Annotated in this window: 87 protein-coding genes, 1 tRNA gene and 3 pseudogenes; 39 read left to right on the forward strand and 52 right to left on the reverse strand. The window is 72.3% G+C overall.

The window, feature by feature from the left end:
• Positions 1–207: 207 nt before the first annotated feature.
• Positions 208–918 carry a hypothetical protein gene (locus ACFVGS_RS18900; protein WP_385693080.1) on the forward strand — a complete coding sequence of 237 codons (711 nt, stop codon included), beginning with the start codon at positions 208–210 and terminating at the stop codon, positions 916–918.
• A gap of 220 nt (positions 919–1,138) precedes the next feature.
• Here ACFVGS_RS18900 and ACFVGS_RS18905 read toward each other — a convergent pair whose 3' ends face one another.
• Positions 1,139–2,173: a saccharopine dehydrogenase NADP-binding domain-containing protein gene (locus ACFVGS_RS18905; protein WP_385693081.1), complete on the reverse strand. Its 1,035-nt coding sequence runs from the start codon at positions 2,171–2,173 to the stop codon at positions 1,139–1,141.
• A 71-nt stretch (positions 2,174–2,244) separates the two neighbouring features.
• On the opposite strand from ACFVGS_RS18905, the gene ACFVGS_RS18910 reads away from it, so the two are divergent.
• Together ACFVGS_RS18910 and ACFVGS_RS18915 are read left to right on the forward strand one after the other, a co-directional pair.
• Positions 2,245–3,195 (forward strand): helix-turn-helix domain-containing protein, encoded by a 951-nt coding sequence (locus ACFVGS_RS18910; protein WP_385693082.1) that lies wholly within the window; start codon positions 2,245–2,247, stop codon positions 3,193–3,195.
• A 177-nt stretch (positions 3,196–3,372) separates the two neighbouring features.
• Positions 3,373–4,170 (forward strand): IclR family transcriptional regulator, encoded by a 798-nt coding sequence (locus ACFVGS_RS18915; protein WP_385693083.1) that lies wholly within the window; start codon positions 3,373–3,375, stop codon positions 4,168–4,170.
• Between the two features lie 95 nt (positions 4,171–4,265).
• Here ACFVGS_RS18915 and ACFVGS_RS18920 read toward each other — a convergent pair whose 3' ends face one another.
• The 12 genes and pseudogenes from ACFVGS_RS18920 to betA all read right to left on the reverse strand — a co-directional run bounded on the left by ACFVGS_RS18920 (position 4,266) and on the right by betA (position 21,836).
• Positions 4,266–4,868 (reverse strand): sarcosine oxidase subunit gamma, encoded by a 603-nt coding sequence (locus ACFVGS_RS18920; protein WP_385693084.1) that lies wholly within the window; start codon positions 4,866–4,868, stop codon positions 4,266–4,268.
• Entirely contained in the window at positions 4,861–8,157 is a 3,297-nt protein-coding gene (locus tag ACFVGS_RS18925; protein ID WP_385693085.1) for a sarcosine oxidase subunit alpha family protein, read from the reverse strand. The genes ACFVGS_RS18920 and ACFVGS_RS18925 overlap by 8 nt, the downstream gene beginning before the upstream one ends.
• An 11-nt stretch (positions 8,158–8,168) precedes the next feature.
• Positions 8,169–9,401 carry a sarcosine oxidase subunit beta family protein gene (locus ACFVGS_RS18930; protein WP_384411150.1) on the reverse strand — a complete coding sequence of 411 codons (1,233 nt, stop codon included), beginning with the start codon at positions 9,399–9,401 and terminating at the stop codon, positions 8,169–8,171.
• Positions 9,398–10,681 carry a serine hydroxymethyltransferase gene (gene glyA / locus ACFVGS_RS18935; RefSeq protein ID WP_384411148.1) on the reverse strand — a complete coding sequence of 428 codons (1,284 nt, stop codon included), beginning with the start codon at positions 10,679–10,681 and terminating at the stop codon, positions 9,398–9,400. The genes ACFVGS_RS18930 and glyA overlap by 4 nt, the downstream gene beginning before the upstream one ends.
• Positions 10,678–10,791: pseudogene (locus ACFVGS_RS18940) on the reverse strand (bifunctional methylenetetrahydrofolate dehydrogenase/methenyltetrahydrofolate cyclohydrolase); the annotation flags it as partial. The pseudogene ACFVGS_RS18940 and the gene glyA, both read right to left, overlap by 4 nt.
• 19 nt (positions 10,792–10,810) lie before the next feature.
• Entirely contained in the window at positions 10,811–13,249 is a 2,439-nt protein-coding gene (locus ACFVGS_RS18945; protein ID WP_385693086.1) for an FAD-dependent oxidoreductase, read from the reverse strand.
• A gap of 205 nt (positions 13,250–13,454) precedes the next feature.
• Entirely contained in the window at positions 13,455–14,435 is a 981-nt protein-coding gene (locus ACFVGS_RS18950) for an ABC transporter substrate-binding protein (protein ID WP_385693087.1), read from the reverse strand.
• A gap of 10 nt (positions 14,436–14,445) precedes the next feature.
• Positions 14,446–16,419, reverse strand: a complete 1,974-nt coding sequence (locus ACFVGS_RS18955) for an ABC transporter permease (RefSeq protein ID WP_385693088.1) — start codon at positions 16,417–16,419, stop codon at positions 14,446–14,448.
• Positions 16,419–17,507 carry a glycine betaine/L-proline ABC transporter ATP-binding protein gene (locus ACFVGS_RS18960; protein WP_384411141.1) on the reverse strand — a complete coding sequence of 363 codons (1,089 nt, stop codon included), beginning with the start codon at positions 17,505–17,507 and terminating at the stop codon, positions 16,419–16,421. Before ACFVGS_RS18960 ends, ACFVGS_RS18955 begins: the two co-directional genes overlap by 1 nt.
• Before the next feature lie 20 nt (positions 17,508–17,527).
• A complete protein-coding gene (locus ACFVGS_RS18965) occupies positions 17,528–18,997 on the reverse strand; it encodes an aldehyde dehydrogenase family protein (protein ID WP_385693089.1) in 1,470 nt (489 codons plus the stop codon).
• Positions 18,998–19,325: 328 nt separating this feature from the next.
• A complete protein-coding gene (locus ACFVGS_RS18970; protein WP_385693090.1) occupies positions 19,326–20,162 on the reverse strand; it encodes a 5,10-methylenetetrahydrofolate reductase in 837 nt (278 codons plus the stop codon).
• A 3-nt stretch (positions 20,163–20,165) separates the two neighbouring features.
• Positions 20,166–21,836, reverse strand: a complete 1,671-nt coding sequence (gene betA / locus ACFVGS_RS18975) for a choline dehydrogenase (RefSeq protein WP_385693091.1) — start codon at positions 21,834–21,836, stop codon at positions 20,166–20,168.
• A 151-nt stretch (positions 21,837–21,987) separates the two neighbouring features.
• Between betA and ACFVGS_RS18980 the strand changes: the two genes are divergently transcribed.
• The gene (locus ACFVGS_RS18980) at positions 21,988–22,785 is read left to right on the forward strand and encodes an IclR family transcriptional regulator (protein WP_052499527.1); all 798 of its coding nucleotides are present in this window, start codon (positions 21,988–21,990) and stop codon (positions 22,783–22,785) included.
• 1 nt (position 22,786) lies between these two features.
• Here the strand turns inward: ACFVGS_RS18980 and ACFVGS_RS18985 are convergent, their stop codons facing one another.
• From ACFVGS_RS18985 to ACFVGS_RS18995, 3 genes are read right to left on the reverse strand one after another with little or no spacing between them, the layout of a single operon-like run.
• Complete coding sequence (locus ACFVGS_RS18985; protein ID WP_384411128.1) at positions 22,787–23,917, reverse strand: aromatic ring-hydroxylating dioxygenase subunit alpha; 1,131 nt, start codon at positions 23,915–23,917, stop codon at positions 22,787–22,789.
• 35 nt (positions 23,918–23,952) lie between these two features.
• The gene (locus tag ACFVGS_RS18990) at positions 23,953–25,107 is read right to left on the reverse strand and encodes an NAD(P)/FAD-dependent oxidoreductase (RefSeq protein ID WP_384411125.1); all 1,155 of its coding nucleotides are present in this window, start codon (positions 25,105–25,107) and stop codon (positions 23,953–23,955) included.
• Positions 25,104–25,469 carry a bifunctional 3-phenylpropionate/cinnamic acid dioxygenase ferredoxin subunit gene (locus ACFVGS_RS18995; protein WP_384411122.1) on the reverse strand — a complete coding sequence of 122 codons (366 nt, stop codon included), beginning with the start codon at positions 25,467–25,469 and terminating at the stop codon, positions 25,104–25,106. The genes ACFVGS_RS18990 and ACFVGS_RS18995 overlap by 4 nt, the downstream gene beginning before the upstream one ends.
• 265 nt (positions 25,470–25,734) lie before the next feature.
• Between ACFVGS_RS18995 and ACFVGS_RS19000 the strand changes: the two genes are divergently transcribed.
• Positions 25,735–26,832 (forward strand): haloacid dehalogenase-like hydrolase, encoded by a 1,098-nt coding sequence (locus ACFVGS_RS19000; RefSeq protein ID WP_384411119.1) that lies wholly within the window; start codon positions 25,735–25,737, stop codon positions 26,830–26,832.
• Between the two features lie 98 nt (positions 26,833–26,930).
• On the opposite strand, the gene ACFVGS_RS19005 is transcribed toward ACFVGS_RS19000, so the two are convergent.
• Both ACFVGS_RS19005 and ACFVGS_RS19010 read right to left on the reverse strand, forming a co-directional pair.
• Positions 26,931–27,560, reverse strand: a complete 630-nt coding sequence (locus ACFVGS_RS19005) for an MBL fold metallo-hydrolase (protein WP_385693092.1) — start codon at positions 27,558–27,560, stop codon at positions 26,931–26,933.
• Positions 27,560–28,648 (reverse strand): S-(hydroxymethyl)mycothiol dehydrogenase, encoded by a 1,089-nt coding sequence (locus ACFVGS_RS19010; protein WP_385693093.1) that lies wholly within the window; start codon positions 28,646–28,648, stop codon positions 27,560–27,562. Before ACFVGS_RS19010 ends, ACFVGS_RS19005 begins: the two co-directional genes overlap by 1 nt.
• A gap of 361 nt (positions 28,649–29,009) precedes the next feature.
• Here ACFVGS_RS19010 and ACFVGS_RS19015 point away from each other — a divergent pair.
• Positions 29,010–29,117, forward strand: a pseudogene (locus tag ACFVGS_RS19015) (IS5/IS1182 family transposase); the annotation flags it as partial.
• Positions 29,118–30,457: 1,340 nt separating this feature from the next.
• On the opposite strand, the gene ACFVGS_RS19020 reads toward ACFVGS_RS19015, so the two are convergent.
• Positions 30,458–30,820, reverse strand: a complete 363-nt coding sequence (locus ACFVGS_RS19020; protein ID WP_385693094.1) for a DUF5335 family protein — start codon at positions 30,818–30,820, stop codon at positions 30,458–30,460.
• A gap of 729 nt (positions 30,821–31,549) precedes the next feature.
• Here ACFVGS_RS19020 and ACFVGS_RS19025 point away from each other — a divergent pair.
• Positions 31,550–31,921: a J domain-containing protein gene (locus tag ACFVGS_RS19025; RefSeq protein ID WP_385693095.1), complete on the forward strand. Its 372-nt coding sequence runs from the start codon at positions 31,550–31,552 to the stop codon at positions 31,919–31,921.
• Between the two features lie 53 nt (positions 31,922–31,974).
• Here ACFVGS_RS19025 and ACFVGS_RS19030 read toward each other — a convergent pair whose 3' ends face one another.
• Positions 31,975–32,379: a ChaB family protein gene (locus tag ACFVGS_RS19030; RefSeq protein WP_385693096.1), complete on the reverse strand. Its 405-nt coding sequence runs from the start codon at positions 32,377–32,379 to the stop codon at positions 31,975–31,977.
• A gap of 346 nt (positions 32,380–32,725) precedes the next feature.
• Positions 32,726–32,799, reverse strand: a tRNA-Pro gene (locus tag ACFVGS_RS19035).
• 117 nt (positions 32,800–32,916) lie between these two features.
• Between ACFVGS_RS19035 and ACFVGS_RS19040 the strand changes: the two genes are divergently transcribed.
• Positions 32,917–33,444 (forward strand): DUF309 domain-containing protein, encoded by a 528-nt coding sequence (locus ACFVGS_RS19040; protein WP_385693097.1) that lies wholly within the window; start codon positions 32,917–32,919, stop codon positions 33,442–33,444.
• On the opposite strand, the gene ACFVGS_RS19045 is transcribed toward ACFVGS_RS19040, so the two are convergent.
• The 3 genes from ACFVGS_RS19045 to ACFVGS_RS19055 all read right to left on the reverse strand — a co-directional run bounded on the left by ACFVGS_RS19045 (position 33,434) and on the right by ACFVGS_RS19055 (position 36,376).
• Positions 33,434–34,963, reverse strand: a complete 1,530-nt coding sequence (locus ACFVGS_RS19045) for a cytochrome P450 (protein ID WP_384411097.1) — start codon at positions 34,961–34,963, stop codon at positions 33,434–33,436. The two genes, ACFVGS_RS19040 and ACFVGS_RS19045, sit on opposite strands and share 11 nt — an antisense overlap.
• A gap of 394 nt (positions 34,964–35,357) precedes the next feature.
• Positions 35,358–35,729 (reverse strand): DUF488 domain-containing protein, encoded by a 372-nt coding sequence (locus ACFVGS_RS19050; protein WP_385693098.1) that lies wholly within the window; start codon positions 35,727–35,729, stop codon positions 35,358–35,360.
• A 29-nt stretch (positions 35,730–35,758) separates the two neighbouring features.
• A complete protein-coding gene (locus ACFVGS_RS19055) occupies positions 35,759–36,376 on the reverse strand; it encodes a TetR/AcrR family transcriptional regulator C-terminal ligand-binding domain-containing protein (RefSeq protein WP_385693099.1) in 618 nt (205 codons plus the stop codon).
• 180 nt (positions 36,377–36,556) lie between these two features.
• Between ACFVGS_RS19055 and ACFVGS_RS19060 the strand changes: the two genes are divergently transcribed.
• Both ACFVGS_RS19060 and ACFVGS_RS19065 read left to right on the forward strand, forming a co-directional pair.
• Complete coding sequence (locus ACFVGS_RS19060) at positions 36,557–37,516, forward strand: phosphatase PAP2 family protein (protein WP_385693100.1); 960 nt, start codon at positions 36,557–36,559, stop codon at positions 37,514–37,516.
• Positions 37,513–38,724 (forward strand): DMT family transporter, encoded by a 1,212-nt coding sequence (locus ACFVGS_RS19065; RefSeq protein ID WP_385693101.1) that lies wholly within the window; start codon positions 37,513–37,515, stop codon positions 38,722–38,724. Before ACFVGS_RS19060 ends, ACFVGS_RS19065 begins: the two co-directional genes overlap by 4 nt.
• A 60-nt stretch (positions 38,725–38,784) precedes the next feature.
• Here ACFVGS_RS19065 and ACFVGS_RS19070 read toward each other — a convergent pair whose 3' ends face one another.
• Both ACFVGS_RS19070 and ACFVGS_RS19075 read right to left on the reverse strand, forming a co-directional pair.
• Positions 38,785–39,876 carry a hypothetical protein gene (locus ACFVGS_RS19070; protein WP_384411082.1) on the reverse strand — a complete coding sequence of 364 codons (1,092 nt, stop codon included), beginning with the start codon at positions 39,874–39,876 and terminating at the stop codon, positions 38,785–38,787.
• Positions 39,877–39,964: 88 nt separating this feature from the next.
• Positions 39,965–40,669 (reverse strand): DUF4188 domain-containing protein, encoded by a 705-nt coding sequence (locus tag ACFVGS_RS19075; RefSeq protein ID WP_385693102.1) that lies wholly within the window; start codon positions 40,667–40,669, stop codon positions 39,965–39,967.
• Between the two features lie 157 nt (positions 40,670–40,826).
• Between ACFVGS_RS19075 and ACFVGS_RS19080 the strand changes: the two genes are divergently transcribed.
• Positions 40,827–41,510: a MerR family transcriptional regulator gene (locus ACFVGS_RS19080; RefSeq protein ID WP_384411076.1), complete on the forward strand. Its 684-nt coding sequence runs from the start codon at positions 40,827–40,829 to the stop codon at positions 41,508–41,510.
• Positions 41,511–41,604: 94 nt separating this feature from the next.
• Here the strand turns inward: ACFVGS_RS19080 and ACFVGS_RS19085 are convergent.
• Positions 41,605–41,805, reverse strand: a pseudogene (locus tag ACFVGS_RS19085) (IS5/IS1182 family transposase); the annotation flags it as partial.
• A 113-nt stretch (positions 41,806–41,918) separates the two neighbouring features.
• A complete protein-coding gene (locus ACFVGS_RS19090) occupies positions 41,919–42,653 on the reverse strand; it encodes a class I SAM-dependent methyltransferase (protein ID WP_385693103.1) in 735 nt (244 codons plus the stop codon).
• Positions 42,654–42,891: 238 nt separating this feature from the next.
• Here ACFVGS_RS19090 and ACFVGS_RS19095 point away from each other — a divergent pair, with 238 nt between their 5' ends.
• The 6 genes from ACFVGS_RS19095 to ACFVGS_RS19120 all read left to right on the forward strand — a co-directional run bounded on the left by ACFVGS_RS19095 (position 42,892) and on the right by ACFVGS_RS19120 (position 52,366).
• Entirely contained in the window at positions 42,892–43,275 is a 384-nt protein-coding gene (locus ACFVGS_RS19095; RefSeq protein WP_384411072.1) for a VOC family protein, read from the forward strand.
• Between the two features lie 167 nt (positions 43,276–43,442).
• Positions 43,443–44,447, forward strand: coding sequence for an SPFH domain-containing protein (locus tag ACFVGS_RS19100; protein WP_384411069.1), 1,005 nt, complete (start codon positions 43,443–43,445; stop codon positions 44,445–44,447).
• A complete protein-coding gene (locus ACFVGS_RS19105) occupies positions 44,444–45,337 on the forward strand; it encodes a hypothetical protein (RefSeq protein ID WP_385693104.1) in 894 nt (297 codons plus the stop codon). Before ACFVGS_RS19100 ends, ACFVGS_RS19105 begins: the two co-directional genes overlap by 4 nt.
• Before the next feature lie 312 nt (positions 45,338–45,649).
• Positions 45,650–46,498: a GNAT family N-acetyltransferase gene (locus ACFVGS_RS19110; RefSeq protein ID WP_384411063.1), complete on the forward strand. Its 849-nt coding sequence runs from the start codon at positions 45,650–45,652 to the stop codon at positions 46,496–46,498.
• A 594-nt stretch (positions 46,499–47,092) separates the two neighbouring features.
• Complete coding sequence (locus ACFVGS_RS19115; RefSeq protein WP_384411168.1) at positions 47,093–48,793, forward strand: S8 family serine peptidase; 1,701 nt, start codon at positions 47,093–47,095, stop codon at positions 48,791–48,793.
• Between the two features lie 249 nt (positions 48,794–49,042).
• Complete coding sequence (locus ACFVGS_RS19120; protein ID WP_385693105.1) at positions 49,043–52,366, forward strand: AAA family ATPase; 3,324 nt, start codon at positions 49,043–49,045, stop codon at positions 52,364–52,366.
• Positions 52,367–52,422: 56 nt separating this feature from the next.
• Here the strand turns inward: ACFVGS_RS19120 and ACFVGS_RS19125 are convergent, their stop codons facing one another.
• On the reverse strand, positions 52,423–53,232 hold the full coding sequence (locus tag ACFVGS_RS19125) for a caspase family protein (RefSeq protein WP_384411058.1): 810 nt from the start codon (positions 53,230–53,232) through the stop codon (positions 52,423–52,425).
• A 106-nt stretch (positions 53,233–53,338) separates the two neighbouring features.
• Here ACFVGS_RS19125 and ACFVGS_RS19130 point away from each other — a divergent pair, with 106 nt between their 5' ends.
• From ACFVGS_RS19130 to ACFVGS_RS19140, 3 genes are all read left to right on the forward strand, one after another.
• Positions 53,339–54,202: a DNA/RNA non-specific endonuclease gene (locus ACFVGS_RS19130; RefSeq protein WP_384411055.1), complete on the forward strand. Its 864-nt coding sequence runs from the start codon at positions 53,339–53,341 to the stop codon at positions 54,200–54,202.
• A 117-nt stretch (positions 54,203–54,319) separates the two neighbouring features.
• On the forward strand, positions 54,320–59,806 hold the full coding sequence (locus ACFVGS_RS19135; RefSeq protein ID WP_385693106.1) for a trypsin-like peptidase domain-containing protein: 5,487 nt from the start codon (positions 54,320–54,322) through the stop codon (positions 59,804–59,806).
• 74 nt (positions 59,807–59,880) lie between these two features.
• A complete protein-coding gene (locus ACFVGS_RS19140; RefSeq protein WP_385693107.1) occupies positions 59,881–60,984 on the forward strand; it encodes a trypsin-like serine peptidase in 1,104 nt (367 codons plus the stop codon).
• 105 nt (positions 60,985–61,089) lie between these two features.
• Here the strand turns inward: ACFVGS_RS19140 and ACFVGS_RS19145 are convergent, their stop codons facing one another.
• Positions 61,090–61,776: an HAD family hydrolase gene (locus ACFVGS_RS19145; RefSeq protein WP_385693156.1), complete on the reverse strand. Its 687-nt coding sequence runs from the start codon at positions 61,774–61,776 to the stop codon at positions 61,090–61,092.
• 137 nt (positions 61,777–61,913) lie between these two features.
• Between ACFVGS_RS19145 and ACFVGS_RS19150 the strand changes: the two genes are divergently transcribed.
• From ACFVGS_RS19150 to ACFVGS_RS19175, 6 genes are all read left to right on the forward strand, one after another.
• The gene (locus ACFVGS_RS19150) at positions 61,914–62,447 is read left to right on the forward strand and encodes a carboxymuconolactone decarboxylase family protein (protein WP_385693108.1); all 534 of its coding nucleotides are present in this window, start codon (positions 61,914–61,916) and stop codon (positions 62,445–62,447) included.
• 137 nt (positions 62,448–62,584) lie between these two features.
• Positions 62,585–63,046, forward strand: a complete 462-nt coding sequence (locus tag ACFVGS_RS19155; protein ID WP_384411042.1) for a GreA/GreB family elongation factor — start codon at positions 62,585–62,587, stop codon at positions 63,044–63,046.
• 370 nt (positions 63,047–63,416) lie between these two features.
• The gene (locus ACFVGS_RS19160) at positions 63,417–65,933 is read left to right on the forward strand and encodes an ATP-dependent Clp protease ATP-binding subunit (protein ID WP_385693109.1); all 2,517 of its coding nucleotides are present in this window, start codon (positions 63,417–63,419) and stop codon (positions 65,931–65,933) included.
• A gap of 118 nt (positions 65,934–66,051) precedes the next feature.
• A complete protein-coding gene (locus ACFVGS_RS19165; RefSeq protein WP_385693110.1) occupies positions 66,052–66,684 on the forward strand; it encodes a DNA polymerase ligase N-terminal domain-containing protein in 633 nt (210 codons plus the stop codon).
• A complete protein-coding gene (ligD, locus tag ACFVGS_RS19170; RefSeq protein ID WP_385693111.1) occupies positions 66,681–67,604 on the forward strand; it encodes a non-homologous end-joining DNA ligase in 924 nt (307 codons plus the stop codon). Before ACFVGS_RS19165 ends, ligD begins: the two co-directional genes overlap by 4 nt.
• Before the next feature lie 16 nt (positions 67,605–67,620).
• Positions 67,621–68,064 (forward strand): hypothetical protein, encoded by a 444-nt coding sequence (locus tag ACFVGS_RS19175; protein WP_385693112.1) that lies wholly within the window; start codon positions 67,621–67,623, stop codon positions 68,062–68,064.
• A 74-nt stretch (positions 68,065–68,138) separates the two neighbouring features.
• On the opposite strand, the gene ACFVGS_RS19180 is transcribed toward ACFVGS_RS19175, so the two are convergent.
• From ACFVGS_RS19180 to ACFVGS_RS19210, 7 genes are all read right to left on the reverse strand, one after another.
• Positions 68,139–69,068, reverse strand: coding sequence for a Ku protein (locus ACFVGS_RS19180; RefSeq protein WP_384411029.1), 930 nt, complete (start codon positions 69,066–69,068; stop codon positions 68,139–68,141).
• Positions 69,069–69,164: 96 nt separating this feature from the next.
• On the reverse strand, positions 69,165–69,803 hold the full coding sequence (locus ACFVGS_RS19185) for a contact-dependent growth inhibition system immunity protein (RefSeq protein WP_384411026.1): 639 nt from the start codon (positions 69,801–69,803) through the stop codon (positions 69,165–69,167).
• Between the two features lie 8 nt (positions 69,804–69,811).
• Positions 69,812–70,162 carry an RNase A-like domain-containing protein gene (locus ACFVGS_RS19190; protein WP_384411023.1) on the reverse strand — a complete coding sequence of 117 codons (351 nt, stop codon included), beginning with the start codon at positions 70,160–70,162 and terminating at the stop codon, positions 69,812–69,814.
• Between the two features lie 13 nt (positions 70,163–70,175).
• Positions 70,176–70,478 carry a WXG100 family type VII secretion target gene (locus tag ACFVGS_RS19195; RefSeq protein ID WP_384411020.1) on the reverse strand — a complete coding sequence of 101 codons (303 nt, stop codon included), beginning with the start codon at positions 70,476–70,478 and terminating at the stop codon, positions 70,176–70,178.
• A 76-nt stretch (positions 70,479–70,554) separates the two neighbouring features.
• Complete coding sequence (locus tag ACFVGS_RS19200; RefSeq protein ID WP_385693113.1) at positions 70,555–70,962, reverse strand: WXG100 family type VII secretion target; 408 nt, start codon at positions 70,960–70,962, stop codon at positions 70,555–70,557.
• A 36-nt stretch (positions 70,963–70,998) separates the two neighbouring features.
• A complete protein-coding gene (locus ACFVGS_RS19205) occupies positions 70,999–71,658 on the reverse strand; it encodes a hypothetical protein (RefSeq protein WP_384411014.1) in 660 nt (219 codons plus the stop codon).
• Positions 71,659–71,668: 10 nt separating this feature from the next.
• Positions 71,669–73,384, reverse strand: coding sequence for an RNase A-like domain-containing protein (locus tag ACFVGS_RS19210; RefSeq protein WP_384411011.1), 1,716 nt, complete (start codon positions 73,382–73,384; stop codon positions 71,669–71,671).
• Here ACFVGS_RS19210 and ACFVGS_RS19215 point away from each other — a divergent pair.
• Positions 73,377–73,751, forward strand: coding sequence for a hypothetical protein (locus ACFVGS_RS19215; protein ID WP_385693114.1), 375 nt, complete (start codon positions 73,377–73,379; stop codon positions 73,749–73,751). The genes ACFVGS_RS19210 and ACFVGS_RS19215 overlap by 8 nt on opposite strands.
• 167 nt (positions 73,752–73,918) lie before the next feature.
• Here the strand turns inward: ACFVGS_RS19215 and ACFVGS_RS19220 are convergent, their stop codons facing one another.
• The 3 genes from ACFVGS_RS19220 to ACFVGS_RS19230 all read right to left on the reverse strand — a co-directional run bounded on the left by ACFVGS_RS19220 (position 73,919) and on the right by ACFVGS_RS19230 (position 77,642).
• Positions 73,919–74,803: a geranyl diphosphate 2-C-methyltransferase gene (locus ACFVGS_RS19220; protein ID WP_384411005.1), complete on the reverse strand. Its 885-nt coding sequence runs from the start codon at positions 74,801–74,803 to the stop codon at positions 73,919–73,921.
• A gap of 17 nt (positions 74,804–74,820) precedes the next feature.
• A complete protein-coding gene (locus ACFVGS_RS19225) occupies positions 74,821–76,137 on the reverse strand; it encodes a family 2 encapsulin nanocompartment cargo protein terpene cyclase (RefSeq protein WP_385693115.1) in 1,317 nt (438 codons plus the stop codon).
• Between the two features lie 89 nt (positions 76,138–76,226).
• Positions 76,227–77,642 carry a family 2B encapsulin nanocompartment shell protein gene (locus ACFVGS_RS19230; protein ID WP_384410999.1) on the reverse strand — a complete coding sequence of 472 codons (1,416 nt, stop codon included), beginning with the start codon at positions 77,640–77,642 and terminating at the stop codon, positions 76,227–76,229.
• A gap of 551 nt (positions 77,643–78,193) precedes the next feature.
• On the opposite strand from ACFVGS_RS19230, the gene ACFVGS_RS19235 reads away from it, so the two are divergent.
• Positions 78,194–81,322 carry an ABC transporter substrate-binding protein gene (locus tag ACFVGS_RS19235; protein ID WP_385693116.1) on the forward strand — a complete coding sequence of 1,043 codons (3,129 nt, stop codon included), beginning with the start codon at positions 78,194–78,196 and terminating at the stop codon, positions 81,320–81,322.
• 132 nt (positions 81,323–81,454) lie between these two features.
• Entirely contained in the window at positions 81,455–82,531 is a 1,077-nt protein-coding gene (locus ACFVGS_RS19240; RefSeq protein WP_384410993.1) for a BTAD domain-containing putative transcriptional regulator, read from the forward strand.
• A 9-nt stretch (positions 82,532–82,540) separates the two neighbouring features.
• Here ACFVGS_RS19240 and ACFVGS_RS19245 read toward each other — a convergent pair whose 3' ends face one another.
• Positions 82,541–83,620: an alpha/beta hydrolase gene (locus ACFVGS_RS19245; RefSeq protein ID WP_384410990.1), complete on the reverse strand. Its 1,080-nt coding sequence runs from the start codon at positions 83,618–83,620 to the stop codon at positions 82,541–82,543.
• A 23-nt stretch (positions 83,621–83,643) separates the two neighbouring features.
• Complete coding sequence (locus ACFVGS_RS19250) at positions 83,644–86,151, reverse strand: penicillin acylase family protein (protein WP_384410987.1); 2,508 nt, start codon at positions 86,149–86,151, stop codon at positions 83,644–83,646.
• A gap of 190 nt (positions 86,152–86,341) precedes the next feature.
• Here ACFVGS_RS19250 and ACFVGS_RS19255 point away from each other — a divergent pair, with 190 nt between their 5' ends.
• The 6 genes from ACFVGS_RS19255 to ACFVGS_RS19280 all read left to right on the forward strand — a co-directional run bounded on the left by ACFVGS_RS19255 (position 86,342) and on the right by ACFVGS_RS19280 (position 94,500).
• A complete protein-coding gene (locus ACFVGS_RS19255; protein ID WP_385693117.1) occupies positions 86,342–89,716 on the forward strand; it encodes a pyruvate carboxylase in 3,375 nt (1,124 codons plus the stop codon).
• 464 nt (positions 89,717–90,180) lie between these two features.
• A complete protein-coding gene (locus tag ACFVGS_RS19260; protein ID WP_385693118.1) occupies positions 90,181–91,680 on the forward strand; it encodes a sensor histidine kinase in 1,500 nt (499 codons plus the stop codon).
• A 1-nt stretch (position 91,681) separates the two neighbouring features.
• Positions 91,682–92,089 carry a roadblock/LC7 domain-containing protein gene (locus ACFVGS_RS19265; protein ID WP_384410978.1) on the forward strand — a complete coding sequence of 136 codons (408 nt, stop codon included), beginning with the start codon at positions 91,682–91,684 and terminating at the stop codon, positions 92,087–92,089.
• The gene (locus ACFVGS_RS19270; protein ID WP_384410975.1) at positions 92,086–92,442 is read left to right on the forward strand and encodes a DUF742 domain-containing protein; all 357 of its coding nucleotides are present in this window, start codon (positions 92,086–92,088) and stop codon (positions 92,440–92,442) included. Before ACFVGS_RS19265 ends, ACFVGS_RS19270 begins: the two co-directional genes overlap by 4 nt.
• On the forward strand, positions 92,423–93,046 hold the full coding sequence (locus tag ACFVGS_RS19275) for an ATP/GTP-binding protein (RefSeq protein WP_384410972.1): 624 nt from the start codon (positions 92,423–92,425) through the stop codon (positions 93,044–93,046). The genes ACFVGS_RS19270 and ACFVGS_RS19275 overlap by 20 nt, the downstream gene beginning before the upstream one ends.
• Positions 93,043–94,500, forward strand: a complete 1,458-nt coding sequence (locus ACFVGS_RS19280; RefSeq protein WP_384410969.1) for a cytochrome P450 — start codon at positions 93,043–93,045, stop codon at positions 94,498–94,500. Before ACFVGS_RS19275 ends, ACFVGS_RS19280 begins: the two co-directional genes overlap by 4 nt.
• A 49-nt stretch (positions 94,501–94,549) precedes the next feature.
• Here the strand turns inward: ACFVGS_RS19280 and ACFVGS_RS19285 are convergent, their stop codons facing one another.
• The 8 genes from ACFVGS_RS19285 to ACFVGS_RS19320 all read right to left on the reverse strand — a co-directional run bounded on the left by ACFVGS_RS19285 (position 94,550) and on the right by ACFVGS_RS19320 (position 108,726).
• Positions 94,550–95,620 carry a hypothetical protein gene (locus ACFVGS_RS19285; RefSeq protein ID WP_385693119.1) on the reverse strand — a complete coding sequence of 357 codons (1,071 nt, stop codon included), beginning with the start codon at positions 95,618–95,620 and terminating at the stop codon, positions 94,550–94,552.
• 160 nt (positions 95,621–95,780) lie between these two features.
• On the reverse strand, positions 95,781–98,330 hold the full coding sequence (locus ACFVGS_RS19290) for a discoidin domain-containing protein (RefSeq protein WP_385693120.1): 2,550 nt from the start codon (positions 98,328–98,330) through the stop codon (positions 95,781–95,783).
• Positions 98,331–98,486: 156 nt separating this feature from the next.
• Complete coding sequence (locus tag ACFVGS_RS19295; protein ID WP_384410960.1) at positions 98,487–99,287, reverse strand: hypothetical protein; 801 nt, start codon at positions 99,285–99,287, stop codon at positions 98,487–98,489.
• Positions 99,288–99,510: 223 nt separating this feature from the next.
• The gene (locus ACFVGS_RS19300) at positions 99,511–101,619 is read right to left on the reverse strand and encodes a bifunctional polysaccharide deacetylase/glycosyltransferase family 2 protein (RefSeq protein WP_384410958.1); all 2,109 of its coding nucleotides are present in this window, start codon (positions 101,617–101,619) and stop codon (positions 99,511–99,513) included.
• A 317-nt stretch (positions 101,620–101,936) separates the two neighbouring features.
• Entirely contained in the window at positions 101,937–103,364 is a 1,428-nt protein-coding gene (locus ACFVGS_RS19305; protein ID WP_385693121.1) for an acyltransferase family protein, read from the reverse strand.
• Between the two features lie 93 nt (positions 103,365–103,457).
• Positions 103,458–105,362, reverse strand: a complete 1,905-nt coding sequence (locus ACFVGS_RS19310; RefSeq protein WP_385693122.1) for a glycoside hydrolase family 9 protein — start codon at positions 105,360–105,362, stop codon at positions 103,458–103,460.
• A gap of 197 nt (positions 105,363–105,559) precedes the next feature.
• Positions 105,560–108,013: a heavy metal translocating P-type ATPase gene (locus tag ACFVGS_RS19315; RefSeq protein ID WP_385693123.1), complete on the reverse strand. Its 2,454-nt coding sequence runs from the start codon at positions 108,011–108,013 to the stop codon at positions 105,560–105,562.
• 107 nt (positions 108,014–108,120) lie between these two features.
• Positions 108,121–108,726, reverse strand: a complete 606-nt coding sequence (locus tag ACFVGS_RS19320; protein ID WP_385693124.1) for a TetR/AcrR family transcriptional regulator — start codon at positions 108,724–108,726, stop codon at positions 108,121–108,123.
• A 119-nt stretch (positions 108,727–108,845) separates the two neighbouring features.
• On the opposite strand from ACFVGS_RS19320, the gene ACFVGS_RS19325 reads away from it, so the two are divergent.
• From ACFVGS_RS19325 to ACFVGS_RS19340, 4 genes are all read left to right on the forward strand, one after another.
• Positions 108,846–108,989 (forward strand): hypothetical protein, encoded by a 144-nt coding sequence (locus ACFVGS_RS19325; protein WP_385693125.1) that lies wholly within the window; start codon positions 108,846–108,848, stop codon positions 108,987–108,989.
• Positions 108,989–109,540, forward strand: coding sequence for a hypothetical protein (locus ACFVGS_RS19330; RefSeq protein WP_385693126.1), 552 nt, complete (start codon positions 108,989–108,991; stop codon positions 109,538–109,540). The genes ACFVGS_RS19325 and ACFVGS_RS19330 overlap by 1 nt, the downstream gene beginning before the upstream one ends.
• A 479-nt stretch (positions 109,541–110,019) precedes the next feature.
• Positions 110,020–111,942, forward strand: a complete 1,923-nt coding sequence (locus tag ACFVGS_RS19335) for a sulfatase-like hydrolase/transferase (RefSeq protein WP_385693127.1) — start codon at positions 110,020–110,022, stop codon at positions 111,940–111,942.
• Entirely contained in the window at positions 111,861–112,073 is a 213-nt protein-coding gene (locus tag ACFVGS_RS19340) for an NPCBM/NEW2 domain-containing protein (RefSeq protein WP_385693157.1), read from the forward strand. The genes ACFVGS_RS19335 and ACFVGS_RS19340 overlap by 82 nt, the downstream gene beginning before the upstream one ends.
• Positions 112,074–112,192: 119 nt before the next feature.
• Here ACFVGS_RS19340 and ACFVGS_RS19345 read toward each other — a convergent pair whose 3' ends face one another.
• Together ACFVGS_RS19345 and ACFVGS_RS19350 are read right to left on the reverse strand one after the other, a co-directional pair.
• On the reverse strand, positions 112,193–113,092 hold the full coding sequence (locus ACFVGS_RS19345; RefSeq protein ID WP_385693128.1) for a formylglycine-generating enzyme family protein: 900 nt from the start codon (positions 113,090–113,092) through the stop codon (positions 112,193–112,195).
• 81 nt (positions 113,093–113,173) lie between these two features.
• On the reverse strand, positions 113,174–114,595 hold the full coding sequence (locus ACFVGS_RS19350; protein ID WP_385693129.1) for a sulfatase: 1,422 nt from the start codon (positions 114,593–114,595) through the stop codon (positions 113,174–113,176).
• Between the last annotated feature and the right edge of the window lie 748 nt (positions 114,596–115,343).

Genomic DNA, 115,343 nt, shown 5'->3' on the forward strand with positions numbered 1-115,343 from the left:
GACGACGGCGGGGAGGGGTCCGGGGCCGGAGCGGGGGTGGGGGTGTCCGGACGTTTAGGCCTCCTCCGCGAGCGAAGCGAAGCGGAGGTGGCAGTCCGGACACCCCCGCCCCCGCGGAGGCCCCGGACCCCGGCCCCACCCCCGACCCGGCCTCGCACCGTCCGGAATGCGTGCGGGGCGGGCCCCGGCAGTCGGCAGACTGGACCCGTGACGCACTACCGACTCGCCGGGCTCCCCCCGGGGCCGGCCCGCTACGGCCGCCTCCGGGTGCAGACCGCCGACCTCTCCCCCGCCGCATGGCTGACCGAACGCCAGGCGGACTTCCCCACCGTCGCGGGCGCGACCGCGCCCGGTTTCCCGGCGTACGCCCGCATCCTCCACCCCGCGTACCTCGACGAGCAGCCGGTGCGCTGGGAGACCGTCGGCGCCGCGTACGGGCGCAGCCCGGCCGGCGCCCTGCCCTGGCACGCCTTGATCGGGGTCACCCGGGACGCGTCGTACGGCGACCTGTCCCTGCCGGGCGTCTGGGACGAGGATCCCGGCGAGGGCAACACGCCGCCGGAGGTGGCGCGAGCCCTCCTCCCCGTCCTGGCGCGGCACACCGACACGCCGGACGACTGCTGGTACGCGCTGTGGTCGGGGTACGGGCAGTGGGACTGGGACGCGGTGCCCCGGTTCGAGACCCCGCACCGCGACCGCGTCCTGATGGCGGGCGCGCTCGCCGACGCCGACTCCCCGGCCGCCGACGACTCCGTGCTCCCGGACCTGTGGTGGCCCGCGGACCACGCCTGGGTCGTGGGCGGCGACACCGACCTGCGGAGCACGTACGTGGCCGGCTCGGCGGCCCTGGTCGCGGACCTGCTCGCCGATCCGGCGCTGGAGGCGCACCGGGTGGCGGCCGCCGACCGGCTGGACTGACGCCGCCCCGCAGCTGGGCGGGTCCCCGACGCGCCGTCACGCCCTCGGTGCGGGGCCCGGTACCGAGCCGGTCGAGGCATTCATGGGCGGGGGCGGGCCGTGGAGAGGTCCTGTCCGGCGCGCTCGGCTACGTCGCCCGCCTGGACCAGCAGCCCGCACGGCGACCCGACGGCACCGACGTCACCACCGAGGGCATGCGCGGCCGGGAGGCGTGCGTCGGTCAGCGCCGGGTCCACGTGATGGCGGCGACCGACGAGAGGAAGTCCTCGGCGTCGAAGACCTCACCCGGGGCGCGCATGCCGGAGGCCGTGCCGCTCGGCAGCGTCCGGCCCGCGAGGATCCGGACGGCCGCCTCGGCGACCAACGGTGCGGTCACCGCGTAGATGTCCTGGCCGACCGCGGACGCGGCGCGGCGCTCGGCTCCGCGCGTGACCACGACGTCGATCAGCCATGACTGCGCCGAACGGCCGTCCTCGGACACGGCGGTGGGTGCCGGCGTGCCCGGGTCCCGCAGGTCGGCCAGCGGGGCCTCGTTCATGAACGCCCGGACGTCCGGGGCTTTCAGGTGCCGCGAGATGGTGATCTGGTCGGCCGTCCCCAGCGCGCGCACCGGCTGCGTACCGGCCGGCGCGGGGAAGTCCCAGTCCGCCAGGACGTCCTGGTCGTCTTCGAACGGCACCAACCGGCCGCCGCTCACCGTCACCCGCTTGCCCGCGCTGCGCGCCCCCGCCTTGCGGGTGCCGGCCGTCGGGTGCCAGCTGTCGAGCGCGAACGCCACGGTGATGTCGTCCGCGGCGGCCCAGTCGCCCATCGCCGCGGTGGCCAGCAGGTCCGGCAGCCCACCGAAGAAGCCCAGTGCGGGCAGGAACAGCAGACCGCTGCCGGCCAGCCGGTCCCGGTAGGTCTCGAAGCTGCGGCGGGTGACCGGCTGCTCGCCGGTGATGTCGATGTAGTGGACGCCGGCGCGCAGGGCCGCCTCGATCAGCGGCGGGGTGGTGTCGCCGAACGGGCCCGCCGCGTTGACGACCAGCGCAGCGCCCGCCAACAGCGCGTCCAGGGACGCCGGGTCGTCGACGGTCGCGACGTGACTGCGGGCGTAGGGGTGGGCCTCGGCGAGGGCGCTCATGCGTTCCGGATCGCGGCCTCCGAGCGCGAGACGGAATCCGCGCTTGTGGAACTCGTCGATGAGGAAACGGGCCGTGTGGCCGTAGGCGCCGAAGATGGCGACGGTCCGCTGCGGTGTGTTCGTCTTCATGGCATCGATCTTCGGATCCGCAGGCTGCCCGCACGAGTGTCGGAAGCGACGCCACCCGTACACTTTCGGACATGACTCTGGTGGCGATGCCCGTGTACGACGGGGCGATGCTCTTCGAGGCGGCCATCGCCCTGGAGATCTTCGGCATGGACCGCCCGCACCTGGCCGAGCCCTGGTACGAGTTCGCCGTCTGCGGACCGCAGGACGCCCGGCTGGGCGGCTGGTTGCGAGTCGACACCCGGCACGGGCTCGACGTCCTGGCCCAGGCCGACACCGTGATCGTGCCGTCGTGTGACGACATCGAGGCCGATCCGCCCGAAGACCTGCTGGACGCGTTGCGTGACGCCCACCGGCGCGGAGCCCGCATCGCCTCGCTGTGCACCGGCGCGTTCGTCCTCGCCGCCGCCGGACTGCTGGACGGGCGCGAGGCGGCCACACACTGGTGGCACGCGGCCCGGCTCGCGGAACGCTATCCCCGCGTACGCGTCAACGCCGACGTCCTCTACACCCACGACGGGCAGATCCTCACCGCTGCGGGCAAGGCCGCCGCCCTGGACCTCAGCCTCCATCTGGTGCGCCTCGACCACGGCACCGCGGTCGCCAACGCCCTGGCCCGCATCCTGGTGGTGCCGCCGCACCGCGCCGGCGGCCAGGCCCAGTACATCGCCGCGCCCGTCCCGGCCCGGAGCGGTGACGGATTCGCCGACCTCCAGGACTGGGCCCTCGACCGGCTGCACGAGCCCCTGTCCGTCCAGGATCTGGCCGCCCGCGCCGGCATGAGCACGCGGCACCTGACGCGGACCTTCCAGCAGAGCACCGGCCTGACCCCGCTGCGCTGGCTGCACACGCAGCGCATCAGGCGCGCCCAGGAACTCCTCGAGACCACCGACACGGCCGTCGAACGGATCGCCGCCCACACCGGCATGGGCACGGCGACCACCCTGCGCCGGCACTTCAGCCGCGCGGTGGGAGTGCCCCCGGACACGTACCGGCGCACCTTCCGCGGCCAGAACAGCTCATAGGCCGTGCGGGCCGGTCCCCAACCTCTGAGAGGGCGGGATGTGAGGGCCCGACGTGCAGGAACGTAGCGATCCCGTCCGCCTCAAAAGCCAGGCCCCCCAGCCAGCCGCGGCCGCCGTCCGAGGGCCACGGGGACTCCCCGTAGGGCTGGACGATCCGGCCTTGCCTATAGTTGCGCTATGAGCAACCACTCGGCATCTGGCGAAACGCAGGCTCCCGCAGTGAACGGGGTGCAGTCCGTCGACCGTGCCGTCAGCGTCCTGGAGATCCTCGCCCAGCGCGGCGAGGCGGGGGTCAGCGAGGTCGCCGCCGAGATCGACGTCCACAAGTCGACCGCGTTCCGCCTGCTCGGGGCGCTGGAGGCGCGCGGTCTGGTCGAGCAGGCGGCGGATCGGGGCAAGTACCGGCTGGGCTTCGGGATCGTACGTCTGGCGGGGGCGGTCACGGGCCGTCTCGACATCACCCAGCAGGCCCGGCCGGTGTGCGAGCGGCTCAGCGAGGAGATCGGCGAGACCGTCAACATCGCCGTCCTGCAGGAGCATTACGCGGTCAACCTCTACGAGATACGCGGCCCGGGCGCGGTCGGCACGCACAACTGGGTCGGCCGGCTCACCCCGGTGCACGCGACGTCCAGCGGCAAGATCCTGCTCGCCCATCTGCCGACGAAGGAGCGCGCGGATGTGCTCGCGGCATCCAGGCTGCAGAAGCTGACGCCGCACACCCTGACCGCCAGGACCAAGCTGGAGAAGAACCTCGCCAAGGCACGGGAGCGCGGGTACGCGGTGACGCTGGAGGAATTCGAGATCGGACTGCACGCCGTCGCGGCCCCGATCCGTTCCCACCACGGCGGGACCCTCGCCGCCCTCAGCGCCTCCGGCCCCGCGTACCGCTTCACCGAGGAGCGCATCCACGAGCTCGCGCCCCTGCTGGTCCGGGGCGCCGAGGAGATCAGCCACCGGATGGGCTACGTGGGCTGAGCCCGCCCCGGTCCACGGGAGGGGCGGCGCTCGCCTTGGGAGGCGTGCCCGGTCCCCCGGGTGCGGCGGCGCAGAGGGCCGCCGCACCGGACCGTTCACCCGTATTCCGCGGCCGCGTCGAGGAGCCAGTCCGTCAGGTAGCCGGCGAACGAGGAGCGTACTAGCACCCAGAACCCTGCCCTGGGCTCGTCCCGGGCCACCAGGACGACCTGGGTGCGGGCCAGCATCGTCTGGGCCGAACGGCCGGGGCCGAAGGCGCGGGGGTGCAGATCCAGCCGGCAGCCGTGGGACAGCAGATCGCGGGCGCGCGGTCCGCCGACCAGGATGGTGGTGCGTTGGGCGGAGACGTCGGTGACGGATACGTGCTCGTCCCCGGCCGCCGAGCGGATCCGGCTCTCCAAGGCACGCTGGGTGCCGGGCAGGCCCACCACCAGCCATTCGTCGGGGCCGAGCCACACCGCGCCCAGTTCCCCGACGCGTACGACGGTGTCGGGTTCCAGGGGCAGGGGGAGTCCCAGGGCGAGTCCGACGGCGTCCGCCGCCGGGCTCTTGGCGTCGAGGCGGACGTTCAGCTGCGCCAGGAAGGCAACTTCGGCCAGGCGGACCGCGCCACCGGAGGAGCGCGTCACGGCGGCCAGGCGGTCGGCGACGTGCGCCAGCGGGCTGCGCTGCCGTGCGGTCGGAGCGGTGTCAGCCATCGCGGCGGGCTCCCTCGGGGTCGTAGAGGACGGGGCTTGCGACGGTCACCGGCAGCAGCCGGTCGCCGACGGGTGCGTAGAGGCGTTCGCCGATGCGGTCCCGGCCGCCCTTGATCAGGGCGAGCGCGAAGGTCCGGCCGAGCGCCGCGCTCCGGTAGCTGGAGGTGACGTGCCCGAGCATCGGGACGGGCGGGGCGGGCAGTTCGCTGTCGGCGACCAGGTGGGTGCCCTCGGGGAGGAGGGCGGCCGGGTCTTCGGGGAGGAGGCCGACGAGGTGCTTGCGGTCGGGGCGGACGGCATCGGCGCGGGCGTAGGAACGCTTGCCGATGAAGTCCGGCTTCTTCTTGGACACCGCCCAGCTCATCCCGAGGTCCTGCGGGGTGACCGTGCCGTCGGTGTCCTGGCCGATGATCGGGTACCCCTTCTCCGCGCGCAGGACGTGCATGGCCTCCGTCCCGTACGGAGTGATGCCGTGCGGGGCGCCTGCCTCGTACAGCGCCTCCCACAGGGCGAGGGCCTCCCACGGTGACACGTTGATCTCATAGGCGAGTTCGCCGGAGAAGCTGATCCGGCACACCCTCGCCTCGATGCCCGCGACCGTCGTCTCCCGCCACGCCATGAACGGGAAGTCGTCGTTGGCGAGCGCCAGTCGGGGTGCGAGCGAGCCGAGCACCTCGCGACAACGCGGGCCGACCAGGGCGACGGTGGCCCACTGCTCGGTGACGGAAGTGCAGTGGACGCGGAGTTCCGGCCACTCGGTCTGCAGCCACTCCTCCATCCAGTCCAGTACGGCGGCCGCGTTGCCCGTCGTGGTGGTGACCAGGAAGCGGTCCTGGGCGACGCGGATGACCGTGCCGTCGTCGAAGATCATGCCGTCCAGGCGGCTCATGACGCCGTAGCGGATCATGCCGACCTTCAGGGTGCTCATCATGTTGGTGTAGAGCCGGTCGAGGAAGACCGCGGCATCCGGGCCCTGCACGTCGATCTTGCCGAGGGTGGAGGCGTCCATGAAGGCCACACCCTCGCGGGCGGCGCGGCACTCGCGCAGCACGGCCGCGTCCATGTCCTCGCCGTCCTGCGGGTAGTACCAGGGCCGCTTCCACTGGCCGACGTTCTCGAACAGGGCGCCGTGTGCGGCATGCCACGTGTGGAGGGCGGTCGTGCGGATCGGGTCGGACAGCGCGCCGCGGTCGCGGCCGGCGAGGGTGGCGAAGGAGACGGGGGTGTACGGCGGCCGGAACGTGGGCAGGCCGAGCGCGGAGATGTCCACGCCGAGGAGTTCGGCGACGATCCCGCTCGTCAGCACCCCGCCCGTCTTGCCCTGGTCGTTGGCGGTGCCGGCCGTGGTGTAGCGCTTGGTGTGCTCCACCGAGCGCAGGCCTGCCCCGGTCGCCCGCGCCAGGTCGTCGACCGTGACATCGCGTTGGAGGTCGACGAACCGGGGGGCTCCGGTACCGGTGGGGACGGCGAACACCTGCATGGGCGGGGTGTGCGGCTGGGCGGCGACGGCCGGGAGGGCCGGCGCCTCGGCGGTGTAGCCCTCCGCCTCGACCGCGCGGGCGCCGGCCGCCGCGCCCTGCGCGAGGGTCGTGGCGAGATCGTAGGCCCCGTTCGCGCTGCCCGCGACGGCCACCGCCTGACGGCAGCTGTCGGGCACGAACGTGCCGAGTACGTCGTCGTGGCGGAGCTTGCCGCCGGCCTGGCTGAACAGATGCGCGACCGGGTTCCAGCCGCCGGAGACCAGGAGCAGGTCGACGGCGAACTCCCGTCGTCCCACGGACTCCCCGTACGGGGCGACCGTCACGGCGGTGAGGCGGGCCCCGCCCTCCGTGTCCGTGACCGCGTGTCCGGCCAGCACCTCGATCCCGGCGGACCGCGCACGCTCGGCCCACTCCCCCGGCTCGGGCCGGGTGTCGACGATCGCCGCGATGTCCACTCCCGCCGCCGCCAGATCGAGTGCGGCGGCGTAGGCGCTGTCGTTGGTGGTGAACACGACCGCGTGCCGGCCGGGCAGAACGGCGTACCGGTGGAGGTACGTCCGGGCCGATGCGGCCAGCATCACACCGGGGCGGTCGTTGTCTCCGAACGCCAGTGACCGCTCGTGGGCGCCGGTCGCGAGGACCACGCGCCGGGCGCGGATCCGCCAGACGCGCTCGCGGGAGACGTGCTGCGGGGCCTGGGCGCCGAGGTGGTTGGTGCGGTGCTCGACGGCGAGGAGGTGGTTGTCGTCGTAGTGGCCGAAGACGGTGGTGCGCCGCAGGACGCGTACCTCCGGGGCGGCTTCGAGCTGTGCGCGGGTCGCCTCCACCCAGTCGAGGTGTTCGCCGGTGCCGAGCAGGCTGCCGCCGGGTTCTGGCTGGTCGTCGGCGAGGACGACGCGTGCGCCGCTCCGCGCGGCTGCCGCGGCGGCCGCGAGGCCGGCGGGGCCCGCGCCGACGACCAGCAGGTCGCAGTGGGCGTGTACGGCGTCGTAGCGGGCGGGGTCCGGTTCGGTGGCGAGGCGTCCCTGGCCCGGGAGGCTGCTCGCGACCATGCCGTCGTAGAGTTCGACCGTCGTGGCGGGGAGCATGGGCTCGGGGAAGGGGGCCTCGATCTGGACGACCGCGTTGGGTTCCTCCACGCCGGCCGAGAAGATGCCGCGGGGGCGGCCGAGCCTGATGCTGGTCGCTGCCGCGATCACACCGTTGGCGAGGAGGGCTGAGGCGAGGGTGTCGCCGCGGTAGCCCTGGTATGCGGTGCCGTCGAAGGTGAAGGTGAGGGGGGTGCCGCGGTCGATGCGGCCGCCGGTGGGGGTGCGGAAGGGATGGTCGCCCCCGCCGCCCCTACCCTCCCCCAAGCTCTCGGCTTCGCTCGAGCAGGGGGGACCCCCATCGTCCTTGAGGGGCTCCGCCCCTTCGACCCCGCTGGGGGCTGCGCCCCCAGACCCCCGCTTCGGCCCTGAAGGGGCCTCGTCCTCAAGCGCCGGACGGGCTGATTGTGCCGCACCCGGCTCATAAGTGACCGGGCGCGGCTCCACTGTCTCCGGGCGCGCCTCCCCCGGCCTGTACACCGTCAGGATCTCGTTCGTCGCCGTGTCGCGCACCGCGTTGAACCACCTGCGGCAGCCCGCCGCATGGCTCCATCGCTCGGCGAACGGGCCCTTGGGGTTGTCGCGGAAGAACAGGTACCGCGCCCACTCCTCGTCGGTGAGGGCGGCGGGATCCTCGGGGTAGGGCACGTGCGCCTGGCCGCCGTAGTGGAACTCGGTCTCGTCGCGGGGCCCGCACCACGGGCAGGGGATGAGCAGCATGGTTCGGCTCCCTAGTGGGCCACCGCGGCCGCGCCGTGCTCGTCGACGAGCGCGCCGGTGGTGAAACGGTCGAGCGAGAAGGGGGCGTTCAGGGGGTGGGGGGTGTCGTGGGCGATGGTGTGGGCGTAGACCCAGCCGAGGCCCGGGGTGGCCTTGAAACCGCCCGTGCCCCAACCGCAGTTGAGATAGAGGTTGCCGACCGGGCTGAGGCCGACGATCGGCGAGGCGTCCGGGCTGACGTCGACGATGCCGCCCCAGGTGCGCAGCACGTGGGCGCGGGCGAAGACCGGGAAGAGTTCCAGGGCGGCGGACATCTGCTCTTCGATGATGTGGAAGGCGCCGCGCTGGGTGTAGGAGTTGTACGCGTCGATGCCGGCGCCCATCACCAGCTCGCCCTTGTGCGCCTGGCTGACGTACACGTGGACGGCGTTGGACATGACCACCGTGGGGTGGACCGGCTCCAGGAGTTCGGAGACCAGGGCCTGCAGCGGGTGACTCTGGAGCGGAAGGTCGATGCCCGCCATGGCGGCGAGGACCGAGGTGTGGCCGGCGGAGCACAGGGCCACCTTGCCCGCGCCGATGGGACCGCGGGTGGTCTGGACGCCGACCACCCGGCCGCCGGTCACGTCCAGGCCGGTGACCTCGCAGTTCTGGATGATGTCGATGCCGGCGGCGTCCGCGGAGCGGGCGAAGCCCCAGGCCACGTGGTCGTGCTTGGCGATGCCGGCGCGCGGCTGGTAGGTGCCGCCGAGGACCGGGTAGCGCGCGTCCGGGGAGATGTTGACGATCGGGCAGACTTCCTTGACCTGCTCCGCGTCCAGCCACTCGGCGTCCACGCCGTTGAGCCGGTTGGCCTCCACCCGGCGCACGCTGTCGCGGACGTCCTGCAGGCTGTGGGCGAGGTTCAGCACGCCGCGCTGGGAGAAGAGGATCGGGTAGTCCAGCTCCTCCTCCAGGCCTTCCCACAGTCTGAGCGCGTGCTCGTAGATGCCGGCGCTCTCGTCCCACAGGTAGTTGGAGCGGATGATCGTGGTGTTGCGGGCCATGTTGCCGCCGCCCAGCCAGCCCTTCTCCAGGACCGCGACGTCGGTGATGCCGTGGTTCTTCGCCAGGTAGTGGGCGGTGGCCAGGCCGTGTCCGCCGCCGCCCACGATCACCACGTCGTACGAGCGCTTGGGCTCGGGATCGCGCCAGAGCCAGTCGGGGTGGTCGGGGAGGTCGGCGCCTGGGGTGCTGGGGCTCATCGGACGTCTCCGTCTTCCGAAAGGTGCGGGTAGAGCGGGTACGTGGCCGCGAGCGCCTCGGTGCGGGCGCGCAGGGCGGCCACGTCCGGCTCGGGCTGGAGGGCCAGTGCGATCACGTCGGCGACTTCGGCGAAGTCCTCCTCCGTGAAGCCTCGGGTGGCCAGGGCCGGCGTTCCGATGCGCAGACCGGAGGTGACCATGGGCGGGCGCGGATCGAAGGGGACGGCGTTGCGGTTGACGGTGATGCCGATCGCGTGCAGCAGGTCCTCGGCCCTCTTACCGTCGAGTGCGGAGTCCCGCAGGTCGACGAGGACGAGGTGGACGTCCGTGCCGCCCGTCAGGACCTTCACTCCGGCCGCGGCCGCGTCGGGCCGGGTGAGGCGCTCGGCGAGGAGGCGGGCACCGGCCAGCGTACGGGCCTGGCGTTCGGCGAACTCCGGGGACGCCGCCACCTTGAAGGAGACCGCCTTCGCGGCGATGACGTGTTCCAGCGGGCCGCCCTGCATCCCGGGGAAGACCGCTGAGTTGATCTTCTTGGCGAGGTCGGCGTCGTCGGTGAGGATGACTCCGCCGCGGGGACCGCCGAGTGTCTTGTGCGTCGTGGTGGTGACCACATGCGCGTGCGGGACGGGGCTGGGGTGCAGTCCGGCGGCGACCAGGCCCGCGAAGTGCGCCATGTCGACCATGAGGAGGGCGCCGACCTCGTCGGCGATCCGCCGGAAGGCCGCGAAGTCCAGCTTCCTGGGGTACGCCGACCAGCCCGCGATGATCATCTTGGGCCGGTGTTCCTTGGCGAGCCGCTCGACCTCCTCCATGTCGACGAGGTGGTCGGTCTCGGAGACGTGGTACGGCACGACATCGAGCATCTTGCCGCTGTAGTTGATGCGCATGCCGTGGGTGAGGTGGCCGCCGTGAGCGAGGTCGAGGCCGAGAACGGTGTCGCCGGGCTGGAGGAGGGCGAAGAAGACGGCGGTGTTCGCCTGTGCGCCCGAGTGCGGCTGGACGTTGGCGAAGCCCGCCCCGAAGAGGGACTTGACGCGCTCGATGGCCAGGCGCTCGGTGACGTCCACGTGTTCGCAGCCGCCGTAGTAGCGGCGGCCGGGGTAGCCCTCGGCGTACTTGTTGGTCGCGACCGAGCCCTGGGCCTCCATCACGGCGGACGGCGCGAAGTTCTCGGAGGCGATCATCTCGAGGGTGGTCTGCTGACGGTGCAGCTCTGCGCGGAGAGCCTCGTGGACCTCGGGGTCCAACGCGGCCAGGGAGGTGTTCAGCACGTTCATACGGTGTTCGCGTTCCTCTCGGCGGCCTCGACGACGTCGGCGAGCAGCATGGCCCTCGTCATGGGTCCCACTCCTCCGGGCATGGGGGCGATCCCTCCGGCGACGCGTGTTCCGGCGACTTCCTCGTGGTCAGCCACGGAGGCGGGACATGGTCGGGTCGAACAGCGGCTCCTCGGCGACGACCGCCTCGACCCGGCGGTCGAAGTAGCCGATGTGCAGGGTGGTGCCGGGGATGGTGAGTTCCGTCGGGAGCCAGGCGTACGCGATGCCCTTGCCGATCGTGTAGCCGTAGGCGGCGCTGGTGACGTAGCCGACCGCGCGGTCGCCGTCGTAGACCGGCTCCTTGCCCAGGACGACCGACTGCGGGTCGTCGATGGTGAGGCAGGTCAGCTTGCGCCGTACGTCTTCCTTGCGGCGCTCCAGGGCTGCCTTGCCGATGAAGTCGCCCTTGTCGAGCCTGACGGCGAAGCCGACACCGGCCTCGTAGGGATCGTGCTCGTAGGTCATGTCGGTGCCGAAGGAGCGGTATCCCTTCTCCAGGCGGAGGCTGTTGAAGGCGCCGCGGCCGGCGATGACGCCGCCGAGCGGCCGGGCCGCCTGCCACAGGGTGTCCCACAGCTTCAGGCCCTGGTCGGCGGTGGTGTAGAGCTCCCAGCCGAGCTCGCCGACGTACGACAGCCGCATCGCGGTGACGGGCACCGAGCCGATGTACGCGCGCTTGGCGCGGAAGTACTTCAGGCCGTCGCCCGAGAAGTCCTCGTCCGTCAGCGGCTGCAGGACCTTGCGGGCCATGGGGCCCCACAGGCCGATGCAGCAGGTGCCGGCGGTGATGTCGCGCACCTGGACCGTGCCGTCGACGGGGAGGTGGCGGGTGAGCCAGTCGAGGTCCAGGTTGCCGTTGGCGCCGACCTGGAAGAGGTCGCGGCCGAGCCGGGCGACGGTGACGTCGCTGCGGATGCCGCCGTCGTGGTCCAGGAGCAGGGTGTACGTCACCGAGCCGACCGACTTGGCGACCTTGCCGGTGGTCAGTCCCTCCAGGAAGTCCGCGGCACCCCGGCCGGTGACCTCGAGTCGCTTGAGGGCCGTCATGTCGTACATCGCGACGGTCTCACGGGTGGCCTGTGCCTCGGCGCCGACGACGGGCGACCAGAACCGCGCGGCCCAGTCGTTCGGGGTGGGAATGGTGCGGCCTTCGACCAGCCCCGCGTTGGCCTCGTACCACTGGGGGCGTTCCCAGCCGCTCGCCTCCAGGAAGAACGCGCCGTGCTCCTGCTGGCGGGTGTGGAAGGGGCTCGTGCGGATGGGGCGCGGGTCCCCCGACGGCTGGAGGGGGTGGATGATGTCGTAGACCTCGACGAAGTTCCGGCAGTCGCGGGCCAGGACGTACTCCGGGGACAGCTGGTGCGGCTCGAAGCGGTTGACGTCGCACTCGTGCAGGTCGAAGGACGAGCAGTGGCCGTCGACGAGCCATTCGGCCATGGCGCGGCCCACGCCCGCGCTGTGGGTGACCCACACCGCCTCCGCCACCCAGAAGCCCTTGACGTCCCGGGACTCGCCGAGGAGCGGGAAGTTGTCGGTGGTGAAGGAGAACAGGCCGTTGATGCCCTCCTCGACCTTGGCCTCCGCCGTCGCGGGGAGCAGCGACCGGGTCTCGGTCCAGGCGTCCTCGAAGTCCTCCTCGGTGAACTCGAGGACCGAGGGCATGTGGTCGGCCTCGTCGACGGAGAGGATGTCGTCTGCCGAGACCGGCATCGGGCGGTGGCCGTAGTAGCCGATGCCGATGCCGTCGAAGCGGTCGCGGTAGTAGAGGTCGGCGTCCTGGTGGCGCAGGATCGGTCGTACCGCCTCCTCCGTCTGGCCCGCGAGCGCGGGGACCGGGCCGGTCCAGGCGAGCTGATGGGCGAGCGGGGTCAGCGGGAGGTTCATGCCGACCATGCGGGCGATCTTCGGGCCCCAGATGCCGGCGCAGCACACCACGATGTCGGCGGCGATCTCGCTCCGGTCGGTGAGGACACCGGTCACCCGTCCCTCGCTCTGCCGGATGTCGAGGACCTCGTGGCGGGCCAGGAAGGTGACGCCGCGTTCGGCGGCCCGGCGGATCTGCGCCTCGACGGCGAGGACGGCCTTGGCGATCCCGTCCGTCGGGATCAGGAGGCCGCCGAGGATCCTGTCCCGGTTCACCAGCGGATGCCGCTCGGCGCACTCGTCGGCGCTCAGCATGCGGGCCTCGACGCCCCAGGCGGTGGTCCAGCCGTGGCGGCGGTGCAGTTCCGCGAGGCGTTCGGGGGTGGTCGCCACTTCGAGGCCGCCGACCTGCAGGAAGCAGGGCTTGCCGTCGACGTCGAGGGAGCAGAACTTCTCGACGGTGTAGCGGGCCAGCTCGGTCATGGTCTTGGAGGAGTTCGTCTGGAAGACCAGGCCGGGGGCGTGTGACGTGGAGCCCCCGGTCGCGGGGAGCGGGCCCTGGTCGACCACGGTCACTTCGGTCCAGCCGCGCGCGGAGATCTCGTCCGCGAGCGCTGCTCCCACGACGCCCGCTCCGATGATCACCACTCGGGGTCCCGCCATCGCCGCACCTCCGGATTCGAAACCAGTCAAGTTGCTTGCTACGCAACATGGTTCAGGTTGCGCAACTCAATGTGCCGGTCAGGGAGAGGGGTGTCAAGGGGGCGGTGACACCGGCGAACAGCCCGGAACGCGGCAATGCCCGGCGGGCGGCGCACACAGGTGCACACCGCCCGCCGGGCATCTCGGACCGTCTTCTCGACGTGGGCTACCTGAGCCAGGCGTCGACCTTGTCGCGGTTGGCCTCCACCCACTTCTTCGCCGCCGCCTCGGGCGACATCTTGTCCACCGCGATGTACTTGGCCACGGTGTTCTGGTCGTCGTTCGTCCAGGCGAAGTTCTTCACCAGGCGGTAGGCCGGGCTGCCGGACTTCGCGAACTTCACGCTGACGATCTTGTCGAGGTCGTACACGGGATAGTCGCAGGCGATCTTCGCCGCATCGGTGTCACAGCCCGTCGTGTACGCGGGCAGATTCACCCTGACCAACGGCACCTCGGACAGGAACCACTGCGGCTCGTAGAAGTAGCCGATCACCCATTCCTTGTTCTTCTCGGCCTCCCGGAAGGACTGGATGAGCGCGGTCTCGCTGCCCGCGTACACCACCTTGAAGTCCAGCTTCAGGTTCGTCACCAGCGCCGCGTCGTTGGTGACGTACGAGGGGTCGCCGTCAAGCAGCTGCCCCTTGCCGCCCGACTCGGAGGTCCTGAACTCGGACGCGTACTTGTTCAGGTTCTTCCAGTCGGTGATGTCCGGGTGCGCCTTGGCCAGCCACGGCGGCACGTACCAGCCGATGATGCCCTTGTTGCCGGTCGAGCCGGCGCTCACGGCGGTCTTCTGCTGGGTGATGTACTTCTTCTTCAGATCGTCGTGGCCCCAGTTCTCCAGGACGGCGTCGACCTCGCCCGTCCCGAAGCCCTGCCAGGCGATCTCCTCCTTCAGGTCCTTCTTCCTGACCGTACAGCCGAGGTCTTTCTGCGCGACGTACGCGACGACCGCCGCGTCCGCCTCGTAGCCCACCCACGGGTTGACCGCGAGATTGAAGGTGCCGCACTTGCCCGGGCTGCCCCCCGAACCCGCGGAGTCGACACCGACCTTCGCGCCGCCGCAGGCGGTGAGGGTCAGCCCGAGGACGGTCACGACGGCTGCGCCGGCCGTGCCGATTCCCCACTGTCGTACCTGTGCTGCCATGCTGTGCTCCTTACGCGCTCGCGCGTCGCGCCGCCGCCTGGGTGATCCGGTCGAACATGACTCCGAGAAGGACGATCGCGAGTCCCGCCGCGAGCCCCTTCCCGTACAGCTGGCCCTGTGAGAATCCGGCCACGACGTCGTAGCCGAGGGCGCCCGCGCCCACCAGGCCGCCCACGACGACCATCGACAGCACATAGATCAGGCCCTGGTTGGTGGCGAGCGTCAGGGCGCCGCGTGACATGGGCAGTTGAACCTTGGTGATGACCTGCCAGGTGTTGCACCCGGCGGACACGGCCGCCTCCACGGTGGCCCCGGGTACGGCCCGCACCCCGTCCGCGATGATCTTGATGGCGACCGGCACCGCGTAGACGACCGCGGCGACGATGGCCGTGAAGCGGGTCGCGCCGAACAGCGCCAGGAACGGCACGAGGTAGACGAACGGCGGCATGACCTGCGCCGCGTCCAGGGAGGGCCGCAGCACCCGGTCCACGAGCATGCTGCGCCCCATCCACACCCCGAGGACGATGCCGAGCAGCATGACCAGCACCGTCGCCACGAGGGTCGACGCCAGCGTCGTCATGGCGTCCGACCACAGACCGGTGCCGACCAGCAGACCCACGCACACGGCCGTGGTGGCCCCGGCCCGCCAACCGCCGAGCACGGCGCCGAGCACGATCAGCACCGCGCCGACGAGCCACCACGGGGAGTCGGTGAGCAGCGTCTGGAACGGATTGAGCAGGCCGTTGGTGATGCCGTCGCGGAAGGCGTTGGTGAGGCCCGAGAGGTTGTCCTGCACCCAGGCGGTCACGGTGTCCGCCGCGCGCGCGATGGAGCCGCCGATGCCGCCGTCGCCGGGGAACTCCGCCGCCCAGACATAGGTGTGCGACAGGTAGACGAGGACCGCGGTGGCCGCCGCTCCCGCGCCGAGCAGCGGCCTGCGCCACGTGACGAGGCGGTTCTTCGAACGCCGGGCCGTCTCCTCGCGGGCGCCGGCCGCCGTGGTGACCCGGTCGAGGACGATCGCCATGACGACGATGGCGAGTCCCGCGTTGAAGGCCGTTCCCACGTCGAGCGACTGAAGGGCCTGAATGACGGTCTTGCCGAGGCCGGGCGCGTCGATCAGCGCGGCGATGGTCACCATGGCCAGGGCGGCCATGATCGACTGGTTGACGCCCATCACCACGGTGCGCTTGGACATGGGCAGCAGGACCTTCAGCAGGGTCTGACGTCGTGTCGCGCCCAGCGATTCCGCAGCCTCGACGGTGGTCTCGGGAACGGAGCGGATGGCGTGCGCGGTGATGCGGATCGCGGGCGGTGCCGCGTAGATCACGGTGGCGATCGTGGCGGAGGCCCCGCCGATGAGGAAGAACAGGGTCAGCGGGGCCAGGTAGACAAAGGTCGGCATCGTCTGCATGAAGTCCAGGAAGGGCGTCACGATCCGGTTGAACCGGTCGGACAGTCCCGCCCCCACGCCCAGCGGAATCGCGAACAGCAGCGCCACGAGGACCGCGGAGAGGGTGAGCGACAGGGTGTCCATGCTCTCCTGCCACAGCCCCTGCAGCCCCAGGAAGGTGAAGCCCGCCACGGCCAGCAGGGCGACCCGCCAGTTGCCCACGGCCCAGGAGACGTAGCCCGCGATGCCGACGACGCCGAGCCATCCGATCTGCGGGACGGGGCGGCCGGCGGGGGGCTGTGAGATCAGGTGCTGGATGAAGGTCACCAGGTTGTCGATGACCAGGCGGATCTCGTTGAAGAAGTAGAGGAAGAGCGGGTTGGAGTTGCGGTCCGCGCCGATCGAATCGTTGACGTCGTTGAACCACCGGTGCAGGTCGGTGAGGTCCGCCGCCGCCAGGGTCAGGGTCTGCCTTCCGCGGAGGACCACGAAGAGCAGCAGCCAGGCGGCCAGGATCGCGGCCACCACCGTGCGCCGGCCGGCCCTGCGTACGCCGGGCAGGGGGGCGGACTTCTCCAGGGCGACGGCCATCACGCGCCGCCTTCCTGCCCGGCGACCACCGCGAGGATCTCCTCGTCGCCGACGATGCCGAGCAACGTGCCGTCCTCCACCACCTTGACCGGCCTGTCGGCGGCCAGTACCGCCCGGGTGGCCTCCTTCACCACGACGTCCGGGCCCAGCTCGGGACCGTCCAGGGCGTCATGGGGCTCCACCGGGCGCATGATCCACCGCAGGGTGAGCACATCGCCGCGCGGCACGTCCTTGACGAACTCGCGGACGTAGTCGTCGGCCGGGGCGCCCACCAGCTCGTCGCCGGTGCCGCACTGGACCGTCCTGCCGTCGCGCATGATCAGGATGCGGTCGCCCAGCTTGAGCGCCTCGGAGAGGTCGTGGGTGATGAAGACCATCGTCTTGCCGACCTCGCGGTGCAGCCGGATGACCTCGCTCTGCATGTCGCGGCGGATCAGCGGGTCGAGCGCCGAGAAGGGCTCGTCGAAGAAGAGCACGTCGGGGTCGCCGGCCAGCGCCCGGGCGAGGCCGACGCGCTGCTGCATACCGCCCGAGAGCTGGTCGGGGTAGGAGTTCTCGTAGCCTGCGAGGCCGACCAGTTCGACGACTTCCAGGGCCCGCGCGGTGCGCTCGGCCCTGCTCATGCCGCGGATCTCCAGACCGAAGGCCACGTTGTCCACCACCCGGCGGTGGGGCAGCAGCCCGAAGTGCTGGAAGACCATGGAGAACTTGCGGCGCCGCAGATCGCGCAGGCGCTTGCCGTCCGCCTCGCGGATGTCCTCGCCCTCGAAGACGAGCTCACCGGCGGTGGGTTCGATCAGTCGGGTCAGACATCGCACCAGCGTGGACTTGCCCGAGCCGGACAGGCCCATGACGACGAACACCTCGCCCTTGCGGACGTCGAAGTCGACGTCGCGGACGGCGGCGGTGCACCCGGTGCGGTCCATGAGCTCGCGGCGGGTGAGGCCGCGCAGCTCCTCGGAGTCCGGTACCTGGTCGGCCTTCGGCCCGAACACCTTCCACAGCCGGCGCACGGATATGACCGGAGTGCCGTACGAATCCTGGTGCGCGCCGTGCCGCTGCGACACCTCGGTCTGCGCTGGGGTCATGGTCGACCTCTCTTCGGCATTCAGCCGCGGAACCAGTGCTGCGGCCGGGGTTGGATGTTCTGCCAGATGTGTTTGGGCTCTCGGTACTCGTCCAGGCCGGTCGGTCCCAGCTCCCGGCCCACGCCCGAGTGCCCGAAGCCTCCCCATTCCGCTTGCGGCACGTAGGGGTGGTAGTCGTTGATCCACACCGTGCCGTGGCGCAGCCGCCGGGCGACCCGCTGGGCCTTGCCGGCGTCCTGCGTCCACACGGCTCCGGCGAGCCCGTACTCGGTGTCGTTGGCGATGCGTACGGCGTCGTCCTCGTCGGTGAAGCGCTCGACGGTGAGCACGGGCCCGAAGGACTCCTCGTGCACGACGCGCATGTCCTGCCGGCACTCGTCGAGGACGGTCGGCGGGTAGTAGAAGCCGCCTCCGAGGGCCGGGTCGTCGGGCCTTTCACCGCCGCAGCGCAGTACGGCGCCCTCGGCGAGGCCTGCCGCGACGTACGCCTCGACCTTCTCCCGGTGCCGCGCGGAGATCAGCGCTCCGGTCTCGGCCTCGGGGTCGAAGGGCCCGCCGAGGCGGATCCGCCGGGCGCGGCGGACGACCTCGTCGACGAACCGGTCGTGCAGCGAGTCCTCGACGATCAGCCGGGCGCCGGCCGAGCAGACCTGCCCGGAATGCAGGAAGACGGCCGTGAGAGCGAAGTCCACGGCCGTCTCGAAGTCGGCGTCGGCGAAGACCACGTTGGGGTTCTTGCCGCCGAGCTCCAGCGCCACCTTCTTCACGGTCGCCGCGGCGGCGGCCATGATCCGCTTGCCGGTTTCCAGGCCGCCCGTGAAGGAGACCATGTCGACGGCGGGGTCCTCGGAGAGCGGGGCGCCCGCCTCGGGCCCGGCGCCCAGGACGAGGTTGGCGGCGCCGGCCGGGAGCCCGGCCTCCTCCAGCGCCTTCATCAGCAGGATCGAGGTGGAGGGGGTGAGTTCACTGGGCTTGAGGACGATCGTGTTGCCGGCGAGGAGGGCCGGGGCGACCTTCCAGCTCGCCTGCAGCAGCGGGTAGTTCCAGGGGGTGATCAGCCCGCACACGCCGATCGGCTCGTAGACGACGCGACTTATGGCATCGTCGCGGCCGGTGTCGATCACACGTCCGGCGTCGGTGCCGCCGATCCCGCCGTAGTAGCGGAAGCAGGAGACGACGTCGGCGATGTCGTACTCGCTCTCCACCAGCCGCTTGCCGGTGTCCAGCGACTCGGCGCGGGCGAACTCCTTGGCGTCGCGCTCGATGAGGTCGGCGGTGCGCAGCAGCAGCGCTCCGCGCTCCCGCTCGGAGGTGCGCGGCCAGGGGCCCTCGTCGAAGGCCCGGCGGGCCGCGGCGATCGCCGCCTCGGTGTCGGGGCGCGTCCCCTCCGAGACGGTCGCGGTGAGCGAGCCGTCAGCGGGACAGCGGATTTCCCGGCACCCACCGGCCACCGGATCCCGCCATTCCCCAGCCACATACAGGTCTGCCACGCGCCAAGCCCTTCAGCCGAAATGCGTTGCGCATCATGCATTCAATTGCTTGTGGTGGAACACCTTGGCGAACCGGCAGACCTGCGTCAAGAGGTCGGCGCATGACGACTTCCCCGAGCCGGCGCGTGCACAACCACCTTGACCGTCAAGGGAGTCCGACCCTGACATGAATGCGAAAACCCCGCGTTACCGATTCGGTCCCGTCGCCGACCGCCTACCGCTTCGAGATCCCCGCGATGACCGCACGGTGGTCTTCCGCTGAGCGGTACGGCGTGAGGGGGCGGGGCCGGTCCTCCAGCGCCGCCCCCTCGCGCGTACGACGCCGCGTTCAGCTTGCGAGCCGGTCGATCACGGCACGGCGCCACCGTTCCGTCTCCGCGATCTGGTTGAACGTGAACAGGTGCAGCCCGGCCACCCCCGCCGACGGCGCCGTGAGCGCCTTCTCGCCGCGCGCCAGCAGCCTGTCGGGCGAGTACCCGCCGGGCGTCGCGAACCGCAGGAACCACGAGGCGTGCCGGGTCAGGAAGCGCGTCGACTCGCCCACGCCGATCCTCGTCGCCATCGCCAGCAGCTTCGCCCGCTGCACGGGCCCCGCGACGCCCAGGTGGACGGGCAGGGTGACGCCCCGGCGCCGTATACGGGCGATCCACTCCCCCAGCACCCGCGGGTCGAAGCAGAGGTTGCTCACGATGTACGTGGCGTGCTCGCGCTTGTCCCACATGGCCTGGACGGTGACGTCGTCGTGGATGAGCGGATGGCTCTCGGGATAACCGGTGACGCCGACGCGGGCGAAGGGCCGGCCCAGCTCGCTCAGCCTGCGCAGCACCGGCAGCGCCCCGTCGTAGGCCCCGGCCGGCGGATCGGCGTCGCCCGCGGGGACGAAGACGTCGTCCACCCCCGCCTCGCGCAGCCGGTCGACGACGTCCTTCAGGTGCGCCTCGTCCCGCAGCAGCCGCGCGGGCACGTGCGGGACGACGCGGTAGCCGTTCACGGCGAGCCGGCCGGCGAGGTCGAGGGTCGGCTCCAAGCCCTTGACCGGTGACGCCGTCACGGTGACGACGACGTCGCGCGGGACGTGGGCGAGGACCTTGTCCTCGGTCGTCTTCGCGGGCAGCACCTCGTAGCGGACGCTGTCGAGCAGCCTTCCCAGTCCGGCGGCGGCCAAGGTCTACCCGACCTGCTTCCGGGCGTCACGGAGGCGGTAGTACGCGGCCTTCGACGGCGCCTGCGGTTCCTTGCCGAGGATCAGGTCGGCGGCCTTCTCTGCGATCATCATCACCGGTGCGTAGATGTTGCCGTTGGTGACGTACGGCATCACCGACGCGTCGACCACGCGGATGCCCTCCAGGCCGTGCACGCGCATGCTGGTGGGGTCGACGACGGACATCTCGTCGGTGCCCATCTTGCAGGTGCAGGACGGGTGCAGGGCGGTCTCGCCCTCCTTGGCGACCCAGGCGAGGATCTCCTCGTCCGTCTCGACCTCCGGGCCGGGCGAGATCTCCCCGTCGTTGTACGGGGACATCGCCGGCTGGCCGAGGATCCTGCGGGAGACGCGGATGGCCTCGACCCACTCCCGGCGGTCCTTCTCGGTGGAGAGGTAGTTGAAGCGCAGCGCCGGGTGCTCCCGCGGGTCCTTGCTCTTGATCTTCACGGAGCCGATGGCGTCGGAGTACATGGGGCCCACGTGCACCTGGTAGCCGTGGCCGCCGGCCGGCGAGGAGCCGTCGTAGCGGACCGCGACGGGCAGGAAGTGGAACATCAGGTTCGGGTAGTCCACGTCCTCGTTGCTGCGGGCGAAGCCGCCGCCCTCGAAGTGGTTGGTGGCGGCCGGGCCCTTGCGGAACAGCCACTGCAGGCCGATGAAGGGGGCCCGCCACTTCGCCATGTACGGCTGCATGGAGACCGGCTGCTTGCAGGCGTACTGGACGTAGACCTCGAGGTGGTCCTGCATGTTCTCGCCGACGCCCGGCAGGTCGTGGACGACGTCGATACCCAGGGCGCTCAGCTCCTCCGCGTTGCCGACACCGGAGAGCTGGAGCAACTGCGGGGAGTTGATCGCGCCGCCGCACAGGATGACCTCCTTGGCGCGGACCCGCTGGAGGGCGCCCTTGCCGCGCTGGTACTCGACGCCGACGGCCTTCTTGCCCTCGAAGAGCACGCGGGTCACGAGCGAGCGGGTCCTGACGGTGAGGTTGGGCCGCTTCCTGACCGGCTTGAGGTACGCCTTGGAGGCCGACAGGCGGCGGCCGCGGTGGACGTTGCGGTCGAACTTGGCGAAGCCTTCCTGCCGGTACCCGTTGACGTCGTCGGTGGGGGCGTAGCCCGCCTCCTGGGTGGCCTTGAAGAAGGCGTCGAAGAGCGGGTTGGTCGCGGGACCGCGTTCGAGGACGAGAGGGCCGTCGTGACCGCGGAACTCGTCGTCCGGGTCGGCGGCGAGACAGTTCTCCATGCGCCGGAAGTACGGCAGGCAGTGGGCGTAGTCCCAGGTCTCCATGCCGGGGTCGGCGGCCCAGCGCTCGTAGTCCATGGGGTTGCCGCGCTGGAAGATCATGCCGTTGATGCTGCTGGAGCCGCCGAGCACCTTGCCGCGCGCGTGGTAGATGCGCCGGCCGCCCATGTGGGGCTCGGGCTCGGACTCGTACTTCCAGTCGTAGAGGCGGTTGCCGATCGGGTAGGTCAGCGCCGCGGGCATGTGGATGAAGACATCCCACGGGTAGTCGGAGCGGCCGGCCTCAAGGACCAGCACTCGGTTCGCCGGGTCCGCGGAGAGCCTGTTCGCCAGTGCGCTGCCGGCCGATCCGCCGCCGACAATGACGAAGTCGTATTGCAGGGGAGCCATAGTGCCTCGTCTCGCTCGCGCCGTAGATATGCGGGGCATGCTAATCCGGTATCGCAGTGCGCACCAGGTTGCGAACAGCGCAACCTGTGGGCCTTTTTGTCCGGGCTTCCACGCTTGCGACGACGTTGTTTACCGCGCGTATAGTTTCGCCATGAGCAACCACAGCCAAGACAGCGAAGCGTCGAACTCGCCGGCCGGAGGAGTGCAGTCGGTCGACCGCGCCATCAGCGTCCTCGAGATCCTGGCCCAGCGCGGCGAGGCGGGCGTCAGCGAGGTGGCCGCCGAGATCGACGTCCACAAGTCCACCGCTTTCCGCCTGCTCGGCGCCCTGGAGGCACGCGGACTGGTGGAGCAGGCGGGCGACCGGGGCAAATACCGGCTCGGCTTCGGGATCGTCCGTCTGGCCGGTGCGGTCACCGGACGCATCGACATCACCCAGCAGGGCCGCCCGGTCTGCGAGCGTCTCGCCGAGGAGATCGGCGAGACGGTCAACATCGCCGTCATGCAGGAGCACTACGCGATCAACCTCTGCCAGGTACGCGGCCCCGGAGCCGTCACCGCGCACAACTGGGTCGGCCAGCTGACCCCGTTGCACGCCACCTCCAGCGGCAAGATCCTGCTGGCCCACCTGCCCGCCGAGGAGCGGGCCGCGCTGCTGGCCGAGGCGGGACTGAAGAAGTCCACTCCGCACACCCTCACCTCGAGGACGAAGCTGGAGAAGAACCTCGCCGAGGCCCGCGAGCGCGGCTACGCGTGGACCCTGGAGGAGCTGGAGATCGGCCTGCACGCGATGGCCGCCCCGATCCGCGGCCGCGACGGCACGGTCATCGCCGCGCTCAGCGCCTCCGGGCCCTCGTACCGCTTCACCGAGGAGCGCCTGCACGAGCTCTCCCCGGTGCTGCTCAAGGGTGCTGAGGAGATCAGTCACCGGATGGGCTACATGGGCTGAGTCACCCCTGCGGGTTGCCCAGGCGCTCGTTCACCCAGTCGTGGAAGGCCCCGATGTGGTGCTCGCTGGGCACCAGCACGCCACCCTTGGCGTACATGCGGGAGCTCATGCCGGGCTGCGTGCGCTCGCATGCGTCGAAGTCCTGGCGGTTGACCCGGTCGAAGAGCTCCACGGAACGGCTGATGTCCTTGCCGCTCTCGACGACGTGCGGGAGATAGAGCCAGTCGCACTCCACGATCGTGCGGTCGGCGGCCACCGGGTACATCCGGTGGAAGATGACGTGGTCGGGGACGAGGTTGATGAAGACCTGCGGCTTGACGGTGATCGCGTAGTAGCGGCGGTCCTGTTCCTCGCTCACCCCGGGGATGCGGTCGAGACCCTCGGAGCCGTCGACGGTGAAGCCCTGGATCTCCTCGCCGAACTCGGCGCCGTGGCCGACGTAGTACTGGGCCGCGTAGCCGTCCGCGAACTCGGGCAGCACCTCGGTGAGTTCGGGGTGGATGGTGGCGCAGTGGTAGCACTCCATGAAGTTCTCGACGATGAGCTTCCAGTTGGCCTTGACGTCGTAGACGATCCGCCTGCCGACCGAGAGGTTCTCGACGCCGTAGCGCTCGATCGACTCCGGGTCGCCGAGGCGGGTGACGGCCGCGCCGATGACGTCCTCCTCGAAGGAGGGCGGGTTCTCCGCCAGGCAGACCCAGACGTATCCGAGCCATTCACGGACGGCCACGCTCACCAGGCCGTACTCGGTGCGTCCGACGTCGGGCATCCTGGTGAGGTTGGGCGCGGCGACGAGCTTGCCGTTCAGGTCGTACGTCCAGGCGTGGTACGGGCATTGGAAGGCCCGCTTGACCTCGCCGGTCTCCTCGGTGCAGAGCTTGGCTCCGCGATGCCGGCACACATTGAAGTAGGCACGGACGGAGTTGTCCCTCGCGCGGGTGACGAGGATGCTCTCACGGCCCACGTCGACGGTGCGGAAGGCGCCGGGCTTCGCCAGTTCCGAGGCGCGCGCGACACAGAACCACATGGTCTCGAATATGCGCTCCTGCTCCTGGGCGAAGATCGCCGGATCCGTGTAGGAGGAGCCGGGGAGGGTGGCGATCAGGCTGTCCGGCAGGCCGGTCGAAGTCACGGTGCACTCCTCGGGAAACGTCGTAGAGGGGTCGTTCACGCGGTGAACTGCTTGCGCCAGCGGGTGAAAAGCCGCGGCTGGTTCATCCCGAGCACGGCGACTGGCGTGCCGGCCCGCCGGTAGACGGCGAGGAAGCTGCGCTCGTCGGTGGCGCCTTCCTCGACCGTGACGCTGTCGGCTCCGGCGGCGTGGCCGACGAACTGGATCTTCACGCCGTACTGGTCGGACCAGAAGTACGGTGGCCGGGGCACGCCCGGTTCCGCCGCACCGTGCGCGAGCAGCGTGGCCACGGCGGCGGCGGGCCGTTCCAGCGCGCCGGTCCAGTGCTCGACCCTGCGGTGGCTTCCGGTGTACGGGTCGTACCAGTTGGCGCAGTCGCCGACGGCGACCACCCCGGCCAGGCTGGTGCGGCCGTCGGCGCCGCACGTCACGCCGTCGTCGAGCGCGACGCCGGAACCTTCCAGCCACTCGACGCACGGGCGGGCGCCCACGCCGACGACGACGGTGTCCGCGGGCACGCTGCGGCCGTCCTCCAGCAGGACGGCGTCCACCCGGCGCTCCCCGCTCAGCCCCTTGACGCCCACGCCGCACAGCAACCGTACGCCGTGGTCGGCGTGCAGCGCGGAGACGACGCCACCCATGGTCTCGCCGAGCGGACCGGCCAGCGGGGTGGGGGCCGCCTCGATCACGGTGACGTCGAGGCCGAGGGCGTACGCGGTGGAGGCGACCTCGGCGCCGATGAAGCCGCCGCCGATCACCACCAGCCGTCCGCCGCAGGCCAGTTCGTCCCGCAGGGCGCGGGCGTCGTCCAGGGTGCGCAGCGTGTGGACCCCGGTGAGGCCCGCGGTCCCGGGGAGCATGCGCGCCGCCGCTCCGGTGGCGATGACGATGCCGTCGGCCCGGATGGTACGGCCGTCCGTGAGTCGCACCGACCGGTCGGCGCGGTCGAGCCCGGTGGCCCGGACGCCCAGCAGCCATTCGGCTCCGAGATCCTCTCCGTCCGCCTCAAGGGCGAGGTCGGCCTCGCCGATGCGGCCGGCGAGGAACTCCTTCGACAGCGGCGGCCGGTCGTACGGGCGGTGCGGTTCGTCCCCGACGAGGACCAGCCGCCCGTCGTAGCCCTGCTTCCGCAGCGCTCGCGCGGCCGACAGCCCGGCCAGGGAGGCGCCCACGACGGCCACGGTCCTCACGCCGGGCCTCCGGCGCCGAGCCGGGCCGCGACACAGGGGGGCAGATTGGGCGCGGCCTCGGAGGGCCGCACATAGATCATGCCGTCGTCGACGACCACCTGATGGGTCCGGACGGGCAGTTTGGCCGGCGGAGCGTCGACCGCCCCGGTCCGCAGGTCGAACGTGGAGGCGTGCAGCGGACATTCGACCTCGCACCCTTCCAGCCAGCCGTCCGCGAGCGAGGCGTCCTGGTGGGTGCAAGTGTCGTCGATGGCGAGGATCTCGCCATCCTCGGTGTGGAACACCGCGACAGGCGGCTCGATGTCGAGCCGATAAGCCTCGCCGCGCGGCAGATCCGCGAGTCGGCACACGGGAATCATCATGACACCTCGGTCGCGTGCGTAGCATATAGCGAAACTGATTGCGTTTTACGCAACTCAGTCTGGAGGTGGCCCCATACCTTGTCAAGGAGTCGGCCGCGGCAGCGGGGCAGGCGAAGAAGGCGGTCGCGAGCCTTGACGCGACAAGCCCGCCACCACTTCACTCTGGGGACCAAAGAGTGCACTGCGTTGCGTATCGCACAACTCACCTCCTCCCGACTCCCGGAGCCGATGCCGCATGCGCGTACCCGCTCGTCCCCTTCTCGCCGTGACCGCGGCCGTCCTGTCGCTGGTCCTCACCGGCGCCACGGCCACCGCCGCCCGCACCACCGCGGTCCCACCCGGCACGGCCGCGGCCGCCAGCTCCGGCCGGCCCACCGTCGAGCTGGCCAACTGGCCCCAGGCCCAGGGCGACCAGCTCGAAAAGCTCATAGGCAGGTTCGAAGGCCAGGGCCGCTACGCCGTCTTCGACGCCGACAACACCATCTGGCGGTACGACCTCGAGGAGTCGCTGCTGCCCTTCCTCGAAATGAAGGGCGTGCTCACCCCGGACACCATCGACCCCTCACTGCGCCTCGTATCCTTCCGGGCGGGCGAGAGCCTCTACGGCTACTACAACCGGCTCTGCGAGATCGACGACAAGGTCTGCTACCCGTGGATCGCCCAGGTGTTCTCGGGCCTGACGCTCGGCGAGCTGAAGCGGTACGTCGACGAGCTGTACGCCTACGGCAAGCCGATCCCGGTCAGCTACGACGACGCCGGCAAGACGGTGCACAGCACCGTGAACCCGCCGCACATCTACCCGGGACAGCGCGAGCTGATCCGCAGCCTTCAGGAACACGGCATCCACGTCTACGTGATGACCGCCGCCCACGAGGAACTCGTGCGCATGGTCGTGTCGGACCCCAGGTACGGCCTCGGCGTCCCGCCGGAAAACGTCATCGGCGTCACGACGCTGCTCAAGGACCCTGAGACCGGCCGCCTCACCACCGCGCGCAAGCAGATCGAGCAGGGCGCGTTCGGCGCGGAGTACGGCACCGAGCGCTACCAGCGGCAGGTCGTCACGTCCTATCTGTGGACCCCCGGAACCTGGTACGTCGGAAAGCTCGCCGGCATCCAGGACTACATCGCGGAGTACGAACGGCCGGTCCTCGTCGCCGGCGACGCCCCCAGCGACTGGTGGATGCTCTTCTACTCCGACGTCAGGGCGGGCGGCGCCCGCGTGTGGGTCAACCGCAAGCAGGCGTACACCGACCGACTGGAGGCGGAGAAGGAGAAACGGTCCGCCGAGCAGAAGGCGGCGGGCGAGACCGTCGACGCGGGCCGGAAGTGGGTGACGGTCAAGCCGGCGGAGATCGGCGGCTGACGGGCGAGGCAGACGGAGGGGGTGGGGAGCCGCGGCTCTCCACCCCCTCCGCCCGGGGGTCCCTAGGGCCTGTCCGGCCCTGATCCGCCGGACAGGCCCTAGTGGCCGCGCGCGATCCACTCGTCCAGGTGGGGTGCCTCGGCGCCGATCGTCGTCGGGTCGCCGTGCCCCGTACGCACCACCGTCGCCGCCGGCAGGCTCAGCAGACGGTCCCGGATGGAGTCGATGATCGTCGGGAAGTGGGAGAACGACCGGCCGGTCGCGCCGGGTCCCCCGGCGAACAGCGTGTCCCCGGAGAAGACCGTGTCCAGCCCCGGCGCGTACAGGCAGACCGCTCCCGGTGCGTGTCCCGGTGTGTGCAGCACGGCGAGCTCGGTGCCCGCTACCGACAGCACCTGGCCGTCGGCCAGTTCGCCGTCCGGCGACCGCTCGGGGTGGGTCTGCTTCCACAGCGGCAGATCGTCCGGATGGAGCAGGATCGGCGCGCCGGTCCGGTCGGCGAGTTCGGGGGCGGCGTCGATGTGGTCGTTGTGCGCGTGGGTGCACACGATCGCACGCAGGGCGCGTCCACCGAGGGCCCGGACGATCGCCTCGGCGTCGTGCGCCGCGTCGATGACGATCGCCTCGGTCTCGTCGCCCACGATCCACACGTTGTTGTCGACGTCCCAGGTGCCGCCGTCCAGGGCGAACGTCCCCGAGGTGACGAGGCGTTCGGCACGGGCCGCCATCAGAGGACCACCACCGAGCGCAGCACGTCGCCGTGGTGCATCCGCTCGAAGGCCTTCTCGACCTCGTCCAGCGCGATGGTCTCCGTGACGAAGGCGTCCAGGTCGAGGCGGCCCTGGAGATGGAGGTCGACGAGCATCGGGAAGTCACGGGACGGCAGACAGTCGCCGTACCAGGAGGACTTCAGCGCGCCGCCACGGCCGAAGACGTCGATCAGCGGCAGCTCCAGCTTCATCTCCGGTGTGGGCACGCCGACCAGGACGACCGTGCCGGCGAGGTCGCGGGCGTAGAACGCCTGCTGGTACGTCTCCGGGCGGCCCACGGCTTCGATGACGACGTCGGCGCCGAAGCCGCCGGTCAGCTCGCGGATCGCCTCGACCGCGTCGGCGGTACGGGAGTTGACGGTGTGGGTGGCGCCCAGCCGGCCGGCGGTCGCCAGCTTGCGGTCGTCGATGTCGACCGCGATGACCTTCGCGGCGCCCGCCAGCTTCGCCCCGGCGACCGCCGCGGCACCGACACCACCGCAGCCGATGACGGCGACCGAGTCGCCGCGGCCGACGTTCCCGGTGTTGATCGCGGCGCCGATGCCGGCCATCACCCCGCACCCGAGCAGGCCCACGGCGGCGGCCGACGCGGCCCGGTCGACCTTCGTGCACTGCCCGGCCGCCACCAGCGTCTTCTCCGCGAACGCGCCGATACCCAGCGCCGGGGACAGCTCCTGCCCGGTCGAGGCGAGGGTCATCTTCTGCTTGGCGTTGTGGGTGTTGAAGCAGTACCAGGGCCGTCCGCGGAGACAGGCGCGGCACTGACCGCACACCGCCCGCCAGTTGAGGATGACGAAGTCACCGGGCGCCACATCGGCGACGCCCTCCCCCACCGACTCCACGACGCCCGCGGCCTCGTGACCCAGCAGGAAGGGGAAGTCGTCGTTGATGCCGCCCTCGCGATAGTGCAGGTCGGTGTGGCAGACCCCGCAGGCTTCGATCTTCACCAGCGCCTCGCCCGGGCCGGGATGCGGCACGATGATCGTCTCGAGGCTGACGGGGGCGCCCTTGCCCCGCGCGACAACAGCACGGACCTGGTGCGTCATGACCACTCCTCGGCTGGTACGAGACCTGAGCAGAAGTTGCTCATTACGACACGCATCTCACGTGCCGCAACAAAGCATCGTGGAGCGCCAACGGGAGGTCAAGGAGTCGAAACGCACCGCACCGCAGCCGAAGAAGCGGCAGGGGTGGGAGTCGCGACCCACGTGCCGTGGCCGCGGCGTACCGGGCGTGCCAGGGGTTACGTCGGCTCCAGGGAGCGAATCCGAGCGGTCCTGTCTGCGCGAGCACAAGAGCCCGATGACAACGCCACCCTGCGCAGGCTCCTCCTCATTCCGGGCGCCCGCGACCGTCCTCCAGGCCCATGAACCCCGCGCAGGGGCAACAGGGGCAGGTACGTATCAGTGGCTCCGCAGCCGTGGTATCCGCCACCGCATCGCTCGCAAAGGCGCCGAGTCCTCACAGCGGCTCGGCCGTCACCGGTGGGTGGTCGAGAGGACCGTGTCCTGGCTGGCCGTTGCCGACGGCTCCACCAGCGTGACGAGCGCAAGGCCGAAAATTGGGTGCCGTATCGGCACTGCCTGCAACGGTGTGCGTCCAGCGGGCCACGTCTTCGTCGACACCGGACACTGCGTCGTCGAGGGCGTCGCGCCCCTCGGCCTCGTGGATCAGGTCCAGGACCGACTCCACATGCCACGAGCGGGAAAGACCACCCCTGCCCCTTCGCCCCGGGCGCGGGGCGCCGGGGGCCCCTGCCGCGTCGGTGCGGCAGCGACCCCGCCCTGACCGTCCCATCGCCCACGGCCGGGTCTGCACCCCATGGCCGGCCAAGACACCGGGATCAGGATGGCGCCGGCCCGGACGTCCCGCCCCAGGGGCTCAGTCGTGCCTCGTCGTCCGCGTCCCATCCGATGTCGCGGTCGTCGTCGCGAGGTCGTTCACCGCACGTGAGTGAGGCCGGGGCTCCAGGTGCCACCAGAACCCCGGCCTGGTGTGGGGGCGTGGGGGTGAGGCCAGCCGATCGTCTGCCAGCCCCGGGCCCGCTTCACGCAGGCCGCGACCCTGCCGTCCGATACTCCGCCCCGACCACGCTGCTATCGCGCCAACTGCGCCACGCACCCTGCCACCGCGGTGACCGCGCCAAGCACTGCAACGATTACCTGTGCTCGGCTAGCCGGGTCGAGCTTCTTTCGCCGACCGGGCCCCTTGGCCCGCTTCCCCATGTGCACCACCTTCCATACAGACGGGCTTGCCCAGCCTGATGCCGGAAAGCCACGCGCCTACTGGACACCCGCGCATTGACGGCACGCCAGCGAGCGCATACCGGCGAACCCTGGCGAATAGTCGTCAGTCCCTGACCGGGAGCACCTGGAACTGAGCCGAGAGTCCGGGGCCTTGACGTGAGTGGGCAACCCAGCACATCAGCCACGTCTTTTCGCACCCTGTTCGAGCCTGGTCGGCTGGGCCGCATTCCTGTGCCGCGGGTGTCGGCCGTCCTCGTCACGACCTCTCAGCAGTGTCGCGACCGTCAGCAACCACGATCCGGTCGGATCCTGGAGTCCAGGGAAACGGCCTGGCAGCCCGAGTGCGGAGGCTTCCGACGGTGCACCCGTGACACCCGAACGGAGTGATGGGTCCTCACCGAAATTCACGGGAATGAACCTCATGCGCAACCGACTTGGTAGGCGAGCTAAACACAGTGGGATCGATGCTCCATGGCTCGACGGTCTTGAGCGCCTGCTCCCGGTCCGCCTGTGCTCCTGCACCGTCCCCACGGCGGCAGGACGCCGTGGGGCCTGCCTGCGCCCTCCGGCACGGCCCCCATGCGGGGCCGGCCGGGAAAGCGGTCGGTCTCAGGACTCCGTACCGGGCCCGACCGCGAAGAAGGTGATCAAGGTGGCGGCATCATCCCGGTCCAGGACTCGCACGGCCGGCTCAGGCACGCCCACCGTGGAGACGTCGATCTCCTTCGGGTGCTCCACCATGTGTCGCAGTACGACGGGATAGCGCGCACTGCGGCCGCCGACGGCGACGATCACCACGTCGTCCTTCGGGTCGTACGCGAGGTACGAGAAGGGCAGCCGCTCGGCTTCGTACTGGTGCCCGATGGCAGGGTCCAGCACTTCGATGCTGACCAGTTCCCCGCGGTGCGCCTCGGTGAGCTCATCGAGCGCGGTCGTCCAGCGGTCGCGATCGAGTACGCGAGTCTCGGCCATGGTCTCGATCCTCCTTCACACGCCTCTGGTGGATCACTCCTCCGCATCGTCCGTAACGCCCGTTCCCTCCAGCTGCCTGCGCCGCCGGCTGAGAGGCGTCCGCGAGGGCCCCCTCACTCCTCCCGCCTCCGGGCGGCGATCCTCCCGGGCCCGCTGGACGGCGACCTGCACAGCTTGCACGGCACCCTCCGGATCGACGGTGGAAACCGAAAGCCGGGCGAATCGGCGACCCGGAAAGAGATCCACGACAGCCACCGGCCCGGGAGCGCGAACGGCAACGAAGTCGACGCCGTCAGCATGACGCCGTGTACCCATGCAGAATCGTTCCGGCCGCCCATCGCCTCGCTCGGTGGTCACCCGCATGGCGCGCCACCCATCCGGCTCGACCCACGCCGCCTGCACATCCGCCAGGGGAACTCGGACCCCTTTTCGACGCGCCAGAAGCGCCTCACGCCATGGCAGCCGTACGACCACGTCATCGTTCTGAACCAGCAGGCGCGCCACGACCGTCAACCTCCTTCCAAAAGACCGGAGACTCATACGCACCTACACGGTCGGCGAGCACCCGACCAGGTGCTTTCCAAAGCTCACGATATTAAGGAATATCCCTTCACACCAATGACTGCTGCACGGATACCTTCGGCCTTCGGGAACCCCCTTGAAATGCGCACCCATGGGGTCCTATGAAGGTGTTATGGCACGCGGATGTCGCCGCGGGAGGTGGAAGTCGTGAAGGCGCCCCGACAGCCGGACCACTACGCGGTGCTCGGTGTCGAGCCGACGGCCTCGCTCGAGGAGATCACCAGCGCCTACCGGGCCTTGCTCCGCGCCCTGCATCCGGACGCCCACCCGGGCCGGCCGGTGAACACCGAAAGGCTGGAGTCGGTGATCGCCGCCTATGCAACGCTGCGTGACAGCCGACGACGGACGGAGCACGACGAGAGGCGCACGACTGCCGTGCCCGTACGACAGCGCTCTCCGTTCCCCGGCCCGCCCGAGCGCCCGTACGTCGTCGTCATCGGCACGCACCGGTCGGCCGCGCTTCAGCCCCGCGTCGCATGGCTGCGGGCGGGCCCCGTCATCGTGGAACCGCCTCGATAGACGACCCGAGAGTCCGTAGCCGTGGAGGACGCCCCGTCGGCTTGGGTCCTGGTCTAGCGGGAACGGGCTTGGCGTGTCCTGGAGCGGTTTTCCTTGCGTATCGCTTCCAGCAGTTCGGCCCTGCTCATCCGTGATCGTCCGTCGACGTCCAGGCGCCGGGCCAGCTCGTAGAGGTGCTGCTTGGTCGCGTTCTCGTCGACGCCCTCGCCGCTACGGGCGGGCTTGTCCCGTGAAGTGGCGGCCCGGGGGTCGGACGGGCCCTTACTGCCGTGCTCCTTGCGCTCCCAGTGGTCCGCGACCTTCTCGTACTTGTGCTTGAGCGCGCTGTAGGCGACCCGGTGTGCCCGCTCGCCCTCCCCGTACTGCTCGACAGCCGAATCATGGGCCTTGATCCACGTGCGCTGCGCCTCCTTGGGCGAACGCTCCAGTGTCGAAGGAAGCTCCTCACGTCCTGGCATGATGCCCTCCGGTGGTACGAGGTGCGCCGGCGCGTCCAGCCGACCGACCCTCCGCTCCGGCCCGTCTGCCCACCCGCGTTCCGCGCAAACCGCCCAGGTCACCCGATGCCCGGACCGAGCCCCGCTCTCATGTGCGCGGAGGCGCCGGGCCGCCGTACGCGACGTCACAACAGCCGTCGCTCCAGCGCTCGCCCCATCCCAGGACCTCTCCATAGGGCAGCGGATGGCCCGATCGTGGTCGCACGCTCACGGTCAAGACGGGTCGGTCCCCAACTGGTCCCCAAGAACGATCAAGGGGCCGTTTCAGATTGCTCTGAAACGGCCCCTGACCTGCGACTCTTTCGAGTCGGGACGACAGGATTTGAACCTGCGACCCCTTGACCCCCAGTCAAGTGCGCTACCAAGCTGCGCCACGTCCCGATGCTCGTCCGTCCCCCGGTTCGGGCCCGGCGGCGGCGTGCAAGAGAACATTACCTCACTTCACGGGGTGGATCACCACACGGGGTGTCACCGGGTGTCCGGGCGGAGAATGGGGCGATGGACAGGGACTCGGGGCGAGGACGGGGACGGGACCGGGACGCGGAGGGGCGGGCGCGGAGTGCGCGGCCCCGGGACGGGCTCGGGCGGCCGTTGACGTACGGGGCGGAGGGCGTGGCGCGGCAGCCGGAAGGGGTCGTGCGCTCTCCGGACGGAACGGTGCGGGAGGCGCAGCGTCTGCTGGACGCCGGGATGCCGTTCCATGCGCACGAGGTCTTCGAGGACGCCTGGAAGTCGGGGCCGGCCGGCGAGCGGGATCTGTGGCAGGGCCTCGCGCAGACGGCGGTGGGGCTGACGCACGCGGCGCGCGGGAACGCGGCGGGCGGGGCGCGGCTGCTGCGGCGCGGGGCCGGGCGGGTCGAGGAGTACGCGCGGGGCGGGGCGGAGACGTACGGCATCGACGTCGCCGGGGTCGTCGCCTGGGCGCGCGGGCTCGCCGCCCGTGTGGAGGCGGCAGGCGGCGCGGGCGGGGCCGGTGCCGTGGACGCGGCGGCGGAGGCGCCGCGGCTGCGCGGGCTCAGCAGGTGAGGAGGAGTTCCTCGGGCGAGCGGTGGATGAGCGTGGGCCGCATCGGTACGTGACGGCCTTCGACGAGCCGCAGCCCCGGCAGCCGCCGCGCGAACGCCGCGAGGGTCGCGCGGAGTTGGACCCGGGCCAGCTGGGAGCCGGGGCAGCCGTGCGGGCCGTGGCCGAAGGCCAGGTGGTGGCGTGCGTGCGGCCGGGTCCTGGTGATGTCGAAGACGTCGGGGTCCGGGTGGCGGGCCGGGTCGCGGTTGGCGGAGCCGTACGCGACGAAGACGGTGGCGCCGGCGGGCAGTTCGGTGCCGGCGAGGGTCACGGGGCGGGTCGTGGTGCGGCGGAAGCCCTGGACGGCGCTGTCGTAGCGGGCGGCCTCCTCGACGGCCGCCGGTATGAGGTCGGGCCGGGCGAGCAGCCGTTCCCACTGGTCGCGGTGGCGCAGCAGGTGGAGCACCGTCGTGCCGATGAGGGCGGTGGTGGTGAGATGGCCCGCGATGAGCAGGTTCTGGAGGTTGGCGACGAGTTCGCAGCGCTGGTCGTCGGTGAGCGCCCGCGGCCCGGGCCCGAGCCCCGCGTCCGGTGCCAGGGCGGCGACCATGCCGGTGATCAGGTCGTCCCTGGGCCGGGCCCGGCGGTCGCGGGCATAGCCGTCGAGCAGGTGCTGGAGGGCGAGGACGTCCTCGGCGGCGGCGATCTGCTCGGGCTCCGACAGAGGTCGGTACAGCAGCCGTTCGGCACTGTACGAGCAGTGGACGGCGGTCGGCACGTCCGCCGGGTCCAGGCCGAGCAGCCGCCCGACGACCGCACCGGGCAGCCGGCGCGCGTAGTGCGCCATGAGGTCGGCCCGGCCCTGTTCGGCGACGGCGGCCGCGAAGGCCTCGGCGAGCGTCTCCGCCTGGTCGGTGACGTACTCCGTGAGCGCGGCGACGCGGGCGGCGGACAGGCCGCTGTTGAGCGGGGCGCGGTGGCGGCGGTGGGCGGGCCCGTCGGTGGAGACGACGGTGGGCCGGGGCGCGAAGCCGGCGCCGAGCACGGCGAGGGCGGCGGGCGAGGGCCGGACGTCGGGGCGCAGGGACTGGGCCGAGGAGAAGTCCTGGGGCCGCAGCAGCACCTCGCGGATGTCGGCGTCGCGGGCGACCAGCCAGGCGTTGAGCAGCGGGACGAAGGTGAGTCCTGCGGTGCGCCTGGCCCGGTCGTAGAGGGGGTAGGGGTCGCGCTGGAACCGGTCGAGCCGGGCGTGACGCTCCCGCCGCACCTCCTCGGCGGCGTCGGCGGTCGGCTTCACGGTCACCTTCTCTGCCGCGCCCGCGGGCACCTTCGCGGCCGCCTCCGCGGTCGCGGTCACCGTCTCGGTCCCGTCCGCCGTTGCCTCCACGGTCGCCGCCTCGGCCGTGCCGGCGGGCGCCGTCTCCGCGGCTTCCGCGATTGTCTCCGCGGTCGTCGCCTCGGCCTCGTCCGCCGTCGCCTCCGGCGTCGCGACGGCGGCGGTCGTTTCCTCGGTCTGCTCGGGCCGTCGGGCCTGGTCCATGTGCGCCTCCTCGCCGGGGCGGTCGGTCCTGCGGGTCCGTTGCATCCGTACATCCGTTGCATCGGTTGCTTCGGTGGCGTCCGTCGGTGCGTGGGTCCGTGAGTCCGGGGGGCCGTCGGGGCCATGGTGCGGCGGGCGGGTGCCGGTGAACAGGGCCGGGCGAGGAGGTGGCGGGAAAGCGACGCACGGAGGCGTCCTGGGCCGTTTCTTTCGGATCAGGGCCGGATAGGCCGCGGCGGCTGGTGCATGGGGTCTCCCCAGGCCCGCCAGGGCCGAGGGGAAGCATCGCAAGGCGCCGGAGCGTCGCGATAGCGGAGCTATCGGGGCGTTTCGGCAACGCGGCGAGGTGCCGTGCCAGCCGCCGCGGACCCGGCCAAGATCCGGAAGAGACGGCCTAGCGTGCTTCCAGGAGCTCGGTGAGGACCGCGGTGTGACTGGCCGACGGGTCCTTGGCGGCGGTGAGGAGAGTGACCGGCCCTTCGGCGGCGCGTGCGCGCAGCTCGGAGAGGGCCTCGGCGGCGGCCGGTTCGGCGAGCTCGCGCTCGTAACGGCGGCGGAACTCCTCGAACTCGCCCTCGGTTCCGTGGTACCAGCGGCGCAGTTCGTTGGAGGGCGTGAGGGCCTTGGGCCAGTCGTCGATGTGCGCGTCGGCCTTGGCGATGCCGCGGGGCCAGAGTCGGTCCACGAGCACCCGCAGGCCGTCGTCGGGCTCGGGCGGCTCGTAGACGCGGCGGACGCGGAGCCGGGGCGGTGGGGTGTGGGGCATGCCTTCAGAGTGCCGGACCGGCACCGGCTTCACATCCGGGGGTCGGCCCCTTCCACCCGGAGGGCGGGCAGCAGCACCGCGTCCACGAAGGTCCGCATGGTCGCCTCGTCGGCGAACCGCTCCTCGAAGAGCCGCTCGATGCGCAGCATGCCCAGGAAGGAGGGGGCCACGAAGGCGATCGCCGGGTTGTCGGCGGCGATCTCGCCGCGCTCGACCGCCCGGCCGAGCATCGCGTCGAGGGCGGCGACCTCCGGCTCGATGACGGTCTCGCGCAGGGCCGCCCGCAGATCCGGGTGCTGGATGTACGCCTGGCTGACCGCCTCCATCAGTTCGGCGTCGCGCTCGCGCCGGGAGGCGGCGAGGCGGGCCGCCTCCCGCAGGTCGCCGACGAGCGAGCCGGTGTCGATGCCGGTGAAGACCGCGCAGCGCCGCTTGTCCAGGGCCGCGGTGACGAGCCGGGGTTTGGTCCCCCACTGGCGGTACAGCGTGGCCTTGCCGCACTTGGTGCGGGCGGCGACGCCCTCCATGGTGACGGAGTCGTAGCCGCCCTCGCGCAGCAGGCAGATGACCGCCTCGTACAGCTCGGCCTCCCGCTCGGGGGTGAGCTTGCTGCGACGGGCGGCGGCGGTCGCGGCCTGCGTGGACATCGGCTTCCTCCCGGACACCCCGTACCCCAGCGGATCTGTTTCCGCACATCCGAGGGTAGGGGGCGCGCAATCGAGACGCAAACGTATCGAGACGCTTGCGTCTCGATAGATTCGGATCTAGAGTTCCTCCGTTTGCTGTCCGCTTTGGCGGAGAATTCGACGGAAAACGAGGGCCGCGCCATGGCTGCCGGGATACGCGGGATACGAAGAACTCGTCCTGCAGGACCGGGGGCGACGGCTACCCCCGCCACCCCTGTCTCCCCCGTACGCCCGCCGCTGGTGCGAGAGCTGCTGCTCGTCACGGCGCTCTTCCTCGTCTACAAGTTCGGCCGGCTCTTCGCGAACGGCCACGAGACCCGCGCCTTCCACAACGCCGGCCGCGTGTGGGACCTCGAGCGCGCCGTACACCTGCCGGGCGAGGGCGGGGTGCAGCAGCTGCTGCTGCACGGCGACGGTCTGGTCAGGGTCGCGAACACCTACTACGCGGCCGTGCACTTCCCGGCCACCCTCGCCTTCCTCGCCTGGCTCTACTGGCGCCGCCCGGCCCACTACCTCTGGTCGCGTCGCGTGCTCGCCCTCCTCACCGCCGCCGCGCTGGCGCTGCACCTGCTGCTGCCGCTCGCACCGCCCCGGATGCTGGCCGCGAGCGGTCTGATCGACACCGCGCGGGTGTACGGGCCTTCCGTGTACGGCGCGACGCCGGAGACGGACTCGATGGCCAACCAGTTCGCCGCGATGCCCTCGCTCCACTTCGGCTGGGCCCTGATGGTGGCGATCGGGCTGATCGCCGCCTCGCGCTCGGGCGGACGGTGGCTGTGGCTCCTGCACCCGCTGCTCACCCTGTTCGTGATCGTCGGCACCGCCAACCACTACTGGTTCGACGCGCTGGCGGCCGCCGTTCTCCTGGCGCTCGCGCTGCTCGTCGTACCGGCACCGGACGACGGGTGGCGGAGACCGGAGGACGCCCGCCGACAACTGGCGCCGTCCGCTCCGTCCACCTCATCCACCTCATCCTTCTCATCCGCCCCATCCACCACCAGCCTTTCGGCCGTCCCGGCCGTCCCTGCCGTCCCTGCCGTGCCCGCCTTCCCCGCCGCGTCCCCCACGGCGGCCGCCGCGACCGCGGGAGCGTCGCGATGAGCGCCGTCGGCGGGGCCGCCGGTACCGCGGTCGCGGTGCTGCTCTCGCTCGTGTCGGCCGCCGGTTACGCGCTCGCCGCCGTCGCCCAGTCACGGCTCGCCTCGGCGTCCGCCGGCGGGCGCGGGGCGCTGCGCCGGCTGCTCGCCCGCCCGCAGTGGTGGTGGGCGGTGGGACTGAACGCCGCCGGCGCGCTCGCCCATGTCGCCGCCCTGCACTACGGGCCGCTCACTCTCGTCCAGCCGCTCGGCGCGCTGACGCTCGTGGCGGCGCTGCCGATCGGCGCGTACGGGGCGCACCGGCGGGTCAGCCGGGTCGAGTGGCGGGGCGCGCTGTGGACTCTGGCGGGTCTGGTCGGGCTCGTGGCCGTGACCGGCCCGGTCGCGCCCGACGAGGTGCTCGACCTGCGCGAGACGCTGATCGTCACGGCGGCCACGCTGCTGCTGATCGCCGTGCTCGCCTCCCGGCAGCGGAGCGGGGACCGGAAGCGGGGCCGCGGCCTCGGGCATGCGACGGCTTCGGGGGTGGCCTCGGCCGTCGGCTCGGCGCTGACGCAGACGCTGACCGTCGCGCTCGCCCGGGACCTGCCCGGCGAGTCGGCGGACGGGCTGACGGGCTGGTGGCAGACGGCGTTGCTCACCGTGCTCATCGCCGCGTTCGCGGTGGGCGGGCTGTTCCTCTCCCAGGCGGCGTACCGCGGCGGGCTCGCCGCTCCGCTCGCCGTCGTCAACCTCTCCAACCCGGCCGCCGCCGCGGTGATCGGCGTGGCCCTGCTGGGCGAGACCTTCCGCGCGGGCGTCTGGGGCTGGGCGGTCGCCGCTGTCGCGGCGCTGGTCGCGGCCCGCGGGGTGGTCCTGCTGACCACCGGCCTCGGTCCCGAACAGTCGCCCGCACCCGAGTCGCCGACCGAGCCCCTGCCCTCGCCCCCGCCTCGGTCCGCGTCTGCGCGGCCGGCCTCGCCGCTGCCTCCGCCCGGGTCCCTCCGCCCGTCCTCACCCTCGTCCCTGGCCTCTTCCCCGGCCCCGCGCCCGGCCCCGCGGCGCGGCCCGGTCCCGACACCCCGCGCGCCGAAACCGCCCGCCGAGCCGACCGCCCAGCCGACCGCCCGGCCTCTCGCCCCGCCGATCGGCACACCCCTCGACGAGCCCGCGCTCCTCGCCGTACGGGACGGCCTGCCGGCCGCCGATCCGCTGCCGGAACCCGCCCACTAGGGGCGTCCGGAAAGTCGTGTCGTCAGCCCGGCGAGCCGCCACGGGAGTTTCCGGACTCTCCTAGAAGAGCCCCTGATAGCGGGGCCGGCGGCCGCGGAGGCCGTCGAGGACGTCGCGTAGCCAGGGGTCCCGGGCCTCCGGGCGCCGGGCGAGGGTCCGTACGAAGACCGCCCCGTCGGGGCGGAAGCTCCCGTTCGGGCGCAGTGGCGGCGGCTCGTCGCGCAGGACGTCCCGGGCCAGGCGTCCGCTCGCCGGCAACGGCAGCGGCGGCGGCTCGCCGAAGGCGAGGCACAGCCACACGGCGGCGGCCAGCGGCACGACGCCCGGCCCCCGGCCGTCGCACTCCCCGGCCGGACACCACGGCTCGCCCGTCTCCGGGTGCCGCGGTACGAGGACGAGATCCGCGGACTCGTCCGGCGGGGACAGTCCGGGTCCCGCCAGGACCATCCGTTTCGCCCGTGCCCCCGGGACCCGCGGCAGCAGACCGTCCAGCGTGTGCCGGAACACCTCCGCGACCCGGCCCTCCGGCACGTCGACGGGCCGGCCCTCCGAGGCCGCGACCGCATGGGCCAGGGCCGCGCCGACCGCCGCTTCCCAGACCGGGCTCCAGCGCCCGAGCTGGTTCACGGGCGGGACGATCCGGCGCTCGGCGAGCAGCGCCTCCCACGTGAGCGGCTCCGGCGGCGGTCCGGCTGCGACCTGGCGTACCGCGCGCGGATCCAGCCACACCGCCTGCCAGAGCGAGCAGTCGTCGACGCGGGTGGCGACCAGGGCGCCGCACTCCAGGCATGCGAGGTTCGGGCCGTCGGCCCCGTTGATGCCACAGCAGGACCCTTCACCGCGCCGCTCCGGGACCAGCACCGTGCCCCACGAGTCGCCCGGGGCGATGAGCACCGCCCCGGGAGGGCCGTACGGGATTCCCCAGACCGGCGCGTACCAGCCCAGCGCCCCGGCCTCGCCTTCCGGAAGGTCCTCCCAGCGGCGCCACGGCGGACCGGACGGCAGGGGGTCGACGGCGAAGGTGCCCTCGTCCATCAGGACCGGCATCGACACGCCGTTGCCGTAGCCCTGGTGGGCGTGGTCGGGAAACTCGACCTGGCGCAGGGGGGCGGTCAGCTCCGCCTCACACCCCGCACAGACGAATGCGAACAAACGTCCTCCTGTTCGTGAACAGGCGGATCATGCCACTTCGACGACTGTGCGCCAACGTGTTTCCGGCCGTCGCCTTGGCCGGCCGCCCCTACGCGCCCTTCGGCGGGCGCGTGGCGCCGTCGCGGGCGCCGAGCTGGGCCGCGTAGACCGGCTCCGTCGAGGTCTCGTAGCCGCCCTTCTCGCGCGGGACGGCCGGTTCGATGCCGTGGACCGCACCGACGCCCGTCGGCGGCATGTCCCCGTACAGGGCCTGGTACGCGCCGGGGCGCACCGAGTAGATCTCGTGCCAGATGCCGACCGCGCCGTTGCTGCCGAAGTAGCGGCGCCAGAAGGCGGTCTGGGCCGGGTGGTGGCGGCGTCCGGTGTCGCCCGCGTACGCGCGGAGGTCGCCCGCACGTCGCCAGTACTGCACGATCGTCACCTCACCGAAGCGCGGCCCGAGGAGCATCCGGTAGCCGAGGAGGCCGCTGTTCGGATCATCGCTCAGCTCCTTGATCATGCCGGGCATCGCCATGACGACGGGCAGCCAGCCGCGCACCGAGCGCCAGCGGTTGATGCGGGCGCCGATCAGGAACACGGTGACGGGTTCGGCGTTGACCGCCATGAAGCGGCCCCGCCGCACCCGGCGTCGCTCGGCGCGACCGCCGCGACCGCCGTGCCCGGCGTCCCCGCCCCGCTGCCCCGTCGCCCCGCCGGCCTCCACGCCGGCGTCCGCCGTGCCGTACGGCTTCGCGGCGTACCACTCGGGCACCGTGAGCAGCCGCATACCGTCGCCCTGGCCGAGTCGTGCCATGGTCCGTCCCCCATCCGTCGCACCAATGGATAGCTCGACTATCCTTGGCCCGCAGAGTAGAACTCCTCGAAAGCCGTGTCGAGACGGCGGAGACGACAAACGAGAACGACGAACAAGAACGACGCACGAGAACGAGAACGGGAACGGTGGATTCCAGGTGCGCCTCTCCGAACTGAGCGCCCGCAGCGGCGTGTCGGTCGCGACGGTGAAGTACTACCTGCGCGAGGGCCTGCTCGCGCCCGGCACACCCGTCACCGCCCGGCAGTCCGACTACGGCGAGGAACACCTGCGTCGACTGCGCCTGGTACGGGCGCTGCTCACGGTCGGCGGCATGACGGTGCAGCAGGCCCGTGACGTGCTCGCGGTCGCCGACGACCCGGCGTTCGGGCGGCACGAACGGCTCGGCATCGCCACCTACATGCTGGGCCCGCGCGTCGAACCGCCGGAAGAGGGCGCACCCGAGCGGGAACTGTGGGACGAGGTCGCCGCCGAGGTGCGCGAGCTCCTGACGGAGCTCGACTGGCGCGTCTACGACGAGGCCCCCGCGCTCGCCTCGCTCGTCCGCGCGATCACCAGCGTGCGCTCGCTCGGTTACCGCGGCGAGATGGACGACATCCGGAAGTACGCGCTGGCGCTGCGCCCGATCGCCGAGGAGGAGCTCGCGGTGATCGACGACTACCCGGTCCTGGAGGAGGCCATCGAGGCGACCGTCGCCTACACGACCCTGTACGAGCCCATCCTCCTCGCCCTCCGCCGCCTCGCCCACGAGGACGTCTCGGCCCGCCTGCACGAGGCCGGCCCGGGGGGCGCGAACGAGGGCGGGCGGGCGCCGACGACGTGACCGGGCGGGCGACCGCCGACAACGCGAGCGGGCGGGCGGCCGCCGAGCGGCGTGACCTGGCAGGCCACTGCCGACGACGTGAGCGGGCGGGCCGCTAGGCCGTGTCTTTCGGATCATGTCGGGCTGACCAGATGAAGATGGCGGCAACGTGGAGCCCGGCCAGGTAGATGGTGGCGGTCTTCTCATATCGGGTGGCCAGACCACGCCACTGCTTGAGCTTGTTGATGCACCGCTCGACCGCGTTGCGCCGCTTGTACGCCTCGCGGTCGAAGGCTGGCGGACGGCCTCCCAGCCTGTCCGGCAGCAATGGCTCGATTCTCGCCCACTGGGCATCGCTCAACGACACACCGGACCAACGATTGGATGATCGGACGGAAGCGCTCTGGCCGGTCTTCCTCCTGCGAAACATCAGCGGTGGGCGATCACCAGAAGTTCACCGTCTCCCTCACCGACCGGTTCCCGGTTCCAGCCACCGTAGACGTGCCCGACCTGGAAACCCGCGGTATGCAGTGCCGCGCGGACTTCCCTCTCGGTCCGAAATCGCAAGGTCGCAGTGCTCTGCAGTTGCTGGTGGTCGGAGAAGGTGTAGTGGTGGGTGAAGGAGACCGCGCCGTCGATGACGGCGGTGACCTCGGTCCAGGCCGTGACCACAGTTCCGTCTGCCAGCTCGACCTGCCGGTGGGAGTCGACCGGGTTCCACGCCTCCCAGCGCCGGGCCGCAGGGTCTCGGGTGTCGAAGACCAGGCGCCCGCCTGGCACGAGTGCACGCCTCAGATCGGCGAGAACACGGCCGAACTCCTCATCCGTGACGAAGAACTGCGCGACATGGCTCGTCATGACCGCGGTGTCGAACGCCGCGTCGGGCAGGTCCACCGAGGTTCCCTCCACCCAGGTCACCCGCTCGGAGCCGGGTTTGGCGCGAGCCGCCTGGAGCGAGGCGCCGGCCGGGTCGACGCCGGTGACCACGTGTCCGGCCGCGGCCAGGCCCAGGGCCAGCCGCCCCGTCCCGCAGCCGAGATCGAGCACCCTCCCTCTCGGGGTCTCACCAACCACACCGAGAAAGAACTCGTCCTCACGTGTCCACGGACACTCGGCATCGTAGACAGCCACCAGCAAGGGGTCACGGAACTCGGCATGCAGCATCAGCGGAGGCTAACCAGAACTACGGGAGATCGACCACCCATTACAACGTGCCGACGTTCTGTGTCACGGTGATCCGAAAGACGCGGCCTAGCGTGACCTGGCAGGCGGCTGCGGACGGTGTGACTGTCGGGCATACCCGAGCCGCCTTCCCCTCACACCGCCCGCGCCCGTGCGAGGCGTCACCCACCCGGACGCCGCCGGCGGTCGCTCCCCGGGCGGCGTTCATAGGGTTGCGGACATGGCATGCCGCATCAGTGAGCTGGTCATCGACTGCGCCGATCCCGAACGGCTCGCCGCGTTCTGGAGCGAGGTCCTCGGCTACGTCGACCTCGGCCGGGAGGCCGACGGGAGCATCCAGATCGGGCCGCCCGGCGTGGGCTTCGGCGGCCCGCAGCCCACGCTCGTCCTCAGCCCCAGCGGCGACCCTCGGCGGGGGAAGCTGCCGCTGCACATCGACGTCAACGCCACCGACCGCGACCAGGAAGCCGAGTTGGAGCGGCTGATCGCCCTCGGCGCCAAGCCCGCCGACGTCGGCCAGACGGGCGACGAGAGCTGGCACGTCCTGGCCGATCCGGAAGGCAACGAGTTCTGCCTGCTGCGCGATCGGCTGCCGGCCCTCTGAGACGTCGGCCTCGGTCTCGGCCTCGACCTCCGCTCGACCTCCGTCTCGACCTCCGTCTTCCGTCTCGGCCTCGGTCGCGGTGCCGCCCGCCAACCACGCTCCATCTCGTCACCTTGACGACAACTCCCTCGACCTCCTATCGTCACACTGACGACAAGGAGGGTCCCATGGCCGACATCACCCGCCGCGCAGGCTGGCGGCACCTGCGCTCCGCGCCCACCGCGCACATCCGCCACCAGCGGCGCGGGCGGCTCGCGCACGAGGGCGTGGGACTGAGCTTCTGGTTTCGCCCGCTCTCCGCCGCCCTGTCCGAAGTGCCGGTCGACGACCGTGAGCTGGCGATGGCCTTCCATGCCCGCACCGCCGACTTCCAGGACGTGAGCGTCCAGTCCACCGTCACCTACCGGATCGGCGACCCGGCCGCCGCGGCCACCCGGCTCGACTTCTCCGTCGATCCGGACACCGGCGCCTGGCGCGGGACTCCGCTGGAGCAGATCGGCACCCTGCTCACCGAGACCGCGCAGCAGCACGCCCTCGCCGTGCTCGCCCGGATCCCGCTCGCCGAGGCGCTCGTCGACGGCGTGGGGACGGTACGGGACCGGATCGCGGCCGGGCTCGCGGCCGAACCGCGACTGCCCGACACCGGTATCGAGGTCGTGGCGGTGCGCGTCGTGGCCGTGCGCCCGGAGCCCGAGGTCGAGCGCGCGCTGCGCACTCCCGCCCGCGAGCAGATCCAGCAGGAGGCGGACCGGGCGACGTACGAGCGGCGGGCCGTCGCCGTCGAGCGGGAGCGCGCCATCGCCGAGAACGAGCTGGCCAGCAAGATCGAACTGGCCCGGCAGGAGGAGCGCCTGGTCGACCAGCGCGGCATCAACGCGCGCCGCGAGGCGGAGGAGAACGCCGCGGCCGACGCCGTACGGGCGGAGGCCGAGGCCACGCGTACGGTACGGCTCGCCCAGGCCGAGGCGGAGGCCGCGCGGGAGGTCGGCGCGGCGCGTGCCGAGGCACAGAGCGCGTGGCTACGGGCACACGCCGAGGTCGCCCCCGCGACGCTGCACGCGCTCGCCGCGACCCGGGCGGCCGAACAGCTGCCACGCATCGAGCACCTGACGCTCTCGCCGGACGTCGTGACCGGCCTGCTGGCGAGGCTCGGCGGAGGTGCGGGCGCGTGAGTCTGGCCCCGCGGGCGGTGCTGGTCCATCGGACCACGGAGTACGAGGAGTTGCTCGCCCGGCACGGCACGCACGGCCAGGCCGCGTTCCAACTGGCCGCACGCGGGCGCTCGATGGCGGAGGTGCGCGAGCGGCACGAGCGGAACCGGCGGGCGCTCGCCGAGGTGTCCGCCGCCGTGCCGCTGCGCTGGCGCCAGGCCCGGGTCGAGCGCGCCGACCTCGACCGCTTCCTGTTCGGCCCCGAGGACGTGGTCGTGGTCGTCGGGCAGGACGGCCTGGTGGCCAATGCCGCCAAGTACCTGTCGGGGCAGCCGGTGGTCGGGATCGACGACGATCCCGGGCGCAACCCGGGCGTCCTCGTCCGGAACCGGCCGGGTGACGCGCGCCGCCTGCTGCCGTCGGCCACGGGCGCGCGGACGGCGGCGGACGAGCTCACCATGGTCGAGGCCGTCACGGACGACGCACAGCGGCTGCTCGCCCTCAACGAGATCTACATCGGCCCGCCCGGCCACCAGACGGCCCGCTACGTCCTGCGGGCTCCGGCCGCGCCGCCCGAGGCGCAGGCCTCCTCCGGTGTGCTCGTCGGCACGGGGACGGGAGCCACCGGCTGGCTCCGCTCGCTCTGGCACCAGCGCGGGAGCACCCTGCCGCTGCCGGCGCCGTCCGACCCGCGGCTCGCCTGGACGGTACGGGAGGCCTGGCCGTCGCCGGTCACGGGAACGGCCTGCGTGGAGGGTCTGCTGGCGGAGGGGGACGCGCTGGATCTCGTGGTGGAGTCGGACCGGCTGGTCGCCTTCGGCGACGGGATCGAGTCGGACGCGCTGGAGCTGACGTGGGGCCGGTCGGTACGCGTCGGGATCGCGGAGACGGTGTTGCGGCTGGTGGGCTGAGCGGTTGGCGGGATGAGGACTTGACGGCATCAGTGCGTGACGGGATCAGCGCGTGACGGAATCAGCGGTCGCCCGGCTGAGGGGGCGTCCGGCAGCCCGAGAGGTCGGATGCCCGCCCGCCCTCGTCGGGGAGCGATGCGGGCACGGCCGGAAAGCAGCGATGCGGGCGCGGCCGGAAAGCGACGGGGCCGGGCGGGAGTCGCCGCCGGCGCCGCTATGCTCGTCCGCTCCTCCCCCGAACTCCACTCCTCCCCCGAACTCCGCCCCTCCCCGAGCTCCGCCTCCTCCCCCTGCACCGTCGAAGGGACCTCCATGACCCTCCACGTCTCCCGCGCCTCCCTCCAGGACTGGTCACTGGTCCGCGACTGGTGCGCTGCGGAGGGCTGGAACCCGGGCGCGGCGGACGCCCCGGCGTTCTTCGCGCAGGATCCCGAGGGCTTCTTCATGGGGCGGGTGGACGGGGAGCCGGTGTCCGCGATCTCGGTCGTCAACTACGGCGACGACTTTTCCTTCCTGGGCTTCTATCTCGTTCGCCCCGATCTGCGCGGTTCCGGTCACGGTCTGGCGACCTGGCGCACCGCGCTCGCGCACGCGGGCGGGCGGACGGTGGGGCTCGACGGGGTGCCCGCCCAGCAGGACAACTACCGTCGCTCGGGCTTCGCGCCGGCGTACCGCACCGCCCGTTACGTGGGCGAAGTGCCGCTGCCCGACCGTCCGGTGACGGGCGTGGTGGCGGCGGAGCGGGTGGACCGGGCCGAGCTCGCCGCGTACGACAGCGCGTGTCATCCGGCCGACCGGCCGCGCTTCCTCGCCGCCTGGCTCAGCGCGCCGGGCCACCGCGCCCTGGTGCGCCTCACCGACGGGCGCGTCAGCGGCTACGGAGTGGTGCGTCCGGCCGAGCAGGAGGCCCGGATCGGGCCGCTGTTCGCGGACACGCCCGCCGACGCCTCCGCGCTGCTCGACGCCCTCGCCGCCGAGGCCCGCGCCTTCGGCGCCCCGCGCGTCGCCGTCGACATGCCGGAGGCCAATCCGGCCGCGGCCCGCCTCGCGCTGTCCCGTGGCCTGGAACCGACCTTCGAGACGGCCCGCATGTACACGGGACCGGTCCGGGCATTCGCCCAGGACCGCGTCTTCGGGGTGACGACCCTCGAACTCGGCTGAACGAAACATTTCGGCCAACGGCCCCTCTCTCAGGGCGGGCACACCCCAAACGCCACAATCCACACCCTCGTCCGGCCGCGGCGGGAGCGGTCGCGGTCCGGCGTCCGGCGTCCCGCCCCGGTGGCCCCTTCACCCTTGTCACCAGGGCTGACGCCCGCCCCCGCCCCTCCCCCTCCCTCCCCCCGAGGGTGACAAGGGTTTTCCCCGTATCGAGTTCACCTCGGCGTTCCCTACTGTCTGCCGCACCGGCAGATCCTTTCCCCCACCTCAACCTGTCAGGTCCATGAGGACGGGTGGGTGGTGTCCGCCGGGGACGGCCTTGACCCGGGCCGTCGCGCCGGTGGCGGCGCACGGGCCCCCACGCCCAGGGAACGGCGGATCGCGACCCCACTTCGCCCCGCGGTTTCCGCGCCGCCGCCACTGCTCCACTCACGTCGTACTCGAAAGGGCCCCACCTTGAACGGTTCCAGGCGGAGAGTCATATCCGTGGTGGTCGCGAGCGCCGCGATCCTCGGCGCCGCTGCCACCACCTCCGGGGCGTTCGCCGCCGTCCCGGCCGCACCCTCGCCGAAGCCGGCCCCGGCTTCGCAGTCGATGACCGCGCTGCCCAGCGCCCCGGTCGAGAAGGTCATCGTCACCTACAAGTCCTCGTCCGCCGAGGCCGGCTCCAACGCCGCCGCGAAGAGCGACGCGGCCGACAAGGCCGCCGAGACCGGCGAGAAGCTCTCCTTCGAGCGTCGCCTGGCCGGCGGTGCCGCGCTGGTGAACCTGGGCGGTTCCGCGTCCCAGCAGGACGTCGCCGAGGTCATGGCCGCGTTCAAGGCCGACCCGCAGGTCGCCTCCGTCGAGCCCGACATCCGCGCCTACGCGATGGCCGTCGCGCCGAACGACACCGACTACGCCAAGCAGTGGGACCTCTTCGAGGCCACCGGCGGCATGAACGTCCCCACCGCCTGGGACAAGACCACCGGTTCGGGCGTCACCGTCGCCGTCATCGACACCGGCTACGCCGCCCACTCGGACCTGGCGACCAACGTCGTCTCCGGTTACGACTTCATCTCCACCTCCGCCGACGCCCGTGACGGCAACGGCCGCGACGCCGACGCCAAGGACGAGGGCGACTGGAACGCCACCGACGGCGAGTGCGGCACCGGCTCCAAGGCCTCGAACTCCTCCTGGCACGGCACCCACGTGGCCGGCACCATCGGTGCGGTCACGAACAACACCAAGGGCATCGCGGGCATCGCGTACAACGCGAAGATCCAGCCCGTGCGCGTGCTCGGCAAGTGCGGCGGTTCCTCCGCCGACATCGCCGACGCGATCACCTGGGCCTCCGGCGGCACCGTGCCGGGCGTCCCGGCGAACCCGACCCCGGCCAAGGTCATCAACCTGAGCCTGGGCGGCGCCAGCGCCTCCTGCCCGAGCGTCTACCAGACCGCGATCAACGGCGCCGTCTCGCGCGGTACCACCGTCGTCGTCGCCGCGGGCAACAGCAACGCCAACGCGTCCGGCTTCACTCCCGCGAACTGCTCGAACGTCATCACCGTGGCGTCGACCAGCCGCGAGGGCAACCGGTCGTACTACTCCAACTACGGCACCATCGTGGACGTGGCGGCCCCGGGCGGCGAGACCCGCCGCGCGACCGACACGCCCGGCACCGTGACCACGCCCGAGAACGGCATCTACTCCACGCTGAACTCCGGCACGACCGTCCAGTCGACCGAGAACTACAAGCCCTACCAGGGCACCTCGATGGCGGCCCCGCACATCGCCGGCCTCGCCGCCCTGCTGAAGTCGGCCAAGTCGACGCTGACCCCGGCCGAGATCGAGTCGACGATCAAGACCAACGCCCGCCCGCTGCCCGGCACCTGCACCGGCGGCTGCGGCACCGGCATCGCGGACGCCGCGAAGTCGGTGGAGGCGGTCACCGGCACCACCACGCCGCCGACCGGCACGGTCTTCACCAACGCGAACAACGTGACGATCTCGGACAACACCACCGTGTCCTCCTCGATCGCCGTCACCGGCCTCACCGGCAACGCCCCCGCCGCCCTCAAGGTCGACGTGGACATCAAGCACACCTGGCGCGGGGACCTGGTCATCGACCTGATCGCCCCCGACGGCACCGTGCGCAACCTGAAGGCCTCCTCCGGTTCCGACAGCGCCGACAACGTGCTCGCCACCTACACGGTGGACGCGTCCAGCGAGGTCGCCAACGGCACCTGGAAGCTCCAGGTCCGCGATGTGGCCTCGGGTGACACCGGCTACATCGACTCGTGGAGCCTGACCTTCTGAGCCGGCCGACTCGCTCGCGAGTCGCCGCCTGATCACCCCCCACACACCAGCATCATCGCTGGTCAGCGAAGCGCCCGTGGTCTACACCACGGGCGCTTCCGGCAGTTGGGGACGCCCGTCTCCGGGACGGCTGACCGGGGTCCGCTGTCCGTATGCCGGACAAGGGGCCTGGACTGGGGCGCCGTGCTCCGTATTCTCTGCGCAACGGGCTCACGGGCAGGGCCCGAGCGCCGGAGGGGTGGTGGACACATGACGACAGCGCCGCTCCGGCCTGCTCCAGTGGGCCGGGAGGAACTCCTGGCCCGGCTCGAACGCGTTCTCCACGCCAGGGGCCGTGCGCTGCTGACCGGTCCCGCCGGCGTCGGCAAGACCGAGGTCGCCGTCGCGGCGGCCGCCCGTGCCGAGGCGCGCGGCGAGACGGTCCTGTGGCTCGCCACGCTCCCCGCCGACCGCGCGATACCCGGCGCGGCCGCCGCCGCGCTCGTCGCGTCCGTGGCCGCGACGGTCACCTGGCCGGGCCCGGCGGCGCCCGCGCCCGTTCCCTCGCCCCGGTCCGCGACGGCGGCGACCGGCGGTGCCTCCGGTACCGGTGAGCACACGACGGCCGAGGGCCGCACGCCGGCCGCCTCCGGCGCCGCCTCGCCCGCCTTCGCCGGTTCCGGTTCCGCTTCCGGGTCCGGCCATCCGTACGCCGGCGGCGGCGCCACGGGCGGTGACGACCGGCTCGCCGGCTCCTCTGCCGCAGCGGGGTCCGCCGGACCGGGACCGGCCGGTCACGGGTCCGCCGGCTCCGGACCCGCCGGCGGGCACGAGGGCGGTTGCCCGCACGCCTCCGCACCCGGCCTGGGCGTGATCGCCTCCGGCGTCTTCGACGGTCTGCCGGGGCCGCAGCGGGCGGCCGTCGCGATGCTGTGCCGGGAGGCGCCGCCGGAGGAAGGCGGCTGGGACCCGATCGCGCTGCGGCTCGGGCTCGCGGGCATCCTGCGGGCGCTGACCGTCCGCGGCCCCGCGCTGCTCGTGGTCGACGGGATGCAGCACCTCGACCCGGAGAGCGCCGACCTGCTCCGCTTCGCCCTCCATCTGGCTCCGCCCGCGCTGCGGGTGATCGCCGTCGAGACGCCCGAGGCGTACGCGGCGTACGGCACGGGCTACGGCATCACCGGCGGCACGGGCTACGGCGTCACCGGCGGCACGGGGGCCACGGGCTCCGGCGGTACGGGGGCCACGGGCTCCGGCGGTACGGCGGGCGGGCTCGCCGAGACCTCCTCCGGGCCCGTCACGGGCTCCGCGGCGGACTCCTCGGGCAGCGCCGCGGTCTACGGCAAGGACCCGCACGAGACGCGGCTGTGGGTGCCGTCGGAGGCCGACGTGCTGCTCGTACCGCCGCTGCACGCCGACGAGATCGCCGAGCTGCTCATCCACCACCGGCTGCCGTCCCGGATGGCCGGCCGCATCCACAAGGCGAGCGGCGGCAATCCGCGGCTCGCGCTGGCCGTGGGCCGCTCGCTGGCCGACGCCCGGACGCCGGTGCACCACGCGGAGGCGCTGACGCTGTCCGGGCGGGCCCGGGACCTGGCCCGGCAGCTGCTCGGCGCCGCGCCGCCCGAGGTGCGCGCGACGCTGCTCCTGGCGGCCCTGGCGCTGCGGCCCACCGCGACGCTGGTCCGCCGGGCCGGCCGGCCCGGCGCCGAGGCCGACCTGGCCGCGGCCGAGCGGGCCGGTCTGGTGTCGCTGTCCGAGGACGGCACCGTCGCGTTCACGGCCGGGCTGCTGCCCTCCACCCTGGTGCACGACGCCTGCTGGGCCGAACGCAGCGCCGGACACGCGGCGCTGGCGCGGGTCGTGGACGACCCGGTGGAGTCGGTGCGGCACCGGGCGCTCGCCACCGACGCGCCGGACGAGGAGCTGGCCGCCGAGGTCGCCGAGGCCGCGGACCTCGCGCGGCGGCGCGGCAACAGCGCGCTGGCGGCCGAACTGGCCCTGCTCGCCGCGGAGTCGACGCCGGGCAGGAACGGGCAGCAGCGGATCGCCCGCCTGGTGGACGCGGCGGAGGAGGCCGCCCGCGCGGCCCGCGCCGATCTGGCGATGCGCGCCGCGACGGATCTCCTCGCCCGGGACGCGGCGCCCGCGGACCGGGTCCGGGCCAGGCTCGCCGTGCTCGACACGGCGGGCCAGGGACTGACCGGCCTGGACGAGATGTACGTGCACGCGATGGAGGACTCCGAGGGCGACACCGCGCTGCGGGCCGCCGTCCAGCTCCGACTGGCGGTCAAGTACGTGCTGGCGGACGGCGATCCGCTGCGTTCGCGGGCCGCCGCGATGGAGTCGGCCGAGCTGGCCGCCTCGATGGGCGACCCGCGGACGGCCGCCCAGGCCCTGACCGTACAGGCGCGCATGGAGCGGGCCCTCGGCTCGTCGGACGCGGAGGCCGTGCTCGCGCAGGCGCGGGCCCTGGAGACGGCCGAGCGGCCGGCCGGGATCCGCAACGCGGCACAGATCCTGACCATCCGTCACGCCCTGTTCGACGGTCGGCTCGTGGACGCCAGGACGCAGCTCAACGCGCTGCTGCCGCTGGTGCAGCGGCGTGGTTCGGTGGAGGACGCGATCGAGCTGCTGAGCACGCTCGCGGAGATCGAGTCGCGGATCGGCCCGTGCGCGTCCGCGCTCGCGCACGCCGGGCAGTCGCTCGCGCTGACCCTGGAGGCGGGGCTCTCGCCGGGGCCCGCCTGGTACGCCCTCGCGCTGGCCGAGACCGCCGGCGGCAGCTTCGCCCGGGCGGCGAGCTACGCCCGGCGCAGTGTGCAGGCCTCGGAGGAGGAGGGCGACCGGGTCTTCCTGTCCCGCAGTCTGTACGCGCTGGGCCGGGTGCAGCTGGTGAACGGGGACGTCGCGGCGGCGCTGGAGACGCTGCGCCGGGTGGAGAGCAACGAGCGCGCCCAGTCCACGGTGGATCCGTCGATGCTGCGCTGGCACGAGGAGCTGGCGGAGGCGCTGCTCGCGCACGACGCGGTGGACGAGGCGATGGCGGTCCTCGCGGAGGTACGCCCGGTGTGTGAACGGCTCGGCCGGACGACGGTGCTGCTCGGCTGCGACCGGGCGTACGCGCTGTGCCTGGCGGCTGAGGGCCGTACGGATTCGGCGGCGGAGCTGCTCGCGGGCACGGCGGCCCGGTTCGGCGAGGCGGAGCTGCCGCTGGAGCAGGGCCGGGCGCTGGTCGCGCTGGCCCGCGTGGAGCGCCGGCGGCGGCGGCGCTCGGCCGCGCAGGCGGCGTTGCACTCGGCTGCGGCGACGTTCGAGCGGGTCGGCGCGGTGCCGTGGCTCGCACTCACGAGCGAGGCGCCGGCCGGTCCGGCCGGCGAGGGACCGGTGGGTGAGGACGCGCTGCCGGGTCTGGCCTCGCTGACGGAGGCGGAGCTGAGGCTCGCGCGTCTGGTGGGGCAGGGCGCCAGCAACCAGGAGGCGGCGGCGAAGCTGTACCTGAGCGTGAAGACGGTGGAGGCGCGGCTGACGCGGATCTACCAGAAGCTCGACGTCCGCTCGCGCTCCCAGCTCGCCACCGCCCTCCGGCCGTGAGCCCTGTCCCGTGGGCCCCTGAGCCCGTGAGCCCGTGAGCCCGTGACCCGTTCGGCTCACACGGTGAACGGGCGCTGACCCAGGTACGCCGTCGAGGGCGCTCCGGTCGTGTGGAGGTTCGGGCTCTGGGTGGGCGGGAGCCTGCGCTGGATCGCCCGGTGGAAGGTGCGGTAGTCGCCGCGGAAGGCACCGTCGCCCCAGACCCCGAGCAGCGCCTCGGTGAAGGCTCCGTTGACGGGTCCGTCGGCGGCGGTCTGGTTGTCCTGGCAGGCCGAGATCAGGATCACCGGAGGTCCCTGTCCGTCGCCCGCGGCGGCGGCGTCCTTGGCGATCGTGCGCTGCAGGTCGTCGTAGAAGTCGCGGTCGCGCTCGTAGAGTTCGACCTGCTTCGGTTCGGGCAGGTAGCGGCCGGTGACGTCGGTGACGCCGGGGATCTCGATGCTGGTGCCGCTGTGGCAGCAGTCGAAGAGGGTGAAGATCCGTACGCCGTCGTGGAAGCGCAGGAACTCCTGGTGGACCTCGTCGTCGAGGAACTGGCGGTCGTAGAGGACCAGGGTCTCGTCGCGCCGGTCGGGTTCGTCGTCGGGGCCGGTGACGTCCGGGACCTGCCCGCCGTGGCCGGAGTAGGTGAAGAGCAGGATGTCACCGGCGGCGAGCCGTTCGGCCGCCGCGCGCAGCTCGGTGACGACCCGGTCGACGGTGCCCTCGCGGGTGAGGACGACGGTGTCCTCGAAGCCGGCGGCGCGCGCCAGGCGTGCCATGTCGCGGGCGTCGTTCTCACAGGCCACGAGCGTGCCGTCCCAGCCGCCGTAGCGGTCGGGGTCGACGCTGTTGAGGCCTACGTGCAGGGAGATTCCGGTGGGCATGGGGTGCCTCCTTGGCCGGATCGGAGGGGGGCACCGGGGCGTCTGTTCGAGTGGCCTGCGGGTCCGGTGCCGTGGGCGGCCCTCATCCGCGCGGTACTTACATCGTATGAACCCAAGCGACACCCGGCACGGCCGGCCGCCGGACGAGCCCACCGGTTACGACGAGAACTTCCTCGGCCCGACCGTGCCGCTGGCCCTGCCGGCCCGCACCGCCGTGGAGACCGTGATCCTGCCGTACACCCATTTCACCGTCGTCTTCCGGCCCGACCGGCGGCTCGCCGCCTCGACGGCCGTCTGCATCGAGGGCGCCGAGCTGCTCGACGACGTGCCGCGCGACGACAAGTGGCTGTACGATCCGCGGCTGCCCCGGGAGCAGCAGGCGGGCGATGACGTCTACCGGAACAACAGCCTGGACCGCGGCCATCTGGTGCGGCGCCTCGACCCGGTGTGGGGCGCGGCGGCGGTGGCCGGCCGGGCGAACACGGACACCTTCCACTTCACCAACGCCGCCCCGCAGGCGGACGTGTTCAACCAGGGCAAACAGCTGTGGCAGGGCATCGAGAACTACCTCCTCGACCACGCGGCGCAGTACGACCGCAAGCTGGTGGTGCTCACCGGGCCGGTGCTCCAGGACTCCGATCCGCCGTACCGGGGCATCCAGGTGCCGTTGCGCTTCTGGAAGGTGGCCGCGTTCATGCAGGACGGGGCGCTGGCGGCGACGGCGTACGTGCTCGACCAGAGCCCGGACCTCAGCCGGGACGCGGACCGCGCGTTCGCCGGGGCGAAGGCGGGCGCGCCGCCGCCGCTCGGGCCCTTCCGCACGTACCAGGTGCCGGTGTCGGACGTCGCCGAGATCACCGAGCTGGAGCTCGGGCCGCTGCCGGACGTGGACCTGATGCCGCCGATGCGGGCACCGGAGGAACGCTGGCGGCGCCTCGAGTCGTACGAGGACATCGCGATGACGGACTGAGAGCGGTCCGGCCGCCCGGGCGGCGCCCGCAGCGATTGCGGGCGCCTGCGCCCGGCGGGACGATGACAGCAGCGAGCAGGTGTCCCCATCGGCGCGGGGACACCGGGCAGGTGCGTCATGCCGCTCACCGAGACGGAGTGGGGTCTCGTCACCAGCTGGGTGCGGGACCATCTCCTCGACGATCCCGATCCGCGGGCCGCGCTGCTCCGGACCCCTCTGACCGCGGAGTTCGTGGCCGGTCTGCCGCTCACCCCTGACCGGGAGGCCAGCGCCCGGGTGGTGGTGGCAGCGGCACGCCGGGACATCGCGGACCAGCGCAGACTGCTCGACGCGCTGGCCCGGCTCGACGTCCTCGACCGGCTCGACGCCATCGACTCCGTCGGCCGCGGCATGGCGGTACGGGCGCTGCGCGGCCGGCTGCGCGAGGACGAGGAGGTCCGGCACTCGGCGCGCGACCCGTTCGAGGCGGTGGTCCTGCGGAACGGCAGCGAGGTGTTCATCGGCCGCGCTGAGCTGCGCGGCACGCTGCGCAGGTTCGTGGCGGACCCGGAGCAGACGGTCCTGGTGGTGGACGGGGAGCCGGACAGCGGCCGCTCGTACACGTACCGGCTGATCCGCCATCTGGGGCAGCACAACGAGTTCCGTCCGGTGCGGGTGACGCTGACGCGGACGTCGACGGCGGAGCGGCTGGTGGCGCGGCTCTGGGAGTTCGTGGCGGGGCCGGAGGCGGACGGATTCCCGTTGAATCCGACACGGTTGAACGATCCACTGCCCTCGATCGACGACGCGGTGCACCGGATCGTGAGCCGGGCGACGGCCGCCGAGGACCGGTTCTGGCTGGTGCTCGACGAGTGCGACGCGCTCGATCCGAACTCCGACGTCTGGGACTGCATCGGCAAGCTCGCGCTCGCGATCTACGAGTACACGCCGGTGCGGAAGGAGACCGTGCCGCGCCTGGTGCTGCTCGGCTACTCCACGACGCTGCACCAACTCCCGTACGACATCAGGATGAACGAGTGTCACGACACGGCGGTCCCGGCCGGTCCTGAGGAACTGCGGGACTTCTTCGCCCGGTTCTTCCGCGAGAGCTCCGGCGCTCCGGACGCCGACCTCCCGCCCGGGCTCGTGGAGAGGACCGTCACGGAGGTGCTGCGGGCGGTCGACTCGGCGGACCCGGCCGAGAGTTACATGCGGCGGGTGTGCACGGCGGTCGAAGAGGCGGTACGGATCCATCTCCGCCTGGGGCCCGGAGAGGACTTCACCGCCCGGCTCCGCACCGCACTGGGCTCCCCCGTGGCGCCCGTGGTGTCCGCCGTGCCCGAGCTGCGTCGCGCCTACCGTGAGGCCGCCTGTCTCCTGGACGCCTTCGACCCGGCGGAGCTGCGGCTGCCCGGCGAACGCGAGGCGAGCGGCCTGGCCCTGCAGCTCGTGGACGACTGCACGGCCCTCGCCACCCCGCAGCGCTCGGTGTGCTGGGTGCTGACCCCGGAGGTCCGGGCCGAGACCCTGCGCGGCCTCGCGGGACCCCGGGCCGCCCTGACGGTGCTCGCCGCCAACGGCGACGCGCTGCCGGCGGACGCCGGCGTGGCACGCGCCGCACTGGCCCTGCTGGCGAACGCGGAGGCTCCGGGACGGCCGGGCGGGACCCCGGCCGGCACGTGGCCCGGCACCGCGTCGGGTCACCTGTCGTCCGCCCCGGCCGACGCCGCGACGGAAGCCCTGCTCGCCGACGCGGACGTGGAGAAGCTGTCCGACGTCCTCCAGGCGGTGCTCTGGCTGGAGCAGGTGCCGGGTACGGCCGGACTGCTGCCGTCCGTCGAGGACCTGCAGCACCGCCTGGAGCGGGCCCGGCTGCTGCAGCCGCTGCGGCACCTCGTCCGCGACACCTTCCACGGCCGTACGCGCGAACTCGACGCGCTGCGCACCTACATCGCACTGCCGACCGAGCCGGCCGAGCCGCCCGTGCTGCTGCACGGCATCGGCGGCATCGGCAAGAGCACCCTGCTCGCCCGCTTCCTCGTGGACAGCCTGCGCGAGGCCGCGCCCGAGGGATTCCCCTTCGCCTACATCGACTTCGAGCGCCCGACGCTGTCCATCCATGAACCTTCCACCCTCGTCGCCGAGGCGGCCCGGCAGCTGGGCATCCAGTACCCGGACCACCGGGAGGCCTTCGACTCGCTCGCCGACCGCTGCGGCGAGACCGCCAGCGTCCAGCGCGGCGAGCGCAACGAGCTGGACGAGCTGTCGCGGCTCTCCGCGACCCGCGCCACCTACGGCCGCGACTACTCGGCCGGCTTCCACTCCCGCGCCAGCGCCCGCGAACAGGACCTCGCCCGCGAACTGGCGAACCTGGTCGCGAAGGCCGTCGCCACGCCGCCGGGCGCGATGGAGCCGCCGCTGATCATCGCGGTCGACTCGTTCGAGGAGGCCCAGTACCGCGGTTCGCCGCTCATCTCCCGCATGTGGGCGGTGTGGACGGCGCTGCGCTCCGCCTATCCGCGGCTGCGGTGGGTCGCGGCCGGCCGGGCGCCCATCGACCACCCGGCCCGGGTCCTCACCCCCCGCACCATGGAGCTCACGGAACTCGACGAGCAGGCCTCGGTCGACCTCCTGATCTCGTCCGGCGTCAAGAACGAGACGGTGGCGCACGATCTGTACGCGCAGGTGGGCGGCCACCCGCTGAGCCTCAGGCTGGCGGCCCGTACCGCGGTCTCGCTCGGCGAGGACGCCGAGTCGCTCGGCGAGCTGCTGCACGGCGTGACGTCGCGGCGGCGGCTGCACAGCAGCGTGGACCAGATGCTGATCCAGGGCACGCTGTACGACCGGCTGCTCAACCACATCGCCGACCCGGCCGTGCGGGCCCTCGCCCAGGCGGGTCTCGCGCTGCGGGTCATCACGCCGGAGCTGGTGCGCGAGGTGCTCGCGGAGCCCGCCGGGCTGGCGGAGCCGTCCGTCGCGGAGGCGGGGCGGCTGTTCGGGCTGCTGACCTCACGGCTCGACCTGATGGAGTCGGCGGGGCCGCGGGCGATCAGGCACCGGCCCGACCTGCGCTCGATCATGCTGCGGCTCTCCGACGGCGCGCGGACCGACCTGATGCGCGCGGTCGACGCCCGCGCGGTCGACTGGTACGCGGCCCGCGACACCGTCCGTGACCGGGCCGAGGAGATCTACCACCGGCTGCGCCTCGGCGAGAACCCCCGGACGGTCGAGGCCCGCTGGCTGCCGGGCGTGGAGCAGCACCTGGCGGGCGCCGAGCGGGACATGGCGCCGCGTTCGGCCGCCTTCCTGCTCGGCCGGATCGGCGGGCACGTGCCGGACCAGATCATGGCCGAGGCCGACCAGGAGGACTGGGAGCGGATCACCGCCCGCGAGGTCGAGGACCTGCTCACCCAGGGCTATGTGGAGGCGGCCGCCCAGCGGCTCGCCGAGCGCCGGCCGTGGACGCCGTGCAGCAGGCTGCACGCCCTGCTCGTGGAGACCCTGGCGCGCTCGGGGCGGGCGGAGGACGCGCGGGAGACGGCCGAGCGGGCGGTGGACCGGGCGGAGGAGGCGGGCTGCGCGGAGACCCGTCTGGAGCTGCTCCAGCTGTCCGCGCGGCTCGCGCAGGACGCGGGTGACTTCGACGACGCCGACCGCGACCTCCAGGAGGCCGAGGACGTGGCGGCGGGGCTCGGGCTGCCCTACGAGTCGATCGGTGTGCTCGTGGCCAGGTCCCGGCTGGCCGCCGCGGCGAACGTGAACTCGGAGGAGACCGACGCACGGCTCGCCCGGCGGCTGCGCGGGCTGCCCGACGAGGACCTGGCCCGGCAGCCGGCGCTGGCCCGCGCGGCGGCGGTCTCGGCCTGCCGGGTCGACCCGCCGGCCCTGGCCCGCGCGCTGCGCCTGGTGGGGCTGCCGGAGGACGACGAGGCGGTGGTCTCGGCCCTCGCCCGCTGGTTCGACACGGCGATGGCCGACGAGCCGCAGCTGCGCGAACCGCTGGCCCGCATCCTGGAGTCGGCCGCCGCCGGCGCTCCGGCGGCGGGCGCTTCGGCGGCCGGCGCCCCGACGACCGGCGTATCGACGGCCGCCGCTCCGGTGGCCGGCCGTGGCATCGGCGGCGGGCCCGCCCACGCGCCCGGCACGTCCGCCGCGGCCGGGCACGCGCCCACCCACCTGCCCGCGTCCGGGTCCGCGGCCGCGGCCGCGTCGGGCGTCTTCACCGCGCCGATGCCGCCCGACCGGGTCGAGGAGGCGCTGCGGGAGGCGCGGCGCCACGGCACCCTGGACAGCCTTGCCTGGCGGGCGCTGACGCTCGACGACCGCAGCGGCGATCTCCTGGTCGGTGTCGCCGCCGCCGTCGAGGCCGGCTCGGTGCTGCGCAACCGCGGCAGCGGCCCGGGATACGGGCCGGTGCCGGGCGGCACGGACCTGGTGGGGCTCACCCCGCCGCCGGACCAGGCCGAGGCGGCGTGGCGGGAGGAGCCGTATCTCAGCTCCGACGAGCTGCTCGGCGTGGAGAACGCGGCCATGGAGGCGGGTCTCGCCGACCGGGCGCTGCGCGGCCGGCTGTTCACGGGGATCAAGGACCACTTCTGGATGGCGCTGCTGCCGCAGCCGACCCCGTTCCGGCAGCTCCAGTCCGACCTGCGGACGATGAACCGGGTCGAGCGGCTGATGGAGGGCGAGGTGCCGCTGGAGCTGTGGCTGCGCAACGCCATCGGCCTGGCCGCCGACCTCGGCGCGGTCGCCGTCTTCCAGCGGGCGCTCGACCACGTGGTGCGGGACGCGGCGGGCGAGCCCGAGCTGCCGGACGAACTGCTGCTGCCGGAGTTCAAGGAGGAGATCGTCGTCCGGGACGACATGGTGCCCTTCGAGTTCCTGTACGAGGGCTTCGTGGCCGGCGCGGCCGTCGCCCGTGTCACCGTGCCTCCGTACGAGTCGGGGCAGCAGCTCCACCCCGCGTACCCGCACGTCGGCACCGGCTGGCTGATCGCGCCCGGGCTGCTCGTCACCAACCACCATGTGGTGAACGCCCGTAACGGCATCGGCGCCGGTCGCAAGCGGGTCGCGGAGGAGGACCTCCAGCTCCAGGTGCGCAACTCCCGCTCGCGCTTCGACTACGGCGCCGACCAGGCCGAGACCGAGGAGGCCACGGCCTCGGGGCTGGTCGCCTGGGACGAGCAGCTCGACTACGCCATCCTGCGGCTGACGACCGCCCAGCCGGAGCGGATGGTGCTGCGGGTGGCGACCGCGCCCTGCGAGGCCTTGGGGAACGCTCCGCAGGCGGTCAACATCATCCAGCATCCCAAGGGCATGCCGAAGCGGGTCGCGCTGCGCAACAACCTGGTGTACCAGGCGGATGACAAGAACCTCGCCTACTTCACCGACACCCAGGGCGGTTCCTCCGGCTCGCCCGTCTTCACCGACCGCTGGACGGTCGTCGCGCTGCACCGCGGGGCGCGCCGGGTCAGCGACCTCGACTACCAGGGACGGACGACGGCGGTGGTCAACGTCGGCACCCAGATGAGCTGCATCCTCGCCCATCTGCGGGAGAACCGGCCCGAGTTGTACGAGGAGATCATGGCGGCGCAGGCGGCGCTGCCGCGGGAACCCGAGCTGTGACGGGCGGAGGACGACAGGCGGACGCGACCGGCGAAAGACGGCAGGCGACAGGCGACAGGCGGAGGTGACGGGAGATGAGCTACGGATCACGCAGCGGCTCGCACAGCGGGTCGCCGGTCGCGACCGGCCCCGAGCAGGTCTTCGGCGACCTGGGGGAGGTGGCCGCGCGGGTGCGCGGCCGGCTCGAACAGGAGCTGGAGATCCAGGAGTCCGCCGAGCAGCTGCCGCCCGGTGCCGCCCCGGCCGCCGAGATCGGCCGCTTCGCCCAGGAGGAACGGGCCCGGGTCCTGGAGGCCGGGGTGACCGGCCTGGAGAAGCTGGCCGAGGGCCGGGCGGAGGAGATCGACGAGGACGAGTACTTCGGGGTGGAGGCGATCGTCCTCCTGGAGGGCCGGCCCGCCGTCCTGGTGCAGGGGCAGGACTTCGCCTCGCAGGAGGGCGACTGGTCGGTGCTCGACGCGAGCCGGGCCGCGATCCGCGAGTCCATCGCCCGGGTGGGGCGGGTGGAGATCACCGGGCATCCCAGCCTGGAATGGCTCGGCACGGCATTCGTGGTGGGTCCCGAGGCGGTGATGACCAACCGGCACGTGGCGGCCGAGTTCAGCCGCGCCGAGGGCGCGGGCTGGACCTTCCAGCAGGGCATGACCGCCCGGGTGGACCCCGGCGAGGAACTGCCGGCGCATCAGGCGCCCGGTCCGGTGCCGGCCGCCGGCCCGCTGCCGTACGAGGTCACCGAGGTGATCGGGATCCATCCGGACGTGGACATGGCCCTGCTGCGGATCGTCCCGCCGGACGGCGAGCCGCTGCCGTCGCCGCTGGCGGTCGCCGCCGACGCCCCGGCGAGTCTGCCCGGCCGGCCGGTGTACGTCATCGGCTATCCGGCCTGGGACGGGCGCCGCAACGAGCCGGAGTCCATGCGGCGGATCTTCATGGACATCTACAACGTGAAGCGGCTGCAGCCGGGGATGGCCACCGAGTTCACGCCCGGCGGCATGGTGATGCGCCACGACTGCTCCACCCTCGGCGGCAACAGCGGCTCCCCGGTCTTCGACCTCACGGACCACCGGGTCCTGGGTCTCCACTTCGGCGGCCGCTACCGGATCGGGAACGTGGCCGTGCCGTTGTGGGAGCTGGTGGACGATCCGCTCCTCGCTCAGGCCAAGGTCAACTGGGTCTGACCGGCGCGGGGCGAGGCGCACCCAGGGGGTGTCTCGTCGCGAGCCCGGCATGAGCGGCGAGGCATCCCCTAGGGCCTGTCCGACGGATCAGGGCCGGACAAGGCCCTAAGCCGTGCCGCCGAGCAGCCCGAAGACCGGGAGGAGTCCGTGCGGGCGGCGGTCGACGGGCAGGTGGTCGACGTAGTGCACCCGGGCGCCGAGCGCCTCGGCGCCTCCGTCGGCTCGGCGGTCGTCGCCGACCATCAGGGTCTCGGCCGGGGTGAGGCCCAGCCGTTCGCACGCGAAGCGGAAGATGGCGGGGTCCGGCTTCTGGACGCCGACCTCGAAGGAGAGGGCGTAGACGTCGACCCATGCGTCGAGCCCGTGCGCGCGGAAGACCGGGCGCAGGTCCCAGCCGATGTTGCTGACCACGGCCACGGAGACGCCGCCGCGGCTCAGTTCGCCGAGGGTGCGGGCGGTGTCGGGGTACGGCTGCCAGGCCTCGGGGCACTTGTGGCGCTCGTAGAGGGCGTGGGCCAGCGCCGGGTCGGTGACGCCGGCCTCGTGGATCAGGGCGGTGTACGCGGCGCGGTGCCGCTCGGCGTCGAGGTCCCGCTCCCGCCACAGCTTCTCCAGCCGCCCGGGCACCCGCACCGGTGCCGGGCCGCCGGGCAGGGCGCCGTAGTGGGTGAGGCGTTCCACGGTGCGGGCGAACTCGTCGCCGGAGAGCCGGACCTCGGCACGGGCGAGGACGGCGTCCAGCCAGTGGGCGGTGGACTCGACGCGCAGCAGGGTGCCGGAGAAGTCGAACATGACGCCTTTGATCACCCCTCGATCGTAGAACGGCCCGCCGGGAACTCCCGTACCGACGCTCGCGTTATACCCCCCAAGGGTATGCAGCCCGCAGCCCGTGCAGATCTCGGACACCGTACGTACGACCAGGAGGCAAGGTGCGACGACTGACCGCGCTCCGGCCCGAGCAGGCCACCGGCAAGGCACGCGAACTGCTCGCCGACATCGTCGAGCGGCACGGCTCGGCCGGCGAGATGGTCTCCACGATGGCCCACTCGCCGGCCGTCCTGGAGGGCTATCTGAGCCTTTCCCGGGCGATGAAGCGGGTGAGGATCCCGCGGCCGCTGAGCGAGAAGATCTCGCTCGCCGTGCAGGAGTGGATCGGCTGCGGCACCTGCCGCGAGGCCCATGTGGCGGCGGCCCGCGACGCGGGGCTGACGGAGGACGACATCGAGCTGGCCCGCCAGGGCACCTCGACGGACGCCCGCGAGGCTGCGCTCATCGCGGTCGCCCTGCGCGTCCTCGCCGAGCCGGGCGCGCTGGCCGACGAGGACGTGGCGGAGCTGCGGGCGCACGGCTGGAGCGACCGGATCATCGCCGAGGTGGTCGGCGTGGTCACCCTGAACCTGCTGACCGGCGCCTTCAACCTGCTGGCCGGCATCCAGCCGGAACCGGCGGAGGCGGACGCCTGACGGGACGGCGGCCCGGGCACCCTGGCGGGCCCGTCACCCCCGGGTACCGGATTGCCGGGGGTGACGGGCGGTGCGGTAATGGAGACGCCGGCCCTCCGGCCGCGCGTCCCACCGGCGACACCGAGCAGGGAGCAGGTATGACCGACGGTCCCGAGCCCATCAGTGCCGACGCCCTCCGGGCACTCCGGCAGGAGCTCGCCGAACTGCGGGCCCAACGCCGGGCGGTGGCGGCCACCCTGCGTGACGACAACCCGGTCGGCGACCGGGCCGACGACGCCGACGAACTGCGGCGGGCCGACGACCTCGACCGGCTCGACCGGGAGATCGCGGGGATCGAGGCACGGCTCGACGAGGGCGCCGCCGCCCCCGCACCGTCGGCCGTCGAGGTGGGCGTGGGCAGCACCGTCACCGTGCGCTTCGAGGACGGCGGCGAGTCGACCGTGCACCTCGGCGAACTGGCCGACGCGGACGACCCGGCCCTGGTGACCTCGGACAGCCCGCTGGGCTCCGCGCTGCTCGGCCGGCGCGCCGGCGACACCGTCACGTACCGGACGCCCGGCGGCCCGATGAGCGCGGTCGTCGTCTCCGTCGGCGACTGAGGGACGGCCGGGTTCCGGCACGGCGCCGGGCCGCCCGGGCGGCGGCGCCTCGGAGCCCGGGCCGCCCGGGCGGCGGCGCGTCGGAGCTCGCGCCGCCGTGAGCTCCCGGGAGGTGCTCGCCTCGTTCACCCTTCCGCCGCGCGGGCACGCCGCCGTACGGCGGTGGACCGCGGCCGTGACGGACGGTGACGTACGGTCTGATATGCACGTTTCCGCCCGTCTCCGGCCGGTGCACCGGCGCCCGCCGTCACCGGTCCCGCTCCGGCCCGGGACCCCGCGTTGCGGGGCGGGAACGGCCGGGTTTGAGTGGGTCTGACCCCCACCCGGACAGTCCGCGCGGTGGGTGACCCCACCCCGTCAGGAGCTTCAGATGTCGATGGCGTTCGGTTCGCCCTTCGGTTCCTCCGATCCGTTCAGCGACCTGCTGAACCGGTTCTTCGGTATGTCGCCCGCGTCCTCGCCCCCGGCCGTCCAGCGGGTGCCCATCGGACGCCTCCTGACGGAGTCCTCGCACGAACTCCTCAACCAGGCGGCACGGAAGGCGGTCCAGGACGGCACGAGGGACCTCGACACCGAGCACCTGCTGTGGGCGGCCACGCAGGTCGAGCCCTCCCGCCGGATCCTCGACGAGGCCGGCGTGAGCCCGGAGAAGCTGGCCGAGCAGATCGCCCAGGTGCTCCCCCGCGAGTCCCGCGAACCGTCCGCCGAACCCGGGCTCACACCGGCGGCCAAGCGCACCCTCGCCGCCGCCCACGCCTACGCCCAGGCCTCGGGCGTCTCGTACATCGGCCCCGAGCACATCCTCGGCGCCCTGCTCCGCGACCCCGACTCGGGCGCCACCCGCTTCCTGCGCGCCGAGGACCTGGACGTGCAGAAGCTGCGCGGCCTCGCCGAGCAGGCCTCGCGCCCGGAGAGCGCGCCCGCCGCGCCCAGGGAGCCGGCCACCACGCTCGACGAGTTCGGCCGTGACCTGACCGAGGAGGCGAAGGCGGGCCGCCTCGACCCGGTGGTCGGCCGGGCCGAGGAGATCGAGCAGACCGTGGAGATCCTGTCCCGGCGCTCCAAGAACAACCCGGTGCTCATCGGCGAGCCCGGTGTCGGCAAGACCGCCATCGTCGAGGGCCTCGCCCAGCGGATCGTGGCGGGCGAGGTGCCCGACACCCTCAAGGACAAGCGGGTCGTCTCGCTCGACCTGTCCGGGATGGTGGCGGGCGCCCAGTACCGCGGCCAGTTCGAGGAGCGCCTCAAGAAGGTCATCGAGGACGTCCAGCGCGCCGAGGGCGACATCATCCTCTTCATCGACGAGCTGCACACCGTCGTCGGCGCGGGCGCGACCGGCGAGGGCTCGATGGACGCGGGCAACATGCTCAAGCCCGCCCTCGCCCGCGGCGAGCTGCACGTCGTCGGCGCGACCACCATCGACGAGTACCGCAAGCACGTCGAGAAGGACGCCGCACTCGAACGCCGCTTCCAGCCCGTCCTGATCCCCGAGCCCACGGTCGAGGAGACCGTGCAGATCCTCGAAGGACTGCGGGACGCGTACGAGGCCCACCACCAGGTCCGCTTCGCCGACGGCGCCCTCGCGGCGGCCGCCGAGCTGTCCGACCGCTACATCAGCGACCGCTTCCTGCCCGACAAGGCGATCGACCTCATGGACCAGGCGGGCGCCCGGGTCCGGCTGCGCAGCGCGGGCCGCTCCACCGAGGTCGTCGGCCTCGAGGACACGCTCGCCCGGCTGCGCCGCGAGAAGGACCAGGCGGTCGCGGGCGAGGAGTTCGAGAAGGCCGCGGAGCTGAAGCAGCGGATCGCCGAGGCGGAGGGCGAGCTGGCGGGGATCGAGGAGCGCCGCGAGGGCGTCGTGTCGGTCACCGCGTCCGACATCGCCGACATCGTCTCCCGTCGCACCGGCATCCCCGTCTCCCAGCTCACCACGAGCGAGAAGGAACGCCTCCTCCGGCTGGAGGAGGAGATGCACGCCCGGATCGTCGGCCAGGACGAGGCGGTCACCGCGGTCTCCGAGGCGGTCCGCCGCAACCGCGCGGGCATGGGCGACCCGAACCGCCCCGTCGGCTCCTTCCTCTTCCTCGGCCCCACGGGCGTCGGCAAGACCGAACTCGCCAAGACCCTGGCCGAACTGCTCTTCGGCGACGAGAACCGCATGATCCGCTTCGACATGAGCGAGTTCCAGGAGAAGCACACCGTCGCGCGCCTCGTCGGCGCGCCTCCCGGGTACGTGGGATACGAGGAGGCCGGCCAGCTCACCGAGAAGGTGCGCCGGCAGCCGTACAGCGTCGTGCTGTTCGACGAGGTGGAGAAGGCGCACCCGGACGTCTTCAACACGCTGCTGCAGATCCTGGACGACGGCCGGCTGACGGACGGCCAGGGCCGCACGGTGGACTTCCGCCACTGCGTGGTCATCATGACGTCCAACATCGGCGCGCACCGGATCCTCGCCCACGAGGGCGACGCGGCGGAGCTGAAGGACGAGCTGATGGAGGACCTGCGGGGCCGGTTCCTGCCGGAGTTCCTCAACCGCATCGACGACATCATCGTCTTCCACAGCCTCACCGAGCAGGACCTCACGCGGATCGTCGAGCACCTCCTCGACCGCAGCCGGCACCGGGTCCACGCCCAGGGCCTCGGGCTTGAGGTCACCGAGTCGGCCAAGAAGCTCCTCGTCGCCCACGGCTACCAGCCCGAGTTCGGCGCCCGCCCGCTGCGCCGCACCATCCAGACCGAGCTGGACAACCGGATCGCCTCCCTGCTGCTGGGCGGGGAGGCCGATCCCGGCGACACGATCGTCGCCGACGTGATCGGGGACTCGCTGCACTGCACCATCCGCAGGAGCGGGGATTCGGCGCGGGCGTCCGCAGCGGCCGCCGGGTGACCGGGCAGCCGCCGCGGGGCGGAGCAGCCGCCGGGGGGCGGAGACGGCGGAGTAGCCGGCGGGTCACGGGGTAGCCGCCGGGTGACGGAAGACGATCTCACGCCGTGAGGAGGAGACCGTGGGTCCCACGCGTGCGCTGAACGAGTACCACCGGCGCCGGGACTTCTCCCGGACCGCCGAACCGCGTGGCGGAGACGCGGCCGCGGCACCCGGCGGACCGCCCTCGTTCGTGGTCCAGATCCACGACGCGACGGCGATGCACTTCGACTTCCGGCTGGAGGTCGACGGGGTGCTGCGGTCCTGGGCCGTGCCCAAGGGCCCCTCGGCCGATCCGCAGGACAAGCGCCTCGCCATGCCCACCGAGGACCACCCGCTGGAGTACCGCGACTTCGAGGGCGTGATCGCGCCCGGCGAGTACGGCGCCGGCACGGTCATCGTCTGGGACGAGGGCACGTACCGGAACCTGTCCGAGGACCGGCGCGGCCGGGAGGTCCCGTTCGCCGAGGCCCTGGACGGCGGACACGCATCGTTCTGGCTGGACGGCCGGAAGCTCCACGGCGGCTACGCGCTGACCCGCATCCGCGGCGACGGCTCGGGCCGGGAGGCATGGCTGCTCGTCAAGCGCGCCGACCGGCGGGCACGGGAGGACGGCGGCACCGATCCGCACCGCGCCCGGTCGGCCCGCACCGGCCGTACCCTGCGCCAGGTCGCCGGCGACCACGAAGGCGCCGGGAACGGGCAGGGGTCGTGAGCGCGGCGCGCGGCACGGCGGACGCCGTACGGGTCGGACGGCGCACGGTCGAGGTGCCGCGGCCCGACAAGGTGCTGTTCCCCGCCGACGGGCTGACCAAGGCCGATCTGGCCGACTACTACCGCCGGGTCGCCCGGCACATGGTGCCGCACCTGCGCGGCCGCCCGCTGATGCTGGAACGCCACCCCGACGGCATCGACGACTCCGGCTTCATGCAGAAGGACGTGCCCGAGCACTTCCCCGACTGGCTGGCCCGCGCGGAACTGCCCAAGGCGGACGGCTCCGTCACCTACGCCCTCTGCGACGACGCCGCCTCGCTCGTCTACCTCGCGGGCCAGGCCTGCGTCACCCCGCACCGCTGGCTGTCCCGCGCCGACCGCCCCGACCGCCCCGACCGGCTGGTCTTCGACCTCGACCCGCCGGGCGACGACTTCGCGTCCGTGCTCCGGGCCGCCCGCCGGCTGCGCGCGCTCCTCGACGACCTGGAACTGCCCTCCCTGCCGATGACGACCGGCTCGCGCGGGCTGCACGTCGTGGTGCCGCTGCTGCGCCGGGACACCTTCGACGAGGTACGGGCCTTCGCCCGCGAGCTGGCCGAACTGCTGGCCGCCCGGCACCCGGACGAACTGACCACCGCGGCACGCAAGAAGGACCGCCGCGGGCGGCTCTACCTGGACGTCCAGCGCAACGGCTACGGGCAGACCGCCGTCACCCCCTATGCCGTACGGGCCCGTCCCGGCGCCCCCGTCGCGGCGCCGCTGGACTGGGCCGAGCTCGACGAACCCGGCCTCACGGCACGCCGCTGGACCCTGCGGGACGCCGAGGAACTGCTCGACCGCGAGCCCTGGCGCGACGCGCCGCGCGGCCACTCCGCCGGGGCGGCGCGACGGCGGCTCGCCGCACTCGGCGAAGGCGGGTGAGGGTGCCATGACGCGCGTGACGGTCGAAGGAAGCGAGATCGTGGTCCGCCTCGGACCGCGCGAGGCGCTGGCCGCCCGGCGTCGTACGGTACGGCTGCCCGTCTCGGCGCTGCGCGCCGTCGGCGTGGAGACCAGCTGGTGGCGCGTCCTGCGCGGCGAGGCGGCCCGCGGCGTGTGGCTGCCGGGCCACTGCGTGGGCGAGCGGCGCGGCCCGGCCGGCCGGGACTTCGTCGCGGTACGGGCCGAGGCACCGGCCCTGCAGATGGACCTGGGCCCGGCCTCGCCGTACGCCCGGGTGGCCGTCTCGGTCCCCGACCCCGAACCCACCGAACGCGCCCTGCGCGTGCTCGTGCCGAAGGACGCGGTGGAACCGACCGACGGGCGCGAGCCGACCGACCGGTCCGAGCCGACCGGGAGGCCGGAGGAGACCGAGGGGCCCGAGGAGACCGATACACCGTAGTGGTGCCGCAACACCGTAGTGGTGCCTTCCCCCAGGCACAGCCAGGTCCCCTCCTCAAACACACTGGGGCACACTCAGGCGGCCTGCCGGCCGGCCCGCTCCAGGGCCTTGATCAGCTCGTCGCGCTTCATGCCCGAGCGGCCGGGGATCCCGGCGGCCGAGGCCCGCTCGTACAGTTCGGCCTTCGTCAGCTCCGAGAGGCCGGACTCCTTCCGGCCCCGCTTGTCACGGGCCCGTTCGACGCTCGCGCGCAGCGCCTCGGTCAGGTCGACGACGTTGGTCGCCTCCGCCGCCGGCTCGGCCTTCTCGACGGTCTCGCCGGCCTTCTTCGCCTCGATCAGGGCGGCGACCTTGTCGCGGTAGGTGTCGTGGAACTCCTCGGGATCCCAGTCCATCGCGAGCGCGTCGACGAGCTGCTCCGCCATCCGCGTCTCCTTCGCGCCGGCCGAGGTCCGGGACGCCGGCAGGTCGGGAACCTCCTCGCGGGGGTTCCGGATCTCGTCGGCCCAGTGCAGCGTGTGGAGGGTCAGGATGCCCTCCTCGGACTTGAGCGCCACCAGGTACTCGCGGCCCCGCATGACGAAGGTGGCCACGCCCGCCCGGTTGGTCTTCGCCAGGGCCCGCTCCAGCAGGGCGTACACCTTGGCGTACTCCTTGCTCTTGGGCCCCAGGTAGTAGGTCCGGTCGAAGAAGATCGGATCGATGGCGTCCAGGTCCACGAACCCGCTGATCTCCAGCGCCTTCGAACGTCCGGGCGCGATCTCGTCGAGCTCGTCGGGCTCGACGAGGACGTACTCGTCACCCGTGTCGAAGCCCTTGACGATGTCGTCGGGCTCCACCTCCTCACCGGTCCGCTCGTTCACCCGCCGGTTGCGGATCCGGTCGGAGGTCCCGCGCTGCAGCTGGTGGAAACGCAGCGTGTGCGCGGAGGTGGCGGTGTACAGCCCGACGGGAACACTGACGAGCCCGAAACTGAGCACCCCGGTCCATATCGGTCTGGCCATGCCTCTCACCACCGCGGCCGTACGGGCCCCCGCTGTTTCGCGACTGCCCGCCGTGCGCCGGAGGGAAACGGCCGGCCGAAACGGCCGGCCGCCGGCTCAGCCGCGCAGGCGCAGGGCGAGGGAGGTGAGCCAGGCTCCGGGAGTGAAGGAGGCCGGCGGCACGACCTCGGCACCGAGGGCGGCCAGGGCCAGGGCGAACTCGTCCTCGTCGAGGGGCAGGGCCAGCAGGTCGTGCAGCTCGCCCGTCAGCTGGGCGACGAGCCCCGCGTCGGTGCCCTCCAGGTAGTCGGCGAGGGCCGCCTCGTGGTCGCCGAACTCCTCCGGCATGTCCTGCGAGAACCAGCCGCCGAGCAGCTGCGCGAGCTCGGGGAAGCGGGCCCGCCACTCCCACGGCGTCGCGGGCGGGGCCGGCGGCGGCGCCTGGCCGTTCGCCAGGCTCTCGTCGAGCCGGTCGGCGAGGCCCGTGAGCCAGTCCCGGATCTCCTCGGGCGGCAGGCCCACGTCGGGCAGCCGGTAGTACTCGCCGAGCCGGAGCCGCAGCCGCCCCGGCGGATTGTCCGCGTAGACGCGCAGCTGCTCGGCGGCGACCGCGATCGCCCAGGGCCGGGTGCGCCAGGTCTGCCGCAGATAGCCGGTCACGGCCTCGGGCGCGTGCGGGCCGAGGCCCAGGTGGGCGCGGACGACCTGGTCGAGCTCGCCGTACTTGCGGTCGTGCTCGGCGGGGTTCAGGGACACGGGGGCCTCTACAGGACGACGGGCAGGGAGGAGTGCACGGTGAAGGGGTACGCGCCGGGCTCGCCGGACGTGTTCCGGCGGAGCACCACCCGGGCCGCGCGCACCGGGATCGGCTCCTGGCCGGTCAGGGCCATCCCGGTGGTGAGCAGCGTGCCCACCGGATCGGGGCGCGAGGGCCAGGCGGCCTCGATGACGAGCCGCTGCCGGGTGGACTGGGCGAGCCAGCGGTGGATGACCTGCTCGTTCAGGGCGATCACCTGCTGGGTGGCCCACTGGGCCGTCGCCCGGTCGGGAAAGGTCGCGGCGCGGTCGGCGCGGGCCGGGACGGGCGGCGCGGCCGGCGCGGACGGCTTCGTCATGTCGGGAGTCACGTCAGGCACCGCCCCAGCCGCGCAGGGTGGCCCGCTGGGCGGCGGAGTAGTTGGCGTGCCCGGTGGTGACGATGGCGTGCAGCCACTTCTGCGCGGCCTGCAGGTCCTCCATCTGCCGGTCCCAGCGGTCGAGCTCGTCCACGAAGGCCTCGCGTGCCTCGCCCTGCCAGGCGAGGACGACCGGCACCGTGCGGTCGTAGAGCGCACCCAGCTTCTCGTTGAGCTTCTTCACGATGTCCTCGAGGTCGCCGGCTATCTCGCGCAGTGCGACCAGATCGACGGTGATCGAGCCGTCGTCGTTCACGATTCCCCCTGACTTGCTGACGTGCTGACCTGCTGACTTGCTGACGTGTGCGGATGGGCGGACGGGCGATGGGCGTTCAGAGGTCGTTGATCCTGCTGGTCGGCGCCGGCGCGCCGCCGGTACCGCCGCCCTGTACCTCGCCGGACAGCTCGCGTACCTCGGCGTCGATGTCGACCTTCTTCATCTCGGCCCGGAACTGCCGCAGGATGTCCAGCTCCTGGCGCGTGAACCCGTCCCGGCTCATCCGCACGGCCTTCGCCAGGACTCCCAGGATCTCCCGGACCCGCACGGCGTCCGCACCGGCCTCCCGGTGCAGCTTCCGGTAGGCCGTCGCCGCCTCGCTGCGCCACCGCGCCTCGGCCCGGTCGACGATCGCGTCCATCCGCCGCACCTGTCCGTCGATGTGCGTCCGCATGGCGTCCAGGTCGTCCGCGAGACGCTTCAGGTCCTCGTCCGTCACGTCGAGGTTCGGCTCGGTGGGCATGGCGGCGGCTCCTTCCGTGGCGATGGGTCGGGTGGGTCAGTGCTGCTCGGCGAAGTGGGCGTGGACGGCGTCGAGGAGCAGCCGCAGCCGGGCGCTCGTCACCGACGGCATGACGGGCGCGAAGGCCGCGTCGAGCTCGGCGGGCGAACGGAACATGCACAGGACGCGCTGGAGCTGGCCGGCGAGATCCGCGATCCTGCCGTGGCAGTCGGGGTGGTCCATGGCGACCAGGTCACGAGCCTCCGCCTCCGGGTCCCTGTCGTACTCACCGGTGGGCAGCTGCGACGCGAACTCGTTGACGACGTCGAAGCGGGCCAGGGCCTCCCACTGCGAGAGCGGCAGTTCGTCGTAGCCCGGGCGGTCGGCGAACCAGGGATCGCGGACGAGCTCGGCCAGCGAGCGCAGGAAGGCGTCGACGGGCTCGTCGCCGGCCGCCCGGGCGAGCCGGTCACGGAACGCGGCCGGCCTGGTGCCGAACCGTTCCGTGCCGTACTCGTCGGCCAGTGCGTCGAGGAGCGAGGCCACGAGGTCGAAGGGCATGACCCAGGCGATCGCGTGGGAGTCCTGCATCAGCCGTGAGAAGCGCTGGAGTTCGTCCTCCAGCGGGGCGGCCCCGGGGTTGCGCGAGGCCACGGCGAGGTCGACGAGGCGGGCGATCACCCCGCTGGTCAGGACGGCGTCGGTGGGTTCGGTCACCTGACGCATGTTAAGGGGCCTTCGGATAGGCGGTGAGCACGTAGAAGGACTTCGACTCCGGCGAGTAGGCGAGGACCACGTGCACCGTGTGGACGTCCTTGGCCCGGGCCTGGTAGCCGGACGCGGCGAAGTCCGCCTGGCTCACCGAGGTGCCGACGGCCACCGGCTGCCCGTTGGTGTCCGTGACCGGGAAGTCCCAGGCCTTGACGGATCCGGGCTTGAAGGTGCCGTCGGCGACCTTGCGCTCCTGGTTGCGCATCCAGGTCTCCAGCTCGGTCTTCTTCGACGGGTCGTTCACCGCGGTCTGCACGTACTGCTCGGCGGACGAGAGGTCGCGGAAGGTCGACGCGTCGGCGCCGCCCTGGTCGCGCAGCCGGTGCATCAGCTGCTGCGGGGTGAGACCGATGTGCTTGTCGATCGTGTGGGCCTCCTTCCCCTCCCTCAGCGCCTCGGGCGGCGGGGGCTGGAAGTCGTTGCGCTCCCACTCCATCGACGCGAGGTCGATGCCGAACCTGGCGTTCGGGTCCCGCGACTGCTCGTTGAGCGGGACGATCGACCGGTCGAACTCGAAGAGCGAGCGTGATCCGAAGGCCTCGGCACGCGCCGACTGCGACTGGAAGGTCGGCACGGCGCGCGAGGCCTCACGCAGCGGGTCGAGCAGCTTCTTCACCACGTCGATCTGCGTGCGCAGCGAGGCCTCGTAGGTGTCGACGGCCTTGTTGACGGCGTCCGTGTCGATGCTGGCCATCACCGCGGCGCCCAGGCCCTTCCACATCTTCTTGAGGCGCTCCACGAGGCCTCCGAAGTCCCTGATGTCGGTGATGTCGAGGAGGGCGACGGCATCCTTGATGGCCTTGTAGAGGATCTCGCGCAGCTCGGTGCGGACCTTCTCGGCGGCCTCCGCGTACGAGCGGATCGCCTGGGCCAGCATCTGGGCCGTGGTGCTGAGGACGCCGAAGACCGGGGTGCTCGTGCCGGCGCCGGTCGCCGGCTTGTGCGCCCATTCGTAGCCGACGGTGCTCTTGCCCCAGGCCGTGGTTCCCCACAGCGAGGACACGAACTGCAGCATCGCCTTGTGCCAGTCCGCGTTGGCGTTGTCCGTGATGGCGTCGATGGTGCCGCTGAGCTGCCCCTGGATGATGCCGATGCCCGTCTGGTACGGCAGCCAGGCCTGGGAGAGCTCGTTGACCTTCAGGTAGTTCGGGAGCGGCAGGATCTCCAGCGCGCGGCCGGTGCGCAGCGCCTGCTCGATCACCGTGCGCATCAGGGAGCCGGGGATGTCGCCGTCGTCGAAGATGTCGGCGAACTCGTCGACGGCGTTGCCGTCGCGGACGCCGAACGGCGGCGGCGCCGCGTACGCCGGCGGCGAGGTGATGACCTGTGGTGGCGCCTGTGGCGCGAAGGGCGGATTGAGCGGGTGGGTGGCCGCGTCCGCCTGCCGGAAGTTGTTGGCCGTGGTGGTGAAGCCGACCGCCGCGCCGCCGATGGCGACCACGGCCTTGGCGTGCACCTCCAGGAGCAGGGCGACGACCGCGGCGTACTGGTTCGCGAACTCGACCGTGACGGTGCCGGATCCGCCGACCTTGGAGTAGCCGGAGTGGACGTCGAGGAACTGCGTGAGCGCCTTGTGGAACGACTGCTGCTCGACGGCGAGGGCCGATGCCACCTGGTACAGGTGGAACGGCTGCACGTCGAAGCCGCCGGGAGCCGTCCACGGGTTGGACACGGCGGGCGGGGTCGCCGGCGGCAGCTGCGGCGGCGGGCCGGAGTGCGGCGGGGTCGGCGGCGCCTGCGGGCTGGGTGACGGCGTCGGCTCGGGGCTGGGCGTGCCCGAGGACGGAGCCGGCGACGGCAGCTGTGAGGTGCCGGGCGTCGGCGTCGTGGTGGGCTGGGGGCTCGGACTCGAACTCGGTCCGGGGCTCGAACTCGGGCTCGGACTGGGGCTCGAGCTCGGGCTGGGGCTCGGCGGCGCGGTGGCGGTCGCGCTCGGGCTCGGCGTGGGCGTGCTCACCGGCGGGCCCCGCCCGTCGCGTGCGCCACGCTCGCCGCGCAGGAGTGCGCGTACGTGCTCGTGCCCCGTTCCCGTCCCATGAGTCCCCCCGGCTCCGTTCCGTCTGCAAACGAAGCTAACAAGGGGAATCATGAAATCGCATGACCGGAAAGGACGTTGAGCGGATGTTGGCCGGATCTCACCCATGACGGAGCCGGGCCTGTCCGAAAAGGGGGCAGACCCGGCTCCTTTCCGCCGGTGGGGCGGCGGTCAGACGCGGTCGGCAGCGATCAGGAGGTACTGGAAGGAGCCGTCCTTGTACGACTCGATGAAGGCCTCCTCGATCCCGGTGACCAGCGAGGACGTGGCCCGCAGCTCCCAGTAGGGCAGGGTCTCGGCGGTCAGGTCGACGACGGCCTGGGGAACCAGACGGTTGTCGGCCATGGCGCGCAGGTACTCGCGGCGGGAGTGGATGTTGCACTCGAAGTGCGCGTTGATCTGGGAGACCCACTTCGAGGGCTGGCCGTAGCGCGGGTTCCAGCAGCCGGTGATGGTGACGTAGCGGCCGCCGACCGCGAGGACCCGGGAGTGCTCGGCGAAGAGGTCGTGCAGGTCGACGTACATGCTGGACTCGTTGTTCCACGAGCCGGCCATCTGCCCGGTCTCGAACGGGGTGTCGAGCATGTTGCACACCCGGGCGTGGACGTGGTCCTCGATGCCGATCTCACCGGCCCGCCGGTTGGCGAAGTCGGCCTGCTTGGCGGAGAGGGTGACGCCCTCCACCTTGCAGCCGAAGCGCTGGTGGGCCATCACCATCGAACCGCCACGCCCGCAGCCCGCGTCCATGAGGGTGTCGTCGGGGTTGATGGTGCCGAGGTGGTCGAGGAGCACCTCGGCCTGGGCCGACTCCAGCCGGTGCAGCTCGGCGATCAGCTTCTTCTCGTACTCGCTGTCCTCGGGGTCGCCGAGGGACGCGTGGTCGATGTCGCCGATGCCGTAGTGGTGGTGGTAGAGCCCGTCCACATCGCCGAGACGCAGGTTCACGGGCCTGGCCTCGTTGTTCCAGTAGCGGGCGATGTCCCCCTGGTAGGGCGTCGCGGGCGCGGGGACGAACGTGGAGGTGCCTTCGGCGGTGGTGAACTCGGTGCTGGTCACAGATAAAAGTCCGTTTCTTACCAGAAGTCGGGCAGGCTGTAGCGGTAGGTGTTGGTCTGGTGCCAGTAGTGGTTGCCGTCGACCCACACGGCCACGCCACGGAGGAAGCGCAGCACGACGGGGGCGGGGCAGGTGGCCGCGAGGGCTGCGGCCTCGGCTTCGAAGGCGTGCATGAGGTCGTTGTGGACCTCGACCGCCTTCAGATAACCCTCCTTGGCGGAGAGGCCCTCGCGCTCGGCGAGCACCACGGGCAGATTGAGGTGCTTGCCGGGACTGTCGAGCTCCTTGGTGTAGGAGTACAGGTCGTTCACGATGGTGGTCGCGTTCCCGGCGAGCGCGATGACCCGCTGCATGGCGGGCTGGGCGTGCAGGTCGGCCGGCAGCTCGTAGCCGCCGACGGTGTCGGTGATGGTCGGGCAGGGGCGGAAGTTGTTGAACTGGCGCATCGCCAGGTACTCCCACACCTCGGGCACGTGGTCGGTCTCGGCCCACGCCGCCTCGGCGAGGTAGCCCATGTGCAGCCGTGCCATGTCGTGCCGGAAGCGGTCGGCCTGGGACGGCGTGGCCAGCCGGCAGAAGTAGTCCATCGCCGAGCGGTAGGCCCGGCGGGGGGCGTCCGACTCGAGCGACTCCCGCCAGGCCGGCGCGTACTCGTCCGTGGTGTGCAGGTGGTCGAGCGCCGTGTGCGCGAGGAGGAGACGGCTGCCGAGCCCGACGGGCGAGCCGCCGTGGTCCTCGCAGTAGACGTCGTCGACCGCGTTCTCCGCGACCATCAGGCGCGTGGCGGCCATCAGGTGGTCGACCGTCGGCGCGTCCGGGTGGCAGGCGACCATGTAGCGCCCGACGGAGAAGCCGTCGAACTGGTCCTCCCACTCCGCCGGGACCGCCTGGACCTCGTCGACCGCCCACTCCTTGATCCGGCGGCTGACCTCCGCCACCCGGGCCGGGTCGGGTTCGGCGACCGGGTGGTGGTAGAGACCGGGAATGGGCGTGCCCGGTGCGGCCGGCGCCTCGCCGGCGGGAGCGGCCGCGGGTACCGGCGGTGCCGGCAGTGGTGCCGGCGGTACCGGCGGCTCCGCCCGCCGGGCCAGGGACAGCGTCGCCGTCCCCAGACCGCTGGGGCCGCGCAGGACGCGTTCCAGCGCGGACTCCGGCGGTACGGGAGCGAGGTCGGCGTCCGTGACGGGGGCCGCGGGCACGGCGGGCGCGGGCGGCGCTTCGACGGGCGCGCTCCCCGCGGACCCGAACGGGGCGGAGGGCGGACCGGGCAGCGGCGGACGGGCGGGCGCCGCGGCCGGACCCGAGGGCAGGGAGGAAAGCCCGGGATCGGGCATCCGTGGCTCCTTGGTGGGATGGTGGGGCCGTCCCGGCCAGGAGAGCCCGGCCCGGCGCGGCCCTCGGACGAATCCTCGCCGCTCGGGCGCTAGTCGCGCCTGCGGGCGATCTGCACGTTCTCCAGCACGCCGAGGGCGTCGGGCACGAGGACGGCGGCGGAGTAGTACGTGGTGACCAGGTACGAGATGATCGCCTGCTCGTTGATGCCCATGAAGCGCACCGAGAGGCCCGGCTCGTACTCCTCCGGCAGTCCGGTCTGGCGCAGACCGATGACGCCCTGGTTGTCCTCGCCGGTACGCATGGCGATGACGGAGCTGGTCTGCTCCTTGGTGATGGGGATCTTGCTGCAGGGCAGGATCGGCACCCCGCGCCAGGCCGGGACGGACTGTCCGCCCACGTCGACGTGGTCCGGGTAGAGCCCGCGGGCGTTGAACTCGCGCCCGATCGCGGCGATCGTCTTCGGGTGGGCGAAGAGGAACTTGGTCCCGCGGCGGCGGCAGAGCAGCTCGTCGAGGTCGTCCGGGGTGGGCGGACCCGAGTGGGTCTGGATCCGCTGCTTGAAGTCGGCGTTGTGCAGCAGACCGAACTCGCGGTTGTTGATGAGCTCGTGCTCCTGGCGCTCGCGCAGCGCCTCGATCGTGAGCCGGAGCTGTTCCTCGGTCTGGTTCATCGGGCCGTTGTAGAGGTCGGCGACCCGGGTGTGGACCCGCAGCACGGTCTGGGCGACGGAGAGCTCGTACTCGCGCGGCTTGAGCTCGTAGTCCACGAAGGCGCCGGGGAGTTCGGCCTCGCCGACGTGGCCGGCCGACATGGCGATCTCCGCCTCGCCGTGCTTGTTCTGCCGCTGCTCGGGCAGCGAGCTGAAGCGCCGGATGTGGTCCGCGAGCGCGGGCGCCTGGGCCTGCACGGCGGCGAAGTCGGCGCGGGAGAGGGTGAGCAGGGTGCCGGGCGTCTCGGCGGTGGCGGTGTAGTCCCACATGGCGTCGGCGTCCAGGAGGGCGTTCTCGCCGAAGCGGTCGCCGTCGGCGAGGACCGCGACCGCGACCTCGTCGCCGTACTTGCCGACGGAGGTCTGGCTGACCCGGCCGTGGGCGATCAGGTGGATCTGCTCGGCGGGCGTGCCGCGCTCGACGATGACCTCTCCGGGGCGGAAGTCGCGCTGGACGCACCGGTCGGCGAGCGCCCTGAGCACCTCCTCGTCGTCGAAGTCGCGCAGCAGGGCGAGTTCGCCGAGTTCCCGGGGGATGACCCGGACGGCGGCGCCGTCCTGGACGAACTCGATGACACCGTCGCCGACGGTGTAGGTCAGTCGGCGGTTGACCCGGTAGGCGCCGCCCTTCGTCTCCACCCACGGCAGCATCCGCAGCAGCCACCGGGAGGTGATCTCCTGCATCTGCGGGGCGGACTTGGTCGTGGTGGCGAGGTTTCGGGCAGCCGCGGTGCTGAGGCTGGACTGCGGCCGAGGCGGCTCCAGCTCCGTGTCCGGGCCGGTCTCAACGGTCATGGGACGAGCGCTCCTTGAAAAGAGGAAAAACCGACACAATCTCTGGGAATCCGTCCAGATCCGTGGGAACAGTAGCGGCCTGCGGACGGCATCCGCCCAGCTGGAACGGGGGCATTACCTCGAAGCAGTGATCTTGCTCGACCCGGGGTTTATCCGGGCCGACGACGACATTCGAGCCACCCGGGGAGAGCCCGCGGGGGCGTGCGGTTCCGGCTTCGCGCCCCTCCGCAACTCCGTTACTCGAAATGCGCTTTGACGATCCCTCAGGTCACCGGCGCGGGAGCGGCGCCACGAGGGCGCACGACGGTGTCCGCCGAACGGGCGGCCGCGCGCACCCGGGCCGAGACGTTTCGGCCACGCCTCCCCCACCGCCCGCGCCGACGGACCCGCGGCAGGCGGGTGCGGCCACTCGTGGTCGAACGGGAGTGCGCGCGAACGGGCGCCCGTCGGCGGCCCGGCGGATGCGGACGCGGGCGGCCGGTGGGGCGGCGGGGTCTGGTGTAATCGTCGACGGACGGTCCCCGGACGCGGGACCACCGCCTGGGGGGACGTTGGAAGAGCTGGGCGCCGCAGACCCGCGGCAGGTGGGGCGCTACCGGATCCTGGCCCGCCTCGGCGCGGGCGGCATGGGCCGTGTGTACCTGGGCCGCTCCACCAGCGGCCGGATGGTCGCCGTGAAGGTGGTGCGCGCCGAACTCGCGGAGGACCCCGACTTCCGGCGCCGCTTCGCCCGGGAGGTGGAGGCGGCCCGCCGTGTGACGGGCTTCTTCACCGCTGCCGTGGTCGACGCCGACCCCGAGGGCTCCCCCGCCTGGCTCGCCACCGCGTACGTGCCCGGCATGCCGCTCGACGCGGCGGTGCGCGCCCACGGGGCCTGGCCCCGGCGCCCGCTGCTCGTCCTGGGGGCCGGCCTGGTCGAGGCGCTGGAGGCCATTCACGGCACCGGACTCGTCCACCGGGACCTGAAGCCGTCGAACGTTCTGCTCGCCGCCGACGGCCCCCGCGTCATCGACTTCGGCATCTCGATCGTCGCGGAGGCGAGCGTCCTCACCCGGACGGGCATGGTGATCGGCACTCCCGGTTTCATGTCCCCGGAGCAGGTGACCGGACGTCAGGTGGGTCCGGCCAGCGACGTGTTCTCCCTCGGCGCGGTGCTCGCCTTCGCGGGCACCGGCACGGCGCCGTTCGGCACCGGCTCCCCGCACTCGGTGAACTTCCGCGCCGTGTACGAGCCCCCGGACCTGCACGGCCTGCCCGCCGACACCGGCTTCGTCGGCCGGTGCCTGGAGAAGGATCCCGCGCGGCGGCCCACCGTTGCCGAACTCCTCGCGGAGTTCGCCCGGTTGCTCGGCGAGACCGGCGGCCACACCTACGGCGGCGGGCTGCCGAAGGAGACGGACTGGCTGCCGGACGCGGTGGCCCTGGCCCTCACCCGCCCGGCCGGACCCGACGCCCCCGCGGCACCGGAGCCGTCGCCGGGCCCGGCCGCCGCGCCGGACCCGCGGCCCTCCGGAGCCGTCGCGGAGGGTGGCGCCGGATCGGTGCCGACACCCCCGGATCCGCGGAACGCCCTGGCCAAGAGCCCCCGCCCGGCGCCCGACCCGTCACCCGCCCCGGCGCCGGAGGCGACACCGGCCCCGGCCACGCCGGCGCCGGCCACGCCCTCGGCCACTCCCGCCGCGCCCCTGTCACCGCCGCCGCTGCCGCCGACTCCGCCTCCCACACCGCCGCGGACACCGGGGTCGACGTCCGGACCGGCGGCCGGCACGACGGCACCGCAGCAGCCGGGCACCGACCCGGTCCTCGTCTCCACCTGGACATCCGGCTCTCCCACGACGTCCCCGTCCCGGACCACCGCCGGTCCGGGCGGACGCGCGCGGACCCGCAGACTCGTGGCGATCGCCGTCGCGGCGGCACTGGTCACCGGCGGCGGCGTCACCGCCCTCGTCGTCAACCTGGGCAAGGACAAGGACAACGGCAAGGGGGGCAGCGCCGCGTCGACGGGCGGCGGCTCGGGCTCGCCGTCGGGCGGGACCGCCGCCGGCGGCTTCGACGCCGCGGTCGACAAGGTGGTCAACGCCTCCGGCAGGAAGGGCGGCACGCTGCGCCTCGCCAGCGGCACCGACGCCGACTCCTGGGATCCGGCGCGCTCGTACTACGGGTGGGTGTGGAACATGCAGCGCCTCTACAGCCGCACGCTGCTCACCTACGACACGAAGCCCGGCAGGCAGGGCCTCGAACTCGTCCCCGACCTGGCCGAGGCGCGGCCCGACGTCTCGCCCGACGGCAGGACCTACACCGTCCGGCTCAGGGCCGGAGTCACGTTCGAGGACGGCACGCCGATCACCTCCCGGGACGTCAAGTACGCGATCGAGCGCGTCTTCGCGCAGGACGTCGTCTCCGGCGGCCCCACCTATCTCACGGAGCTTCTCGACCAGGGGCAGAACTACCGGGGCCCGTACAAGGACGGCGGCACCGGGCTGAAGTCGGTCACGACACCGGACGAGCGGACCCTCGTCTTCCGCCTCGCCGCGCCGGACTCGCGCTTCCCGCACCTGCTGGCCACGGGCGCCACCGCGCCCGTGCCCGAGGCGAAGGACACCGGGAGCCGCTACGGGGCGAAGCCGGTCTCCTCGGGGCCGTACAGATTCGCCTCGTACAAGCCCGACACGTCGCTCGTCCTGGTCCGCAACACGAACTGGAGCCCGGCCACCGACCCGCTGCGCAAGGCGCTGCCGGAACGGATCGAGCTGGACATCTCCACCGATCCGGAGCAGGTGGCCCAGCGGCTCGTCGGCGGCAGCGCCGACCTCGACGCCTCGCAGCCGGGGCTGACCCAGGCCGCCGCGGCCAGGGTGCTCCGGGACCCGAAGCTGAAGGCCAGCGCGGACGCCCCGTACTCCGGCTACTTCCGGGCGGTCGCGCTCGTGTCCGGGACGGCGCCGTTCGACGACGAGCACTGCCGCAAGGCCGTGCTGTACGCGGCCGACACCACCGCGCTGGAGACCGCCCAGGGCGGCCCGTTCGCCGGCACCCGCTACGGCAGCATGCTGCCGCCGACCCTGCCCGGCAGCGACGCGTACGACCCCTTCGGCCTGACCACGGGCAAGCCCCGGCCGGCGAAGGCGAAGGAGGAGCTCGCGGCCTGCGGGCGGCCGAACGGCTTCACCACCAAGATGCTCGTGCGCGAGTCCCGGCCGAAGGACCTCGCGGCCGCCGAGGCCCTCAAGGCGGCCCTCGGGAAGGTCGGCATCGCCCTGGAGATCGAGAAGCTGGAGATCACGAAGTTCTTCGACGTCGCCGGCTCTCCCGGCGAGGTGAGGAACAAGGGCTACGGCCTGATCTCGGTCAACTGGGTCGCCGACTTCCCGCACGGCTCGACCTTCCTGCAGCCGCTGGCCGACGGACGCCAGATCCCGACGAGCGGCAACACCAACTATGCCCAGGTCGACGACCCGGCGATCAACTCCCTGTTCGACCGGGCCAGGAGCGAGAAGGACGACACGAGGGCCGCCGAGCTCTACCGGCAGATCAACCACAGGCTCACCGACGGCGCCCACTACCTGCCCATGGTCGCCGTGAAGTCCCTCAACTACCGCGGCCCCCGGCTCACCAACGTGTACGTCAGCCAGGCCTACGGCATGGTCGACATCCAGGCCCTGGGCGTCACCGGCTCCTGAGCCGGAGCAGCGGCCGGCACCGCGGCGGGTCCGTGTCACTCCGGAGGGTTCCGGATGCCCCGCCCGGCACCCGCGCCACTACCTTGTCGGCGACATCCGCCCGACCGACAGGTCCGCAGCCCGGGAGCAGCGATGCCGACGACCGCCACGACCAGGCCTCCCCGCACGAGGACGACCGGCGCCAGGGCTCCCGGCGCCAGGCGTCCCACCGCCGTCGTGCTCGGGCACCGGGACCGCGAGCTGCTGTCCGCGGTCGGCTGCGGTCTGCGGGACGACGAGATCGCCGCCGCCCTGTCCCTGCCCGAGGACTCGGTGGCGGAGGACCTCGCTCGGATCCTCGCCGCGCTCGGGCTGCGTGACCGGGCGGCCGCCGTCGTCCACGCCTTCGACTGCGGTCTGGTCCTCCCCGGTCACGGCCCCCGCACCGGCGCCGCGCGGACGGCCGGGCCGCGGGTCCGGCTCTCCGTGCTCGGGCCGCTTCGGGCGTGGCAGGACGGGCGGCCGCTGCGCCTCGGGCATCTGCGCCGGCAGGCCGTGCTGGCGGCGCTCGCGCTGAACACGGGCCGGACGCTCAGCCGGCGGGAGCTGCTCGACGGCGTGTGGGGAGTGGAGCAGCCGGAGGCGAACGTGGTGCCGGTGTACGTCTACCGGTTGCGCAAGGCCCTGCGCGACGGGGAGGGACCGGACCCGGTCATCGCCCACGACCGGTGCGGTTACCGCCTGGTCCCCGGCGCGGTGGAGCTGGACGTCGCCCGCCTGGACGAACTCGTCGCCGCCGTCGGGACGGCGGACCGGGCGGGCGATCCGGCGGAGGCGGTCCGCCTGTGTTCCCGGGCGCTCGCCCTGTTCCGCGGGGAGCCGCTCGCCGGCCTGCCCGGGCCGCTCGCGGAACGCGAGCGGCTGCGGCTCACGGAGCGCCGGATCGCCCTCGTCCAGCGGAAGTCGGAGTACCAGCTGCGGCTCGGCCGGTGCTCCGAGGCGGTCGTCGACCTGTTCGCCGTGTTCGCCGCGCACCCGCTGAACGAGCCGGTGGCCGCGATGCTGATGCGCGCGCTGTACCGCTGCGGCAGACAGGCCGACGCGCTGACCGTGTTCGACCGCGCCCGCCGCCGGCTCGCCGAGGACCTGGGCGTCGCTCCGAGCCCGCTGCTGCGGCGCACGCGCCGGCTGGTCCTGCGCGGGGACCAGGCCGGCGCGGGCGCGGACTGATCGACGCGGTCAGGAGGCGAGGGCCCTCTCCAGCCGTGGGATCAGGTCCCGGAGGTCCTGCTCCCAGCAGCCCGCGTTGTGGCCGCCGTTGCACTGGGTGCCCCAGGCGGAGCCGTCGCCGTAGTTGACGTAGTAGTACGACATGCCCAGGGCGTCCATGCTGTTCTTGGCGTGCTTGGCCGCGCCTTCGAGCCAGAACTCCGGTTCCGTCGGCGAGCCTCCTCCGTTGCCGACGTAGAGGGAGACACCGACGTCCCTGAGCCTGTCCATGTGCCCGGCCGGGTCGACCTCGTTCCACCGCCAGTCCGCGTTGAAGACCGGGTAGGGCGAGCCGAACGCGGCGTCGCTGTCCACGCCCGGCTTGTACGGCGACTCGTCGGGGTTGCACGAGCCGGAGGACGAGGCGCAGATCGCGCCCGTGGCGTCGATGAGGGAGGCGACGACGGCGAACCGGAGGTCCATGGACTTCGCCGACAGGTCGACGTCTCCGGACAGGGACGCGGTCTGGGCGAACAGATCGGGTCGGGCCTGCGCGTAGTGGAAGGCGCCGAACCCGCCCATGGAGACGCCGGCGACGGCCCTGCCCTTCTTCGTGGGAATGGTCCGCAGGTTCGCGTCGATGAACGGGATCACCTGCTTGAGGTGGAAGTTCTCCCAGTTCTGGGCGCCGAGCACGGTCTTCTGGTCGAGCCAGTTCGCGTACCAGCCGCGGGCGCCGCCGTCCGGGATCACCGTGATCATCCGGTCGGACATGGACAGCGCCGGGTAGGTCTGCTGGACCGGGTCGTCGGGCGACCCGTGCAGGAAGTACAGCACGGGGTAGCGCCGGCCGGGGTCGTCGTCGTAGCCGCTGGGCAGGATGATCTTGATGTGGTGCCTGCCGGTGACCTCGGGCGTGGTCACGGTCAGGTAGAAGTCCGTGGGACCGCCGACGGCCGGCTCGACCTGGGTCAGGCCGAACCCGTCCGTCATCGGCGGCGGCGCGGTGCCGTCGGCGGCCTGTGCCGGGCCGGCGGCCGGCATGACGGCGGCCACGGCGGCGATCATCCACGCCGCCAGGAGCCGCCACCGGTGCGATGTCCTTCTCATGGCTTTCCCTCCCTCGGTGGTACTCAGTCCAGGACCTTGACCTGCAGTGCGGGCGAGGCCGCGATCTGTTCCTCGGTGAACCGCTCGGTGACCCAGCGGCCGGCCGAGAAGAGCTTGGTCTGGTCGGCGTGGTGCGGAGAACCGGGGTCCGCCGACTGGGAGTACGCCAGGACGGACGAGGCCTGGGGCGGGCCCTCGGCGGTGAAGCGCACCACCTGGACGAAGCTCGTTCCGAAGACGACGTCCGGCTTTCCGTCGACCTGGCCGGGGGTGATGACGTTGAGGACGCCGAGTTCGCCGATCATGCCGTGGACCGGGATCTGCTCACCGTTGCGGGTGACCTTGACGACGTCCGACAGCGGTGCGTTCAGCGGGACTCCCGCGTTGCGCAGGGCGAGGACCGCCCGGGCGAGCGCGTCGCGGACGGCGGAGCTCCCGGAGTCCAGCGTGTTGGGCGTGTGCACCGGGTCCTTGGGGTCGAAGGGAACCTTCCACGGCAGCTTCTCGACCCCCTGGCCTCCGGACAGGTAGGACCAGTAGTTCGCGAACAGCAGGGAGCCCCGGCTGTCGGCCGTGTAGTCGTGGCTCCGCCAGGCGGCCAGGACCGGGCACGCCTCGCTCACGTTGACCAGGTTGCCGTCCACGAGGACGAGCCCGAACGGGACGTTCTGGCAGGCGGTCACCGTCGCGTTGAGGGCGAGGTCGGCGGCCCTGCTGTTGTCGGCGAACAGCAACTGCCCCATGTTCTCGGGCGTGAAGCCCCGGCCCGGCAGGCCGTCCGTGCCGTTGATCCGGTTCCGCGCGGTCACGATCAGCTCCTGCGTGCGCAGGGACCGGGGCGCCGCCGCGTCGCCCATCACCCTGGGGTAGGACAGCGGCTGCTCGGGGTTGGCGAGCCACGGGCTGTCGTTGGCGTTGCCCACGAAGTCGGAGCGGATCAGCCGCGGCTGCTGGTGCGGGTCGAGGAGGCCGGGCGCGACGGCGTCCGGGTCGTCGGGCCAGTCGCACGCGCTGCGCTTGCCGTCGAAGATCGAGACGGGCGGCACGTTCGGCAGCCGCATCGGCTGGTCGAACAGCAGCTTGCCGGTTTCCGTGAGGCACGACCTGGCGTGCTCGTCGGTGATGTTCGGGGTGGCCTGGATGTCCGCGTACAGGGCGTTGCCCTTGCGGTCGGAGGCGACGGTGTTGAAGAAGGGGACGCCCTGGGTGGTCTCCAGGGTGTTCACGACGTCGTGGACGTCGGTGGCCTGGTCGAGGTGGAACCAGGTGTTGAGCGCCCGCAGGTTCTCCATGTTCACGTCGCGCACCGCGTGCGCGCTGACCACCCAGGGCAGCGGGATGCCCTGGACCGACGTGGTGACCGGGCCGTAGCGGGTGGACCACAGGGTCCTGGTGACCTTCCCGAGGGACCCGTCGGCGTTGCGTACGTCGACGGAGACCTGCTGCGAGGTCATCCGCCGCCAGGTGCCGTCGACCAGGTACATGGTCGGGTCGAGCGGATCCACCTGGACGTCGAACAGTCCGAACGGGGCCACGGTGGCGACCGTGTGGCTCCAGGCGACGTCGTCGTTGTGGCCGATGTTCACCGCGGGGAGTCCGAGCAGGCTGGCCCCGGAGACGTTGACCTTGCCGGGGATCGTCAGGTGGCTCTGCCACATCCGGTTCTTGCCCTGCCACGGGAAGTGCGGGTTGGCCAGCATCATGCTCGTCCCGCCGGACACGCCCTGGGAGCCGACCGCCAGCGCGTTGCTGCCCATGCCCTGCCGGGCGTCCGCCGCCATCGCGTCGCGGATCCGGCGGGCGGTCTTCGCGGGTGACGACGCCTGCCGCGGGGCGGCGGAGGCGGAATCCGGAGCCGGGGCCGAGGAGGACCCCGGCGCGGCGGAACGGGCGGCGGAGGCGCCCGGCGGCGCGGCACCGACCAGACCGTCGAGCAGCGCGTCTGCGCTGCCCATGATGATCTCGGCGTGCGCGTGCCGGTACACGTCGAGTTCGGTGATCGGCCGTACCCACGCCGCGCCGCGGCAGGCCGGGTCGGTGATGTGGTCGACGCCGGTCTCGGCCAGGTACCTGTTGTATCCCCGGACGTAGCCGCGGATGGCCTCCCTGACCTCCGGCTCCGGCCCGTCGGGGGCGGGCCGGGCGAGCAGCCGCTCCACCACCCCGTTGTCCTTGATCCGCTGGAAGTACAGGTCGCTGTTGAGGTTGGTGGTGCCGTTCTGGTTCTTGCCGGGACTCGCCTTGCCGTCGGGTCCCAGGTGGCGGGACCGCTGGGCGTTCACCATCAGGTACGTGTCGGCCAGCGTGCAGATGTTGTCCCTGGCGGCGGCGTAGCCGTAACCCGTTCCCAGCCCCTCCCACGTCGAGGCGATGATGTGCGGGATGCCGTATTCGGTGTAGCGGATCGTCGGCCTGTCGGGCCCCGGTTCGGCCGCCGGCGTACCGGTGGCCGCCGTGGTGCCCGTCACCGTCAGCGTCACCGCGGCCATGACCGCCGTCAGCGGTCCCGCTCCGCGTCTCCTCCGCGCCATCGAGCCGTCCTTCCCCTGTCATGGAGGCTTTGGTCCGAACGCGGACACGGTAGGGACGGCCGATGAAATCCCGATGACGCCGCCGCTCGTCCACCCGGGCGCGATGATCCATGTCACTGCTCGGGTGCCTTCTGAAGGCCGCCGGGCAGCCCTTAGCGTTGCCGAAACGAGCCGGGCGAAGGGATCAGAGATGTTCCGCAAGGTGTTGGTGGCCAACCGCGGCGAGATCGCGATTCGCGCGTTCCGCGCCGGCTACGAACTGGGCGCGCGCACGGTCGCCGTCTTCCCCCACGAGGACCGCAACTCGCTGCACCGGCTGAAGGCCGACGAGGCGTACGAGATCGGCGAGCCCGGGCACCCGGTGCGCGCCTACCTCTCGGTCGAGGAGATCGTCCGGGCGGCCCGTCTGGCGGGTGCCGACGCGGTCTACCCGGGGTACGGCTTCCTGTCCGAGAACCCGGAGCTGGCGCGCGCGTGCGAGGAGGCGGGCATCACGTTCGTGGGCCCGTCCGTGCAGACCCTGGAGCTGACCGGCAACAAGGCGCGTGCGGTGGCCGCCGCCCGCGCGGCCGGAGTGCCCGTGCTCGGTTCCTCGGCGCCGTCCACCGACGTGGACGAACTGGTCGCGGCCGCCGCGGACATCGGCTTCCCGGTGTTCGTCAAGGCGGTCGCGGGCGGCGGCGGGCGCGGCATGCGCCGGGTCGAGGAACCGGCGGCCCTGCGCGAGGCGATCGAGGCGGCGGCCCGCGAGGCCGAGTCCGCGTTCGGCGACGCCACCGTCTTCCTGGAGAAGGCCGTCGTCGATCCCCGGCACATCGAGGTGCAGATCCTCGCCGACGGCGAGGGCAACGTCATCCACCTGTTCGAGCGCGACTGCTCGGTGCAGCGGCGCCACCAGAAGGTGATCGAGCTCGCGCCCGCCCCGAACCTCGACCCGGCGCTGCGGCAGCGCATCTGCGACGACGCCGTGCGGTTCGCGCGCGAGATCGGCTACCGCAACGCGGGCACCGTGGAGTTCCTCCTGGACCGCGACGGCAACCACGTCTTCATCGAGATGAACCCGCGCATCCAGGTCGAGCACACGGTGACCGAGGAGGTCACCGACATCGACCTGGTGCAGTCGCAGCTGCGGATCGCCGCCGGCGAGACGCTCGCCGACCTCGGCCTGACCCAGGAGTCCGTCGTGCTGCGCGGGGCGGCGCTGCAGTGCCGGATCACCACCGAGGACCCGGCCAACGGCTTCCGCCCGGACACCGGCATGATCAGCGCCTATCGCTCCCCGGGCGGCTCGGGCATCCGGCTGGACGGCGGAACCACCCACGCCGGTACGGAGGTCAGCGCCCACTTCGACTCGATGCTGGTCAAACTGACCTGCCGGGGCCGGGACTTCCGGGCCGCGGTCGGCCGGGCGCGGCGGGCGGTGGCCGAGTTCCGCATCCGCGGCGTGTCCACCAACATCCCGTTCCTCCAGGCCGTGCTCGACGACCCGGACTTCCAGGCCGGACGAGTCACGACGGCCTTCATCGAGCAGCGGCCGCACCTGCTGACCGCGCGTCACTCGGCCGACCGCGGCACGAAGCTGCTCACCTATCTCGCCGACGTCACCGTGAACAAGCCGCACGGCCCGCGGCCCGAGCTCGTCTCCCCGGTCACCAAGCTGCCGGCGCTGCCGGCCGGCGAGCCGCCCGCCGGCTCCCGGCAGCGGCTCACCGCGCTCGGCCCCGAGGGCTTCGCGCGGAGCCTGCGCGAGTCGCCGACCATCGGCGTCACCGACACCACCTTCCGCGACGCCCACCAGTCGCTGCTCGCGACCCGGGTCCGCACCAAGGACCTGCTCGCCGTCGCCCCGACGGTGGCGCGCACCCTGCCGCAGCTGCTCTCCCTCGAGTGCTGGGGCGGCGCCACCTACGACGTGGCGCTGCGCTTCCTCGCGGAGGACCCGTGGGAGCGCCTGGCCGCGCTGCGCGAGGCCGTGCCGAACATCTGCCTGCAGATGCTGCTGCGGGGCCGTAACACCGTGGGCTACACCCCGTACCCGACCGAGGTGACCGACGCCTTCGTGGAGGAGGCCGCCGCCACCGGTATCGACATCTTCCGGATCTTCGACGCGCTCAACGACGTGGACCGGATGCGGCCCGCGATCGACGCCGTACGGGAGACCGGGACGGCGGTCGCCGAGGTCGCGCTGTGCTACACGTCCGACCTCTCCGACCCCGCCGAGAAGCTGTACACCCTGGACTACTACCTGCGGCTCGCCGAGAGGATCGTCGACGCCGGCGCCCACGTGCTCGCGGTCAAGGACATGGCCGGCCTGCTGCGCGCCCCCGCCGCGGCCAGGCTGGTCTCCGCGCTGCGCAGGGAGTTCGACCTGCCGGTGCACCTGCACACCCACGACACGGCGGGCGGCCAGCTCGCCACGTACCTCGCGGCGATCCAGGCCGGGGCGGACGCGGTGGACGGCGCGGTGGCGTCCATGGCCGGCACGACGTCGCAGCCCTCGCTGTCGGCGATCGTCGCGGCGACCGACCACTCCGACCGGCCCACCGGCCTCGACCTGCAGGCGGTCGGCGACCTGGAGCCGTACTGGGAGAGCGTCCGCAGGATCTACGCCCCCTTCGAGGCGGGTCTGGACTCGCCGACCGGACGCGTGTACCACCACGAGATCCCCGGCGGCCAGCTCTCCAACCTGCGCACCCAGGCCGTCGCGCTCGGCCTCGGCGACCGCTTCGAGGACGTCGAGTCGACCTACGCGGCCGCGGACCGGATGCTGGGCCGGCTGGTGAAGGTCACGCCGTCGTCGAAGGTCGTGGGCGACCTCGCGCTGCACCTCGTGGGCGCCGGGGTGGCGCCGGAGGACTTCGAGGCGGCGCCCGACCGCTTCGACATCCCCGACTCCGTCGTCGGCTTCCTGCACGGCGAGCTGGGCACGCCGCCCGGCGGCTGGCCGGAGCCGTTCCGCAGCAAGGCGCTGAAGGGCCGGCCCGGGCCCAGGCCGATGCGGGAGCTGACCCCGGAGGACCGGACGGGCCTGGCCAAGGACCGCCGGGCGACGCTGAACCGCCTGCTCTTCCCCGGGCCGACGCAGGCGTACGAGGCCCACCGCCAGGCGTTCGGCGACACCAGCGTGCTCGACAGCAAGGACTTCTTCTACGGGCTGCGGCCCGGGAAGGAGTACACCGTCGACTTCGGCCCGGGCGTACGGCTGCTCATCGAACTGGAGGCCGTCGGCGAGGCCGACGAGCGGGGCATGCGGACCGTGCTGTCGACCCTGAACGGCCAGCTGCGCCCGATCCAGGTACGCGACAGGGCCGCGGCCGCCGACCTCCCGGTGACCGAGAAGGCCGACAGGTCCGACCCGGGTCATGTCGCGGCGCCGTTCGCCGGAGTGGTCACGCTGGCCGTCGCCGAGGGGGACGAGGTCGAGGCCGGTGCGACGGTGGCCACCATCGAGGCGATGAAGATGGAGGCCGCGATCACCGCGCCGAGGAGCGGCCGCGTCTCCCGCCTGGCGATCAGCCGTATCCAGCAGGTGGAAGGCGGCGATCTCCTGGTCGAGATCGCCTGAGACGTCACCGGGAACCGCCCGAGAGCTGTTCCGAGAACCCGGGCGGGAACCCGGGAGAGACCGCGGCCGGGGCACCCCAGGTGTCCCGGCCGCACTGTCGTTCGCGCAGTTTCGCTATTACCGATAAGCAGCGATCAATTCGATCGCTTGATGTCATTTTCCGAGCGGATTCCGACCGCTTGATGAGGCTGTTTGACCGATGGGAACCTTCCCTTCATCGAGGTCACACGCCAAACCCGAACTGACTATGCTCCCCACATGTGTTGCGGCGCGCTCACAGCGAGTGATGGGCGCTGCCTTTCGAGCACGTGTGCGCGGCCGAGCGAAGTCCCGTGTTCTTTCCTGACGGCGCGTCGCATCACTTGGCACCACTTCAGTCCGCTCGATTTCCCGACTGTTTAGGGACGCCCTTGATGGTTCGCGCAGGTTCAACTTCCAGAGCCCGGCCCCGTGCGACGGCTCCGGTGTGGCTCGTCCCGCCGGGGATCCTGGCCGGCGTCCTCGTCATAGGGCTGGCCCTCTCCCCTGCGCAGATACGGCCGACGATCGCCTGGTCCGGCCTCGTCGCGGTGTCCCTCACCGTCATCAGCTCGATGGTGACCGTACGCCTGTCACGAGCGGCGGAGGCGGCCCGTCACGCCCGGGCGTCGGCCGAGGCCCGGGAGGCCGCCGCACAGCGCGAGGCCGCGCTGCTCGGACGCCTGGCGGATCAGCGCACCGCGACCACGTGGATGGCCGAGAAGCTCCTCCCCGCCGCCGTCGCCCGGCTGCGCAAGGGCGACGCCACCTCGGACATCCTGTACTCCGTCTCCTTCGGCGAGCACCTCGACGACGAGTTCACCAAGGCGCTGCGAGGTGCTCTGCGTACGCTCCTCGAGGCCGTGGAGGCCGAGGAGAGCACACGGGACTCCTCCCAGCGGGCACTCGTGGCCGTCGCGCGCCGGGTCCAGGCGATCGTGCACCAGCTCGGCAAGGACCTGCACACCATGCAGATCGTCCACGGCAACGACCTGCTGCTCTCCCGCGACCTGCAGAAGGTCGACCACCGCAACGCGCTCATCGGCCGCCTCGCGGCCAGCATCGCCGTCATGGGCGACGCCCGGCCCGGGCGCCAGTGGTCGAAGGCCATCCCGCTGTACGACGTGCTGCGCGGGGCCATGTCGCGCATCGTGGACTTCCCCCGGGTGAAGCTGCAGTCGGTGACGCAGGTGGCGGTGATCGGCCCCGGAGCCGAACCGCTGATGCACCTGCTCGCCGAACTCCTCGACAACGCCACGTCGTTCTCGCCCCCGCACACCCCGGTCGAGGTGAGCGCGAGCGAGGTGCCCTCGGGCATCGCGATCGAGATCGAGGACCGCGGCGTCGGACTCACCGAAGAGGTGCGGCAGCGCATCGCACGCGTCATGGCCCAGTCGACGACCGGCACCTTCCTGGCCGGTCTCGGCGAGGTGACGCAGCTCGGCCTGCCGGTCGTGGCCCGACTGGCCCGTGAGCACGGCTGCGACGTCGACCTGCGCACCTCGGCGTACGGAGGCGTGCGCGCCGTCGTCCTGGTGCCCAGGCGCCTGATCACCACGATGGAGGGGCCCGTCGTGAAAATCCCGGAGCCCGTCCGCAGGCGCATGGGCGGCCCGAACCGTCCGCTCCCCCCGCCCGCGGCCCGGGCCGCAGCCCGGCCGGTGGCCCCGCCCGTGGCCCCGCCCGTGGCCGAACCCGCCACCGAGACCCTGACCGAAGGCCCGTCGCCTTTCGTCGCGGCTGAGAAGACCGCCAACGGGCTCCCCCGCCGGCGCCGGGAGTCGCCCGTCCCGCCGCCGATCGTCCGTACGGGCCCCGAGCCCTCCGCCGCCACCTCCGTCCCGAAGCGCCAGCCGGGCCTGATGTGGGAGGCGTTCAACGGTACGAGGCGATCGGGCGCCGAACCCTCCACTCCGCACAGCGAGCCGTCTGATGAGGTCGACTAACATGCAGCCACTGCCCAACATTGACTGGATGCTCAAGGAGCTCGTGGGCGGCGTTCCGCACGTACGACACGTCGTCGTCCTTTCGTCGGACGGCCTGTGCATCGGCCAGGCCGAGACGGCCCCCGACAAGGCCGACGCGATCGCCGCGGCCTGCTCCGGCATCCAGAGCCTGGCCCGGGCCATCGCGCAGATGTTCCCGCACGGGGACGGCTCGACGCACATGGTCGGGATCGAGGCCGACGCCGGCTACTTCTCCCTGATGGCGGCCGGACCCGGGGCGTACCTCGCGGTCCTGGCCGACCCGGAGGTCGACGCGGGGCTGCTGGGCGACCGCATGCGCACGCTCGTGGTCCGGATCGGCCGGAACATGACCAGTCCGCCTCGTGAAGACGTCCGGCAGGCGATGTGACGTCGGAGAACCAGGATCCCTGGGACGAGGCCCAACCCGTTCCGCTGTACGTCATCACCGGTGGCACGGAGTCCTCGGCCAAGAGCTTCGACCTCGTCACCCTGATCGCGGCGAGGTCCGAGCCGGAACCCTCGATGTCGCCCGAGCCGGCGGCCATCCTCTCCATGTGCCAGTACCCGCTGTCGGTGGCCGAGGTGTCGGCCTACCTCACCCTTCCGTTCAGCGTCGTCACCGTGCTGCTGTCCCAGCTCGTCGCCGACGAACACGTGGAGGCGATTGCACCCGTGCCCGTCGCGGCCTATCCGGACCGCGGCCTACTCGAGGCGGTGATCCATGGACTACGCAAGCTCTGACGCGCCGCCCAAGGCAGGCCCGCGCGACACCGACCTGCTCCTGCCGCACGGCGCCAGGGGCGTCAAGGTCGTCGTGGTCGGCGGCTTCGGCGTCGGCAAGACCACCATGGTCGGGTCGGTGAGCGAGATCCCTCCGCTCACCACCGAGGAGACCATGACCCAGGCCGGTGTCGGGATCGACCACAATCCCGGCGTCGCGGGCAAGAACACCACGACCGTCGCGATGGACTTCGGCCGCATCAGCATCAACGAGGAGCTGGTGCTCTACCTGTTCGGGACGCCCGGGCAGGAGCGCTTCTGGTTCCTGTGGAACGGGATCTTCGAAGGCGCGCTCGGCGCCGTGGTCCTCGTCGACACCCGCAGGATCGAAGTCTGCTTCGAGGTCGTCACCCGCCTCGAGGACCGCCGCGTCCCGTTCGTCGTGGCCGTCAACGCCTTCCCCGAGGCGCCCCACTACCCCGTACCAGAACTGCGCACGGCTCTGGCCCTCAGCGATTCCGTCCCCATCGTCACCTGTGACGCACGCGACCGGGCGTCCTGCCGGGACGCCCTGCTCTCGCTGATGGTCTACCTGTGCACCCTCGCCGCCCAGGAGACCGCATGACCCTCCCGTCCTCCGAACACGCCACCGAGGAACCCGGGGTCCTCCCGCCGCCGGGATGCCCCGCCCACGCGACCACGGGACCCGGCGGCCGGGCCAGGCTCCACGGCCCCGTCGCGGAGACGGACCCGATGGGCCTGTACGAGCAGCTCCGCGCGACCCACGGTCCGGTGGCGCCCGTCCTGCTCGAAGGGGACGTGCGCGCCTGGCTCGTGCTCGGCTACACCGAGAACCGCGACGTGGCCACCCGCTCCACCCAGTTCTCCCGCGACCCCCGGATCTGGCACGGCTGGACGAGCGGGGAGATCGACGCCGAGACCTCGCCGCTCGTGCCCATGATCGGCTGGCGTCCCGACTGCGTGAACGCGGACGGCGAGGAGCACCAGCGGCTGCGCGGCGCGGTCACCGCCTCTCTCGACCAGTTCGACCACCGCGGCGTCCGCCGCCACATCAACCGCTTCGCCCACGAGCTGATCGACTCGTTCTGCGAGGACGGCGAGGCCGAACTGGTCGACCGGTTCACCGAGCAGCTGCCCATGCTCACCCTCACCCACCTGCTCGGCATGTCCGAGGAGGGCGCCCCGCGGCTCGTGCACGCCGCCCGTGACCTGTTCAAGGCCACCGAGACCTCGCTCGCCAGCAACGCGCTCGTGATCGAGAGCCTCGAACAGATCGTCAGGGACAAGAAGGTGAACCCGGGCCACGACATCGCCTCCGCGCTGCTGGCCCACCCGGCGAACCTCACCGACGAGGAGGTCATGCAGCACCTGCGCCTCATCCTGCTCGCCGGCTACGAGACGACCGCCAACCTGATGTCCAACGTCCTGCGCATGGTGGTCACCGACCCGCGGTTCCGCGGCTCGCTCGCCGGTGGACAGATGACCCTGCCCGAGGCCGTCGAGCAGGTCCTCTGGGACGAGCCCCCGCTGATGGTGTGCCCCGCGCGCTTCGCGAACGGGGACACCACCCTCGGCGGTCAGCACATCAAGGCCGGCGACATGCTGCTGCTGGGCCTCGCGGCCGGGAACGTCGACGAGACGATCCGCCCGGATCCCGCGACCCCGGTGCACCACAACCGCGCGCACCTGTCCTTCAGCGCCGGCAGTCACGAGTGTCCGGGCCAGGACATCGGCCGCATCATCGCCGACACCGGCATCGACATCCTCCTCACCCGGCTTCCCGACATCGCCCTGGCCGTTCCCGAGGAGGAGCTCAGCTGGCGCTCCTCCACCTGGGCCCGGCATCTGACGGCCCTGCCCGTCTCCTTCGCCCCCCGTCCTCCCCGGGGCGAACAGCTCCCGGCGCCGCTGCCCGCCCCGCCGCCGCAGAGCAGCGGAAAGCGCGCGGCGGCGGGCCCGTCGGCGACCGTGCGGGCGGGCGACCCCGGGACCGGCCGTAGCGCTGAGGTGCGCACCAGGTGGTGGACGCGCCTCGCGCGCCTCCTGCGGAGACGATAGGGACCGGAGGGCACGTGCAGGAGCAGAGGGACCAGAGGGAGTAGAGGGACTAGAGGGAAGGGGGTGCCGGAGCGCACATGCCGGCGCCCCCTTCGCATCGCTCCTCCGCGTAGCGGGGAGCTCCGGTGTACCAGGCGTGGAGTCCGGAGAGGAAGCCGCAGGCCCCGTCGACCCAGGTCTCGAGCTCGGCCCGCTCGTCGTGCCGTAACCCGAACTGCCGCGCCAGGAGCGGGATCTCGCTGCTCCGGAGCTCCTCGAAGTCCCGCATGCGGGAGTTCACCAGGTGGACGGCGGCGGGGACGGCCTCGTGGAGGGGGATGCCCATGGAGGTCGCTATGACCACGACGAGGTTGTTGACGTCGCGCTCCTCGTGGACCTCCCGTTCGTAGGAGGCGATGTCGTTGGCCAGGCCCATGACGTCCATGAAGGCGGCCAGGAGTCCGTGGACGGTCCGGCTGTGCCGGACCCGTTCGGGTATTCGCGCCCCCGTGGAGAGTTCGACGGAGTACGGCGCGGTGTGGGCGGCGAAGCTCTCGCGCCGGAAGGGCGCGTAGTCGATCAGGTGGGGCACCCGGCCGGCGCGGCTGTTGGCCAGCTCCTGGACTCCCGCGTCGACGTACCGCACGAGTGCCCGGTTGAACTCCTGCCGCCAGTGGGCCAGTCGCGGCGGGAACAGGTGCTGCTGGAGATCCGCGATCCCCCGTTCGACGGCGTTCGCGGGCTCCGGCAGACGCGCGCCCTGTTCCGGCCGCAGGAAGGCGTGGAGCCGGGCGGTGAACTCCAGGGCGCCCTGGAAGTCGCCCGTGCGCTTGAAGGCGGAGGCGAAGTAGTCGTCCCAGGCCAACGCCCAGATGTTGAACCGGTGGTTGAGCCGGAGGTCGTCCGGCGCCGCGTCCGGCAGGGTCCAGGCGGTGAGCTGGTCGACGGTCATGGCCCGGAACTGGGCCCGGGTCCAGATCGGGCGGCGGTCCGGCCCGTCCGGCCGTCCTTCCTCGCCGCTCAGCATGCCCATCTCGCGCGCCCAGGTCTCGCTCTCGGCGCGCAGATCGGGCAGGTGCGGATTGATCCGCAGCGGATGAGGCATCCACAACTCGGGGAGCTCGACGGCGGGCATGGTCATGGTCACTCCACCTCCCCCTCGCATTCAGCCATCAGTTCGACGGCGCGACTGAAATTGCCCGTGCCACTGACCGCCGTCCATTCCCTCCGGTGGATGCCCCAAACCTGCCGCCATGGCCCGATCCGTACCCACGCCCTCGCGTGACCCGCTGTCGCGCGCGTCAGTGAACCGTGATGAACCGGGCGATACTCGGCACGCCTTGGGCGTCCAGGGCGAAGAGCATGTAGGTGCCCGGCAGGACCACGCCTTTGTCGGCCGGGATGGACACCGTGTACGTGTCGGTGCCCGCGGCGGTGGAGGCCAGCGGGACCCGCCGCTGGTCGTTGTCCGTGGAGTGGGTCGCGGCCGCGGCCCGCATCAGGACGAAGGAGGCCACCGGCCCCTCGGTGCCGACGGTCAGCGAGGTGCCGGCGGCGGCCCGGGGCGGCACGCCGCCGGTGATGACGGGACGCGGCTTGGGCGAGCCGTCCGCGTTGAGCAGGTACGGCGGGGTGAACACGGCTCCGTCGGCGTGGTTGGTGGCGCAGTCACCGCACAGGCCGCCACCGCCGGAGAAGATCCGCCCGTCGGGCAGCAGGTTCGCCACGCTGTGGTAGTTGCGCGGGATGGCCATGGAGGAGAGCGGGGTGAAGCGTCCGGTCGCCGGGTCCCACAGCTCGGGGGTCAGCACGGAGGTGGCGTCGCTGAACGGCACGGGGTACGCCTGCCCGCCGAACACGGCGACCTTGCCGTCGGGCAGGACGACGCTGTTCACGAAGCCGCGGGCGTAGCCCATGTCGCCCGTGCGCGCGGACCGGACCTGACCGCCGTCGATGCTCACCGTGTACGCGCGCCGGGTCGCGGGCTGCTTCTCGTACGCGGGCGAGCCGCCCAGGGTGAGCAGTCTGCCGATGTCGTACGCGACGGCGCTGCCGGTCATGGCGTCCTGGCTGTCGGCCCGGGTGCCGGCGGAGGCGATGCTCCCGTTCCCCGCGGTAGTGATCCAGTTCATCTGCTTGCTCGGGCCGAGCTGGAGCACCTTGCCGCCCGAGGTGGCGTACAGCCACATGTGGTTGTCGGCGCGGTAGGCGCCGGCCGGGTCGGCCGTCAGCGCCGGGGTGGCGGGGACGCCGGGGAGCCTGCGCCAGGTACGGGTGTCCGGGGACCAGACCTCGCCGGCCTTGTCACCCGTGCCTCCGCTCCACGATCCGCCGAGGACGAAGGCCTCGCCGGTGGAAAGGAGGGTCATGGCCTGGTAGCCGCGGGCGATGTTCATGTTGCCGGTCGCGGACCAGGTATCGGTGGCCGGGTCGTAGATGCTCGCCTTCTCGGCGTTGCTGCCGCCGGTGACCAGGACCCGGCCGTCGGCGAGCATCGCTATGCCCGGGCAGAACATGTCGTGTCCGGTGTTGTCGATGCGGCGCTGGGTGACCCTGCCCGTCTTCAGGTCAAGGATCGCGGTCTGGGTGTAGCCGTTGCTGCCGCCGTAGCGGTCGACCGCGTACGCCGACCAGGCCAGGAGTTTGTCGCCCGGCAGGACGGCGGTGGCCACCGGCACCAGGGGGAAGCCGGTTATTCGGCTCCAGGAGCCGTGCGCGGCGGGGTCGGCCGGTCCGCTCAGGCGTATCTCGGCGGCGGAGGTCCACGGCCCGCGGTTGCCGGCCTCGCTCGTGACGGTCAGGCGTATGTAGCGGGCGGTGGCGGCGCGGACGAACGTGGCGGTCTTGACGGTGTCGTCGTCGCGCCAGGTGCCCGAGGAGACCGGTGCGCCGAAGGTCGTGCCGTCGGTGCTGGTGGTGACGGTGTACGCGCCGACGCGCCCGTTGGGGCTGCCGGTGCGGGGCTGGTAGACCAGCGCGGAGACGGTCGCGGTGCGGTGCATGTCGACGGTGATGCTGTGCGGCAGCGGGGCCGGGGTCCCGGACCACCGGCTGTGCCAGAGGGTGGCGGCGTCGCCGTCGAGGACGTTCGCCGCGCGGCCGTTCTCCTTGACGGTCTCCTCGTCGCTCGCCGTGGCCGTCCATCCGGTCCGGGGCAGGTCGACGGTGGCCGCCGGGGTTCCGGGGTCGCCGAGCAGGTTGAGCTCCGCGGCGGAGCTCCACGGGCCGCGGTTGCCGGCCTCGGTGAGGGCGGTGAGCCGGACGAACCGCGCGCCCTGCGGGGCGAACCCGAGGGTCTTGGCCGCGGCGTCGTCCGCGAGGGTGCCGGTGGCGACCGGACTGCCCCAGTTCCGGCCGTCGACGCTCACGCTGATGCTGTACTCACCGACGCGGCCGTTGGCCTTGTCGGTGCGGGGCTGGTAGACGAGCGCCGAGACCACCGTCGTACGGTGCATGTCGAGGGTGATGCTGTGCGGCAGCGGGGCCGGGGTCCCGGACCACCGGCTGTGCCAGAGGGTCGCCGTGCTGCCGTCGAGGACGTTGGCCGCGCGGCCGTTCTCCCTCAGGGTCTCCTCGTCGCTCGCCGTGGCCGTCCATCCGGTCCGGTCGAGCACGGGGGCCGTCGGCTCCATGGCGTTCGCCGGGGCGACGCCGTGGTGCGGAGCCTGCTGCGCGGTCTGCTGGTCGAAGGGCACGGACGTCGGGGGCGGGGTCGGACCACCGGCCGGCCCGGTGCTCGCCGCTCCCAGCCAGGGGGTGAGCCCGACGAGCAGCGAGCCGAGGGCGAAGGCGATGAGCAGCGGTGAGCGGCGCAGTGCTCTGGCAAGGGCGGGGACGCGTCTGGCCTGCAAGCGGACCTCCTGGCGAACCGGGAACCTCGGGCCCCTAGAACATAGGTCCGCAGACACCAACTCGACTACGGCTAAGCCGAGTTGACCCGATCTCACCGCCCTCCGTACGGAACCGCCCCCTCCGCGCGATGGCGTACGGTGGGAAGGTTCGCCGCGTCAGGCCGCGCGGCGGTTGCCCTTGTCGTCGCAGGGCAGGCCGGATGCCGGGTGGTGGGCGAGGAAGTCGCGGGTGGCCTGTCGTTCCACCTCGGTGATCGCCGTCGGCTGCACGTCGATGATGCCGCCGAAGGGCCGGTCGACGTCCCGGATGATGATCAGCATCGTCGTCAGAAGCGCGGTGATCACCGTCAGGGTGATCAGCTGGCCCCGGTTGTTCCTCCGGGGCAGGCAGATGCCGAGGGCCACGACGGTGATGACCAGGGTGGCGAGCAGGAACCAGAAGATGGCACTGGGAATGCTCGCACTCGCCTGGGTCAGGCGCTCCTCGCGCTCGTCCGATCGCTTGTTGTCGGCGCCGATCAGCATGCCGAAGACCGGCTTGCCCTCCAGGGTGCGGAACGTCAGCCGGAAGTCCGTGGACCACACGCTGGGCGCCGACGAGCCGTGTCCGTCGGACATGGCCGGCCACTCCTGCTCGCGCACGGCGCGGGCGTAGCAGACGGCGTCGGCCTGGATCCGCCCCCGCTGCGCCTCCGGAGCGTACTCGGCGGTCTCCACGAGCTGGTCCAGGGCCCGTGCCTCGCCACGCGAGGCGACCTCGGCCTTCCCGTACGAGCCGTTGGCGGTGACCAGCACGAAGGAGAGCAGCAGGACCGTCATCGTCAGCAGCGGGCCGACGAGGTCCTTGACGGCCATGCCTTCGTCGTCGTCGGTGTTCACCAGTCTCGGCCGTAGCCAGCGGTTGGCGGCGAGGCCCGCGAGCAGGGCCACCAGAGCGACGACAATGACGAGGACCATGGGATGCCACCTCGGGGAAGGATCAGATCCCGGCGACGGGGCCGGGGCAACATGATCATGTCGATGGCGATGAGGCGAGCGAAGGGACGGAACGTTCCCTCAACTCCGAAGAGCGACACAACTTTCGCCCAGCCAGGCCAGGCGACGGCCTCCGAGGAACCGCCCGACGCTCCCCGCGGCCGCGGCCGTGGGGAGCGTCGGCGGGAACCCTCACGTCCGCGGGTCACACCGTCGCCGGATCCAGGTTCGGCTCCGGCAGGATGGTCGGCTGGTCGCGCCATCGGGGGCCCGCTCCGAGAGCCGCGGTGGCCAGGGCGTGGAGGGTGACCAGGCACAGGAGCGCGCGGTAGGCGGTCTGCTGGAGCGGGACCAGCCACAGGTGACGCAGGCTCTCGCCGTCCCGGCGCAGGGCGTGGGCGGCCAGGGCGAGTTGGGCGAGGCAGAAGGCGCCCCAGGCGACGGCCGGGGCCGAGGTCGTGCCGGTGGCGAGGCCGTAGAGGGCGACGGCGTCCATGAGGGGGGCGGCCAGCGGCAGTACGAGTTGGAACAGCACCAGGTAGGGAATCGTGCGACGGCCCAGGCGGCCGGCGACGCCGGTCTCCCTGACGGCGCGGCGGTGCTTCCACAGGGACTGCAGGGTGCCGTAGGCCCAGCGGTGGCGCTGGTGCCACAAGTCCCGCACGGTGGTGGGGACATGGGTGAAGGCGTGGGCGTCGCCGCGGTAGACGACGCGCCGGCCGGCCCGGCACAGGGCCATGGCGATGTCGGTGTCCTCGGCGAGGGTGTCGGCGCTGATGCCGCCACAGGAGGCGAGGGCCGAGCGCCGGAAGGCCCCGATGGCGCCGGGAACGGTCGGGCTGGCCCCGATCAGGTCGAACAGGCGGCGCTCCAGGCCGAAGCTCATGACGTATTCGAGGTGCTGCCACAGGGCGAGCAGGCCCTTGCGGTTGGCGACCTTGGTGTTGCCGGCCACCGCGCCCACCGCGGGGTCGGCGAAGGCGGACGCGAGGCGTGCCGCCGCACCCGGGGCGATCACCGTGTCGGCGTCGACCATGAGGACGATGTCGTGGGTGGCGTGCGCGACGCCGGTGTTCAGCGCGGCGGGCTTGCCCCGGTTGGGCTGGGTGACCACGCGCACGCGCGGGTCCGCGACGCCGCGGGCGGCTGCCGCCGTACCGTCCGTGGAGCCGTCGTCGACGACGACGACGTCGATGTCCGGGCAGCCGCCGTCCAGCAGGGCGCGCACGCAGGCGGCGATGGTCGCCTCCTCGTTGTGGGCGGGGACGACGGCGGAGACGCGGGGTCTCGGTGTCCGGGACGGCAGGGCACTCCTGGCGGTGGTGCGCCGTCGGTGCGCGGCCGAGGCAGCGGCGAGCAGCAGCAGGCGGGCCGCGGTGAGCACGGCGACCCCGGCCAGCAACCCGTCGAGGACCGGGGGAACGGCGACCGCGGTCTGGACGACGGTGATCAGCGCGGAGCCGTACCAGCGGTCGAAGGCGCTCGCCGGGGAGGTCTGGGGCGGCAGTCCGGCCGCCTGCGAGACGGTGGTGAAGCGGTAGCCACGGGCCTTGAACGTGTCGATGATCCCGACCAGGGCCGCGACGGTGCGGGAGCGGTCGCCGCCGCCGTCGTGGAGCAGGACGACGGCCCCCTCGCCGTCTTCCGGCAGGGCTCCGCGGACGATCTCCTCGGCGTCCCGGGCCTGCCAGTCGAGTCCGTCGTGCGTGGAGAGGACGGTCAGGTAGCCGAGTTCCCCGGTGCGCAGGGCCGCCTGCCAGTCGCGGTTGCCGACGGCGTCCGGCATGGAGGAGTAGGGCGGACGGAGGAGGGTGGTGCTGGTTCCGGTGGCACCGGCCAGGGCGGCGCGGCTGGCGGCGAGCTCCAGGCGCGTGCGCCAGTCGGGGGCGGCCGCCAGGTCGGTGTGGGTGAAGGTGTGCAGGCCCACCTCGTGCCCGGCGGCGGTCTGTTCCCGCACCAGTTCGGGGTGTTCGGCGACCTGGGCGCCGGTGACGAAGAAGGTCGCGGGGACCCGCTCGGCGGCCAGGACCCGGAGGATCTGCCGCGTCCAGGTGGGATCGGGGCCGTCGTCGAAGGTCAGCGCGACCGTGCCCGCCGGGATGTCGTGGCTGACGGGGGTGGCGGTGCGCGCGTCGAGGACGGGTCCGCCCTCGGCAGCGGCCCTCGGCACGAGATCGTCCGGTCCGCGGTCGTGGGCCACACCTCTGTCGCCGCCGCCGGGCAGGACCGAGGTCGCGAGGAACAGGGCCGCCAGGAGGGCCGCGAGGACGCTGGTCAGGACCCACCAGTGGCCGCGGGGTGCGGTACGCCTCATCGTCGCGTGTCCGTGGTGGCGGCGCCCGCCGGTGCCGGCGCGTGGGGATCGACGTACAGGATGCCTGCCACTGCGGCGAGGGCGAGCAGGCACCCGGTACTCACCAGGAAGCCCGCGGTGGTCAGGGCCCGGCGGCGACGTCCCCCGGGATCGTGGAAGACAGGACGGACGGCGGTGCGGTGCGACGGGTCGAAGATCACAACGGGAGAACGAACCGCATCGGCGCAGGTCACAAGCTTTGCAGCGGACGGGTCAACCCCGCGTGCCGCGCCTGACACCAAGGACGGGCGGGCGGGGAGGCGTGCCGGCAGCCGTCTTTACACCCGGAAGTACCACCCACGCGCCACGAGCAGCCGCGCGAGCGGTACGTAGAACAGCAGCAGCCACAGCGACGCCCACACCATGCTCGCCAGCGGCCCGGGCATCCACGACGCGAGCCCGGCCTCCGCGCCCACGGTCCACACCGACTCCTCCCTGCCGTGATGTTCGACCGGGATGTAGTTCAGCGTGATGATGACGAGCTCCGACAGGACGTAGAAGAACAGCGGATTGCGGCCCAGGGCCACCAGGGCGTCGCCCACGAGTCCCCGTCGGGCAGCGCCGCTCGGCCCACCGGCACTCACGTCGCCGCGCCTCGCACGGTCGGCCCTGGGCCGGCCGTCGAACGCCAGGAGGACCAGGCCGAAGCCGGCGGTCATGATCCCGACGGTCACGAGGGCGTACGACGGGGTCCACAGGTGCTTGCCGATCGGGATGACCAGGCCCAGCGCGAGGCCGGCCCCCACGCACACCACGCCGGTGGCCATCAGCAGGGACACGCGCCGGCGGACACCGCCGACCGACCCGTAGCGCGTCCTGTTCCGGACGACGTCCACGCCGACGACGAGTCCCGCCCAGCAGTTGACCGCCGCCACCAGCGTCGACATGACGCCCTCCGGGTCGGACTTCGCCCCGTCGTAGTTGTGCTCGACGCCCCACAGGTTCGTGTCGACGTACGCCTCCAGCGAGCAGTCCGGTACCAGTCCACGGACATCGGCGCACTCGGGCCACGGGTTGTGGAAGGTGTACGTCGCCACGGTCCAGAGGGCGGTGCACAGCAGGGGGAACCCGCCCAGCAGGAACGTCCGGGCGAGCAGACGGCCGCCACGCGAGCGGGCTCCGTCGGCCGGGAGCAGGGACCAGGCACACGTGACGTACAGCAGCGCCACGACCAGGTACACGACGCCCAGTCGCTGCAGCACACCGGTGAACCGCAGGTGTTCCAAGGTCTCCGGCAGGAACGGGTACACGCCCAGGAACGAGCCGATCGCGTACAACAGCCCGGCCCGGCGCACGATGCGCACCAGCTGAGTCCGCCCGCCCGGCCGTCGGCTCCGATCGTGAGCGGCCGACGGCCGGAGACAGGCCGACATGGACACCGGAATCGCCATCCCCATGATGAACAGGAATCCGGGGAAGACCAGGTCGGCGATCGTCAGTCCGAAGCCGTCCGCGTGCAGCATGACCGGGGCCGCGATCCCCGCCACCTGGCTGCCGACGAGGATGCGCAGGGCGACGAGACAGCCGCGGAACGCGTCGAGCCCGTCGAGACGTCGGCGAGCCGGCAGGGCCTGCGTGGGGGCGTCTGCGGTCGCCGGTACGACGGTCGGAACGGCTGCCGCCGCCCCTGGGACCGCCCCGGGACCCAGCCCCGTGCGACCGACGCCGACCCGCGAAGAACCGCGGCTGCCCACAGCCCCGCTCATCCATCCCATACGGCGTCCAACGACCGGCCCGTTTCCCGGACACCAGTCCCGAGCACCGCTTCCCTGGCCGTCACCCGGACGCCGCAGCACACCTCACCACTGCCCGCGTCCGCTGCCGGACAGGGCGAAGGCGAGCAGCGCGGTCGAGGTGAAGTCGATGGCGGGCTCGACGGTCTGCCAGGCGCCGACGCGGTCGACGTAGCGGGCCCCGTGGCCGTCGAAGTCGCTCCACGGCCGGCCGGGGTCGGCCTCGCACGGCCGCATGCCCGTCATGAAGCCGTCCTCCCTGAACGTGTCCGCCCCGTTGGGTCCGTTGACGACGGCACCGCGCAGGATGTCACCGGTGCCGTCCAGGCTGCCGGCCAGATTGGCCACCGGGTGCTCCGGGCAGTGCGGGTAGACCTCGCCGACGCCGATCACGAAGCTGCTGCCCCACGGATTCATGCCCAGGGCCCAGCCGCGCTGCCTGGCGGTGAAGGCGTCGTACAGGTGCTCGCCGGTCAGCCGGGCGTGGAGCAGGGCCGTGGTGACCAGCCCGAAGGTGCGGGGAACGGCGTCGAAGTCCGTGTAGCCGGCGCCCGCCCCGAACGGGTCCTGGCGAGCCCGGTCGGCGGCGTCGGTCAGCTGGCGCCGCAGATCGGCCCTGAGGGCTTCCGCCAGCTGTCCGCCCTGGCCCGGCGAGCTCAGGAGCTCGGCGTGGGCGAGCGCGCTGACGTCTCCGACGCTCAGCGTGTCCTTCGTCTCGGAGGCCAGGTAGGCGCGGGCCCAGGTCCCGGCATGGCGCTGCCATTCACCGGCCCGGGCGTCACCCAGCGTCCGGGCCGCCCGGGCGAGTTCGGCCGCCGCGAGCTCCAGGTCGTCCTGCCACGATTCCTCCGAGTAGAACGCGGCCGGATAGGCGGTGACCAGCCGTCCCCGGGGCGCGGTGTCGGCCCGGGCGTAGACCGCGGCGGCCTGGTCGAGCCGGCGCCGGGCGGACACGGGATCGGACTCCGCCTGGGCGGCGAGCGCGAAGGCCGCGGCGACCCGGCCCGCCAGGTTGGGACTGATCGGCGCACCGGGCTCGTTGGCGCGGAAGACCGGACGATGCCTGATGACGTCGTTCTTGTCACCGGGTGCGGTGCTCAGCCTGTCGTCCTCCTCCGGCAGCCGCCACAGGTCATGGTCGTTGCCGATGACGTCGTTGCCCGCGCCGAGCCCGACCTGTGCGTACAGCGTGCCCGACCTTCCGTCCCACATCCTGTCCAGCCAGCGCACCCCGTGCTCCGCCTCCGCCGAGAGCCCCGAGGCGGCGGGCGTCTCCCGCCCGGCCAGGAACAGCTGGACCACCGCGTAGGAAGCGGTGTGCGTGAACTTGAGGAAGTCCCCGGCGTCGAACCACCCTCCCGATACGTCGACGGGGCCGCCGACCGGGGTCAGCCAGCGGTCCTCCAGACGGCTGCCGTCGGCGCTGAAGCGTGGCGTGACGTAGACGGTGGCCCGACGGTCGCTCAGGTGGGACGGTTTCCGGCGCAGGACGTCCGCGACGACCTCCGCGCCGTCGCGTTGCGCCTGGAAGAACCTCACGTTCTGCTCGACGAGGGGGGTCATCAGCTCCCTGGCCGGGGCCACCCGGAAGGGGGGCGAGGTGCCGGCCGCGCTTCCGGTGAGGGTCAGCCGGTAGGTGCCGGGTGCGGTGAGCGCGGACAGGTCCACCGTGTGCACGGAAGGGAAGTTCTGGTTCCAGCTCCCCGTGCGGGGGCCGACCCGACCGGTCAGAACGGAGCGGTCCTGGCCGTCGAGCACCTCGAAGCCCGCGTCGGTGAGCGCGTCCTGGGACCCCATCACCACAGCCGTCTTGGGCCGGCCCGCGACGTAGCCGGCCTGGTCGACGCGGACCACCGCCTCGCCTGTACCGGGCCCCTCGGTGAGACCGGTCGGATCCCAGCCGAGAACGGCGGCCATGCCGATGAGGGCGGCGGCCGAGAAGGCCACCGCACGAACGCGCGGAGTGAGCACGCGCCCCACTGTGACAGCTGCCGCACGAGAGGACGCCCAACGTCGCCCGTTCGGCCCATCGCACCGGGCTCCCACCGGCGTCGACCGGTCGCTCCCCCGGCGCTACGGTTACGGCCGGCCCGGCAGCTCGTCCCGGAGCCGCCGTTCGAGCTCGGTCAGGGCGAGGCCCCGCCCTGAAGGGCGTCGGGCCCCGGCTTTCACCGCCGCCCCGGGGCGGTGCCGGGGAGCCGGAGGCGTTTGAGGGAAAGGGCGTTGACGGCGACGATGATGCTGGAGCCGGACATGGACAGGGCGGCGATCTCGGGGCGAAGTACCAGACCGGTGGCGGGTTCGAAGACGCCGGCGGCGATGGGCAGGGCGACGGCGTTGTAGCCGATGGCCCAGCCGAGGTTCTGCCGCATCTTGCGCAGGGTGCCCCGGCCGATGCGCAGGGCGGTGGGTACGTCGAGGGGGTCGGAGCGCATCAGGACGAGGTCGGCGGTCTCGATGGCGACGTCGGTGCCGGCCCCGATGGCGATGCCGAGGTCGGCCTGGGCGAGGGCGGGCGCGTCGTTGACGCCGTCGCCGACCATCGCCACTCTGCTGCCGTCGGCCTGGAGTTCGGCGACCTTGGCCGCCTTGTCACCGGGCAGGACCTCGGCGATGACCGTCTCGATGCCGAGTTGCCCGGCGATCCTGCGGGCGGTCGCCTCGTTGTCGCCGGTGAGCATGACGACCTCCACACCGAGGTCGCGCAGTTGTGCCACCGCCGTGGCGGAGGTCTCCCGAGGAGCGTCCGCGATGCCGATCAGCGCCGCCGCCTGTCCGTCCACGGCGGCGACGACGACTGTGCGACCGGTCGCGGCCAGCTCCTCGCGACGGGCGGACAGTTCGCCGAGTTCCACGCCTTCGCGCAGCGCGAGGCGGAGGTTGCCGACCGCCACACCATGGCCGTCCACGACGGCGGTCGCGCCCTGGCCGGGCACGTTCTGAAAGCGACGGGCCGCGACCGGCTCCACACCATGTGCCCGTGCGTATCGGACGACCGCTTCTGCGAGCGGGTGCTCGGACTCGCTCTCTACGGCGGCCACCAGCCGCAGCACCTCCGGCTCGCTCCGGCCCGGTGCGGTGATGACGTCGGTGACTTCGGGCTCGCCCTTGGTGAGCGTCCCGGTCTTGTCCATGACCACCACCTGGATGCGCGCGGAGTTCTCCAGGGCTACGGCGTTCTTGAACAGCACTCCCCGGCGGGCACCCAGACCCGTGCCGACCATGATCGCGGTCGGGGTGGCCAGGCCGAGGGCGTCGGGGCAGGTGATCACGACGACGGTGATCGCGAAGAGCATGGCGCTGCTGAAGGGCCGGTCGGTGGCGAGCAGCCAGACGGCCAGGGTGAGAGCTCCGCCGATGAGAGCGACGAAGACCAGCCAGAACGCGGCCCGGTCCGCCAGCCGCTGACCGGGGGCCTTCGAGTTCTGTGCCTCTTGGACGAGCTTGACGATCTGGGCGAGCGCCGTGTCGGAGCCGACTCTGGTGGCGCGCACGCGCAGGGTGCCGTTCGCGTTGAGGGTGGCACCCACCACGGGAGAACCGGGTGCCTTGTGGACGGGCAGGCTCTCCCCGGTGACGGTCGACTCGTCGACCTCGCTCTCGCCGTCCTCGACCACCCCGTCCGCGGCGATCTTCGTACCGGGACGGACGAGCATCAGGTCTCCGACGGCGACCTCGCCGGTGGACACCTCGACCGGCTCACCGTCGCGCAGGACCACCGCCTTGGGAGGGGCCAGGTCGAGGAGCGTACGGATGGCATCGTTGGCACCGCCCCGGGCCCGCATCTCGAACCAGTGCCCGAGCAGGACGAAGGAGGCCAGCACGGTCGCCGCCTCGTAGAAGACGTCCCCGCCACCGGTGAGCGTGATCACCAGGGAGTACAGCCAGCCGGCGCCGATGGCGACCGCCACCAGGACCATCATGTCCAGGGTGCGGGCGCGCAGCGCCCGTACGGCGCCGTCGAAGAAGATCGTGCAGGAGTAGAAGATCACGGGCAGGGTCAGCAGAAGAGCCCAGACGTCCTGCCGCAGACCGAACGGCACGGGTGCGTGCAGACCGAACACGTCCTCGCCGATCGGTGACCAGATCACGATCGGGATCGAGAAGAACGCCGCCACCAGGAAGCGGTTGCGCATGTCCGCGACCATCGACGCCATCGACATGCCCCCATGACCGCCGTGCCCCATGACCTCATGGGGTGAGCGGACGGCTTCGGGGGCCGACGGCGGGTGCGTGTGCAGCCCGGGAACCGGCGGGGGACCGGACTCGGCGGGGGCGGGCGGTCGGGTGACCGCCGTGGTGGCGGCAGGTGGGTCGGGTTCGGTCATGGGGTCGCACAGGTGCGCAGGCACGGACTGGCCGGCGCAGTGATAGCCGCACTCGGTCACCCAACGGCGCAGCTCCGCCAGTGACGTGAGCCGCGGGTCGAAGACCACGGTCGCGGACTGGGCGACGGGATTCGCCTCGACCGCGACGACGCCGGGCCGCCGCCCCAGTACCGCCTCGACGGTGGACTGCTGCGAGGCCCAGTTCAGTCCCCGTACGTCCAGTACGGCGGTGCTGCGCTCCTTGGCCGCGCCTGGCGGGTGGTCCTCATGACGGCCGCCCGGGGCATGCGTCACGGCTGCTCCTCCTTACGGCAGGGTCTGCGGGCCCTCGACGTACTGCCTGCCGAGTCTGGACGGCGGAGGATCCGGAGCATTCGGCAACCCGCCGCTCTGCTGCCGTGTCACTCGATTGCCTCCGGCCGGCAACTGTGGGCCGCGGGCAGCAGCCCTGCCACCGTCACGCCGACGAGCCGGCGCACCGCCGCCTTCGACGGGAGGCCCGCCGCGGCGCCCAGGGAGTGGAGGCAGTACACGGCGAGCTCGCCGGCCGGCACGTCGGTGCGCAGCCCGCCGCTCGCCGCGCCCTCGTCGATCAGCCCGGCGACGAGCCCGAGGAGCCGTCGGTGGGCCTGGGCGATGCCGGGGCCCTGGTGCAGGAGCGCCGCGATCTCGGTGCCGTGGTGTTCATGGCGCTCGTAGGACATGAGGGCGTACGCCTCGAGGACGGCCCGCAGCCGCTCACCCGGATCGGTGCTCCGGTCCCGTACGGCTTCGAGCTGTTCCAGGTGGGCGGCCACCCTGCGCTCGTGCCAGGCGGTCAGGACCGACTCGACGTCAGGGAAGTACTTGTACAGCGTGGCCCGCCCGATGCCGGTCTCCTGGGCGATCCGCGACATCGTCACGGACAGCAGACCGTGCTCCGTGACCAGCGAGGCAGCGGCGTCGAGCACCGCGTCGCGGACGGCACTGCGGTGCGCCTCGATCGTCTCGTTCCACAGCTTCGGCATGCCCACAATGTACGGGACGCCGAGACAGTGACACGGTGACTTGACAGAGACAGTCTGTCTCGCAAAAGCTGGGCACGCCTGACAGCAGAGCGCCGTCCCGTACGAAGCGGAGTCCTCCCATGCCCGACGAACCGCGCCGGTCCGCTCCGCGGCACACCCCCCGGCCCCGCTGGGTGACCGCCCTCATGATCGGCGCCGCCCTCCTCCTCGTGGCCTTCATAGCCCTGCACCTGGCCGGGGGCGGTATGCGGGGCCACGGCTGATGGCCATGTCCCCGCGCGTGCGCAGGCTCGCCCTCACCGCGCACGTGACGGCGTCCGTCGGATGGTTCGGCGCGGTGGCGGTCTTCCTCGCCCTGGCGATCACCGGGCTTGTCGCGCGCGATGTCCTGACGGCGCGGTCGGTCTACGTCACGATGGGCGTGACCGGCTGGTACGTGATCGTGCCGTTCTGTTTCGCCGCGCTCGCGTCCGGCATCGTGTCCGCCCTCGGCACGACCTGGGGTCTCCTGCGCCACTACTGGGTCACCGTGAAGCTGACGATCACCGCGCTGGCCACCGGAGCCCTCCTCCTCCACATGCCGGCGATCGGCCACCTCACCGACGCCGCGGCCTCCCCCGCCTGGACCGGCGACGACCTCCTGGGCCTGCGGACCCAGCTCGTCGTCCAGTCCGGCGCGGCACTGATCGTGCTCCTGGGCGCGACCGCCCTCTCGGTGTACAAGCCGCAAGGCAGGACCAGGTACGGCCAGCGGCTGCAGCAGCGCCAGGCTCCGGCCCCGCGGCCGGGCGCCGGTGTCGCGGCCGCCGACTGACTCAGGCCCTCAGGCCACGCCGTGGGCGGCGGAGGGCGCCACGAGAGGAACACACTCCGGAACCGCTCCTCATTGCGCCTCCGCTTCCACGGCGGCCGGGCTTCTGAACGGCAGGACCGGGCGAGCGCCGCGGGCACGACGAGCGCGTGGGGGAAGGGGTACCGCTCGCCGTACCTCGCGCCTCCAGGCCAACGCCCGGTCCTTGCCGTTCGGACGCGGCTCCCGTTGCCGCCGGGGCCGCGTCTCGGAAGAGATCCTCGCCCACGTATTCCCGTCGGCCAAGCAGACGGGACTGCGTGAAGACGCGATGGCGTGATCACGCCAGGGCGCCGGGCCCGCTCCTCGGACTCGCCGATGTCGGACGCTGTCACACGCTCTTCATGCTCTGTGCATGGTCCTGGGGCGGCTCCCCCGCGCACGATCAACAGACGCCGAGCCCGACCCAGCCCGGTCCTACCCGCACCCGAGGAGCAGGCCCCATGCCCCGCCGCCGTACCTTCCTGGCCGCTTCGACCGCGACGCTCGGTCTGCCCACCGTCACCGCCACCGCCGCCGGGTCGGCACAGGCGGTGTCCGAGGTGACGGCCCCGGACACGGCGGACGGCTCCGGCTCCCGGCTGCCGAACATCGTCGTCGTCCTCGCCGACGACCTCGGCTACGGCGAACTCGGCGCCTACGGCCAGAAGCTGATCACCACTCCCCGCCTGGACCGGCTCGCCGCCGAGGGGCTCCGCTTCACCGATGCCTACTCCACCGCCGCGGTCTGCACACCCTCCCGCTGCTCCTTGCTGACCGGACTCCACACCGGCCACTCCACGGTCCGCGCCAACCCCTCCTCGGGCGGCCAGGGCTCGCTCACCGCCACCGACACCACCTTCGCCCAGGTGCTCCGGGCGCGCGGCTACCGGACCGCCGTGATCGGCAAGTGGGGCTTCGGACCGGAGGCCGCCGGCCAGGACAGCCATCCGGCCGCCCGCGGCTTCGAGGAGTTCTACGGCTACATCGACCACAGCCACGCCCACCAGTACTACCCCGAGTACCTCTGGCACAACGCGGTCAAGGAGCCCATCCCCGCCAACGCCGGCGGCGCCAAGGCCGTGTACGCCCCCGACCTCCTCGAACAGCACGCCCTGGAGTTCATCGACGCCCACGCCGCCGAGCCCTTCCTCCTCCTGCTCACCCCGAACGTCCCGCACGCCCCCAGCGACATCCCCGACACCGGCGCCTATGCGGGCCAGAGCTGGACGGCCGCGAACAAGGGCCACGCGGCCCAGGTCAGTTACTTCGACTCACTGGTCGGCAAGGTGGTCGACCGGCTCCGCGCCCTCGGCCTGGAGCAGGACACCGTCGTCCTCGTCACCAGCGACAACGGCCCGCACGAGGAGGGCGGGGTCAACCCCGACCTGTTCGACGCCAACGGCCCGCTGCGCGGCTACAAGCGCAACCTCTACGAAGGCGGCGTCCGCGTGCCCCTCATCGCCTGGGGCCCCGGCCGGGTCCAGCAGGGCACCAGCAACCGCCCCACCCCGCTGACCGACGTCCTCCCCACCCTCGCCGAGCTCGGCGGCGCTCCCGCCCCCACCGACGTGGACGGGCTCTCCGCCGCTCCCCTGCTCGCCGGCAGCCCCGACTCGGCGCGCCACGGACACCTGTACTGGTTCCGCGACGAGCTGGGGGTCACCAGCCGGGCCAACACCCAGGACAACAAGCGCGGCAGCTGGCTCGCCGAGGCGGTCCGCCGGGAGAACTGGAAGGCCGTGCGCTTCGCCCCCGAACGCGACCACAATCTGCCCGACGACAAGTGGCAGGTGGAGTTGTACGACCTGGCATCCGATCTCGGCGAGGCCCACGACGTCATCGACAAGTACCCGGCCACGGCCACGGAACTGGTGGCGCTGATGCGCTCCTCCTGGAAGGACACCTATCCGCGCACGCCGTTCGGGACCCGCCTGACGCTGCCCCGCCTGGCCGTCCCCGGCCAGGCGTTCACCGTGACCGCCACCCTGGACAACGGATCCGCACGGCCCTGGACCACCGCCGCGCTCGGCCTGCGCGCCCCCGCCGGATGGACCGTGACCTCCGCCTCCCCGACCACGGCGGAGGGGCTCGCCGTCGGCGCCCGGCTCACCGCCTCCTGGCAGGTCACACCGCCCGTGGACGCCACCCCCGCGACCACGTGGGAGCTCACCGCGGAGGGCACCGCCGTCACCCCGGCCGGCCCGGTCCGCTACCCGGCGACGGCCACCGTCCCGACCCCTGCGTCCACGCGCCCAGCGACATCGCCTACCACCTCGGCGGCGGCGCCGTACGGTTCACTTCCCTGGTCGGCATCGACGACTTCTCCGCCAAGCAGAGCACCCTGGGCGCCACCCGTGCCAAGGTCTACGGCGACGACCGCCTGATCCTCAGCACCCCCACCCTCACGGCGGCCACCGGCCCGGTCGCGGTCGACGTCGACGTACGGGGCGTCCGCGTCCTGCGGCTGGTGGTCGAGGACGCCAACAACCGCACGTCCTTCGACCACACCTCCTGAGCCCTGGCCCGGGTCACCGTGTCCTGACCTCCGGCGCGCGCAATGCCAGAGGCCGTTTCGGATCACTCCGAAACGGCCTCTTCGGCGGTTGACGGCGGGTACGCGGACGACGGACCGGCTTACGCGAGGTCGGCGGCCACGCGGAACCCGATGTTGCCGGTCGAGCTGTCGGGCGTGTTCGAGCTCCGCGCGGCGACGCGGTAGCGGTTGCAGTAGGAGTCGTGGCAGAGGTACGAGCCTCCGCGCATGGCGCGGGACGTCTCCTCGGCGGGGGTGAACCAGTCCGCGCACCACTCCCAGACGTTGCCGACCGTGTTGTAGAGGCCGAAGCCGTTGGGCCGGAAGGATTTCACGGGGGCGGTGGAGACGTAGCCGTCGGCACCGGTGTTGAGTACGGGGAACTCGCCCTGCCAGATGTTGCACATGTGACGGCCGTCGGGCGTGAGCTCGTCGCCCCATGGGTAGCGGCGCTGCTCCAGGCCGCCGCGGGCCGCGTACTCCCACTCGGCCTCGGTGGGCAGGCGGGTGCCGGACCAGGCGCAGTACGCCTGGGCGTCGTTCCAGGACACATGGACGACGGGGTGGCTCTGCCGGTCGGTGACATCCGAACCGGGCCCCTCGGGGTGGCGCCAGCCGGCCCCCTCCACCGCCCGCCACCACGGGACGGCCGCCACGGGCGCGGAGACCGCGGCGACCTCGTCGGCGAGGAAGGCCCCGAAGGTGAAGGAGAAGCCGAAGCGTTCGGCATCGGTGGTGTAGCCGGTGGCCTTGACGAACGTGGCGAACTGGGCATTGGTCACGGCCGTGGCCGCGATCCGGAAGGGCTCCACGGCCACCTCGCGGATCGGCCCCTCGGCGTCCGCCGGGAAGCCCTCCGGGTCGTCGGTGCCCATGAGGAAGCTGCCACCGGGCAGGGTGAGCAGCTGCCGGGCCACCCGGGAGGCCGGGGGCGCCGGGGGCGGCGGCGCGAGGGTGAGCGTCGGGGCATGGGCGTGGCCGGGGGTGCAGCAATCGGACATGGCGGCTCCGTCGGGACGGTGAGCGGCCGGGCGCCCGAACCTCGCGGCGAGGACGCCCGGCCGGCGGTTCTGTGGTGTGGGTCAGGCCACGCGGTCGGCGGCGAGCCGGGCGGCCAGGTCGGGGATGCCGAGAGCCTGCTCGTCGGCCGGAGTGGCCTGGTAGAGCTTGTTGGTCAGCTGGTACGGGTCGTTCACCAGGTCGTAGTACTCGCGGAACTTCACCTGGCCGGTGCCGGACACGGTGCCGTTCCCGTCGGTCGTCAGGTCGTAGTACTCCGTGTACTGCTTGTCCTTGGCGACGTACGAGGACCAGGTCGGCACCCCGCCGGTGGTGGTGCCCTGCTTCCACCACTCCACCAGCAGGTGGTCGCGGCTGTAGGAGGAGAGCAGGGACCGGCCGTCCTGGGGTGCGGCCGGGGTGATGCCCGCCGCGTCGAGGATGGTCGGCGCGATGTCGATGTTCGCGACGATGCGGTGGTCCACGGTCCCCGCGCCTCGCCCGCCGGCCGGCCAGGAGAGGTAGAACGGCACCTCGTGAGCCGGGCGATAGGGCACCGACTTGGCGGTCCAGCCATGGTCGCCCCAGCTGAAGCCGTTGTCGCCGATGTAGATGACGAGGGTGTTGTCCAGCTGGCCCAGGGCCTGGAGCTTGTCCTTGAAGGCCTGCACCGCGTCATCGACGGAGAGCAGAGTGCGCAGCTGCTCGGCGCGGATGGTCCGGCCGTCGGCGAGGGTGCCGGTGGCGTTCTTGATGTAGGCCGGCTTGTCGCTGCGGTCGTTCTCGGGGACCGAGGGCCGGCCGCTCCAGTCCGGGACGGGGGTGTCCGCGTACTTCGCCTCGGGGGTCCGCGGGCCGTGGGAGGCGTACGGGGTGACGTACGCGAACCAGGGCCGGGTGTCGGTCGCGGCCTTGTCGAGGAAGTTCAGCGTGCGGTTCTTGATGATGGTGGTGGTGTAGCCGTTGATCGTCTGGACGGTGCCGTTGACGTTCCACTGGGCGTCGACGTATCCGGGCTGGAGGAGGGCGAACTCCTCGAAGTGCGGCGGATTTTCGGTCAGGGTCCAGGAGTTGAGGTACTTGCCGAACAGGCCGGTGCGGTAGCCCGCCTGCTTGAGGTACTTCTGCACGGTGGTGCTCTGGTCGAGCGCGTACGCGGCCTTGTTGTTGCGCACGCCGTGGTTGTGGGCGTGGCGGCCGGAGAACACGCTCGACCGGGAGGGCGCGCACAACGGGGTGGTGACGTGGCCGTTCGTGAACCTCACGCCCTGGTCGGCGAGCCAGGCGACGGTCTTGGGCAGGGCCCATTCGGTGTGCTTAGGCTGGTCGTCGGTGACGATCAGCAGGATGTTCGGGCGGCCCGCGGCAGCGGCGTGGCCGGCTCCGGCGACCTGCGCGAGGACGGGTACGGCGGTGGCGGCTGCCACGGCGGCGGCGCCGCCGAGAAAGCCGCGGCGGCTCACCGGGGGTCGTCTGTTCTCGCTGTTCGCGCTGTTCTCGCTCATGATGTCCATTCCTCCTGGAGGCGTCCGCGCATGAGTGCACGGCAGGCGAGCGGCTTAGCGCCGCCTACTGCGGTGTGAAGGGGAAGAGACGGGAGTCAGGCGGGGGCACCAGGTGGGGATCCCGTGGGGGGAGAGGGGCGCGTTCAGCGCGCCGGGGCGACCGTACACAGGGCGCTCGCCGTACGCCCTTGGTCGACGTGGCGGCGCGCAGTAAGGATTCCTGCTGCCATGGCGACGAGAGTAGGTCAAGCGGAACCGCCGTTCCATGTACGGCAGATGAAAATGAGGGCGCCGTGATGTCCCACCTCAGCCGCGCCATCGAGTGTGCAAGCGGGCTGGGCCCCGACCGGTCCCCAAAAACGAGCAAGAGGCCGTTTCGGATTGCTCCAAAACGGCCTCTGACCTGCGACTCTTTCGAGTCGGGACGACAGGATTTGAACCTGCGACCCCTTGACCCCCAGGAGTGAGGGTCGGAGGCATTTTCCGGATATAACCGGCTTAATTTGGGTGCAAGTTGTGTACTGCAGGGTCTATCGTGCGCCTTCGCGCACGTCGTGTGGTCCCCAATTGGTCCCCAGATTCGCTGCGCTGGCAACCGCCGGCCTGCCCGGTCCGGTCACCCCATGTGTGTTTTGCTGCTGGCGGCTCGTCAGCTTCCATCGACCAGGAGCAACGGGCGAGGTCAATCGCTTGGCATCAGTGAAGCGTGCCTGTCGCTCTTCCATCGGACAACCACCACGTCACAGAA

It is taken from the genome of Streptomyces sp. NPDC127114 (genome assembly GCF_042677525.1).
Classification (GTDB): domain Bacteria; phylum Actinomycetota; class Actinomycetes; order Streptomycetales; family Streptomycetaceae; genus Streptomyces.

Bases quoted from the DNA above. Each gene is read 5' to 3' on its own strand.
- ACFVGS_RS19265 (WP_384410978.1), top strand. From the start codon at position 91,682: ATGCAGCCACTGCCCAACATTGACTGGATGCTCAAGGAGCTCGTGGGC.
- ACFVGS_RS19325 (WP_385693125.1), top strand. From the start codon at position 108,846: ATGCCCGACGAACCGCGCCGGTCCGCTCCGCGGCACACCCCCCGGCCC.
- ACFVGS_RS19285 (WP_385693119.1), bottom strand. From the start codon at position 95,620: ATGACCATGCCCGCCGTCGAGCTCCCCGAGTTGTGGATGCCTCATCCG.
- ACFVGS_RS19300 (WP_384410958.1), bottom strand. From the start codon at position 101,619: ATGAGGCGTACCGCACCCCGCGGCCACTGGTGGGTCCTGACCAGCGTC.
- ACFVGS_RS19200 (WP_385693113.1), bottom strand. From the start codon at position 70,962: ATGCCCACCGAGCCGAACCTCGACGTGACGGACGAGGACCTGAAGCGT.
- ACFVGS_RS19030 (WP_385693096.1), bottom strand. From the start codon at position 32,379: ATGCCAGGACGTGAGGAGCTTCCTTCGACACTGGAGCGTTCGCCCAAG.
- ACFVGS_RS19345 (WP_385693128.1), bottom strand. From the start codon at position 113,092: ATGTCCGATTGCTGCACCCCCGGCCACGCCCATGCCCCGACGCTCACC.
- ACFVGS_RS19040 (WP_385693097.1), top strand. From the start codon at position 32,917: ATGGACAGGGACTCGGGGCGAGGACGGGGACGGGACCGGGACGCGGAG.
- ACFVGS_RS19190 (WP_384411023.1), bottom strand. From the start codon at position 70,162: ATGACGAAGCCGTCCGCGCCGGCCGCGCCGCCCGTCCCGGCCCGCGCC.
- ACFVGS_RS18945 (WP_385693086.1), bottom strand. From the start codon at position 13,249: ATGGCGGGACCCCGAGTGGTGATCATCGGAGCGGGCGTCGTGGGAGCA.
- ACFVGS_RS19090 (WP_385693103.1), bottom strand. From the start codon at position 42,653: ATGCTGCATGCCGAGTTCCGTGACCCCTTGCTGGTGGCTGTCTACGAT.
- ACFVGS_RS18980 (WP_052499527.1), top strand. From the start codon at position 21,988: ATGAGCAACCACAGCCAAGACAGCGAAGCGTCGAACTCGCCGGCCGGA.
- ACFVGS_RS18915 (WP_385693083.1), top strand. From the start codon at position 3,373: ATGAGCAACCACTCGGCATCTGGCGAAACGCAGGCTCCCGCAGTGAAC.
- ACFVGS_RS19060 (WP_385693100.1), top strand. From the start codon at position 36,557: ATGGCTGCCGGGATACGCGGGATACGAAGAACTCGTCCTGCAGGACCG.
- ACFVGS_RS19160 (WP_385693109.1), top strand. From the start codon at position 63,417: ATGTCGATGGCGTTCGGTTCGCCCTTCGGTTCCTCCGATCCGTTCAGC.
- ACFVGS_RS19155 (WP_384411042.1), top strand. From the start codon at position 62,585: ATGACCGACGGTCCCGAGCCCATCAGTGCCGACGCCCTCCGGGCACTC.
- ACFVGS_RS19295 (WP_384410960.1), bottom strand. From the start codon at position 99,287: ATGGTCCTCGTCATTGTCGTCGCTCTGGTGGCCCTGCTCGCGGGCCTC.
- ACFVGS_RS19055 (WP_385693099.1), bottom strand. From the start codon at position 36,376: ATGTCCACGCAGGCCGCGACCGCCGCCGCCCGTCGCAGCAAGCTCACC.
- ACFVGS_RS19075 (WP_385693102.1), bottom strand. From the start codon at position 40,669: ATGGCACGACTCGGCCAGGGCGACGGTATGCGGCTGCTCACGGTGCCC.
- ACFVGS_RS18930 (WP_384411150.1), bottom strand. From the start codon at position 9,401: ATGAGCCCCAGCACCCCAGGCGCCGACCTCCCCGACCACCCCGACTGG.
- ACFVGS_RS18905 (WP_385693081.1), bottom strand. From the start codon at position 2,173: ATGAAGACGAACACACCGCAGCGGACCGTCGCCATCTTCGGCGCCTAC.
- ACFVGS_RS19350 (WP_385693129.1), bottom strand. From the start codon at position 114,595: ATGAGCGAGAACAGCGCGAACAGCGAGAACAGACGACCCCCGGTGAGC.
- ACFVGS_RS19255 (WP_385693117.1), top strand. From the start codon at position 86,342: ATGTTCCGCAAGGTGTTGGTGGCCAACCGCGGCGAGATCGCGATTCGC.
- ACFVGS_RS19135 (WP_385693106.1), top strand. From the start codon at position 54,320: ATGCCGCTCACCGAGACGGAGTGGGGTCTCGTCACCAGCTGGGTGCGG.
- ACFVGS_RS19005 (WP_385693092.1), bottom strand. From the start codon at position 27,560: ATGGCGGCCCGTGCCGAACGCCTCGTCACCTCGGGGACGTTCGCCCTG.
- ACFVGS_RS19180 (WP_384411029.1), bottom strand. From the start codon at position 69,068: ATGGCCAGACCGATATGGACCGGGGTGCTCAGTTTCGGGCTCGTCAGT.
- ACFVGS_RS19125 (WP_384411058.1), bottom strand. From the start codon at position 53,232: ATGCCCACCGGAATCTCCCTGCACGTAGGCCTCAACAGCGTCGACCCC.
- ACFVGS_RS19245 (WP_384410990.1), bottom strand. From the start codon at position 83,620: ATGAGAAGGACATCGCACCGGTGGCGGCTCCTGGCGGCGTGGATGATC.
- ACFVGS_RS19065 (WP_385693101.1), top strand. From the start codon at position 37,513: ATGAGCGCCGTCGGCGGGGCCGCCGGTACCGCGGTCGCGGTGCTGCTC.
- betA (WP_385693091.1), bottom strand. From the start codon at position 21,836: ATGGCTCCCCTGCAATACGACTTCGTCATTGTCGGCGGCGGATCGGCC.
- ACFVGS_RS19120 (WP_385693105.1), top strand. From the start codon at position 49,043: ATGACGACAGCGCCGCTCCGGCCTGCTCCAGTGGGCCGGGAGGAACTC.
- ACFVGS_RS18960 (WP_384411141.1), bottom strand. From the start codon at position 17,507: ATGACCCCAGCGCAGACCGAGGTGTCGCAGCGGCACGGCGCGCACCAG.
- ACFVGS_RS19050 (WP_385693098.1), bottom strand. From the start codon at position 35,729: ATGCCCCACACCCCACCGCCCCGGCTCCGCGTCCGCCGCGTCTACGAG.
- ACFVGS_RS19100 (WP_384411069.1), top strand. From the start codon at position 43,443: ATGGCCGACATCACCCGCCGCGCAGGCTGGCGGCACCTGCGCTCCGCG.
- ACFVGS_RS19145 (WP_385693156.1), bottom strand. From the start codon at position 61,776: ATGTTCGACTTCTCCGGCACCCTGCTGCGCGTCGAGTCCACCGCCCAC.
- ACFVGS_RS18925 (WP_385693085.1), bottom strand. From the start codon at position 8,157: ATGCTGCTCATCCCCTGCCCGTGGTGCGGGCCCCGCGACGAGACCGAG.
- ACFVGS_RS19130 (WP_384411055.1), top strand. From the start codon at position 53,339: ATGAACCCAAGCGACACCCGGCACGGCCGGCCGCCGGACGAGCCCACC.
- ACFVGS_RS19280 (WP_384410969.1), top strand. From the start codon at position 93,043: ATGACCCTCCCGTCCTCCGAACACGCCACCGAGGAACCCGGGGTCCTC.
- ACFVGS_RS19115 (WP_384411168.1), top strand. From the start codon at position 47,093: ATGACCGCGCTGCCCAGCGCCCCGGTCGAGAAGGTCATCGTCACCTAC.
- ACFVGS_RS19230 (WP_384410999.1), bottom strand. From the start codon at position 77,642: ATGACCGTTGAGACCGGCCCGGACACGGAGCTGGAGCCGCCTCGGCCG.
- ACFVGS_RS19330 (WP_385693126.1), top strand. From the start codon at position 108,989: ATGGCCATGTCCCCGCGCGTGCGCAGGCTCGCCCTCACCGCGCACGTG.
- ACFVGS_RS18955 (WP_385693088.1), bottom strand. From the start codon at position 16,419: ATGGCCGTCGCCCTGGAGAAGTCCGCCCCCCTGCCCGGCGTACGCAGG.
- ACFVGS_RS19250 (WP_384410987.1), bottom strand. From the start codon at position 86,151: ATGGCGCGGAGGAGACGCGGAGCGGGACCGCTGACGGCGGTCATGGCC.
- ACFVGS_RS19225 (WP_385693115.1), bottom strand. From the start codon at position 76,137: ATGCCCGATCCCGGGCTTTCCTCCCTGCCCTCGGGTCCGGCCGCGGCG.
- ACFVGS_RS19335 (WP_385693127.1), top strand. From the start codon at position 110,020: ATGCCCCGCCGCCGTACCTTCCTGGCCGCTTCGACCGCGACGCTCGGT.
- ACFVGS_RS18995 (WP_384411122.1), bottom strand. From the start codon at position 25,469: ATGATGATTCCCGTGTGCCGACTCGCGGATCTGCCGCGCGGCGAGGCT.
- glyA (WP_384411148.1), bottom strand. From the start codon at position 10,681: ATGAACGTGCTGAACACCTCCCTGGCCGCGTTGGACCCCGAGGTCCAC.
- ACFVGS_RS19305 (WP_385693121.1), bottom strand. From the start codon at position 103,364: ATGAGCGGGGCTGTGGGCAGCCGCGGTTCTTCGCGGGTCGGCGTCGGT.
- ACFVGS_RS18910 (WP_385693082.1), top strand. From the start codon at position 2,245: ATGACTCTGGTGGCGATGCCCGTGTACGACGGGGCGATGCTCTTCGAG.
- ACFVGS_RS19240 (WP_384410993.1), top strand. From the start codon at position 81,455: ATGCCGACGACCGCCACGACCAGGCCTCCCCGCACGAGGACGACCGGC.
- ACFVGS_RS19010 (WP_385693093.1), bottom strand. From the start codon at position 28,648: ATGACGCACCAGGTCCGTGCTGTTGTCGCGCGGGGCAAGGGCGCCCCC.
- ACFVGS_RS19095 (WP_384411072.1), top strand. From the start codon at position 42,892: ATGGCATGCCGCATCAGTGAGCTGGTCATCGACTGCGCCGATCCCGAA.
- ACFVGS_RS19275 (WP_384410972.1), top strand. From the start codon at position 92,423: ATGGACTACGCAAGCTCTGACGCGCCGCCCAAGGCAGGCCCGCGCGAC.
- ACFVGS_RS18920 (WP_385693084.1), bottom strand. From the start codon at position 4,868: ATGGCTGACACCGCTCCGACCGCACGGCAGCGCAGCCCGCTGGCGCAC.
- ACFVGS_RS19320 (WP_385693124.1), bottom strand. From the start codon at position 108,726: ATGCCGAAGCTGTGGAACGAGACGATCGAGGCGCACCGCAGTGCCGTC.
- ACFVGS_RS18950 (WP_385693087.1), bottom strand. From the start codon at position 14,435: ATGGCAGCACAGGTACGACAGTGGGGAATCGGCACGGCCGGCGCAGCC.
- ACFVGS_RS19140 (WP_385693107.1), top strand. From the start codon at position 59,881: ATGAGCTACGGATCACGCAGCGGCTCGCACAGCGGGTCGCCGGTCGCG.
- ACFVGS_RS19110 (WP_384411063.1), top strand. From the start codon at position 45,650: ATGACCCTCCACGTCTCCCGCGCCTCCCTCCAGGACTGGTCACTGGTC.
- ACFVGS_RS19045 (WP_384411097.1), bottom strand. From the start codon at position 34,963: ATGGACCAGGCCCGACGGCCCGAGCAGACCGAGGAAACGACCGCCGCC.
- ACFVGS_RS19020 (WP_385693094.1), bottom strand. From the start codon at position 30,820: ATGGCCGAGACTCGCGTACTCGATCGCGACCGCTGGACGACCGCGCTC.